The organism is Streptomyces chisholmiae (assembly GCF_031845445.1).
Classification (GTDB): Bacteria; Actinomycetota; Actinomycetes; order Streptomycetales; family Streptomycetaceae; genus Streptomyces; species Streptomyces chisholmiae.
In genome coordinates, this window is the sequence record NZ_JAVREO010000007.1 from 229,500 (window position 1) to 342,628 (window position 113,129).

Consider the following 113,129-nt stretch of genomic DNA (forward strand, 5'->3'; position numbering starts at 1 on the left):
TTGTCTACAATAGGCATCAGGAGGCGGCAAGACCCTGGGACGATGTCATCGTCAATGACCCCGTGGTGTGCTGTCGCCGCGCGCTTGTCGCCGCCGCGATGGGCATGATGTGAGAACCACGAGCCAAGAGAGGCTGCCCATGGCTTCCCGCGCCCGCCCACCGGCGTCGCCCCCGGAAGGACCAACGTCGAACAGGCAGTTGGACCCGCCGAGCTTGGTGCAACTCGCCGCCGGGGCGATTCGCAAGATGATCCTGTCCGGCGAACTCGGCCCGGGGGACCGGCTGATCGAGCTGGCGCTGACCGAGCGACTCGGCATCAGCCGCCCACCGCTGCGCGAGGCGATGCGGCTACTCGAACAGGAGGGACTGATCCTGGTCCAACCCCGGCGCGGCGCCACCGTGGCCGCGCTGACCGACCGTGACGTCTACGAAATCCTCACGCTGCGCTCGGCGTTGGAGCGCACCGCGATCGAGCTGGGCGTCCCGGTGCGGCTGCCCGAGCGGCTCGCCGCCTGCCGGGAGGCACTCGGCCGCATGGAGCGGAGCGCGGCCGAGGAGGACCGGGCGGCGCTGGTGGAGAGCGGCTACGCCTTTCACGCGGCGCTGGTCGGGCTGGCCGGGCACCGCCGCATCGAGGACATCTACTCGTCCCTGCACCGCCAGTTGCTGCTCTGCATGGCGCGCAACCTCTACACCAGGGAGCGTTACTACGAGGACCTGGACGTCCACGTGGCACGCCACCGCCACCTGCTGGAACTCGTGGAGGCGGGCGACCCGGCGGCGGTGCTGGCCGAGTTGGCGGTGCACGGCGAGCGGTCGTTCTCACAGCTGGCCGACCGGGTGCCACGGGCCGGCAAGCGGAGCTGAGCGGCGCGTGGCGCCCTGGCGGGCGGCGCCACCACCGGTCGGCCGAGCGGTGGGGGGCCTCGGCTCCGCCGCGGGCCGCGCGGCCCGTGCCCCGGGTCCACGATCATGGGGCCATGCGTGCCGCCCGCCTCATCCGTATGGCCTTCCTCATCCAGCTGAACCCCGGCCTGACCGCCGCCGCTCTCGCCCGCGAGGTGGACGTCTCCGAGCGCACCGTGATCCGCGACATCCAGGCGTTGCAGGAGGCCGGCATCCCCGTCCGGTCCGAGCGCGGCCGGTTCGGCGGCTACTACCTCCAGGCCGGCTACCGGACCCGGCTCGCCACCCTGCACCCCACCGAGGCGGAGACGCTGTTCCTCTCCGGCCTGCCCACGGCCCTCCAGGACCTCGGGCTGGCGGACGCGGCCGACACCGCCCGCCTCAAGCTGACGGCCACCCTGCTCCCGGCGGTGCGGGCGGCAGCCGAGTCCTCCACCCGCCGCTTCCACCTCGACGCCCCGGCCTGGTTCCGCGAACCGACCACCCCGCACCTGCTGCCCGAACTGGCCCGCGCCGTCTGGGCCGACCGCACCGTCGAACTGACCTACGCGCGGCCGGCCCGCGACCACGCCCCGCCCACCGCCGTCTCCCGTCTGGTGGAACCGTACGGGCTGGTCCTGAAGGCGGGCGTCTGGTACCTGGTGGGCCGACTCCACGAGGAACGGCCGGGGCGCGCCGGGGCCTGGCGCACCTACCGCGTCGACCGCGTCACGGCGCTCACCACCCTCCCGGAGGCGGAGCCGTTCACCCGTGACGCGGCCTTCGACCTGGCCACCCACTGGGCGGCCCACGCCGCCCGGTTCGCCCGCACCCTGCTGCGTACCACCGTCAGCCTGCGCCTCACCGAAGCGGGCCTGCGCCGGCTGCCCGCCGTGGTGGACGAGGCCGGCGCCGAGGAGGCGCTGGCCGGGGCCAGCCAGCCGGACGCCCACGGCCTGGTCACCCTCGACCTGCCGACCGAGTCACCGGACGTCGCCCTCGACCAGCTGAGCAGGCTGGGCGCGGACGTCGAGGTACTGGCCCCGGCGGGCCTGCGCGCCCGCTTCCGCGAGCGCGCACTGGCCCTGGCCGCCCTCTACGGGGCGGAGCCCTCCGGGGCGGCCGCGCCGGAGCCTCAGCGGTAGTCGTCCGCCGAGGCGTCCTTCCCGCCGTAGGTGACGTCCTCGAAGTACGCCCACGCGTTCGGCTGGCTGCCGTCCACGTCCCGCACCCCGTAGGCCCTGGCCAACTCCCCGCTGGAGGTGGACCGCCCGTTCCAGCGCTCGGCCCGGTCCCGGTCGGCGGCCAACGCCGCCACCGCGCGGGCGAGATAGGTCGGCGACTCGGCGATCGCGAAGGCCGGCTCCTGGGCGATGGCGTCCCGCCAGTTCTCCTCGGTCACCCCGAAGTGGGTGAGCATCTGCTCGGAGCGCAGGAATCCCGGCGAGACGGCGACCGCCGCGCCCCCGTACTCCGCCAGCTCCTGGCCCAGCCCGAAGGCCAGCCGGATCGGGGCGTTCTTGGCCAGGTCGTAGTACATGTTCTCCCGGTAGCGGCGGTTGGACTCCGCGGTGCCGTCGGTGACCTCCACGTGCAGCGGCGCGTCCGAGCGGATCAGCAGCGGCAGCAGCAGCGCCGCGGTGATGATGTGCGAGCGGGCGCCGAGTTCCAGGATGCGCAGGCCGTCGGCGAGCGGGGTCTCCCAGCTCTTCTTGCCGAAGACCGAGCGGGTCAGGAGGTGTTCGCCGCCCCAGAGGTCGTTGACGAGGACGTCGAGGCGCCCCACTTCCCGCTCGATCCGCTGGGCGAGGGCGCGCACCTGGTCCTCGTCGAGGTGATCGGTCGGCACGGCGACGCCGGTGCCGCCGGCCGCGGTGACCAGCTCCGCGGTCTCCTCGATGGTCTCGGTGGTCCGGCCGACCTCGCTGGCCCGGGCGCGGGTGGTGCGTCCGGTGACGTAGACGGTGGCGCCGGCGCGGCCCAGCTCGACGGCCTGGGCCCGCCCGGCGCCACGGGTGGCCCCGGCCACCAGCGCGATCCGCCCCGCGAGCGGGCCGGCCTGGGCGGCGGTCAGGGGGGTGTTGGCGGAAGAGGAATCCTTGCTCATGGGATTCATGATCCACGCCAAAACTGACAGAACACGTCACCTTTTCCCGGCCGTTTCGCCGCCCACCCGCCCCCTGGGCCGCCCTCCTGTCGGGTCGGGTGCCCTGCCTCTGCATACTCACTGGTATCGGATACCCACAGGTATGCTACTGTCCGTGCATGACCAGTGCAGAACATCCTCATCCACCCGGGCCCACTCCGCGTCTCCCGCGGGCCGAAGTGCGCCGGCGGCTCCTCGCGACCGCCGCCCAGGTCTTCGCCGAACGCGGCTACGCCGAAAGCAAGTTGGAGGACATCGCCCGCGTCGCCGGCTTCACCAAGGGGGCCGTCTACTCCAACTTCCGCAGCAAGCAGGAACTCTTCGGCGCGCTCCTCGCCGAACGCGCCGAGGCCGAACGGGCCGCCGTGACAGCCTGTGTGGACGAGTCCGAAAGCGTGCCCGAGATCGTCGACCGGGCCGCGCGTCTGGTCTCCCGGCGGATCGTGCACGACACCGAACGTGGCCGACTGGGGCTTGAGTTCGCCGCCCGGGCCATGCGGGACGCGGAGGTCGGGGCGGTAGTCGGCCCCATGCGCCGGGCGCAGCGGGCGGCGGCGGCCGACGCCGTACGCACGGTCACCGAACGCGGCGGCATCACACCGCCCATCGACGCGGAGTTGGCGGGAGTCATCCTGCACTGCCTGACCAACGGGCTCTCGATGGAGCACCTCGTCGACCCGGAAGGTATCGACGCCGGCACCGCCGAACGAGCCCTGGGTGCCGTGCTGAGCTGGCTGACCTGGGAAACGCCGTCATGAAACGTCAGGAACACATCGACTGGCTGCGCAATCTGGGAATCCTGTTCCTGTTCCCCTTCCACACCGCGAGAGTTTTCAACGACAACCCGGAGTTCTATGTCAAGGGGCCGGAGAACGCCTTCTCCTCCGCGCTGATCAACATTTCCTCCTTCTGGTTCATGCCCTTACTCTTCCTGCTGGCCGGACTGTCGAGCCGCTACGCGCTGCGGCAACGCACGGCCGGTGTCTACGTGCGCGAACGGTGTGCGCGCCTGCTGGTCCCGTTCCTCTTCGGCTGCCTCGTCATCGTGCCGCCGCAGGCCTACTACGCGGCGATGTTCCACCACGGCTACCGTGGCGACTATCCCGCGTTCCTGTGGACCTACTTCACGGACTTCTCCGACTGGTCAGTGCTCACCGGCATATCCCCGGCGCACCTCTGGTTCATCCTCTTCCTCTTCCTGATATCCCTCGCCCTGCTCCCCGTGATGCGGGCGATCATCCGCCGGCAGTACACCCCGGCCTGGCTGGCCAACCCGCTCCTCGTCCTGTCGCCGGCCGTCGTCCTCGCCGCGCTCTCGTACCTTCCCGAAATCGGTGGAGAAAACATCTTCGTCTATGCGGGATACGTCCTGCTCGGTTTCCTCATCGCCACCAGCGACACCATTACGGAGACGGTGGAACGGGCCCGGCGCGGCTATCTTTGCATCGCGCTGCCGGGCGCACTCTGTATCGCGGCACAGAGATTCACCGTTGGCGTCCCATCAGACCTGATCTCCCCGGCCTGGCACGCTCCCGTGCACTGGGCGACGCTCCTGGCCATGCTGGGATACGGAAAGCGTTACCTCGATCAGGCCTCGGCTCTCAACCGATACTTCAGCTCGGCCGCCTTTCCGGTCTACATTCTCCACCAGACCTATCTGATCGCCACCGCCTACCACGTCCTGGGGCGAGTGGACAACGCTGCCGCCGCTTTCATCCTCATCATGGTGCTGCCTTTCCTCTTCAGCCTCGCGAGCTACGAGGCCATCCGCCGCACAGCCGGGGTGCGTCTCCTGTTCGGTCTACGGGCTCCGCGTCCTCCGACTCGCCCGCGCCTCCCTGCGTCCGGTCCGCCCACCGGCCACCCCGACGGTCCGCGAGCCGCATCCCCGACCCCCAGTCCGTAGCCGGGCCGGGCGTCGCTGGGTCCCGCCCGTCGATCCGGCGAAGTGTGAGCTGGACGACGGGCGCCGTGGCCGTCAGCCGTGGGGTACGAGGTCGGGAGTTCTCCTGGCGGCACCTTCGGACGACAGGCCCTTGAGCGAGTCCATCGCCTTCGACAGGTCCACCGGGGGCGGGAAGCGCGCCATGCGAGCCGTTCGGTCCTGATCCAGGCCGGCGGTCGGGCGGTGGGCCCGAGTCCGGTCACGGCCGGCGACCTGCCGCGCCGTCCGGCGCCGGTGTCCCCCGCCCGAAGCCCCGTGGCCGCACCGGGAGTTGGCCGCACCACGGCCCCATCCGCGTCGTGGCCGCCGGCGGGGCGGGCACGGAACGGGGCCCCGCCCCGTGGCCTGGAGTCGGTTCAGTCGTCCGCCGCTCCCGCGAGTTTGCCCGCCACGCGTTCCAGCGCGGCCAGGTCCTCCGGCGCCAGCCGGTCCGCGAAGTGCCGCCGCACCGAGGTGAGATGGGCGGGGGCGGCGTCCTCCAGGGTGCGCAGGCCGTCCTCGGTCAGGACGAGCAGGCAGCCCCGGCCGTCGTCGGGATCGGGCGCGCGCCGGACGAGGCCGCGCGTCTCCATCCGGCTGGTGTGCCGGGAGAGCCGGCTACGCGACCAGCCCATCTTGGCGGCCTGCTCGCGCAGCGTGCTGGTGCGGCCGGGGCGTTCGGAAAGCGTGCTGAGCACCTCGTAGTCGGGCTCGGAGAGCCCGACCGCGGCGAGGTCGCGCGCGGTGGCGGAGCGGACCGCGATCATCATGCGGCGGAAGGCGCGCCACGCGCGCTCCTCCTCGGGGTCAAGCCATCGGGTGGCCTCGTCCGGCGACTTCGTTGACATGGAAACAATCTACTCGCTAGGTTCATTTACATGTCAACGAAACCCCTGCGTGTTCTCGTCCTGGTGTGCAGCACCCGCCCCGGCGCCCTCGGCCCCGCGGTGGGCGACTGGCTGACCAGCACACTCGCCCACCGCGCCGAGGAGTTGGGCGCCGAACTGGTCCCGCTCGCCCTGCGCGACCTCGACCTGCCCTTCCTCGACGAGGAGGAGCACCCGTCCGCCGGCCACTACGCCCACTCACACACCCAGCGCTGGAGCCGGACGGTGGACGCGGCCGACGGCTTCCTGATCGTCACCCCCGAGTACAACTACGGCATGCCGGCGACCCTGAAGAACGCGCTCGACTTCCTCGGCCCCGAATGGGCCTGGAAACCGGTCGGCTTCGTCGCTTACGGCCACACCTCGGCCGGCACCCGCGCCGTGCAACACGCCAAGCAGGTGACCACCACCCTGCGCATGGTGTCCCTGGGCGCCACCGTCGCGCTGCGCATCGGCGACGCCATGGAGAACGGACAGGTCCGCCCCGACCCCGCGCTGACCGGCACCGCCGTCGGCCTTTTGGACGAACTGGTCCGGGTCGGGCACGCCCTCCGCCCCCTGCGCGAAGCCGCCCGGCCCACGGCACGCCCCGGCCCACTGCCCGGCTCCTACCTGCGCCCACTGACCCCCGACGACGCCCCGGAGGTCACCGTCCTGCAGCGGTGCTGCTGGGCGGACGAGGCCCTGGCCAACGACACCTGGGACATTCCGGCCCTACGGGAACCGGTGGAACAGGTACGCGCCTGGCTGGCCGCCTGGCAGACGCTCGGGCTGTGGCGGGACGGCCGCCTGCTCGGCCTGGTCCGCGCCCGCCGCACCGGCACCGACTGGCACATCGGCCGCCTCGGCGTCGCACCCGACCTCCGCGGCCAGGGCCTCGGCCGCTGGCTGCTCCACGCCGCCCAGTCCGCGGCCGACCCGCGCTGCGACCGCCTGGTCCTGTCCACCGGCGCCAAGAGCCAGGCGAACATCGCCCTCTACCGCGGCGAGGGATACGAACTCTCCCCACCCGCCGACGACGACGGCACCGTCCGCCTCACCCAGCCCATACCCAACGACCGCTGACCGGAGTTGCCTGACGGGGGAGCGGGGAGCGGGGAGCGGGGAGCGGGGGAGTGGGAAGTGCGCCACGGGGTCAGCGCCCCCGGGTCCCGCTGTCAGGCCCGCGAAAAGCTCCGTGGCCAGCCAGTGGCCGTCACTCCTGGCCAGTTCCTCCGGAGTCATGCCGGTCGCGGCGGCTCGGCGGGCGGGTCGGCTTCCCGGGCCGGCAGGAGGGCGGTCAGGTCCATGTGCAGCGGGGTATCCCACTGGGCCGACCCGTCAGCCTCGATGTTCACCGCGTGGCGCAGCAGCGGGATCGCGAACTGGGCTTCCTCGACGTCGGCGCCGGATTTGAGCGCGTCCCGGAGGGCACGTACGTCGCCTCGCTGAACCGCGCGGGTGGCGGGACTCCGCACGATGCGGGCTAAACGGCGGCCTGGTTCCACGAGTGCTCCCATCGTCGATGAGGGTGAGGTTCCTGTTCGTCCGGAGTGACTGACTCAGCACACACGCTGGGGGAGCAGCCGAACTGCGGACTGGGCGCGGCGAATCGGGCGGACTCCGCCGGGGCGGCCCGGTGAGCTTCGACCTCGAACGCGGCCCCGCCGAGATCCGGTGCGGAAGGGCGGGGCCGCCGGGCTGGGGAGGGCCGTCTCAGCGGCCCCGGTCCCGTTTCCCACGCTCGAAGCTTTTCAGCGCGAGGTCATGGCCGTCGACGAAGGCCACGTGCGTCTAGGCCCCGTGCTCGTTTCCAGGCGTCGAAAAGCTCCGTGGCCAACCAGTGCCCGTTGGCCACGGCCAGCTCCTCCGCTGTCGTGCCGGTGCCGAGCGCCGCTCGGCGGGTCGGGTCCGCTCCGCGGGCCAGCAGCAGGGCGACCGCGTCGGCGTGCGGGGGCGGCCGGCGGTGGGCGGTGCTGTCGCGCTCCACGTCAACGGCGTGGTGGAGCAAAGTCTTGCCGAAGTGTTCCTCGTGTGGGTCGGCGCCGGCGTCGAGCGCTGCGCGCAGGGCCGGCAGATCCTCCAGTGCGATCGCCCGGTGGGCTGGCGTCCAGGCATAGTGACTGGGCGGCACGGTGCGTCGGGGAGACGCGTTGGTGTCCATAAACGCTCTTTGGCGTGGGATGGATGGGGTGGTGGGGTGCCGGCCGGTCTCCGGGTCGGGAACCGGGCCGGCGGCACGCCGAGCTGCGCTTGGCGTGATCGGTGGGTGGGTCGGTCGGCCGGGGTCAGGCAAGAGCCGGATTCACCGATTCCGTTCCCGTTTCCAGGCGTCGAAGAGCTCTGTGGCCAGCCAGTGCCCGGTGAGCATGGCGACGTCTTCGGCGGTCAGACCGGTCGCGGCGGATCGGCGGGTGGGGTCGGCGCCGCGGGCCAGCAGGAAGGCGGTCAGGTCGACGTGCAGCGGGGTACGCGTTTGGGCGGCCCCGTCACCCTCCACATCGACCGCGTGGTGGAGCAGTGAGGTGCCGAACTGGGCTTCCTCGACATCGGCGCCGGCGTCGAGGGCCTCTCGGAGGGCGGCCAGGTCCTGGTGTGCGACGGCGTGATTGGCCGGGCTACGCCTGATCGGGCGAGGAAAGAGCCCGGTGACGGACGGGGGAGGAACGAAGGACATCAGTACTCTGATCGATCGATGACGTTGATGCTCGGCAACGCGTTCCGAGCCGGCTGCTGATGTCGTCGCAGCCTTCGTACCGGGACAACTCGCGGGAGTTGCCCCGAGTTCCCGCCACGGCAGCCGGTGCTGGCGAGGACTCGATTCCCGTCAGGCGTCGCGCCACCCCGGCGCGTCCGCGCCCCAGCGAGCCGCCGGGCGCGCCCAGTTGACCGGGCCGCCCGCGTAGGACACCGGCGGCAGCGCGTGGCGCAGTCGGCCGACCGGGCTGTCCGTCTCGGTCAGCCGGCGCTCGGCGTCGAAGCCGCCGGCCGCGCCCGGCGCGGGGGCCAGCTCGTGGAGCAGCCAGTGCGCGGTCCGCGTCAGGGCCAGCCGAACCAGTCGGGTGCCACCCGCGCGGTGCTGCTCGGTGAACGCCCGCAGCACCCCCGCCGCCAGCAGATAGCCGGTGCCGTGGTCGAGCGCCTGGGCGGGCAGCGCGCCGAGCGCGTCCGGCGAGCCCTCCAACTCGGCGATGCCAGTGGCCACTTGGACCAGGCTGTCGAAGCCGCGCCGCTCCCGCCACGGCCCGTAGTGGCCCCACGCGGACAGCTGGGCGACCACCAGGCCCGGACGGTGGGCGGCGAGCGCCTCGGGCGTCAGCCCGAACCGGTCGAGCGCGCCCGGCCGGTAGCCGGTGACCACCACGTCCGCCGCGTCGAGCAACCCTTCGAAGACCCGGCGGTCGGCGGCATCGCCCAGGTCCAGGACGGTCGAGCGCTTCCCCATCCCCGTGTCGTTGTGGGCCTCCTGGCTCTCCGGCAGCTGCGGGGCGTCGATCCGCAACACGTCCGCGCCGAGCAGGGCCAGGGTGCGGGTGGCGACCGGCCCGGCGAGCACCCGGGTCAGGTCCAGGACGCGCAGCCCCGCGCACGGCAGCGCGGCGGTGCCGAGTGCCCGGACCGGGGCGTCGTCGACGCGCGCCGTCGTCAGCAGCGGCTGCCCCGCGACGAGAGCCCCCTGCTCGCTCCTCGCCCACACCTCGGGCCGGCGGGCCGCGACGGCCAGCCCGCCCGCCGCGTACACCGTCTCCTCCACCTCCAGCGCGGCGCGCCCCGCGATCGCCTCGGCCACCGCCGACGCGCCCCCGTCGCCCGGCACCCCGAGCGCGGCGAGCGACCGGGCCCGGTGGTGCGGGTAGTTGGCGTGCGTGCGCACCCACCCGTCGGCGGCCCGCCAGAACCGGGACAGCGGCGCGAACGTCGACCACGCCTGCCCGTCGACCCGCGTCAGCCGGTCACTGAGGAACGCCGCGGCGACCGCCTCGTCATCGACCCGCACCGCCGGCACGGGCCGCCCGCTGCGCACGGCGGCCAGCTCGGCGGCCGCGAGCGAACACACCGCTACGGTGGCCCGGGCCAGCTCCATGACGGGCAGCCGAGCCGGCAGACCATCGGAGGGACCGCCGTAGGTCACTCGGTCAAGCAGGGCGGGATCGGCACCCAGTGTCGCCCAGGCGTGCGATGTGGCTGCGGAGATGGGGAAACTCATCGGCACATCATGACACTGAGTGCCACTCAGGGGGAAGGGGCCCAGCCAGCGGCCGCCCCCGACGCCCGTCGCCGAGCGCCGGTCATCCGGGCGTCAGCCGCGGGACGCCCGCGTGAGCCCGCGCGGCGACCGGCACTACTCGCCCCGGAGCCGGTCCGCGAGATCCCGGAGCTCCGTCAGCCCCGTCGCGCCCACGAGATCGGCCGGGGCCAGGTCCGGGTTGTGGCCCTGACTCGGCCGTGGAGCCAGGCCGGCGCCGACCTTCGCCGGCTCCGCCGTCGCCGTTTGGGCCAGCCACGCCACCTGGGTGCTCGCCGCCCCCCGGAGGCGTTCGATGGTGGCCAGCAGTGAGGGAACCCCCCACACGACAAAGGTGAACCGGCCCGTGCCCGTGGAGATCTCCAGTTGCTTGGACAACCGCCGTGAGACATCGCGGACGCCGGTGACGACCGGCAGGAAGACGCTGAACCGGCCGGTGAGGCGATTGGCCGCGTGCGCGTCGAAGACGATGCGGTAGTCCGTCACGTGCAGCCGCCCGCCGATGCCCTCCTTGCCGCGCATGCCAACCGTCCCCAGCAACCGGTCGTGGCGGAAACGCGTCAGCCCCGCCTCGGCGACCCCGACCAGCGCGTTGGCGTTCTTGCTGACCCTCACCACCTCGCCGGGCAGCAGATCGTCCGGACCAAGCGTCATGTTTCCTCCCCGAGAACAACGTTCGCAAAGCCTAAAGGCCAGCCCGAGTCCGGCCTGTCCGGTCGTGACCGGAGGCGCGGCTATGCGAGGACCGCGGTGGCTTCGACCTCGACGAGGAGGTCTGGTTCCCCCAGTGCCGCGACGCCCAGCAGGGTGATCGGCTTGACCGGGTCGATGCCGAGCTTCGCCGCCGCCCGGCCCACGCCCTCGCCCAGCAGCGGCATCTTCTCGGGGTGCCAGTCGACGACGTAGACGGTCAGCTTCGCCACGTCGTCGAAGGAGCCGCCGATCCCGGCCAGGGCGGTGCTGATATTGAGGTAGCACTGCTCGACCTGGGCGGCGAAGTCTCCGTCGCCCACGGGGCGGCCGTCGGCGTCGCGGGCGACCTGCCCGGCGAGGAACACGAGCTTCGAACCGGTGGCGACCGACAGTTGCCGGTAGACCTCGGGCTTCGGCAACCCCTCGGGATTGACCAGCGTGACGGGCATGAGTGGCCTCTTCTTCTTGGTGACAGGAAGGGGAGGATCAGCCTCCATGAAAGCATAGCGGTGCTATGTATTGTGGGATCATGGCGAGGACGAAAGATCCGACGGTCCGCTCCCTCCTGCTCGACCGGGCCGCGCAGATGCTGCGGACCCGGCAACCGGTCACACTCCGCGCCCTCGTCGCGGGAACGGGGGTGTCAACCATGGCGGTCTACACCTACTTCGGCGGCATGGACGGACTCTGGAAGTCGCTGCGTCAGGAAGGCTTCACGCGCCTGGCCGCCCAGCTCGAGGCCGTCAGGACGTCCGCGGACCCGGTGCGGGACCTCGCGGCACTGGGCGCCGCCTACCTGGTCAACGCTCTTGAGAACCCCGATCTCTACCGCGTCATGTTCGACGCGGACTTCGACCTCGACGACACCGGCGCCGCGGACGAAACCCTGCACCGCCTCGTCGACGCCATCGACCGGGCCAAGGCGGACGGCCGCTTTCACCGCGAGGTCGACCCGTTGGAACTGGCCACGCAGAGCTGGGCCATCGGCCACGGACTCGCCTCACTCGTCGCCACGGGCCCCCTGTCGCACCAGGCACTCGCTCACGGCGTGCCCATGTTGACCGCGCTGTTCACCGGCGCGGGAGACGAACCCGAGCGATGTCGCCGGTCGGTTGAGCACGGCTGGGCCGGCATCGCATAGTCCAGGCCCGGCCCGGCCGGCTCTCGCGATCGGAGGGATCGGCCCTGGCCGGGCCCCCTGCCCGCTGCTTCCCTGTGGTGCTCAGCGCTATCTCATGTGGTGAGTCGGCGGTAGCAGATGGAGGTGCAACGGCTTCACTTCCACGCCAACGTCCCCGATGGAACCGCGTCCATACCGCCCACCAACTGAGCGATGAGTTCCGGGTCGTGCGCAAGTCACCCCTGCGGGACCGGTCACATGCTGACGCACGCGTACCCGAAGGAGACACATGGCAAAGCTCATCTACTCGATGGTCAGTTCGCTCGACGGCTACGCGGAGGCGGCGGAGGGCGACCTCGGTACCGGAGCCGACGACGAGGAGGTACACACCTTCATCAACGACCTCTTCCGCCCCGTCGGCACGTACCTCTACGGCCGACGGATGTACGAGACGATGGTCTTCTGGGAAACCGCACACACCCAGCCCGACCATCCGCCGCACATCCTCCAGTACGCCCGCGACTGGCAGGCTGCGGAGAAGATCGTGTACTCCACGACGCTTGGTTCGGTGTCCAGCGCGAAGACCAGGATCGAGCGGACCTTCGACCCCGATGCCGTGCGCAAGCTCAAGGCCGATGCTGAGCACGACCTCACCGTCGACGGCCCGAACCTGGCGGCCCAGGCGATCGCGGCTGGCCTGGTCGACGAATACCACATGTTCATCACCACGAGCGTGGTCGGCGGCGGCAAGCGGTTCTTCCCTGACGGCGTGCGCCTCGATCTCGACCTGGTCGAGGAGCGTGCCTTCGCCAGCGGACTGATCTACGCCCGCTACCGGACTCGCTGAACCCGCACCGGTCGGTCCCACCCGGCGAGGCCGAGCCAGGGCAGGTGAGACCGCGCGCGGTCGAGGCTTCATCTGGGGGGGTCCGCGGTAGCGGATGAGGGGGCGCGGGCAATCCCGGTGAAGGCGAGGAAACGTTCGGCTGTGTGTGCGTGGCGGCGGTGGAGGCGGCGGCAGCCGGCGAGCCAGGCCATGGTGCGTTCGGTACCCAGCTGGGCCTTCGAGCCGTACTCGCCGCGGTCGACGGGGATGCGGAACCGTCAGGTTTCCCGGTGCGAAGCCCGTGCGTTCACCGAGTCGACGGCGCGGCGGGCCCAGTCCAGTTCGCCGCGGGAGCCGAGCTCGTCCAGGACCAGGCGGTAGAGCCTGGCCCAGACCCCGGCCTCCGTCCACTCGGTGAACCGCCGACGCGGCGTCGACCCCACGCTGCCGGCCGCCATGGCTGCTCCGTTCCGACGCGGAATGGACGCCGGACACGGGGCGGACAGCGCCTCCAGCCTGGTGAAGCTGATGAAGACGGTCAAGGCGTAAGCGCGGGTCGGCGAAGCGTGGGGAAGGCCGGCCTGACGCTCCCTCGAAAGACCGACGCACCGCGACGAACGGGCACCGGGGCGGTAGCCAAGCAGCGCCGGCCCGGCACCGGCGGGCGGCGCCCCGCGCGTCGGTCGCATACTCGTGACATGACAGGCCCGCCCGACCGGTTCCGCGATCCGCGTGCCACCACCGACCACTTCGTTGGCCTGGTCCTGGTCAGCTGCCCCGGGTGCGCGCGGGCCGCACGGGTCGTCCGCGCGCCCGGCGACACCGCTGCCGGGGGCCCGATCCTGCGCAGTCCCCGCCGCCTGGTCTGCGGCGGCTGCGGGCTGTCCCGGCGGTGGGACGGCCACCTCGGCCGGCTCTCGCCCGGCGCCGCCCAACCGGCGAAGGACCCGTACTTCGGGCAGCCGCTGTGGCTCCAGGTCCAGACCCGGCACGGCTGGCTGTGGGCGTACAACCTCGAACACCTCGACCTGCTGCGGCACTTCGTCCAGGCCACCCTCCGTGAGCGCGCCACCTGGTACGACACCCGCCAGCGGATGACCCTGGTGGCCCGCCTTCCGGCCTGGCTCAAACGGGCGCGGAACCGGGAGGAGATCCTCCGGGCCATCGCGCGGATGCCCCCCGCACCGGCCATTGCCTGAACTTTCGGCCACCCAGGGTGCGATTCACGCCTGTTGTCAACAAGCGGCGGTCACCAACCGCCCGGCAGGACATGCTTGTGGGCGGAACATCGGTCCTGCGCACAGAATGGGGAGCCGTGCTGCGACGGATTCACGGGTTCGGGCCGAAGCGACAGGACAATCCGCCGCACAGCGGGGGATTCGGATAACGCGCTGACGGCTGGGGGAAACCAGCCGGCCCGCCCACGCGCCCCGCGTGAACTCGCATTCCGCACGGCATTCCGCCCGCCATGTCATCACCAGGACCCCGCCACCGGTGGCGGTCCCGGCGTGCCGTGTGTGGATATCTGACGTCCCGCGTTCCCAGGCTGCCGTTCTCCGCGCCCTTCGACCGGCCTTCCCACGCGCCTTTCGCCCGCATCAGTGTCTCACCGAAGGTAGGGAAAACACCTCGTGCCGTCCTTGCTGACCTACTCCGTCATCACCAATCCGACCTCGCTACAAGCCTCGGAACCCGGTGTACCCTCCGTGGGGGCGGTGTACGTGCTGGTCTCCAACACGCACCACTCCAAGGTCGAGTGCGAGTACATCGACGTGGAGATCCCGGTCGGCAACGACGCCCGAAGCCTGACGAACGACCCGCAGGCCATCAAGCCGAGCGTCGACCCCAGTTACCCGACGAAGCCACGGGAGAAGCCCAAGCTCGTCCTCCAAGGCGCGACGGTCTTCCGGGCGCAGCTGCCCGGAAAGAACTTCGAAGTGCCGAGCCACGAGTCGCTGGTTCTGGAGTTGGCCGGCATACCCGTGGCCGGCGAAGAGGGCCTGGTGCGCCTCAAGATCCACGAGAAGGCCGGCGGCGGTGACAGCAACAGGCCCATCCGGCGTGACCCCTTCACCGAAACTCTCGGCGTGGTGAAGCAGACGCCCAAGATCCCGCGCAACTTCCGCCCGGAAAAGACCTCCCGGGTGGACGCGGACAAGGAGCAGAAGATAACGCTGCTGTGGGACGGGCCGAGCAACCTGGATTACTGGCTGCGCGACCCGGAGGGTAACGAGGTCCCCGCTTTCGCGGCGAGCACGGGCCCCCAAGTGACCCAGCAGCCCTACCGCTACGCCGTCCCCGCCCCGAAGCGAGGCACCACCTACACCCTGATCGCGGGAACGAGCACGACGGGGGCGAACCCGGTGGGGGGATACTTCCTCACCACCACGGTGCACGCGCGGATTCCCGAGTTCGAAAGCGGAACGCGCACCCCGTGGATCGAGGGCACGCAGGAAAAGGGGCGCGTCGCCTTCTCCGGGGCGGGAGTGGAGATCCGCAAGAACATCAACGAGTGGGGGACGGTCGCGGCCGACCAGGCGGACGTGAACGGAGTCCACACGAAGTGGGTGCAGGGTCGGGACGACGCGGCCGGTTGGATCGAGTTCCCGGCGGCCGGGGTGAACGTCTTCCGGGGCGGCGGCAGCCGCGACTGGGGGACCGTCGCGGCCGACAAGGCGGATCTCAACGACCTGGCCGCCAGCCGGGCCCAGATCCAGCAACGCCTCACCATCCGGGGCGGGTTGACGGTCGCCGGCGTGCTGGAGACCGAGGACGGCCCGCCCCGGCTGCTGGTCCACGGCCGACTGGACGTGGACGGCGGGCTGAACGCCGCCGCGAACGTCGTCGCCGCCGGTGACGTCACCGTCAACGGGGTGCTCCGCCCGACGCGGGACCTGGACGTCGGTGGCGCGATCACCGCCGCCGACCTGACGGTCCGGGACAAGCTGACCACCCAGCACGAGCGCTTCACGCTGGTCGTCCACGGGGAGTCGCTGTACCTGGGCAAGGTGAACGCCAACCGCCACCTGTCCGTGCGCACCGGCGAGGCATGGATCATGCACACCAACGACGACCAGATCTCCGTCCAGGCCAACCTCCGCGTCCACGGCGCGTTCCGCTCGGACAGCTGACCCACCGTCCTGACCGGCCGCCGCCCTTGCCGACCCATCCACCCGCACCGGCCCTGGCCGACGACCCGGCCGCCGGCAGCAGGCCAATCTCCAGGAGGACCACCCCGTGGCGAAACGACGTTCCCGCAAGGCCCAACGCGCACAGCGGATTCGGCGGCTGGCGGCCGCCGGGGCCCTGCTGCTCGCCGCCGGTGTGCTCACCCTGGGCTGGGGCGTCGTGCTCGCCGCCGTCCTGGTGGCGGGGCTGACCGTACTGGCGTGGTGGGGGCGCCGCGTGCACCGTCGGCTGCGGGCCCGCGACCGGGAATGGCAGCGCCAGGAGGCGGTCCTGGCCAACAGCCGTTCCCTCACCACGGTCGACACCCTCTCCGGTACGGCCTTCGAGGAGCTGGTGGCCGCCCGTCTCCGGGAGGACGGCTGCACCGAGGTCGAACGCGTCGGTGGTGGCGGTGACCAGGGCCGCGACGTCACCGGTCGGCTGCCGGACGGGCGCACCATGGTGGTCCAGTGCAAGCGGCTGAACCCGAAGCGGGGCGTCGACGCCCCCACGATGCAACGCCTGTTGGGCACCCGCACCCACTTCGCCGCGGACCTCGCGCTCTGCGTCACCAACACCCGATTCACCACGCAGGCGGCAGAGTTCGCCGTCGCCAACGGCATCGTCCTGGTGCACCGGGACGTCCTCGGGCCCTGGCTGCGCGGGGCCCGTCTGGCCACGCTGATCGAACTCAACGGAGCCGGCCTCGGCGACCGCGCGCACCTCCGCACCTGGCGGCAGGCCTACGGCGCCCCCCACCGCGGAAGGACCGTGCGCCCACAGCGTTCTGACCGCCAGTGAGGCGGCCGGCAGCCGGTGGGGTGCCCCGAGTGGCAGCCCTCGCAAGAATCTATAGACCGGTCTATTATCGCGGTGTGACCGGACCCAAAGGAGCACGCACCAGCGCACGGCTGGCCGAGTCGATGCTCGAACTGATCCAACGCGACGGCTACAGCGGCACGGGACTCAACACCGTGGTCGCCCACGCGGGCGCCCCCAAGGGCTCGCTGTACTTCCACTTCCCCGAGGGCAAGGAAGCCCTCGGCGAGCGGGCCGTCGAGCTGGCCGCCACCCGCTTCGCCGACCTCCTCGCCGACGCGGCCCGCCAGTCCGCCACCCCCGGGGCGGCCGTGCGCCACCTGACCACCGTGCTGGCCGGCCTGGTCGAGGAGAGCGACTACCAACTGGGCTGCCCCGTCTCGGTGGTGACCCTGGAGATGGGCGGGCGCAGCGAACGGCTGCGCGCGGCCTGCGCCAGGACCTTCGAGTCCTGGATCGCCCCGGTGACCGAGCTGCTCGTCACCCACGGCCGGCCCCGGCCCGCCGCCCGCGCCCTGGCGACCGCTGCGGTCAGCATGGTCGAGGGGGCGATGATCGTCTCCCGCGCGCAACGCTCCACCGAGCCGCTGCACCACGCGGCCATCGCCCTCGCCGCGCTGCTCGACCACGACGCCGGGCCCACACCATGACCGCCCCCGACCGCCACGCCCTGGTCCTGGGCGCCAGCGGCCTCATCGGACGCCACCTCGTGCTGGCGCTCCACCAGGCCGGCGTCCGGGTCAGCACCGCCAACCGGAGCCCGGCCGCCCACCGCCGACTGACCCACTGGCTGGCCGAGCGCGAAGTCCACCGGCCACCGCCCGACCTCCGCGTCGACTACACCCGGCCCACGCTGATAGCGGGGGAGTGCGACGACATCACCGAGGTCCACAACTGCGCCGGCGCCTACCGGTTCGGCATGAGCGAGGACGAGGCCCGCCGCGCCAACGTCGACACCGTCCGCGCCGTCGTCGCCTTCGCGGCCCGCCTGCCGCGCCTGCGCCGGCTGGTCCACGTCTCCGGCTACCGCGTCGGCGGCCAGGGGGACCCCGTCGACCTCAGCGCGGAGCGGCGCCGGCGCGCCTACCGGACCCTCGGCGCCTACGAGGCATCCAAGGTCGAGGCCGACACCGTCTTCCGGGCCGAGGCCGAACGGCTCGGCCTGCCCTGGTCCGTCGTCAACCCGTCGAGCGTCATCGGCGACAGCCGCACCGGCGCGACCGACCAGTATCTGGGCCTCGCGCAGAGCCTCAAGGACCTCTGGCAGGGCACCCTGCCGGCACTGCCGGGCAACGCGCACACCTTCGTCCCGGTGGTCGCCGCCGACCACCTCGCCCGCTTCATGACCCTGCTGCCGACCGACCCGGCCACCGCACGCGCCGCCTACTGGCCGCTCGCCGACGACACCCCACCTCTTCCCGAACTACTCACGCTCGTCGCCGACCACTACCGCGTCCGAGCACCCCGAGCCCGCGTCCCGGTGCCGCTACTCAGGCGCCTGCCCCGGCGACTCACCGGGGCCGACCCGGAGACCCTGACCTTCCTGTCGAGCGACCGCTACCCGACCGCGTCGGCACACGCCCTCGCCGCCCGCCACCAGCTGACCCCGCCCGACACCACCACGACGATCCTCCGCTGGGCCGACCACCTCGCCGCCCACCGCTTCGGCCACGCCCCGGCCGGCGACCGGCGGTTCACCACCCCGGGCGGCGTCCGCACCTTCCAACTCGGCGCACCACAGGCGCCCACCGTGCTGCTGCCGGGGCTGCCCGTCAACGCCGACACCTGGGCGCCGGTCGTCGCCGAGCTGGGCCATGCCCGCGCCCTCGACCTGCCGGGCCTGGGCATGAGCGCGGGCGGCGAAACGGACTGGCCGGCCTGGACGGCCGCCCTGACCGGCGAGGCCGGCGCCACCCACCTGGTCGGCCACTCTCTCGGCGCCGCCGCGGCCGTCGAGGCAGCCGCCGCCCACCCCGACGCGGTACACCGACTCACCCTCGTCGCACCGTTCTTCCTCCAACCGTCCCCGACCCGCCCGAGCGGGTGGGCGCCCGTCAGCCGCTGGTACCTGAGCCGGGTGTCCGCCGAGGCCCTGGCCCAGCGGCTCACCGGCACCACCGCGCACGCCGACGCGCTCCGCTCCAGCGTCACCGACCTCCGCCGCGGCACCGCCGCCACCGCCGCCCGCCTGCTCGCCGCCACCGCCCGGCCCCGCTGGCGCGCCGCCCTGCGGGCCGCCCTGCGCCGCCACCCCGGCCCCGTGCACGTCATCGTCGGCGCCAACGACCCACTCACCCCCGACGGACACGCCCTCCTCGACGCCCTCCCCCACGCCACCGTCACCACCCTCGACGGCGCCGGCCACCACCCCCAACTCACCCACCCACGGCAACTCGCCGACGCCATCACGGCACCCGCCGACACGCCCGCCCCACCGCCCCGCGCCGCGCCCACGCCCTCCCACCGGCCCCCGGCATGAACGAACACGAGTTCATCGCCCGCCTCGACGGTGCCGAGCGGGTGTCGATCACCGTCCACACCGACGGCCGCCTCCAGGTCGCCATCGCCTACGAGTTCGGCTACCGCCTGGACGAGATCCGCGGCGGCGGCAGTCGCACCCTGGTCTTCCTGCGCGACGACTCCGAAGCGGCCCGCCACCGCGCCGCCTGGGCCGGCCACCACCACCGGACAACCCCCAATGGTGCCTGGTGGAACGCCTGTTGGCCGCCTCACGTCCGGTCGCGACCGGACGCGGTCACCCCCGCCCAGGCCGGAGCCGCCAGAATCGCCGTCCACCACCACGACCGCGACGGCACGTCCGGCATCCGCACCCTCCTCCTCATCGCCGGCACGGCGGCCCTGGCCGGAGCCGGCTACGCGCACCACACCCACTGGCTGGCCCTGACCCTCCTCACCCTGGCCATCCTCCTCCTCACCCTCGTTCCCACGGCCGCGCGCCTGGTCCGCACCGCCCACCACCGCCAACTCGCCCTGCTCCGACGCTTCGAGGCCCAACGCCACCCACCGCCCCCCGACGAGCCGCGGACGGGTTGACCTTCGGGACCGCGCCCAGCGACCGTGGACCAACCCCGGGCCTCGCCGGCACGGGCATCACGGGCGCATGGACGGTCCCCGGAAACACCCCCGTCCGCACGGCGGAGTGTGTGGGCTTCCGACATGAGGGAGGGGGCGGCGGCAGATCGGGGCCGCGCGCCGCGACGTGCTGCTGTTCTCGCGCCGCGACGACGAACCGTGAAACCGGTTCCGCTGGTCCGCCCCCTCCGCGTCAATCGCAGTCGACGCGGTGCGTACCGCCCATCACCGGGTTGACCTCGTCGCCGTAGACCCTCAGCCGGCCGCTCTTCTCGTACCAGGTCAGCTCGTACGTGCCCGCGTCGATGGGCCGGTAGCCGTCATCGGTGCGCCAGGAACCCGACGGCTCCCGGACGATGTCGATCGGGCCCGCGGCGTACACGTCCCCCCAGCCGGCCTTGATGAACCAGGCCTCCCGCACCACGGCCCGGCACCCGTCCGGGCCGGCGGGCTGAAGAACGTGATAGTCCGCCACGACGTCGCGCGCCAGGCCGAACGCGCTGACCAGGCCGGCCACGGTCGCCAGCAGGCCACGGACGACGCGGGACGGCGTCACGCGCCGCGGCGGCGGCCCGCCGGCCGCCGACCGCCGTCGCCGCACCAGGACGACCCGCATCAGGACCAGGGACCCCACGAGCAGTACCGCGCTCACCACCCAACCGGGGATCACCTGATCCAGGACGACGAACAACACACCGCTCCAACCAACGCCGATGGCGAGGAGCAGGCACCCCGTGGCGACGGCCGGCGGCAGGGCCGATCGCGGGACTAATCGGCGCAGCCGGCTGATACGAGACTCATCCGTCCTCACCAGCCCACCCTACGGCCCCACCCGTTCCGTCACAGACCGACCGGCGGGCCAACTCGCCGTCGAGGCGGGGGAGTACGGCGGTGTCTCGGTCGCACGGAAGCCAAGACCGACCGCCCTACAGGCCGATCGGCAACCCAACTCCACGCCTCCATCGACGCCTGGCGGCGGCACGACACGGCCGCGGTGCTGGCCACGTTGACCGACGACTGCGTGATCACCGAGTGCTACGGGCCGGTCTACCGGGGTCGGCGGCGCGTCGAGGAGTGGATGCGCGCCTGGTTCGGCGCCGGCCGGCCGGTCGACGGCTGGCGCCCCCACCAGCAGCCGCGATGTTCCGCCAGTCGCCGGCGGTCACCCGTCCGCCACGCCCACGTGGCGCCGCGACCGGGGACGGGCGAGTCTTCGACGTGGGTATCGAACTCTCTGGAGGGCACATGCGTGAGAACGCCCGGCTGCTGTCGAGGGCCTTGGGTCTGGCCACCACGATGGCCCTGATCCCGGCGGGCGCGCTGGCCGCGCCGGCCGCGCCGAACAGCGACATCCCGCCGTGGCGGGACCTGGCCACCGTGAAACGCGCCACCGCCGCCTACCACGATGTGACCCGAGCGGAGGCCGACGGCTTCGTGCGGACCTCCGAGTGCCTGCCGGAGAAGGGCCTCCACTACCTGCGGTCGGTCGCCGACAGCGCGGAGGACCTGGACCTGACCCGCCCCAACGTCCTGGTCTACGAGCCCTACCCGGACGGCGGCCTTCGGCTGCTCGGCGTCGAGTACGCCTCCCGCACGCCGGGCGAGTTCCTGGGACAGGAGCTCGAACCCTCCAGCGTCGTCCCCTACTACCTCCTGCACGTCTGGGTCTGGGACGAGGAAGCCGACGCGGACGACATCTTCGCCGCCGACAACCCCCGCATCACCTGCGGCACCTGACCCGGCCGCCGCCCGAGCCGGCCGCCGGTCCCGAACCGCGCGCCGCGCAGGCCGCGTTCCGGGCGTGACGGCCGGCTCGGCTCCGGCGTACCGGGTCATCGCGCCGGGTGGAGCCGTTACCCTGCTGGGGACGGCGAGTGGAGGCGTGATGAGTCAGAGTCCCGAGACGGCGGGCGAGATGCCCAGCCCCGAGGAGATCGTCGCCATGCAGGACCTCGGCGACCAGGCCCGTGCCCGCGAGGAGATCGGCGCCGCCACCGACGAGGCGGCTCGTCGTCGGGTGCTGCGCTACTGGTGGTCCTGTGGTCGGCTCTCCCAGCGTCCCGGCCGTGCGCAGCAGTACGCGGAGGCCGCGTTCGGTGAGGGTCCGTGGCGTCGGATCGAGGGTGCCGCGTGAGTCGGTGGGACGTCTACGGCGACCCCAACCTTGAGGAGCAGTTGGTCAAGCACCACGGCAGCCCGCCCTGGGACGCGCTGCGGGTGCTGGTCCGCCGGCTGGAGTGGCAGGCGGACGAGGCCGGGCACCCGCTGTCCTACCCCTGGTCGGACTCGCTGCGCCGCGCCGTGATCGAGGACGAGACCGAGGTCTACGGCGTCGTCGAGTACATGATCGAATCGCGGCGCCACCAGATCGCCCGCATCCTGACCGTCGACTGGCTGCCCGACATCACGACCTGACGAGGCATCCGGCCGGCCGCCGCCCCGACCGCCACGGAGCGCCCGTCCCGGTGCGCCGGGGGCCGCTGATCAGGACGGCGGGGCAGGGCGGAGGGCCAGAACAGCGACGTCGTCGGAGTTGTCGGCGCCCAGACCGATCAGGAGCTCGTCGCAGAAGACGTCGAGCGGCTCCCGCACCAGATCGGCCGTGTGCCGGCGGAGGAGAGCGCGGTCCGCGCTGCGCGCCGCCGCCCGCTCCCGTGGGAGCGGGCCTGGCCGCGGCCGCTTGCCGTGCGAGGCCTGCCGCCCGCCGGGGGAGTGGCAGGCCGACACCGCCGGCGGGAGTGCGCCGGGCCGCACGGGATCTCTGCCCTGACGGTCCCGTTTCTATGCTTTCGGATCGCAAAGTGTGCCCATGGTCGCGCTGACGTCGACCGATGTCCGTCGTCCGGCATCTCGCGTTGCCCACCCACCGTTGCCGGCGTGTGCGGGGCCTATGGCGTGCCTGATGTTCGTCGCGCGCCGGTGAGCGCCCGCTGAGCATCCGCGTTCCGAAACGAGGGGTTGACTGGCATGCCGCATATCTGTGACGTTCCCTCAGGTGTGCGATCGCGTACTCGCGAGGTTCAGGGAGGGCGGATGGCGGAGAGGTATCAGGAGGCCGCCGAGCACTCCTGTGTCGCGAGGAACCCGGGGCGTGGGCGGCCACGCCGGGTCCTGGGCGTGGCCGGCGGGCCGCGCCGCGCGACGGTACCGGGAGACCGGGAGCCGCGACCCGGGTGCGCGACCGAGCCTCGACTGGTGTGTGCACGTTGTGGGCTGAGAGGACATGACCATTGTGTGATGAAGCGCAGCAACCGATCCAAACCGTACTGATCGACGAACTGCTTCCGGCGGACACGCCCCGCATGGAAGGGGTGAACGAAGAGCACGCGCGGGCGCTGGCCGACAGCGGGCGGGAGTTCGAGCCGATCCTGGTGCACCGGGCCCTGGGGCGTGTGGTGGACGGGATGCACCGGATGCGGGCCTCGGCCCTGCGGGGCAGGCGGGAGATCGCTGTCCGGTATGTCGATGGGACTCCGGACGAGATGTTCATCCGCTCCGTGGAGAGCAACGTCAACCACGGGCTGCCGCTCACGCTCCGCGAGCGCAAGGCGGCCGTCGTCCGCATCCTCGCCTCTCATGCACACTGGTCGGACCGGGCCATCGCGACCGTCACCGGGGTCTCGCCGAAGACCGTCGGAGCGGCCAGAAAGCGCCTTCCGACCGAGGAAAATCCTCAGTCGGAAGCGTCGGCCGGACGCCTGGGCCGGGACGGCCGGGTGCGTCCCGTCAACATGGCGGAACGGCGGGACCGGGCCCTCGCACTGCTGGTCGAGAGACCCGGAGTGACCCTGCGCGAGGTGGCCAGGGAAGCCGAGGTCTCCATCAGCACCGCCCATCGCCTGCGGCAGGAACTGCGCTCCCAGGCCGCAATGCCCGTGCCCGAGACACGCCGGCCGGCGTCCGGGGAAGGCGACGCGGGCGGGGCTCCCTCACCCCTGGCCGAACTCATCGTCGCGGCATCCCGACGCGGTATCCCCGCGGTCCCGACCGGCCGGGACGGCGCTCCCGGGCCGGCGGGTCAGTCGCGCATCAGGGCCCTGGAGACCCTTTCCAACGATCCGTCGATCCGCTTCACGGACAGCGGGCGCGCCCTGCTGCGCTGGCTCAACGGTCAGGATCGGGTGTTGGCGGCCGGTGAGCAACTGCTGTCCACCGTGCCACCGCACTGCGCCCAGGCGCTCGCCGAGGTGGCGAGCCACTACGCGAGAGCGTGGGAGCGGTTCGCCGTCGAGCTGGGGGGTTCGAAGCGGGTGGACGGCCCCCTGCGCGCGGTGCGGTGAACCGCCCGGCCGGCGGTGCGCACCGCCGGCCCCTTCCGCTGGGTGCCGCGTTCCCGGGACCTGGCCCGATCGGTACCCACTGCCTTTCCCGGAATTTCTCGGCACTTCTCTCTGGGAAATCTCTTTGCTTCCGGAGCGCCGTTGACAGTCGCTTTAAAAGCGCCTTAGTGTGCGAATGCAATTACCTACTCCACGGAGGTGTTCAGGCATGGCAGAAACTCTCCAGCTCACCCGGGACCAGGTTGACTCCGCGATGCGGGCGGGCATGACCATCGACGCGCTCATCGGCCGTCTGGCCTACGACGAGGAGTTCGCGAAGAACCTCGCCGCAGACCCGCGGGCGACGATGGAGAAGGCGGGGCTGGCCTTCGACAAGGAGGGCATGGACAGCCTGATGGTCGTCGACTCCAAGCGGTTCGACGGTGCCTGTGAGGCGCTTTTCAACCTGGTAGACGCGGAGTTCCTGTACAAGGTCGCCGCGCCGTCCTGCGACCCGTTCTGACCGACCGCTCGGTCTGTGTGCGGCAGGGTGACGCGGCGTGAGCCGCGGGTCCGTGTGATGTCTCACCCGTGAGGCGGCACGGATCGACGTGGCCTGGTGGCTGACTCGGAATCGGCCGGTTTCACGCGTGGACGGCGCAAGTCCCACGTGGGTTGACAAGAATCCGCCATCAGGTCACACTCCGCTCTCCCTGATTTCAGTCATTTACTATCGCGTGTGTTTGCTTATTGAGAAAAAGATCGTATCTGGCCGCCGTCATCGCCGAAGGGATTCCATGACCGCCGTTCATTCTGGCGATCTCGCCAGTCCGCCCCAGCCCGCGATCGGCATGCCGGGCGCTGACGGTGTGGTGCGCCAGTTGGTGCCGGCGGACGCGCCGGAGATCCGCGCGGTGACGGGCGGCTTCGGGCTGGCGGACGAGCGCCTGCGGCAGGAGTTGGCCGCCGCCGACGACTTCCGTTGGCTGGGACTGACCGACCCGTCCGGACGGCTGAGCGCGGTCCACCGGAGCCTGCGCTGGGGTCCCTACCTCTTCCTGAAGGGCGTCCACGTCCGTGAGGACGTGCGCGGCTCGGGGGCCGCGATGCGGCTGGCGTTCGCGCTGCGCTCGGCGGCCAGGTCCGAGGGCCTGGCCGGGATCGCCGTCTGGTACGAGCCGGGGATGCCGGAGTCGGGCATCGCCGAGCTGCTGGGCGTGCGCCCGGGCCGGCCGCTGGTGCACCGCGTCACCCTGCCGCTGCCGGCGGACACCTCGTCAGGGGACGATCGGCCGCCGGTCGTGGCGGCCGGCCGGCGGTGGTTCCGCGGCGAGACGGAGCTGCCGCTCGGCGCGGCCAGCGACGCGTCCGCCGTCGTCGACCTGTTCGCCGAAACCGCCCGTGGGCGGTCGTCGTCCCCGCGGACGCGGCGGATCGCCTGGGTGCTGGACGGCCGCCGGCTGGTATCGAGCGTGAGCCTCGGCCCGGACCCCGCCGCGCTCGCCGCGCTGGTGCGGGCGTTGGGGCCGGTGGCACGGGCGCGTGGCGCCGACACCCTGGAGTTCCCGGTCCTGGCCGCCGACGTCCTCGGCGCGCTCCAGTTGGCCCGCGCCAAGGCGCGCCGTCGCAACCGGGTGCCCGTCTGCCTGGGGACGCTGCGGTTCGCCGGGCCGTCCGCCCCGGGCGGCCCGCGCCCCGCCGTCGCGGCGGAGGTGTCCCGTGCCGACTGAGCCGAGCCCTCACCGGGCGCGCCGGCTCTGTGCCGAGGGCGATCCCGACGAAGCGCTGGCGCTGTTCACCCGCCGCGGCCTGGACCTGGCCGCCGCGCGCCGGCTGCTGGCCGACCGTCAGAACCCGCCGGTGCCGGAGCCGGGGCTGCGGGAAGTGGTCCTGACCGACGTCCGGGGCCGCACCACGGAGCTGGCCGTCTACACCCCGGAGGGCACCGACGCCCGTGAGATGGGCGCCCTGGTGCTGCTGCACGGCGTCGGCGGCAGCGGCCCCGCGCTGCTGCGCCGGTTCCAGGCGTTCGCGCGGCGGTTGAACGTCTCCCTTCTCTGCCCGACGGCGCGACCGGTGCGGAGCCGGTCGAACCAACTGGACCTGGCGGGCCTCTTCGGCAACCGCTTCGACGCGCCGTGCTGGGACCTTGAGGGCGCCGACTTCCCGCTGGCCGCGCTGCGCTGGGCGCGGACCACGCTCAACGCCCATCCGGACCGCTGCGTACTCGGCGGCACCTCGATGGGGGCGCTGGCCACCTGGAACCTGGCGATGCGGTACGGCGACCGCCTCAGCGCCGCGCTGCCGATCAACGGGGCGCTGTCGATGTGGGAGACGTTCGGCACCGACCGCAGGAAGCGCGCGCTGCTGCACAACGTGTTGCCGCTGCCGCTGTTCGTGGTGCACGGCGCCCAGGACACGCAGATCCCGCCCCGGTTCGACCGGGAGTCGGTGGCCCAACTGCGCGCGGCCGGACACGGACAGCTGCGGTACACCGAGGTGGCCGGCGGTCAGCACGCGTTGGAGACCCTCGACCTGGTGAACGGGGACGGCCCGCTCTTCCGGGAGGTGACCGACTGGCTGGCCGCCCGACGCCGGCCGGGAGCGGTGACCGACATCAGGCATCGGGCCGTCGACGACGAGCACGGCCGGTGCCACTGGGTCGCCCTGCGGGGGATCACACCCCAGGCCGTGGCGGAGGTCCACGCCGAACGGCTGGCGCGGGACGCGATCCGGATCGAGGTGACCGGAGCCGAGGAGGTGGCCCTCCACCTGCGCGGTGACCTGTTCGCCCCGGGCCGCGTCCGGGTGCGGCTGAACGGGGCCGAGCACACCGTCGAGTTCCGCCCCGCGACGCGCCGCCTGCTGGAGTCCTACCGGGCCACCGGCGACCCCGGGCTGCTGGACGAGCAGGTGGTCACGCTGCCGGTGCCGGCGGTGCGGGACGGCCTGGACGCCGCAGGGGTGGGGGAGTCGACGTGAGCGAGGATCGGCCGTCCCTGGCGGCCCGCGTCCTGGCCCAGGGCTCCCGCGTCGACGGGCGGGTCCTCGGCGGCGACGGCGGGATCGTCGAGACCGCAGGCGCCCGGCTCTCGGCCGCCGGCGTGCGGCCCGGGCACGTCGTGCTGCTGACCGGGCTGGCCGCGGCCGACCTGGCCGGCGGGATGCTGGCGGCGTGGCGGCTCGACGCGGTCCCGCTGATCGCGCCACACGACCGGAACCTGCCAGCGGAGCTGACCGGCGTCTGTCACCTACGCGGAGCCTTGGAAGTCACACCGGCGGCCGGGCACGCGACCGTGCCCGGGCTGGAGCGGACGGCCGTTCTGATGCCGACCTCAGGGAGCACGGGCGCGCCCAGACTGGCCAGGCGCGGCGTCGCCAGCGTGCTGGCGGAGGCCGCCGGCTACCAGGACTACCTCGCGCTGACGCCCGCCGACCGGGTCGCGGTGCCGGTGCCGATGACCCACTCCTACGGCTGGGGCGTGGCCATGAGCACGCTCCTGACGGGCTGCGACCTGTACAGCACACCGCCCAACCAGGCGCGGGCGCTGGCCCGGCTGATGGACACCGGAGCGGTCTCGGTCGTCGCGTTGACGGCGGGCATCGCGCGGCTCCTCGTGGAGGTGCGGCGCAGCGGCGCCCAGTCCGTGCGGGCCACCCTGGTGGGAGCGGGTCGGGTGCCGGAGGAGCTGGCCGAGGCGTTCACGGCGCGGTTCCGCCGGCCGCCGCAGCGCGGTTACGGCTCGACCGAGACGGGCGGCACGTTCCTCGGCACCAGCGGCATCGGCAGGCCGGTCGCCGGCGTCCGGGTCCTGCGACCGGCGCCGGGCGCGGAGGGGGAGCTGGTCATCAAGTTGCCGGCGCCGGTCGAGGGGGTGCTGGGTGCCGAGCCGACCGAGGTCTGGCACACCGGCGACCTGGTCCGGTGCGACGCGGACGGCGTCTACCACCACCTGGACCGGCTGCGGCCCGGTCTGCGCCTCAACGACCGGTTCGTGGACGCCGACGCGATCACCCGCCGGCTGCGGCGGATCCCCGGGGTCACCGACGTGCGGCTGCTGGTCCTGGGCCGGGCGGGCGCCACGGCGATCGAGGACCTCTACGCCGTGGTGGAGCGGGACGCCGCGCTCGCCGAGCCCGCGTTGGAGCGCTGCCTGGCCGGGCTGCCGGCCACGGTGCCGCGCCCGCGCGTCCTGTGGTGCCCGCGGGTGCCGCGCAATGTGCTCGGAAAACTCGACCGGGACTCGTTGATCGCCTGGGTGCGCGAGGAGGTAGGCAGTGGGAACTGAACGGGGCGGCGGCGCGGAGTCCGACCGCGAGCTCGGGGCGCTGGTCGCCGCACAACTGGCGCGGATGCTGGCTGATCTCGGGGGCACGTCGTTCTCCCGCGACGCGATCATGACGGACGAGAGCCTGCGGAACAGGGACCTGGTCCAGTTCGGGCTCGGTTCTCTCGACTGGATCAGGCTGGCCGTGCGCGTGGGTGAGGAAACCGGTCTTGAGCTTCCGGAGAAAGCCTTCGTGGACGCCGAGTTCCGGACGGTGGCCGGCTGGACGACGGCTCTGGCCGAGCTGAAGGGAGAGGAAAATCATGCGTGAAACGCACCGACGGGACAGGTTTGTCGTCTTCGACGACTTCCTCGACGAGGCGACGCTGACGGAGCTGCGCGGACAGCTGGACCGCTCCACCTTCTCGGAGGTGAACAGCGTCATCTACCCGGACACCGACGGCCAGGCGTACCGGTCCCGTGGCGCCTATCTGAAAGGCGCCGCACTCGGCAGCCCGGGCGGCGGCGGCCGGCCGAAGGCCTACGAGAAGATCCTCAGCGTGGTGGCGGCCGAGCCGGGCATCTTCGGGGCCAACGGCGACGACTGGGACCGGGCGGCCTTCACCTTCTGGCGGTATCCGGCGGGCAGCCGGCTGAGTTGGCACAACGACGTGGGCGGTGGCCGCCGCGGCGAGTACATCCTCTTCCTCCACGACACCTGGAAGGCGTCGTGGGGTGGCGAACTGATGATCCTGGACGAGGACCCGCCGCCGGCGTCGAGCGCCGACTTCGAGGACTTCATCGCGCAGATGGAACTGCAGGTCCGGCGGTCGCGGGTCAGCCCGGTGGCGATCCTGCCCAAGCCCAACCGGCTGGTACTGGTGCGGGCCGGCACGGCGCACCAGATCAACCGGGTGGACCCCACGGCCGGTTCGGAACGCCGCACCCTCACCGGATTCATCTCGAAGAAGTCGAACGAGAACACCACCGAGGCCCGGGACGCGCTGCTGCGTCTGATGCGGGAGTCGGCCGGAGCCGCCAGGTAGCGGCGACGCCCTCGTCAGGACGGAGAAAGGGAACAAGACATGCAGATCACGGAGCGCGGGGAACGCTACACCGTCATCGACGACTTTCTCGACGACGCGGAACTGGCGGAACTCCGCCGGGTCATGGAGCATTCCAAGTTCTCCCCGGCGTTGAACTCCGCCACGTCGGTGCTGACGCCCGAGGACGGCGCGGCGTACCGGGGACGGCGGACCGTGGTCCGCAGCGGCGCGTCCGACCAGACCGCCAACGGCGATCCCGCGGCCTACGGGCGGATCGTGCGGACCATCACGGCCGAGGACGCCATGTTCGGCACGGCCCAGCGGGACTGGAACAAGCTGGGGTTCACCTTCTGGAACTACCCGGCGGGGTCCCGGCTCGGCTGGCACAGCGACGCCGGTGGCGGGCGGCAGGGCTCCTACATCCTGTTCCTGCACGACGAGTGGCGCGCCTCCTGGGGCGGCGAGACGCTGGTCCTCGACGAGGACGCGACGCACCCGAGGGACGGCCGCGACCCGAAGGACGTCGAGGCCTGGGTCCGGGAGGCCGACCGCGACCTGGTCGCCGTCCTGCCCAGGCCCAACCGGCTGCTGCTGCTCCAGGCCGGGACCCCACACCAGGTCAACCGGGTTGACCCGACGGCCGCCCTGGTGCGGCGCAGCCTCACCGGCCACGTGTGGAAGAAGGCGGAGGAGAGCGGGGCGGCGGCCCGGGACAGCCTCCGGCGGTTCCTCGGGGCGCTGGAGGGGGCCGCCGGGGAGCGGGCTCCGCACGGCACGTCATGAGCGAGCAGCCGACCGGCCCGAAAGCCCATACCAGCCCACGCCCGGGCCTTCTCGCCCGGCTCGCCGGCGCGGTTTCCTGGCGCGGCGAGGTGCGGGGCCCGGTGGAGCGACGCCTCGCCGCGGCACTGATCACGCTGTATGTGGCCACCGGCCTCTCGTTCTCCGTGCTGGTCGTCTACATGCTGCAACAGCAGCAGCTGAGCCCGGCCGTCTACGGGCTGGGCGCGACCGTCGCCGCCGTCCTGGGGCTGGTCGCCGGCCCGGCGATCGGCACACTGGCGGACCGGTTCAACGGGTGCGTCCTCTACGCCTGCCTGATGTGGACGATGGCGGTCGCCACCCTCGGCCTCACCGTGGCACCGCCGCTGGTCGCGCTCGGCCTGCTGAGCGTCCTGGTGATGTCCGCCCGGGGGAGCGCCGCGATCCTGGCTGCGCTCGTCGGGCGGGCGGTCGGCCGGGACCGCAGGCTGCGGTTCCGCGCGGTGGTCCGGGCGATGAGCAATGTGGCGATGATCGTCGGCCTCGCGCTGGGCGCGGTGGTGCTGGCGCTGGGAACGCGGGCGGCGTTCCGCGCCTCGTTCGTGGTGGAGGCCGTCGCGCTCTTCGTCGCCGGGTTCCTGGTGTGGCGCGTCCGGCGGCGGGTCGTGGTGGCCGAGGAGGAGACGCCCGCCACGGCCGACGGCCCGGGCGAGTCGGCGCGCGGACTTCTGCGCGACCGTCGGGTCGTCGTGTTGATGGCGCTGGGCTGGCTGTTCGCCCTCGCCGAACCGATGTTGACGATCGCCATCCCGCTGTGGGTGGGCGCGCGGATGGACGTGCCGATGTGGATCGTCTCGGTCGCGCTCGTGGTGAACACGCTGGGTGTGGTGGTGTTGCAGGTACCGGTGGCCCGCCGGGTCACCACCGTGCGGCAGGCCGCGCGGTCGGCCCAGCTCGGGGCGGTCTTCTTCGCGATCGCCGCGGTCATGTTCCCGCTGGCGGCCGTCCTGTCGGAGCGGGTGGGCGTCGCCGCGGCGCTGGGGGCGGTCGCGGTGCTCGCGGTCGCCCTCGTCGTCGGCAACATCCTTTCCTCCGTGGGCTCCACGGGGCTGCTCTACGACATCGTCCCGCAGCAGTCATACGGGAAGTCCCAGGGCCTGTACGGCATGGGGTTCGACGTGGCGAGCCTGGCGGCCCCGGCGCTCTTCGGTTGGTTCGCGGCCGGCGGTGGCCCCACGGGCTGGTACGTACTGGGCCTTCTCTTCGTGGTCAGCGTGCTGCCGGTGCAGTGGATCCAGCTGCGCACCCGCGACGCCAAACCCGCCACGAGCACGTGTGACCCGGCCAAGCCGGACGTCTCGGCGGCTCCCGCCGCCTGAGGAACGAGAGGTGGTACAGAATGCTGGACGAGCAGGACGTGATGGAACTGCTGCTGCTCCGTGGCGCGGAACAGGAGCGGCTCTTCGAACGGGCCAGAGCCGTGCGCCAGGAGGTCTTCGGCAGCGAGGTGGTGGTCCGCGGCGTTTCCGAGATCACCAACCAGTGCCGGGTCAACTGCGTCTTCTGCCCCATGCGGCGCGACAACACGCGCCACAACAGCGACTTTCGGATGGACACGGAGCGGCTGGTGGACATCGCCGCCTCCGTCCGGGCCAACGACATCGACGTGGTCTTCTTCCAGGGCGGTGAGATACCCCAGACGACCCGGGTGGTGGGCGAGGCGATCCCCGCCGTCCGCGAACTCTACGACGGCGACGTGGAGATCCTGCTCAACCTCGGCAACAAGCGCCGCGGCGAGTACGAGTACCTGCGGGAACAGGGCGCGACCAGCTACATCCTCAAGTTCGAGACCAGCGATCCCACCCTCAACGAGCGGATGCGGCGGGAGACGCTGGAGTCGCGCCTGACGTGCCTGCGCGACCTGCTGGACCTCGGCTACCGGGTCGGGACCGGGTCCATCATCGGGCTGCCGGACCAGGACGTGGCCAGCGTCGCCAGGGACCTCGTCTTCGCCCGCGACCTCGGCGTGCACATGTGCAGTGTGGCGCCGTTCGTGCCGGCGCCGGACACCCCGCTCGCCGGGCACCAGGGCGGCGACGTGGAACTGACCCTCAACGCGATCGCCGTCTCCCGACTGCTGGGCCCCTCCTGGCTCATCCCGTCGGTGAGCGCGCTGTCCAAGCGGGCCGGCGAGGGGCAGTACCGCGGGTTGATGGCCGGCGCGAACGTGATCACCGTCAACTTCACGCCGGACGAACAGCGCGACCGCTACCTCATCTACGGCCGCGACCGGTTCGTGGTCAAACGCGACTACGCGCGGGACGTCATCGCCCGGGCGGGGCTCACCCCGCGCGGCTCCGTCTTCCTCGACGCCACGGCCGGCCCGGCCGCCCCGTGCCTGCCCCAGCACACGTCGGGAGCGGCCTGAGATGCGACCGGTGTCACGCTACGTCCGCAGCATGGAGGACGTCCTCGACCTGTTGGACGGGCTGTTCCCCGTCGCCGCCGACCGGTGGACCCCGGCGGGCGGGACCGACTACTGGGACCAGTACTACGCCGACCGGGACCGCCAGGTGCCGTTCTTCGTCAACAAACCGGACGAGCACCTGGCCGAGTACCTGAACTCCGGGCGGCTGACGCCCGGCCGGGTGCTCGACCTCGGCTGCGGGCCCGGGCGCAACGCCGTCTACCTGGCCTCCCACGGCTTCCAGGTGGACGCCGTCGACCTGTCGCCGGACGCCATCGCCTGGACCCGCGACCGGGCGCGCGAGGCGGGGGTGGAGGTCGGCCTGCACTGCGGCGACGCGTTCGCCCTGACCCGCACGGAACTGACCGGCCCCTACGACCTGGTCGTCGATTCGGGCTTCTTCCACCACCTGCCGCCGCACCGCAGGGTCAGCTACCTGCAACTGCTGGAGCGGACGCTGGCCTACGGCGGACACCTGGTGCTCGCCGCCTTCGCCGCGTGGGCCCAGGGCTCCGGTTCGCCCGTGCCCGACGCCACCCTGTACCGCGAGGGCGCGCTCTACGGCGGTCTCGCCTACACCTCGCAGGAGTTGCGGTGGATCTTCGCCGGCCTCACCGAGCTGGAGATCCGCTCCCTGCGCGAGCAGCCGCCGGACTCCCCCTACTACGGTCCGCCCTTCCTGCTCGGCGGCCTGTTCCAGCGCGACGGCGCGGTGCTGACCGCGCCCACCCCCGCCCCACAGCCGCCGAAGGCCGCCTGACCCGCGACGAGACGAAGAGAACGATGAACCCCTATGAGACACAGCCACCCCGGGCGTTCTGGCGTTCGGCGGTCGCGGAACCGGGGCCGACCGCCGTCACGGACCTGTGGCGGCCCAAGTTCACGCTCGGTCAGGACGAGCCGGTCCTGACCGCCGGCTCCTGCTTCGCCGCGCGCATCGGCCCGGCGCTGCTGGAACACGGCATGTTCTGGCGGGACGCGGAGCCCCCGCCGCCCGGCCTGACCACCGAGGAACGCGCGGGACGCCAGTACGGCGTCTTCTCGTTCCGCACCGGCAACATCTACACCGCCGCCATGTTGCGGCAGTGGGTGAGCTGGGCGCTCGGCGCGGCGACGCCCCCGGAGGGCTCCTGGGTCGAGAACGGCCGGCACCACGACCCGTTCCGCCCGACCGTGGAACCGGACGGGCACGTCTCCCTCGCGGAGATGCTGGCCGCTCGGGAGGTGACGCTGGCCGCGATCCGCACGGCGATCGGGGAGGCCAGTTGCCTGATCTTCACCCTGGGACTGACCGAGGCGTGGCGCGAGCGCCGCGACCACACGGTCTACCAGGTCTGCCCCGGGGTGCGGCACGGCGTCTTCGACGCCGACGCGCACGAGTTCCACGACCAGACCTTCGCTGAGGTGCACGACGACCTCACCGCCGCCATCGCGCTGATGCGCGCCGTCAACCCCGGCCTCAAGGTCATCCTCACCGTGTCGCCGGTCCCGCTGACCGCGACGGCGTCCGACCACCACGTGCTCACCGCGACGGTCCACTCGAAGTCCGTCCTGCGCGCCGTCGCCGGGCAACTGGCCCAGGAAGACGACCGGGTGGACTACTTCCCCGCCTACGAGATCATCAGCGGCTTCCCGTTCCGTGGCATGTTCTTCGAGCCGAACCTGCGCTCGGTGACCCCGGCGGGCGTCGCCTTCGTCATGAGTCACTTCGTCGGACCGGTGACCCGGCGCGCGGTGGCGCCGCGTGCCGCCGACCACACCGACAGGAGCGGGGAGGCCTACTGCGATGACGCACTACTCGACTACTACGGCCCCCGCTAGGTTCCTGCTGCTGGGCGACTGCCACGCCGCGCCCATCGGCCGCGCCGCCAAGGCGATGGGGATCGCGTTCCACGGCGGCCCGCTCGGCGTCGGACGTGACTTCGTCAAGGCGTTCGCCGACGAGGCCGGCGGGCGGCTCTCGTTCCGCAGCCCGATCGCGGAGAAGCTCTACCGCGGCCACCTGGCCCAGGTCGGCGCGGCCGACCTGGCCGCGGTCCCGGTGCCGCTGGTCTCCACCTTCGGCTGCACGCTGAACACCTTCGCCAACGAGGAGTACTGGCGCGTCTACCGAACCGGCGACGACCTGCCGCCTGATTTCCTGGACAGCGCCCTCTTCTCCGACATCGTGCGCGCCATGGACCGGCACGCGCTGGACTTCTACCGGCACGCCGTGGCCGCCTGCCCCAGGGTGGTCGCCGTCCTGCCACCACAACGGGTGCCGGCGGGGGCCGACCCGGCCGTCTTCGCCGCGGCGCAGGAGGTCGTGCGCGCGGCGGTGGCCGAGATCGGGGCGGAGACCGTCGACCTGCGCGCCCAGGTCACCGACGGCTCGGGACGCCAACGACCCGAGTTCTGCGACCCCGAGTCGCCCATTCACGGCAACCTGGCCTTCGGCCGGCTGGTCGTGACGGATCTCCTCGCCCGCGGGCTGTGACCCGTGCCAGGGCTGGGGGCTCGACCCGATGTCTCAGGGAGGGAACAGGCGTGAACGCAGCGACACCGGTCCGGGACGTGCTCCACCGACTCCTCGACGGGACCGGCCAGCGGGCCGAGGTGCCGGGCTGGCTCGACCAGCTGCTCGCCCCGCTGGCCACGGCGGCGAGCGAGACGGTCGAGCGGGACCTGCTGCCCGAGGTGGCCGACGCCCTGCGCCGGCTCGGCGGGGCGGTGCCGTTCCGGGTGGTGCACGACTGGTACCACCGGGCGGTCCTGCCGACCCTGGCGGACGCGACGGCCGAAGCCGGCGGCGACCCGCGCGCCTTCGACGCGCTGCGGCGGACGCACGCCGAGGCGTCCGAGGGCCGAGTGGCGGAGGAGGCCGCGTGGCGCCGGGAACTCGAACCGGTACTGCTGCTGGTCTACCGGAACGCCTTCCCGTACGCGGATTTCCACCGGAAGGCCTACCGCCTGGCCTACGCGGACGCGGTCGGCCACGGGCGCGCGCCGGCGGAGGCCAGCCGGTTCGCGGAGAACTCCGCCCGCCGCATGGCCGACATCGACGCGGCGTGCTTCGCCGAGGCCAACGCCCTGGCCAACGCCCGCGCGTTGGCCAGCGCCTACGCCACGGCCGATGCCGTCGCCTACCGCGCGACGTACCCGTCGGCGCGGGTCAACGCCTACCTCGACGCCTATGCCCACCACCTCGCGCCCCGGGACCCGGCGACGTGCCGCCGAGCGGCCGCCGAACGGCTGGCCGTGGGGCTGGCTCTCGGCCTACGCACCACGAAGCGCTGACGGCGGGCCGGTGCGGCGCTGGACGAGCGGCTCGTCGGATGGCGCGGGTGACTCCGACACGGGCGGCCGCGCTCCGTCGGCGTCCGACCCCGGGTCTCTCCTCGGAGCCGCTGGTGCGGCCGACGAACAGGACGGTTGATGCCCTCAGGGCTATCAGTGTGAGTGCGTCTCAAGACGGACAAGATCCTTCCGGCATCGTGTCAGGTGGCTCGGGGCCCCGCCCAGTCGATCAGCACGGGACGCCGTGCTGCCGCCCGGCCAACTGAGCGTTCGGCGTACGGCTGTTGGCGTCGAGGCCGTGGCCGATACCATGATGATCATGCCGGCGTGCCACGTGGAGCCCACCGGGACGGAGCGGGCGGAGTTCGGCGCGAGCACGACTGAGCGGAGTCGCCCCCAAGGCTGCCGGCCCGTGAGGCCACCGCCACGGACACCCACGCCGGCGCTGACCGCGCCCGCGTCCGGGCTATCCGCACTTGGGGGGCAGGAGAGATGGACCTGGTGTCACTGATCTCCGCCGCCGTCGCGTTGGGGAGCGCGACGGTGGCGGGCGTTCTGGGGTACTGGACGCAGCGCCGGCTGCGCGGTTTCGAACAGCGCACCGTGATGGAGTCCTACGGCGCGTCGTTGGTGTGGGCCGCCTACGACCTGCAGAGCAGACTGTTCAACATCCTGTACGGGCACGCGGTCGACGTCCTGCCAGAAGACACCCGCCACGGCTTTCTGACTTCCTTCCACCGGAACGGCAGCCCCGGGGAACGCGCGTACGTGAGCCGGAGCACGGTCTTCGTCATCGCCGAATACCTCGGGTGGGTCGAGATCCTGCGACGCGACGTGCGGTATCTCGACCTGGGCTCCTCCCGCACCAATCGGGCCATCATGGCCAAGATCGCCGAGGTCGACAAAGCGTTCAACCGCTCCTCCGCACAGAGCAACGTGTTCCGCGTCTTCCGCGCCCACCAACGCGCCATCGGGGAGTTGATGATCCACCCCGACGGTGCCCCGGGGGAGCGGCGCTGCCTGGGCTACGCCGAGTTCTGCGAGAAGCTCGACACGGACGACCGGTTCAGCGGCTGGTTCACCGGACTGCTGGCGGACGTCGACGCGTTGACCACGGACACCGCGCCCGCGGTGCCGCGGCTGACGGAGTTGCAGCACGGCCTGACCGATCTGATCACCCTGCTGGACCCCAAGGGCCAGCAGGTGCCCGAGTTCCGGAGCCGTTTCCAGGGCGTCCGGCCCGCCGGCGAACAGTGAGGCGGGGGCGGGCGGCGGCCGACCCGCACCGCGGGCCGGCCCCTTCCGCGGGCGGCGTCGCCCCCGCCGTGACGCGGGCCGGTGCGGGCCGCCGGGTGGGGCTCCCGCCTGCCGTTCGGTGGGGGGTCAGCGGGCGGGGCCGTCCGTCCGCTCCCTGACCTGGTGCGTCAGCTTGTCGAGCAACGTGATCAGGGACCGCCGCTCGGGCTCCGTCAGGCCGTTGACGAGTGCCGCTTCGCGGGTGAGGACTTCGCTGACCGATCGCTCGATCAGCGCGTGTCCGGCGTCGGTCAACGACACCCATACGGCTCGGAGCCCGGTGTCCTCGGTGTTCGGTGGGTGGGTGGCACGTTCGACCAGCCCCTGGCCTTCGGCGCGCGCGACGCGCTGTGAGATCGCCCCGGCGGTGACCAGGGCCCGGCGGGTGATCTCGCGCGTGGTCAGCGCGTAGGGAGGGCCGGCCCGGCGGATGACGGACAGCAGGTCGAGGGTCGCCGCGTCGATGCCGGCCGCGCGGAGCGCCCGCGCGCGGTCGTCCGCGAAGAGCTTGCCCAGCCGCCAGATCGGCGTCACGACCTCGATCGACTCGGTCGGCACGCCCGGTTGTTCGCGGCGCCAGGCCGCGGCGATCTCAGCCGCCGAAGAGGGCGGCCCGCTCTCGGGTGTCCTCGGCTCCTCCGCCATGGCAGGGACCACCTTGCCTCACCCCTCGACGTCATGTTTAGCTCTCAACATAGGCCTGTTTAGAGCTAAACGTAATCTGGGGGAGAGCACCATGACGCGTACCGTCCTGGTCACCGGAGCCACCAGCGGCATCGGCCGCGCCGTCGCCGCCCGCTTCGCCGCCGAGCGGGCCGAGGTCCACATCACCGGTCGGCACGCCGAAACGGTCGAGCGCACCGCGGGGGAACTCGGCGTCCACGCGGTGGTCTGCGACGCCACCGAGCTGGACGCGGTCGCCGCGCTCGCCACCCGCTTCACCCACATCGACGTCCTGGTCAACGCGGCCGGCGGCCTCGCCGGCGCACCCCCCGCCAACGCCTCACCGCTGGCAGCGACCTACCACGAGTGGCAGAGCCACCTGCACCAGAACCTGCTGGGCGCCGTGCTGACCACCACCGCCGTCCGCGACCGGCTCGCGCCCGGCGGCACCGTCATCAGCATCGGCTCGATCGGCGCGGAACGCCGCGGCGGCTCCTACGGCGCCGCCAAGGCGGCCCTCGCCGCCTGGAACGCCGCCCTCTCCGCAGGACTGGCACCGAACGGCGTCACCTGCAACGTCATCGCCCCCGGCTACATCGAGGGCACCAACTTCTTCGGCGGCCAACTGCCGGACGAACGCCGTGCCGCCCTCGTCGGCGAGACCCACAACAAGCGTCCGGGGACCAGCGAGGACATCGCCGAGACCAGCTACTTCCTCGCCTCACCTGGAGCCCGGCACATCACCGGCCAGACCCTCCACGTCAACGGCGGCGCCTTCACCACCCGGTGAGGCGCGCCGGCGACGGCGTCACAACCGGCGTCGCCACCCCGTGCGCGGGCCGGCGGCACCCCCGGCGACCGCGGACCCGCGCTCGCCCCGCGCCGCGAACTCACCGACGGTGCCCTCCGCCGGCCAGCAGTCCCCGCTCCGCTCCGGGAGCAACGCGGCATCGACGAAGCCCCGACGCCCAGGCCGATGTCCACGAAGATGCCGATCCCACTCGGCCGCTGTCACCACCAGCGGATCATGCCAGGTCATCGCCGGCGCACGTCCCCCGGGCGCTGGCCGGGACGTCAACCGCGGCCACCCGACGGTGTTCTGCGCCCGGCCTCGCGGACCCTGGCGACGGGCCCCTGATCGAACGTGGCGTCGGTTTCCCGCCAGCGTCGGCGATGGCGGCCAAGCAGCCTGAGTGCATGACGACCGCGACATACCAGCCGCTTGCCATCGCTCCCCACGTGCTCGACGAACTCCGCGAACGTGACGACTCCGGGGTGATCCCCCGTGTCTACGCGGACGCCACGGCTGGCGCGCCGCTGCGCTGCTGCCTGCGCCGTAGCCGTGTCGGCGAGCGGGTCTCGCTGGTGTCGTACGCTCCGCTGCGCCGGTGGGCGGCAGCGGCGGGCGTCTACCCGGGGGCCTACGACGAGGTCGGCCCGGTGTTCATCCACACCGGCCGGTGCCCGGGCCCGGAGGCGTCCTTCGGCTACCCGTTCGCCGAGACCGGGGCCGCGCGTGTCCTCCGCCGCTACGGCGGCGAGGGCCGGATCACGGGAGGCGCGCTCGTGCGGTTGCCGGACGACCCCGGCCAGGCCCAGACGGCCGTGGACCGGGCCCTGCACATGGCCTTCGCCGACCCCGAGGTCGCCGTCGTGCACGTACGGGCGGTGGAGTACGGCTGCTTCCAGTACGAGGTGCGCAGGCCCTGACCGGCGGACCGGGGCCCTGGTCCTGGGCGCGACATCCCCGACGGCGCCTCGGCCAGGCTCAGGAACGGGTTGTGTGTGCCGCCGCGCCGCACCGGCGTTTGTGCATGCCGAGGCGCTCGTAGGTGGCGATGGCCGGCGTGTTGCCGGTGAGCACCATGAGCGCGGCGCGGCCGTGCTGGGCGAGCAGGGCGTCCAGCAGGAAGCCGCTCACCGCCCGCGCGAGACCGCGGCCGCGGGCCGCGGGATGCGTGACCACCCCGCCCATGAACCCGCACCCGGCGGCGGACCACGCGTCCGCCGCCACCGCCAGTGGCTCCGCCCCCACGCCGTTGACCTCTCCGAGAACGCCGGCCCAACGCCGTACGCCCGTGCGCCCGGGCTGCGCGTAGGAGTCGGGGAAGAAACGGTCGAACAGCGAGGTGGCTTCCTTCTCCTCGCGCGCGTCCAGCCACCGCGCGCCCGCGGTGGCGGCGCCGGTGGGGCGGGTGGTCTCCATCCAGAAGAAGTTGTGGACCGGGGTCAGGGTCGGCAGCTGCCCGACCAGCGCGTCGATCAGGGCAGCCTCGCCCAGGAGTCGGTAGGACGGGCCGACCTCCGCCAGGGCCCGGCGCGCCAGCGCGGCCGCGTCGGCACCGTCTCCGCTGATCGCGAGCCGGTTCTGCCGCGCGTTCGGGCTGGCCACCGCCAGGGCCGAGCCTTGGCGCCAGGCCCGCACACCCGGCCCGAGGCGGTCGTCGCGGCGCCCCTGGGCGGCCCAGAGCGACAGCCCGTCTCCGGCCGAGGCCTGCTCGATATCGCTGAGTCGTGCGAGTTCCTCCACGGGCCGTAGCCAACCAGGTGGCGCTCCCGGCGACGGCAGCGCCCCCGACGCACGGCGCGACGGCACCCGTGACACCCCCGGACGTGCCGAGGGCGTCACCGCGGCCGACGCCGCCTCCCGATCGGGCGTCGCCCCGCGACGCCTCGACCGGTCAGACGATGGTCGCGCCGTACGCGGCGAGCACCGGTGCCAGTGGCTGGAAGTAACTGACGCCGCCGCTGGCGCAGTTGCCGCTGCCGCCGACCGGGATGCCGACCAGTGCCGTGCGGGAGGTGAGCGCGCCGTCCCGGAAGCCGGGCTCCCAGCAGAGGTTGGTCGCGATCAGTCCGGTGACGACCTGCCCGCCGAAGTTGACGGTGACGTTCACGCCGGTGACGGTTCCGCTGAGGCAGCCGGTGGTGGAGCCGGACCGCGTGACGGCCTGGCCGACGACCGGGTTGGCGACGGTGGTGAGGGGCGCGCCGCCGCAGGAGGTCGTCTGCTCGACGGGGACGGCCGGGTTGTCGTAGGCGAAGAGCCCGTGGGTCGGGTACTGGGAGCTGACGGTGGGGCCGATGGGCGTGGTCAGCTGCGGGTCGGCGTACCAGTGCGGGAAGCTGTCGGTGCACGAGCCGGGGAGCAGTCCGAAGTGGCCGGTGCCGATGGCGAGGTTGACCACCACCGTGCAGCTGTAGCCGGCGTCCGCGTACACGGTGTCGCCGCCGGCCACCAGCGGGACGGCGTCCGCGGTTGCCAAGGCGGAAGTGGGCGCCGCCCGTTCGGCGGTGGCCGACGCCTCGGTGGCGTTGGCCGTGCCGCCCGTCTGGAGCGCGAGCAGGCAGAGCAGGGCCAGCAGCGCGGTGAGCGCGGCGCGTGGCCGGGGTGGGCGCGCGGCGCGAGGGGCGGGCGCGGGGTGTGTGTTGCTCACGGGTACTCCCGGGGGGCGCGGACGGCACGGACGGCACGGGCAAACGGCATGGCCATGTCAGGTGAGTGGCATCCTGTCAGCTCCCGGCGCCCGGCCCCAGCCTTCTTCGCGCCACAGTGAGCACGTCGTCCGCACGGGATGGGCACCTCCGGTACACACCCGTGATGCCGATGTCGAGGCCGGGGCCGGCGGGTCCGCCCTATAATCCGGGTGTTCCGGGGGGAGAACACCGCGCCTTGCCCGCTCAACTCCGCCCACGGCAAAGGGTTTCGGCCATCGGTCGAGAACGGGGGATGACCATGCGGCGAGGCGTGCGCCGACGAGGAACGGTGGCGGCGCTGTGTGCCACCACCGTGCTGCTGGGTGGTTGCGGCAGCGAGAGCCGCCCCGACGCGGAGACGGACCGGACCGCCGAGGAGAGCTTCACGGACAAGGGCTCCGGAGGCACCACCGACGGTCACCCGGACGGTGACGATGACGGTGACGGCGCCGATGGCGGGGACAGCGCCGGCGGGGACAACGGCGAGGGCGACGAGGCGATCGGCGCACTGCCCGACGAGTACACCTTCACCCCCAACCCCGACCGGCTGCCCACCACCGCGGCCCAGGCCCGCGAACTGACGAGCGGCGCCCAACTGGCCCCCGAGATCTGGTGGCCCGGCCTCGCCGAGGACGACCCGCACGAGGTCGCCGGCACCTGGACCGTGCTCGGCGACGACTGCGTCTGGAGCCGCCAACGGCTGCCGGAGACCGTGCTGGACTCCCTCACCCGCCGCTACCTGCTGCCCGCCACCGACACGTTGGGGGAGGCCCAGGCCACCGTCACCGTCTCGGCGCACCGTTCCGACGCGGACGCCGAAGCCGAGATGGACGCCACGCTCCAGGAGAGCTTTCGCTGCCCCGAACAGGACCTCGGCACCGGGGCCCGGCTGTCGGGGCTGATGTCGCTGGAGTACCCGGCGGACGAGGTGCTCAACGCGGACGCCTCGCTCTTCGAGATGGGCCAGTGGACGGGCGCCGACGGCGTCGAGAGCCACCAGTACCTCTGGGTCAAGTCCCGGATCGGACCCGTCACGGCCGCCGTCTCCGTCCGGGGCGGCAGCGGGCACGACACCAACGAGCTGACCCGGATGGCCGCCGAGGGCCTGGCGCGCGTGCTCTACGCGATTGAGCTGGAGTTGACATGAGGCGGGCCCCCGTCGCCGGCAACGCCCCAGCCGGGCACGGCTGATGCGCCCGCCGACGCCCAACGACCCGGCGTGGGTGGCCCGTTACCGAGTACTCGGCCGGCTCGGCTCCGGCGGCATGGGCACGGTACTGCTCGGCCGAGGACCGGACGGCGGCCTGGTCGCGGTGAAGCTGATCCGCCCGGAGCACGCCGACGACCCGGCGTTCCGGCAACGGTTCCGCCGCGAGGTGACGGTCGCCCGCCAGGTGCGCAGCCCCTGGGCGGTGCCCGTCATCGACGCCGACGCCGACGCCGTCTCGCCCTGGCTGGCCACGCCGTTCGTGCCGGGACCCGCGCTCGACGCGACGGTCGCCACCACCGGGCCGCTGCCGGAGGCCAGCGTCCGTGTCCTCGGCGCGCGGCTGGCCGAGGCACTGGCCGCCGTCCACGGCGCCGGCCTGGTGCACCGCGACGTCAAACCGGGGAACGTGCTCCTGGCCCACGACGGGCCCCGGCTGATCGACTTCGGCATCGCCCGGGCCCTGGAGGAGACCGTGCTCACCGCCACCGGCTCCATCCTCGGCTCACCCGGCTACCTCTCGCCCGAACAGGCACGCGGGCTGCGGGTCGGCCCGGCCAGCGACGTGTTCTCGCTGGGCTGCGTGCTGGCCCACGCCGTTACCGGCCAACGCCCGTTCGGCGTCGGGCCGGTGGAGGCGCTGCTCTACCGCGCCGTGCACGACGAGCCCGACCTGACCGGCGTGCCCGAGGGGCTGCGCCCGCTGCTCGTCCGGTGCCTGGCCAAGGACGCCTCGGCGCGCCCCACCGTCGGCGCCCTGCGGGCCGCCTGGGGCGAGGCGGACCACGCCGCCGGAGACGGCTGGCTCCCGGCACCGGTCATCCAGCTGATCGCCGAGCGCTCCGCGCGGATGCTGCAACTGCCGCCCGTCGAACCCACCCAGCCCGGCACGGCGCGCCAACGACCGCCCTCCCGGCGCCGGTTGCTGCTGGGAGCGGCCGGCGCGGCGGCCGGGATCGCCGCCGGCGGCGGCGCCCTGTGGTGGGCCTCGCGCGGCCAGGAGGTCGGCGCCACACCCCCGCCCGATCCCCAACGGCCGCTGGTCACCGTCGGCTTGCAGGCCGACCTGAGCGGCCCGCGCGCCCGGGCCGGCACCGCCTACCAGCGCGGCGCCGAGCTGGCCGTCGCCCGCCACAACGCCGACGACAAGCGGCCCTTCGGCCTGGCCCTGCGGATCGAGGACGACGCCGGCACGGCCGAGGCCGCCGAACGCGTCGCCCGCGCACTGGCCGCCGACGACGCCGTGGTGGCGGTCGTCACCGCCACCGGCCCGGAGGCGACCGGCGCCCTGCTGCCGCCCTACGTCCAGGTCCGCAAGCCGGTGCTCGACCTGACGGACGGCTCAATCGCCCACCTCAACGCCGTCCACACCATCGCCCGCCCCCCGGACGCGCTGCAACTGCGGCCCGTCGTCACCCTGTTGACCGCGGGCCCGCTGGCCGGCCCGCTGGTCGTCGTGGACGACACCACGCCCTACAGCTGGGACATCACCCGGAACGCCAGGGCCGCGCTGGGCGCCGGCGGCCCCGAGGTGGTCGCCGAGGTGGTGCCGGCCGGCGAGGCCGACCCGAACGCCGCGGCCAGCAGGATCGCCGCCCACGCGCCGGGTGCCGTGCTCTACGGCGGGAGCTGGGAAGCCGCCGGCCCGTTCGCCGCCGCCCTGCAAGCCGCCGGCTACCGGGGACCCAGGCTCGGCACCCAGGGGATGCACGACCCCGGCTTCCTCGACCTGGCCGGCCCGGCCGCCGACGGCTGGCTGCTGACCTCCACCGTCACCGACCCGCTCGCCGCGCCCGGCGCCGAGGCGTTCGTCGAGGCGTTCACCGCGCACTTCGACGAGCCACCCCCGCCCCACGCGGCCGAGGGCTACGACGCCCTGGGCCTGCTGGCCCGCTGCCTGACCGGCCTGGACCCCGCCGCCCTGACCCACCGGGACGTGGTGGAGGTGCTCCGGCTGACCAGCCACCAGGGGGTGGCGAAGCACCTCGCCTTCGAGGAGGAGAACGGACTCTTCGTCGGCGAGGGCGTCTTCTTCTACCGGGTCGAGGGCGGCGCGTTCACCTTCCTCGGCGACGAGCCCCCGGCCGCCCTGTGAGCCCGTCCCACCGCCCCCGGGCGCCACGCACCAGACAAGGACCCAGATGACCCGGACGACCCGCCGCCAGTTCCTGGCCGCCACCGCCGGACTCGCCCTGCTCGCCGCCACCGGCTGCTCCGGCGACGGCGAGCAGGCCCCGCCCGACGTCGAGCCCGGCGCCCCGCTGTGGGCGCTGGCCCGCGGCTTCGCGTCCTGCCCGGCCGTCTTCGTCGACGACCTGGTGTTGGTGGGCGGCGGCGGCGCCCTGTACCTCCTGGCGGTCGAGACCGGCGAGGAACGCTGGGAGGCCGTCACCGACACCTCGCCCAGCAGCCCGGCGGTCGCCGGCGAGACGCTGGTCACCGGCCTGGGCGGCGGGGGCCTGCTGGCGCTGTCGATGGCCGACGGACGAGAGCGCTGGTCCCTGCCCACCGGCGGGTACGGCGTCTTCGCCGGCCCCGTCGCGGTCGACGGCCTCGCCCTCGTCGGCGGTCTGGACGGCGTCCTGCGCGCCGTCGACGTGGCCACCGGCGAGGAACGCTGGACGGTGGGCGAGCCCGACGTCGCGGGCCAGTTCTTCGCCGACCCGGTGGTGGCCGACGGCGTGCTCTACCTCGGCGACAGCCGGGGAACGCTGCACGCCGTCGATGTCGCCACGGGGGAGCGGCGGTGGGCCGTCGAGACCGACGGCTCCACCGTCTCGACGGCCGTCGTCGCCGAGGGCGCCGTCCACGTCGGCACCGTTCTCGGCGCCCTGCTCGCGGTGGACGCGGCCACCGGCGAGGAACGCTGGACCCGGTCGGTCTCCGGCACGGTGAGCACCCTGGCGGTCGCCGGGGACACGCTGCTGGTCCCCGACCCCGGGGGACGACGGCTGCGCGCCCTGGAGCTGGCCGGCGGCGAGCAGCGGTGGGAGGCGACCTCGGCCGTCGAGGTGCTGCCCGTCGCCGTCGCCGAGGAGACCGTCTACTTCCCCGCCCGACGGGACCTGCTGGTCGCCGCCTCGCTCGCCGACGGCGCCACCCGGTGGGAGTGCCCCTTCGGCCGATCCGAGGCGCCGGGCGACGCGCTGTTGACACTCGCCGCCGCCCCCGGACGGGTCGTCGCCGGCACCGACGGCGCGGTGGCCGTCGCGGTGCGCGCCTGACCGACGCCCCCAACTCCCGGACTCCGCCCGCCCGATGACCGGCCGGCCCGCCGACGGCCCCCGCGCCTTCAGCCGCGCAGCGGCTTCAGGGCACCGGCCCACGCCTCCAGCTGGTCGAAGAGGGTGACCGCCGAGGCCTCGTGCAGCGCGGCCGGCTGGAAGGCCGAGAAGCCCTCGAAGTCGGTGAAGAGCGAGAACGACAGCTGCTGCCGGACGTGCGCGATCTGGAGTTCGCTGCACACCGCCCGCAGGTGCTCGATGGCGCGGGCGCCGCCCAGTGAGCCGTAGCTGACGAAGGCCGCCGCCTTGTTGTTCCACTCGGCGTAGAGGTAGTCGATGGCGTTCTTCAGCACGCCGGAGGTGGAGTGGTTGTACTCCGGGGTGACGAAGACGAAGCCGTCGTAGCCGGCGATCTTCGCGGCCCACCGCTTGGTGTGCTCGTTGCTGTACTGCCCCATCGACGGCGGGATCGCCTCGTCGAGGTGCGGCAGCGGGTAGTCCGCCAGGTCGATCAGCTCGTAGCTCGCGTCCCGGTCGGCGGCCCGGTCGATGACCCACTGGGCGACCGCGTCGCCGTTGCGGCCGGGGCGGGTGCTGCCCAGGATGACGCCGATCCGTAGCTGGCTCATGGAACGTTTCCTCTCGGTTGCGCTTCGCTGCCCACATCCCCGGTACCCGGTGGCCCGGGGACTTCACGGCCCGGTGCGCTGGTCTGTCGAACGGACGGCCCGGCGTGGTTGGTGCGGGTGCCATCCTCTCCGACGCCGGCCCCGCCCGCCCGGCCCTCGCCACCCTGCCAGGCGGCCGTTCCACCGGAAGGAGTACCAAGGGAACGCGCTCACGACGTCCGCCGGGCCGGCCCGGCAGCAGGACGGTGCTGCCGAGCCGGCCGGGTGGCGCCCTTTCGGTCAGTACAGGCCGCTGGTGTCCTCCCGGTAGGTGTTGTCGAGGATGTCGTCGAGGAAGGCCCCGAACTTCGCGTGGAGGCGGAGGCCGCGGCCCGCCTCGTAGGCGAACAGGCCGGGACAGACGCTCTCGTCGAGAGAACTGTCGACGAAGAGCGCGTACGAGAAGCGGTCGGGCTTGGCCCCGCCGGACGGCGGCTGGCGCACCACCCGGTGGGCCACCGCCGCCACCGGCGTGGCGGTCCGCCGGGTCAGGATCTCCATCGCGCAGCCGAAGTTCACGATGAAGGTGCCCGGGATCGGGTCGATGGGGTGCCACGCGCCGTCCCGGTCCACCTCCAGCCCGCGCTCGGTGGAGCGCAGGACCGTCACCCAGCCGGAGTCCTTGTGGATGTTCAGGCCGCGGGCCGCCACCTCAGGGCGGAAGTGGTTGAAGGTCAGGGTGTGCGTGCCGTGCGGCGTCAGGCTGTGTCCGGTGGCCTGGTCCCACAGCTCGCGCGGCAGGTCGAGCCGGGCGAGCACCGCGCGCTGGATGGCAAGCGCGAAGTCACGCATGCGCTCGGCCTGCCGGGCGAGCGCGGCCGGGTAGACCTGGTCCCACCAGGTGCTCTTCAGGAAGAACTGCTCCGTCTGGTCGGCGTCGCGGCAGAAGTAGCCCTGGTGGCGGCCGAGTTGCTCGGCCGTCCAGCGGTGGAAGCCCCGGTACGGGTCCCGGGGCGCGCCGGGGCCGGTCGGGTCCTCGGCCGGGAGGTAGAAGGAGCGGGCGAAGCGGTCTCCCGCCGACAGGTCGGTGCCGGCTGGCTGCCGCACGTAGAAGAAGCCGTCCCGCAGGGCGTGTCGAAGGCCGTCCTCGACGGTGAAGCGCAGCTCACCGTCGTGCAGTTCGGCCAGCTGCCAGCCCCGCGACGTGCGGGTGCGGGGGTTCCCCGCCGCCGTACTCATACGCGGGAGTGGAAGTCGTAGCCGAGCTTGCCCGCCTTCTTCACCGAGAAGTCCCGGAAGTTCTGGTACTCGCGCAGGTTCCCCTCGGCGTCGTACTGGTAGAGCGGCATGTCGTAGCGCGGCCCCATATAGACCGTGCACGAGGAGCGGTCGGGGACACCGGCCTCCGGGCGCAGCTCCGGCACCCGGTGGTAGACGGCGGTCACCGGCCTGGGCAGCTTCCTGGTCAGGACCCGGAAGGCGTCACCGAGGTTGACGGTGAAGTGGCCGGGACGTTCGCGCACCGGCAGCCAGCGGCCCTCGTGGAGGATCTCGTACCCCGGCTGGTCGGTGCAGATCGTGGTGATGAACCCGCTGTCCGAGTGCTCGACGATCCCGGCGCGGTCGCTCAGGCCCGAGCGGTAGTGGTTGACCGTCGTGTAGCACAGGCCCGTGTCCTGCCGGGCGCCCCCGGTGATCAGGTCCCGGTCGGTCTCGGGCACCCGAACCGCGTCGAACACGCCGTAGAGGATCTCCAGGGTCAGCTGCCGCATCCGCCGCAGCACCGCGGTGACCTCGTCCGGCAGGTACTCCTGCCACAGGAAGCTCTCCAGTTGGAGCTGCTCGACCTGGTCGGGCCGGTCCTCGTAGCCGAGCTTGGAGGCGGGGTGGCCGTGCTCCCGGTGGCCCCGGTGGCGGTCGGTCGGATCGTCCCCACGTGGCTGGTAGAAGGTGCGGCAGAACTCGAGGCCGGGCCGCACGTCGAGGTCCTCCGGGACGGCCACGTGGAACGCGCCGATCCCCAGGGCCCGTTCGGTGTCGCCCGAGGTGGCGAAGCGCAGGGCGCCCGCGTCGACCTCGGCCACGGGGAGGGCGAGCCGGTCCCCCGCCCGTCCCTGCTGTGCTTCCTGCGCGGTGTCCGTCATCGGGTCGCTCCTTCGTGGTCGGTTGCCGCCGGCGTGTCCGTGCCCCGCCTACAGGGCGCCGTCGTTGTCATAGGTCCGGCTCACCTCCTGGGCGGCGAAGTCCGCGACCGACTGCACGGGGCGGGCCGTGCCGTGGTCGAGCTGGTAGACCGTGCCGTCGAGGGCGGAGTCCAGGAACGTGACGTAGGAGATGCGGTCGGCCCGGCCGGCCGAGCGCTCGGTGGAGACCACCCCGTGCACGTTCGCCCGCACGGGGTGCGGCAGGGCCGAGGTGAGCACCTCAAGCGAGCTGCCGAAGTTCACGATGAAGTAGCCCGGCTCGGGGTCGACGGCGCCCAGCTCCCCGTCGATGAGTGCCAGCAGGCCGGGCTCGAAGGACCGGAGCACCGTCACCCAGCCGGAGTCACGGTGGAACTTGCAGCCCCGGGTGTCCTTCCGCGAACGGAAGTGGTTGAAGGCCAGCATCTGGTGGCCACCGTTGTCGGTCAGGCCGCCGGAGACCCGGCTCCACAGCTCCTCTGGCACCGCCACGTGCCGCAGCACGGCGCGCAGCACGGCGACGCCGAGCGCGGTCATCCCGTGGCCGAGCCGGCTGACCTCGGGCGGCAGCAGCGCCCAGTTCGCCCGCTCGATGTAGAAGTTCTCCCACTGGTCGTGCTCGCGGTCGAAGTAGCCCTGGTAGGTTCCGGGGACGTCGGCGTGGCGGTAGCCCCGGTAGGGGTCCAGGTCGTCACCGGCCGGCTCCTCGTGGAAGTGCGTGGCGAACCGGTCCCCGGGGGCGGTGTGGAGGCCGTCGGGTATGCGCAGCAGGAAGAACCCCATGGCCAGGGCCCGGTCGAAGCCGCCCTCGCGGGCGAAGCGCAGCTCCTCCCCGTCCAGCCAGGAGCGTTCGAGGTCCACCGGCGGGTACGCGGCCCGCGCCTGCCGCTCGCCGGGCATGGGCGGCAGGCTGACCGGGGCGCGGGCGGTGGTGGGGTGGAAACCGGCTCGGGGGTTGGTGGTGGTCATCGGTGCGGCTCCCTCGGGGGTGCGGCGTCGCGTGGCGGGCCGGGCTCGGGGCGGATCGTGATGGTTCCCGGTCGGGCCGGGCGCGGCATGGACGCGTGGTGCTTCAGCCGGAGGTCGGTGCCCCGGGTGGTGACGGCGTAGCGGCCGTACAGCTCCGCGAGGATCACGGACTGCATCCGCACCGAGAAGAGCCGGCCGGGGCACTTGCGGGGGTTGCGGTCCGCGTTGACCATGCTGAACGAGTTGATCTCGTAGCGGCCCCGGGAGAGCAGCGAGGAGAGCGTCTCCCGGTCGGAGCGGACGATGGCCCGGACGTTGGCCGGGGCGAACCGGAGCGGCTCGGGGAAGACCGCGGGGTCCCGGTTGGCCTGCCGCCGGTCCAGCCACATCATGGTGCCCGGCGGAACGGTCACCCGCACGCCCCGGTGGCGCAGGGTGAACGGTTCGGTGGTGCGGCGCCACAGGGCGCTGGGATTGCTGCCGCCCAGGCGCACGGCCTCCAGCACCGCCAGGTCGATCACGGAGGGGGTGGCGCCGCTGTGCGGGGGCGGTTCCGCGTGTGGGCATCCCGGCCCGGCCGCCGTCCCCCCGCCGCGCCTGGCCTCCGCCACGACGGCGTCCTTGACCGGGGGATTGGCCTCCAGGTAGCCGATCGCCCACAGCAGGCTGAGCGCCGTCGTGTCGTAGGTGGCCACGATGACCGTGCCCAGCTCCTTGACCCGCGCGCCGTCGAGATCGGCGACCGACCGCCGGCTGAAGGGCAGCCCCCACAGGGCGAAGTGACGCCGGACCAGGTTGGACTCGGGCGCGTCGGCCAGGGCGTCGAAGTTCTCCGTCAGCAGGTCGCGCACGAAGGGCACGATGACGTCGAACTCGCGCATCGCCCCCGGGTTGTCGTTGCTGATCACGTCGGAGGCGAGGTCGAAGAACCCGCGCACCACGCGGCCGTACTCGGCGGACTCCAGGTAGGCGGGCAGCGGTCGCTGGGTGAGGTCGAGGACGCCGGGGACCAGGCTGTCGACGTGGGCCGTCAGGGCGAGCGTGAAGTCGTCGAGCGGGAGGGTCCGGCCGGCCGCGCGGACCAGATGGTCGGCCGTGTGCCGCCGGATGGCGGGCTCCAGTCGTTCGACGAACCTGGCGCTGCCCAGGGAACGCTCCACCACCGCTCGCTTGCCCGGGCGGTCCGGGTGGTCGTGGGGGAGGGAGCCCATGAAATCGCCGAACAGCGCGCGGTTGGCGTCCGTGGAGGGCGCGAGCACGTCGTCGCCGACGAGCGGCTCGTTGGTGATCTGGTAGAGGCCGAGCTTCGGGCCCATCCAGAAGGTGCACAGGCCGCCGTTCTCCTCGGCGTGCGCGCTGATGCCGGAGGCGCGGAAGTAGTGCGAGGCCGGTTCCCCGCGCACCACGGTCGCCTCGTGGAAGGCCGGCGCGTGGCCGTGCCGCCGGCTGGGACCCTCGTGGTGGGCGACGACTCCGGGGAAGGGCGCGCCGGGGGCCCGCGGCAGGGTGACGCTCCTGCCAGGGCTCCGGGTGCCGGGGCGGTCCGCCGAGACGCTCATGGCGTGCCGCCTCCGCTCGCGCCCTCCGCCGTGGCGATACCGAAGTCGGCGTGCCGGTCGGACCAGGTCTGCTCGTTGAACTCGCGCAGGAACTCCTCCGAGCTGCGCACCGGCGCCGCCGAGCCGTCCTGCCGTACCTGGTAGAGGTCACCCGTGGCGGGCGGGTTGGCGAAGGCCGCGAAGGAGAAGCGGTCCTCGGCGCCCGGCGCGGGAGCGCACTGCCGCACCTGGTGCAGAATGGCCCGCACCGGGCGGTCGAGGGCCGAGGTGAGCAGTTCGAAGGCCCCGCCGAAGTTCACCACGAAGTAGCCGGGCTCGGGATCGACGGGCACCCAGGCGCCGTCCACGGACGCCTCCAGTCCTGGCTCCTCGTTGTAGAGCACGGTCACGAACCCGGTGTCCTTGTGCGGGGCGCAGCCCAGCTGCGCACGCTCCGACCGGTAGTGGTTGGCCGCGAACCAGTGGGTGCCCCGGCCCTCGACGGCGCCACCGGTGATCTCGGCCCAGAGCGCGGGCGCGATACCCAGCTCCGTCATCGCCGCCCGCAGCACGAGGAGCGTCAACGCACTCATCCGGTCCACCATGGCGCGCAGCTCCGGCGGGAAGTGCCGGGCCCGCCCGGGGCCGTCGATGAGCACGTGCTCGGTCTGGAAGTGCTCCCGGTCGAAGTAGACGCCCGGCACGTCCTTGAACCCCCGGTACGCCCGGGTCGCCGCCGGCCCCTCGCCGGGCGCCCGATGGAACTCGCGGCACAGGGTGACGCCGGGGGCGGGATCGAACCCGGCGGGCGTGGCGAGCAGGAAACAGCCGTCCCGCAGGGCCCGGGACAGGCCGTCGGCGGCGTCGAAGCGGAGGCCGGTCTCCGTCACGGTGGCCCGCTGGAGGGGCATGGTGTCCACGGTCATCGGTGTGCGCCCTTCCCGGTGGGGCGCCCGTCGGCGCGGCTCGTGGCGCCGGCGGCGTCGGGCGCGTCCGTGCCGGCGTAGATCTCGTAGTCGTTCTCGTCGATGAGTTCGCGCGAGCCGCAGACCCGCTCCAGGCCGCTGCCGTGCACGTAGCGGTAGACGCCCTCGTCCTCGCCTGGCAGGCAGCCGCTGGAGCTGAAGTGCCCGAAGCTGGACCGGTCCTCCCGCTGTCGGGCGACCCGGTGCATGATGGCGGCCACGGGCAGGCGGCTGCTCGCCGTCAGGATCTCCATGGACAGGCCGAAGTTGACGATGAAGCAGTCCGGGTCGGTCGGGACGGTCTCCCAGTGCTCCTCGCGGCTGACCTCGAGTCCCGGGGCGGTCGTGCGCAGGATGGTGAGGTACCCGTCGTCCTTGTGGGAGTTGAGCCCGATGTCCTCGTGCGCGGGCCGGTAGTGGTTGAACGTCAGGTGGTAGGAGCCCGCGCACTCCGAGCAGCCACCGGTCGCCTGCCGCCAGTCCGACTCGGGGATGCCCACCGCCGCGAGGACGGATCGCAGGACCTGCCGCGAGAGCCGGGTGAGCGACTCGCCCAGGGCGGTGATCTCCGGCGGGTAGGTGGCGGCCCAGAAGCGGCGTTCGAGGAGGAACTGCTCGATCTGGTTGATCCGTTGGTGGAAGCCGAGCAGCGGGTCCCCGAAGTGGTCGCTGGCGAGGTCACGGAACCGGCCGTAGGGCGGCGCGTCCGGCCCCTGGTAGAACTGGCGGGCGAACGCGTCGCCCGCCGACACGTCCAACTCGTCCGGGATCTCCAGGAGGAAGACCCCGTCCCGGAACGCCCGGTCGCGCGCCTTCGAGCCACCGAAGTCCAGCAACTCGCCCACGGCCCGGGCCCTTTCGAGACGGGCTTCGCCGAGTGCGGGACGGTCGGGCGACCGCTTTTCGTAGACGTCCTGGTAGATCTTTCCCCGGCGTATCTCGGGGACCAGATCACGCGCTTCGGCTGTCATGCTCACCGGCCTTTCAGATGGAGGGAGACCACGACGAGGTCACGCAGTTCTTTCGGGGCTCCCGGGTGCTCGCCCCTGGCGATCTCCGACAGGGTGCTGAACGATCCGGGGTACACCATCACCGACAGCCCCTGCTCTTTGAGGCACGCGAAGATGGCGAACTCCTCGAGGAAGTAGTCGTTGGACATCCGGATGCGTTTCTCCCACTCGGCCCCACTGAGGCCGTCGGCCCGCTTCCGGTGATAGGCGTGGCCGAACGACTCGACCGAGGAACGGAACGCCACGTCCTCGTCGAAGAACGTCCGCAACTTGCTGTGGAACTCGGCGTACCGCTCGCCGGCCTGCACCTCACCGCAGTTCAGAAAGGTGAAGTCCGTGCTCCCGCGGTACTCTTCGAACACCGTGCCCTCGGCCGCAACAAAGCTCCGACCGAGCTCCAGCGCCCGCTCCCTGGCGCGGTCGGGAGGAAGTCCCTGAGTCGACTCCAGGGTGAGCCGGTGAATGCTGTCGCCAACGAGCACGACGCACCGATCGAATCTTCGGGAGATCCACCTGACCATGCTCGTGAGTTTGGCGGTGGTGAAGTTGCTGTTCTCCAGGCTGACGCCCAGAAAACATGTTTCGTGCTGCTCGAAGGTGTTCCTGCTCGAATCCGGAGAAACCGAGGCTATCTCCGCCTTGTAACGCGTCCTGCGGGTGGCTGCTAACCGGGGTGCCGGCACAGCGGAACCCTGCGCATCTAACGACATCACATCCGCCTGATCCGTGTGAGGAGAAGTGCAGGAATGACATGCGCCTGTCGCAACGGAATAACTAACAGGTGGTCGAATCGGCCGGCAAGACCACGGGGTGGTGTTCCGGCCGTCCGCGCCGGGGGACCCGGTTTTTCGGCCGCTTCACAGCGAATGACCAGGCACTTGGTCGTCACGGAAGGCGGCGACCGGCCCACCGACACGGACCATGACCACACGGTCGCGCGGAGTGCGGGCCGTGGCGTCGGGCGCGCCGCCGCCCCGCCCGGCGGTGAGCCGGCGCACGCCCCCCAGCTGCGGATTCGTGGCCCCGGTGCCGCTGTGCGGTCGGGGCGTGACGCTGCGCCGTCGGGAGTGAAAGGCGCCCCACCGCTACCGGATGATCACAGCCCGCTGTGTTGTCCGTGATGGCCGAATACCTGCTCGACTGGCGGGGGCGCCGTATATCGGGATTCAAGTGGGAATGACACACATGCGTCGACTTCTTCGTTTTCCCGGACCGCGGAGAGAGGCTTGGCAAGCCCTCGGGCGGCGGTTATCGTGATGCCGTTCCGAACGCCGGTCCTGGTGCCCGCCCGTGTGCGACATCCGCGGTAGGACCCGGCGTTGCACAGCTCGGAAATCCCCGTGGGGTGGCCGCTCTCGGCCGGCTCCCACTTCTGCTTTCTCGCTTTCCTCAAAACGGTGCTCCGTGACCAGGAGCCCGCTTCGCGGTGCGCGCTCCCTGTTCCGCGAGCGTGCCATGCGGCCGCACGGCCGCGTCGCGCGGCGGCGGGAACAACTCCGCAGGGCCGACCAGGAGGAGACATCGGCGACCGTGAGCGCAAGGACGCGACCGTGCGGGACCGTGCCGACGGCCCGGCGACACCGCCCCCCACCACCCGACGATGGGCACTCCTGGCCGTGTCCATGGGAATGTTCTGCATCCAGCTCGACGCGTTCGGCCTGAACCTCGCCCTGCCGCGGATCGGCCGTGACCTGCGCACCGGCGGCGAGGGCCTCCAGTGGGTGGTCAGCGCGTACCTGCTGGCCACCGGCACGTTGATGCTGGGAGCCGGGCGGCTGGGCGACCTGTTCGGCCGGCGACGCCTCCTGGTGGCCGGGTTCGTCGTCTTCGGTATCTCGTCGCTGGTCTGCGGACTCGCCCCCACCCTGCCCGTCCTGGTGGCTGGCCGGGTGGCCCAGGGGGCGGGCGCCGCGATGATCATGCCGGTCGGGTTGTCCCTGCTGACCAACGTCTATCCCGCCGGACTACGGGGCCGCGCCACGGGCTGGGCGCTCGGCATCGGCGGGATCGCCACCGCCGCCGGCCCGTTCGTCGGCGGCGCGCTCACCGAGTCGGTGTCCTGGCGCGCCCTGTTCTGGCTGAACGTCCCGCTCGCCGTCCTGGGGGCGGTCTGCGCCTCGCGTACCGCCGAGAACTACGACCGGGGCGCGTCCCGCGTCGTCGACTGGAGTGGCCTGGTCGGTCTCACGGCCGCGCTCGCCACGTTGTGCGTCCTCATCGACCGGGGCGCGGGCTGGGGCTGGCCCGTCACGCTGGCGGCGGTGACCCTCGTGGCGGCGCTGCTCACCCTGTTCGTGCGGCGCCAGCGGGCCGCGGCCCATCCCCTGGTGGAGCTCGGGCTCTTCGGCAACGGGCCGTACCTGGCGCTCACCCTGGCCGGGGCGGCGGCCAACGCCGCCACCGTCACCTTCCTGTTCGTCGTGCCCGTGACCCTCCAGGGCCAGTGGGATCTCCCGGTCGCCGCCGCGGGCGCCGCCTTCCTCGCCCCCGCGATCGCCATGGCACTCGCCGGCCCGCTCGCGGGGCGGGTGCCGCCACGCGGCGCGGCCCGGCTGATGGCGGGCTGCCTGGGCGGCGGCGGACTCATCCTGGCGTGCCTGGCCCAGGCGTCCTCCCTCACCCTGTACACGGCCGTGGCCACGGCCGGCGGCGCGGTCCTCGGCGTGGCCAACGCGCTCACGCTCATCGCCACCCAGGCGGTGATCCGGCCGGAGCGGGCCGGAGTGGCCTCGGGCGTCACCAAGACCGTCATCACCGTGGCCGCCGGCCTCGTCGTCGGCCTGCTCGGGGCTGACATCGGCCAGCACCACGGGCCGGGGCCGGCGGCCGCCGCCGACACCGCCCTGCTGCTCACGGCCGCCGGCTGCCTGGCCGCCGGCGCGCTCCTCACCGCGTGGATCAGGCTCCGGGAGAACGAGGCGCGCCCCGGGCGGGCCGCCCCGCCACCCCGACCCCCACGGCGAACGGACCGGCGGTGAGCCGGGCGGCGGCCGGAAGAAGCCGCCCGCCTCCCCGCCCGACCCAGGGCTCGCTCGTGCCGCCCCGGCAACGTCCGCGACGGGCCGACCGCGCGACGCCCGCCAGGGCGGCGACCGGTGCGCGGGCCGCGCGGACCCGCCACGAGACGGCGGTGCGCGATACTCGTCCTGTGGAGTGGTGGGAACGGGCCCGGGAAGCGGAACGGCTCCGGGACTGGGGCACGGCCATCGCGCTCGTGAGCGCCCACGCCGACTGCTACTCCGCCGATCACCAGCTGCACGACAACCACCTGTGGCACCTGGAACTGCTGGCCCGCGCGGGACGGTTCGCGGAACGCACGGAACGCGCCCGCACGGACGTCCACGCCCGTCGAAGGCTCAACAGGGCGCTGCGCGAGCAGGGGATGGAGTCGGCGCTGCGCGGCCGCGCGCACGCCGGCGACCGCGACGCCCTGTACGTCCTCGTTCGGCTGTTGGGCGAGACCAACCGGGCCCGGGAGGCCCACCGAGCGGTGCGGGACCTCGGCCCGGCCGATCCGTAGCCCACCAGAACGCGGCCGGCTTCCGACCCCACCGAGCGGTGCGGGGTAACCCTCGACCCCTAGGGTCGCGGGTTGCCCTGGTGGATGAACGGCGCCCAGCACCTGACCCGCCCCAGGTCGGGGCGGCCCGCCTCCGCCCGCAGGTGGCCGGACATGCCAGGGGGCGGGACACGGGCCGGGTCGAGCATCCACAGCTGGGCGGCGCGCAACGCGTCCGGCGGGGCCAGCCCACCGGCCGTCAGCTGGTGGTGGAAGACCGTCATCAACAGGGCCGACGCGCTGTCTTGGGCCGTCCAGCGGGTGCCGACCACGTCGCTCGCCCCGCGCGCCACGAACGCCGTGGTGAGGGTGAGCGCCTCGTCGTGGTCGCGGGTGCTCAGGTCGGTCTCGCAGGCGCTGAGCACCACCAGCGGCCCGCGTTCCCCCGCTCCCGGGCCGCCGCCCGGCCGGTCCAGCAACCGCGCCACCGTCAGCGGACCGGTCAGGTCCAGCGCGGAGACCGTGGGCCGGGCCCCGGCCGAGCCGTGCGAGGCGATGTGCAGCAGCGACGCCAGCCGCCCCGGCGGGCCGCCGGGCAGCACCGCCAGCAGCTCCTCCGGGGTACCGGCGCCGGCCACCGGGAACGGCTCGTCGACGACGTCCCCGTAGAGCGCCGCCCCGGCGTAGTAGGCGCGGCGCAGCGTCGCCACCTCGTCCACCGCCCACAGCAGGCTCAGCGTGGGGTCGGCGACCAGCACCGGACGCTCGGCCGGCGGGACGCGTTCCCGCTCGGCCGCGGCGCGGAACTGGGCGCCGGACGCGGCGTAGCTGAAGACGGCCCGCCGCACGGCGTAGCCGCCGGCCGGCAGCCGGGCCGCGTGCCAGGGCACCACCCCGAGGTCGCCGCAGGAGACCAGCACCACCCGGGGCGGGCCGGCCGCGGCCGCCCGCCCGGGCTCGCGTTCGCCCTCGATCCAGTCCAGCAGCGGCCCCACCACCGCCCGCCCGGCCCAGCCGCACAGCTCCTCCAACGCGGCCTCCCACGCGGCCTCTTCGGCCGGCTCCCCGGGCCGGGCCGACCGGCGGGCGGCGGCCGCCAGGTACTCCCGCACCGGCCCCTCCGTGACCCCGTCGAGGCCGGGCAGCCGCAGGACCCGCGCGCCGCCGGGCGTGCGCCCCAACACCACGGCGGCGCCGGGCAGCAGATACACCAGGGCGTCCACCTCGGCGGCCGCCACCGCGGCGGACAGCTCCGGCACCCCGGGGGTGGCCAGCAGCCGCGCCACCTCCTCGCCCAGCGCCGCCAGCGCGCGGCGGCGCAGCGTCCCCGGCATCGCCCGCTCGGGGCCGAGGTCGGCCAGCAGCGCCGCCGGCCCGGTGGGCCGCTCCCGGCGCAGCGCCGGCTCGGCCCGCCGCCACTCCTCGGCCAGCTCCCGGTGCCCGAGCGCCGCCAGCCGCTCCGCCACCCCGACCGAGGCGGCCGCGGCCCGCAGCACCAGCGCCCGCCCCGCCTCCAACGCCGCGACCGCCTCCCCGATCCGGCCGGCGTCCACCGCCCAGGAGGCGATCGACAGGCCCCGGCTGGCGCCGCTCCGGGCCGCCTGGAGGCCGTGCTCGGCGCCGACCTGGGTCAGCACGTCCTCGGCCACCTGGTGCAGCGAGGCCAGCCCGGCGCTGATCGCCACCTGGGCGTCCAACCGGACCCGTTCCGCGTGGAAGCCGGCCTGCCGCCAGGCGAGGTTGGCGGTCAGCTCCCGGTCCCCGCCCTCGGCCAGCTCCTCGCCGGCCAGCTCGATCTCGGCGATGGCCGCGTCCAGGTGCGCACGGAGCCGACCCCAGCGGTAGGAGCCGTGGAAGACCTCGGCGAGCCCCAGCCGGACGGCCCCCCGGTCGTCCGGCAGCACCGTGGACTCCTCCGCCAGATAGCCGCGGACGGTCTCCGCGAGCCCGAGGAGCCGGTCCACGTTCCGCTCCAGCGTCGAGCCCAGCGCCAGAACGGCGGGCAACCGGCGGGCCAGCTGCTTCCTGACCCCCCGCGGCAGGTTCTCCCGGCTCAGGGCCAGCTGCAACGTGTCCAGCGCCAGCCCGACGTCCCGGCGGTCACCGAACCGCCAGGCCCGCTCCAGGTAGCCGGCGGCCAGCTGCCCCAGCGCCATCCCGTACAGCGGGCTGTCCGGACCGATGGTCTCGGCGATGACGCGCAGCTCGGCGATGGTCTCCGCGAAGAGCGCGGCGTCCTCGGCGTCGTCGCCGTCGCCCGTGACGCCCTTCAACCGCAGGATCAGCATCCCGGCCCGCAGCATGCCGTACTGCTCGCCCTCGACCGCCAGTTCACCGTCCTCCCCGAACCGCTCCGGCCCGGTCAACGGGGTCGGCGCCGCCTCGCTCAGCCGCCGCAGCGCCTCCTCCTGGTCCTGGAGGCTGCCGCTGTGGAGAAAGGAGAGCAGCGGCAGCACCCCGGACAGCGCGGCGGCCACCTCCGGCCGGTGCTCGGCGGCCGCGCGCAGACTCTCCACCGCCAGGGTCAACTCCGCGCCGTCCCCGGTCCGAAGGGCCAGCCGGGCGGCGCCCAGGGCGCCGACCAGCAGCTCGAACCCCGGGTCCCCGCCATCGGCGCGTGCGGCCGACAGTAACTCCACCGCCTCGCGCAGCCGCTCGGCGCCGGCGAAGCCGGGGGAGAGGGACTCGACCAGCAGCGTCCCCAGGGCGGCGTCCCGGTCCTGGGCCGCCTCGTCGACCGGCTCCGCGGCCGGCGCCCAGCTGACCGGCTCCTCGGGCATTCCCGCCAGCAGGACCCGCATGCTGTCCAACGCCGTCACCAGCCGCTCGCTGCCCGGCTCCGCGGGCGCGGTGCTGGTGGCCCGCTCGGCGGCGTCCGCCAGGTCCCTGGTGGTCTCGGCGGCGTAGACCGACCGCATCGTCGACACCCCCCAGGTCAGCTCGCGCAGGGTCGCGGCCAGCTGGTCGGAGAGGTCGGGCGCCGACATGTCGGGCAGCAGCGTCGCCAACTCGCCGAACACCGCCCGGATCCGGGGGTCGCCCACGCCGAGGCCGAGCCCCCGCGCCTGCCCCAGCAGGTCGTCCGGCCGGAGCTCCGCGCCGTCCACGGGCGCCTTGGGTAGCCGCATCAGCAACATGGCGAGCAGCCACGCCGTCCGCACCCGGTCCTCGTCACCGAGCCGGGAGGCACCGTCCGTCCGGCGCGCCGCGCGCAGCATGCGCAGCGCCCGCCCCCGGTCGCGGGCCTGCCCGTCGTCGATGTCGAAACGCCACTTCAGGATGTAGCGGATGCCGTAGAGGCTGCCCAGCCGGGCCCTGACCGTCGCCGCCAACGGATCGCCCGGCGACAACTGCCGCGCGGCGGCCGCCAGTTCCTGGATGGTCAGGTCCAACAGCTGGCGGTCCTTGCGCTCGTGGTCCGGCTCGCCGGTGATGAACGTCCGCAGCATCCGGTCCGTGCGCGCCAGGGTGTCCGCGATCCGCATCCTGCCCCCTCCTCCCGATCCACCCCCGCCCGGGCCATCATCGGCGCCACCGCCCCGCTTCGGGGGCACGCCGGGGCCCAGGTGACGGACGGGGCGAACGGGACGCCGGAACCCCCGGACCGCACCCAGTCAACTCCCGCACGCCGGCCGGGACCAGCCCCTCCGCCGGGCCTTCACCGGTCGATTCCCGGTCACCCCACCCCACGCGGAAGCCGACCCGGCGAGAGCCACTCCCCGGCGGGGGCTTCGGAACGGCCGCAGTGGGTTCTCCCCTGCCGCGGCCTCCCCACGGGTGCGCGAAGACGTCCCGGATAGCATCAACCGCCATGACGCTGAAGGAACGACGGACCTCCCGGGTCCTCCTGGTGGACGAGGATGATCGCCTGCTCCTGCTGTGTGGCCGTGATCCGCGCCAGCCGGGCGCACGATGGTGGTTCACCGTGGGCGGTGGCGTCGAGCCGGCCGAGAGCGAGCTCGCGGCCGCCGTGCGGGAGGTCCGGGAGGAGACGGGGCTGACTCTTCCCGTCGCCCGCCTGGGCCCCGTCGTCTGGACCCGGCAGGCGCTGTTCAGCGTCGACGGACAGGGCTTCGACCAGTACGAGGAGTACCGCCTCGCGCGCGTCACCGCTGCCGAGGCGCGTGGGATGAACATCCGGACGGAAGAGGCCCGTTACGGGTACCACTGGTGGTCAACCGCGGAACTGGCCACCACCACCGAGACCGTCCGGCCGAAGCGGATGGCGCGTCTCCTGCCCGACGTGCTGGCGAACGCGGACCCGGAACGGCGGCCCCTGCACCTCGGCGACGTCAACGAGGACACCGACCCGGAGTAGAGCGCCGGCGCGATAGTCGACGACAGCGTGGTCGAGCGGCTTGTCGCTCTCCTTGGCGGCGTCGAGCACACGCCAGAACGCCTCGGTATCCATGGCGGGCAGTCTGCCAGGGCACTACGACAGCCACCTTCGCCCGAGTGCTGAGCTCAGAACGCCGGACCCAACAGGTGGCTTGGGAACCAGCCGGGGCCGGCCCTGGTCGGCCCACCCACATTCCGGGTGGCGGTAGCACAGGTGCTGCGTACGATGAGCGGCTCACGTGCCGACACTCTCGGCACCCCCGGCGACCAGGAAGGCTCAGGATGCCGAACCTCCATCTCGTGACGGGAGCGCCGGGCTCGGGTAAGTCCACGCTGCTCCCGCACCTGGTGAAGTACCCGTTCGCTGCCGTTGACTTCGACGAGTTGCTGGAACCCGACGGCAGTGTGCTGGGTGAGAAGATCGCGTCCGCCGCGGCGAGTCATCGGTGGCCCGCGTACAACAGGCTGTGGGTGCGGATCATCGCCATGATGCTGCGTGCCGACCGCCCCGTACTGGTCCTGTGCCCCCTGACTCCGGAGGAATGGGCACGTGCGGCAGCGGGCGTCGCGGGTCTGCCGCCGGTGGCCTGGGCGCGGCTCGACTGCGACGACGCGGACCGGCGGGCGCGCCTCGCCGCTCGCGGCTGGGACGGCGGCCGGGTCGAGGACGCGCTCGCGGACGCGCGTGAACTCCGCCGCGTCATCAGCCGGGAGTTCACCACGAGCGGCCGTGCCGCGCCCGATGTCGCCGCCGAACTGTCCGCGTGGGTGGGCGACTCGGAGGGGTAGCGGGCCCGGGCCGTGGCCTGCGGAACAGGCCTGACCCGTCCGGGGCCCAGGGCGGGTCGATCGCGTTGAGGGCCGGCGGCGCGAACGCTCCGCCGCAGGTCGACCTGACGGTCACTCAGCAGCGTCGATGTCCGGCGGAGTTCAGCCGGCGGCGAGGCCGCCGTCACCGCCCTCGCGGGCGTCGAGCAGCTCGTCCCAGTGCTCGGTCGCCCACTGACAGGCCGCGTCCAGCGGCTCCAGCGCGCTGCGGCCCAACGGCGTCAACGCGTACTCCACCCGCAGCTTCGGGTCGGCGTACACCGTGCGTGAGACGAACCCGTCCCGTTCCAGGCCGCGGAGCGACTGGGTGAGGGCCTTCGAGGAGACACGGCCCAGGGGCACGCGCAGCTCGGAGTACCTGCGCGGGCCGTCGGCCAGGCAGTGGAGAACCAGGGGCGCCCACTTGTCACCGAAGCGGAAGGGCAGCAGCGGCGACGGGCACAGCTCGTCGAACAGGTCGGGTGGCAGCGGTGGCCGTCGCGTCATCAGTTCTCCTTCGAGGAAATCCGGTCTCCGGCCTTGGTAACCAGTTGGTGACCGACCTTCCGGCTACCTTGCGAAGCATCGACGCGTCGGGAGGTATTCCGACGATGGGCGGCATCGTCCGGCCTCGGGGCCGCGGCCGCCACCCCCGCACCCGAGCACCGCGACGGGCGTCGAACGAAGACCGGCAAGCCGACCCACTGAGCTAAGGCAGGACATCATGCGGGCAGCCCGCTTCCACGCGTACGGCGCACCGGAAAGCCTGGTGATCGAACAGGCCCCCGACCCCCACCCCGGCCCCGGGGAGATCCGGGTCCGCGTCACGGCGGCCAGCGTCAATCCCATCGACTGGAAGCTGCGCGCCGGCGCTCTGCGCCGGCTGATCCCCGTCGAGCTGCCCGCCATTCCCGGGCGGGACGCCGCCGGCGTGGTCGACGAGCTCGGTGACGGAGTGGCGGGGGTGCGAGTCGGCGAGCGCGTCTTCGGGCTGGGCGGGGTCACCGGCGCGACCGCGGAGCTGGCCATCTTGTCGGCCTGGGCCCAAGCCCCCGACGCGTGGAACGACGAGCAGGCGGCGGGCGCTGGCCTCGCGTCGGTGACCGCGATGCGCGGCCTGCACGCGCTCGGCCCGCTCGCGGGGCGCACCCTCCTCGTCGAGGGCGCCGCCGGCGGGGTGGGCAGCGCGGCCGTCGAGATCGCGGTCGCCCAGGGCGCCGCCGTGGTCGGCACGGCCAGCGAACGCAACCACGACTTCCTCACCTCACTCGGCGCCGTTCCCACCACCTACGGCCCCGGCCTCGCGCGGCGCCTCGCCGCTCTCGCTCCGCACGGCGTCGACATCGCGCTCGACACCGCGGCCTCCGGTTCCCTGGACGACGTCGTCGCCATCACGGGCGACCCGACGCGCGTCGCGACGGTCGCCGACCACGCGGCCGGGCAGCGCCTGGGCACGCACGTGGTCAACGCGGAGAACGACCCCGCCCTGCTGGCCGCGGCGGCCGAACTGGGCCGGCGAGGCCGCTACACCCCCCGCGTCGAAGCGAGCTACCCCCTGGAGCGGACCGCCGAGGCCCACGCCCACGCCGAGCGCGGACACACCCGCGGCAAGATCGTCATCCGCGTCTGAGACGGCGGAACCTCCCGGTCGGCGACCGCCGGCCGGGACGCCCCGCCCCACCACGATGCCGAGGAGCCAGTCCCACCTCACCCGACACGGGTGAACAGCGACCAGGCCCGGCCCCATCCAACGTGCCGGGACGCCCCGCCTATTGGCCCCAGTCGATCTCGGCATCCGCACCGACATATCTGTCATCGGCGGTGTCGCAATGGGCGGTGGAACTCGAGCCGACCGTAGACCAGGTCCAGTTGCCGGCACGCCAGTAGGTGGCCCCGGTCTGGAGGCTCTGGCACATCAGGAGGGCGCGGTAGCGATCTCCGGTTCCTTCTCGGCACGCGACGATGACGCTCGGCCGCCCGCCGTCGTGGCCTTCCGCCTCATCGCAGAAGTTGTTGAGCTTCTTCGCCGCCGCGGGGGCTGAGAAGCACACCTGCGCGCCGAGCACCAACACCACGAGACACCCCGTCACCGCCTGCCGAACCGCCACAGGTACCTCCACGTCAGGACAGTGAGCCGATGCTGGTGCGAGTGGTCCCCAACGCCTGGCGGCGTCACGCGCTCACCGAACGGAACCTGAACCGCTGGGTCTGGTCGCCTGTGCACGGGCGCGTCTCGATGAAGGTGAGGTCGTCCGCCGGCACGGTGGTGAGGCACTCGTTGTCGGCGGCCACGATCTCGTACCAGCCGTCCCCGACCGGAACAACGGAGAAGCGCTCGAAGTCGGCGTAGACACCGCACCGTTCCTGCCGGAGCGTCCCGCCGAGGAGGTTGTGGTAGACGATGGCGCACTTGTCGACGAAGGTGACGATCTCGTACCACCCCACCTCGACCGGACGCAGCCGGAACCGCTGGGGATCCTGGCCGGTACAGGGCTCCGCCAGGATGAACGCGTCGTCGGAGCCGTCCTGTACCGTCAGGCACGCGCCCGCGGAGGTGATGATCTCCGCGCCCGCGACCTGACGCGTGTCCGCCTGTGCAGGGCCAGACGCCGAGGCGCCCTGGGCCGTGCTGAACCCGGGAAACAGGGCCGCCGCCATCGCCGCCACCAGCAGCAGCCGGACCGACCTGGGAGATCCGTTGGTCACTGAAGCTCCTCCTCGCCGGAGAGATCGCCTTGGGCGCTGTCGCCGCTCGGGCGACGAACACCGTTGGGACAAGCCGACCGCAGCCACGACCCGGCGACAAGACGGACTCCGGCGATCTCCCCCGAAGGGGGGAGCGCCCGAAGCCCCAGCACGTGCACGGTCCGCTCTCGCTGCCGGGAGTGCACCGGCGTGCGCTACTGGCGCCACCCCGCCCGGACCGGCGCCGAAGCCCCAAGCGGACGACGCCGGCGGCCGGCCGGATGCGGCTGACGCGGGAAACGGCCCGTCGCGTGGGCTCCGTCCACCCCCGCTCCGTTCGTCGGTGGGGGGCACCGGGGCGGGTACTCGCCCGGGCCACGCCCTCGCGTTGGCGATCGCCGCCGGCCACGGCGCCCGCCAACGGATCGTGGCCTCCAGGCGGGTGGGCCCGCCCCCAGGTCGGGGGCGGGCCCGGTTCGGTCAGCCGTGGGGGACAGATCAGGGCATCAGCACGCCGTCGATCAGGTAGACCGTCGCGTTGGCGGTCTGCACGTTGCCGCAGACCACCGAGGCGTCGTTGACCGTCCAGGACTCGCCCTCGCCGGCGACGGTGACGGTCGTACCCTGGAGCGTCTCGAAGGTGCCGGCCGCCAGGTCCTCGGGAGCCAGCCGTTGGCCGACCACGTGGTAGGTGAGCACGTCGGTCAGCGCCCCCTGGTCGGCCAGCAGCGCGTCCAGGTCGTCCTGCGGGATACCGGCGAACGCGTCGTTGACCGGCGCGAACACCGTCAGGTCCGCCGTGGAGTTGAGGGTGTCGCCCAGCCCCGCGGCCTCCACCGCGGCGACCAGCGTGGCCAGTTCGGGGTTGTTGCCGGCCGCGGTGGCCACCGGGTCCTGCGCCATCCCGTCGAAGCTGCCGGCGCCGTCGGCGGGAACGGCGGAGCAGGCGGGGCCGAACGGCTCGCCGGCCCTGCTGGCGCCGCCGTCCGCCATCCCGTCGCCCTCCTCCGTTCCGGCGTTCGCGCCGTCCTCGGCGCCGTCGGTCTCCTCCTCGGGCGCGTTCTCCGCGCCGCTCTCGTTCTGGTCGGCGGAGTCGTCGTCGGAAGAGCAGGCCGCCAGCCCCAGGGGCAGGGTGGCCGCGGCCACCACGGCGATCGCGATACGACGGACGCGGCTGACTCGGGTGATGCGCATATCGGGTGAACTCCCTTGTGCTGAAACGGTGGGTGCGGAGAATCCGCGGGTGCGTGCTGGGTTTCCGGTCTGCCCCGGCGCTCCCGGGGCGGCGGGTCAGTCCACCCGCACCACCACCGAGTGCCGTCCCGTGGCGCCGTCCGGCACGGTGCCCACCCGGTCAGCGGTCTGCGTCTCGCCGTTCCGGTCGGTGGCGCGGACCTCGACGCGGTGGGTGCCGGCCGTCGGCGTCCAGCTCCAGTACCACTGGCGCCAGGTGTCGACCGAGTCCTCCCCGGCCAACTCGGCCTCCTCCCAGGCCCCTTCGTCGATCCGCACCTCCACCCGGTCGATCCCGGTGGACTGCGCCCAGGCGACGCCGGCCACCGCGACCGGCCGCCCGGCGCGCGGTCGGTCCACGGCGCGCGGGGTGTCGATCCGGGACTGGGTCTTGATCGGTGCCTCGGCGGCCCAGCCGCGCCTGACCCAGTAGGGGTCGAACGCGCCGAAGGTGGTCAGCTCCAGCTCCGTCAGCCACTTGCAGGCCGAGACGTAGCCGTAGAGCCCGGGCACCACCATCCGCACCGGGTAGCCGTGGTCGAACGGCAGCGGCTCGCCGTTCATCCCGACGGCCAGCAGCGCGTCCCGGCCGTCCAGCACGGCGGCCAGCGGCGTGCCCAGCGTCATCCCGTCCACCGAACGGGCCACCAACTGGTCGGCCTCACCGCCCTGTTGGGGGGACCGCACGCCGGCCTGGGCGAGCAGCCCGGCCAGCGGCACGCCCAGCCAGGTCGCGTTGCCCACATAGGGCCCGCCCACCTCGTTGGAGACGCAGGTCAGGGTGATCCGCCGCGCCACCAGGTCGCGCGCCAGCAGGTCGTCGAAGGTGAACGTCAACGGCCGTGCCACGCCCAGGCCGTGCAGGCGCAGCCGCCAGGACGCGACGTCGACCCTGGGGACCGTCAGGGCGGTGTCCACCCGGTAGAAGTCCCGGCTCGGGGTGCGGAACGGGGTCAGGCCCGGCACGTCCAGCGCGGCGCCGTCCGGCAGCGGCCCAGCCGGCGAGGCCGGCGCGGGAAGCCGCAACGCCGCCCGGTCGGCCGCCACCGCGGCGGCGCCGGCCGCGTTCCGCCAGCGGGCCAGCAGTCCCGCCGTGAGCGAGCCGGCCACCAGCGCGCCCGCCGTGCCGAGGAACCGCCGCCGCGCGCCGTCCGGAGCGAACACGCCCCGCCCGCCCGCCGCGTCCAACCAGCCGACGAGCACCAGCAGGACCGCGCCCGTCACCGCGCCGGCCAGCAGCGCCGGCAGGAAGTCCCCACTCCCGGCGTCCGGCCGCCCGGCGGCCGCCACCGCGCCCACCCCGCCCATCGCCAGGGCGCCCACGGCGACCAGCCGCCGCCACCGCAGGGCCGCCACCCCGGCCACCGCGGCGAGCAGCGCCAGCACGGCCAGGATGCCGAGCCGCAACACCAGCTTGTCCTGGTCGCCGAAGGTGCGGATCGCCCAGTCCTTCACGGCCGTCGGGGTCCGGTCGATCGCCGCCCCGCCCACCGCCGTGACCGGGCCGGCCTCGCGGCGCACCGCCAGCGCGGCCAGCGACTCGGCGGCGGCCAGGGCCGCGACCACCGCCAACACCCCGGCCAGCGCGGCGAGTGCGCCTCGTGCCGTTCTTCTCCGTCGCTCTCTCACACCCCTGCTTCGTACGCCGAGCCCGCCCGGATGGGACGCGGGGGAAGAAAAAACAGCCGGCCCACCCGACCCATCCGCCGACCAGCCGGCACCGAATCACCGGGGAGCGCCCCAACCCGGGGGCGGGAGGGAGCACGAGCGGGCATGACGGACAACGGTCGGCGAACGGCGGTCATCGGCGCGGGCATCGCGGGCCTGACAGCCGCCTACCTGCTCAGCGCCCGAGACCACACCACGCTCTTCGAGGCGGACGACCGGCTCGGCGGCCACGCCCACACCCACCAGGTGACCGACGCGGCGGGCGGGACCCACGGGGTGGACTCCGGGTTCATCGTGCACAACGAACGCACCTATCCGCTGCTGCGGCGCCTCTTCCACGAACTCGACGTGGCGACCAGCCCGACCGAGATGAGCATGTCGATCCGCTGCGAGGGCTGCGGCCTCGAGTACGCCGGCGCCCGGGGTGCGCGCGGAGTACTCGCACGCCCCCGCAATGTCGCCGACCCCCGCTTCCTGCGGCTGCTGGCCGAGGTGCCCCGCTTCCACCGCCGCGCCCGCCGCCTGCTGGCCGCCGGTGCCGCGTCCCCCCTGACCGTCGGCGCCTTCCTCAGCCAGGGCCGCTTCTCCCACTACTTCACCCAGCACTTCGCCGTGCCCCTGGTCTCCGCGGTCTGGTCCTGCGCGCCCGGCCAGGCCCTGCGCTACCCGGCCGTCCACCTCTTCCGCTTCCTCGACCACCACGGCATGCTCAGCGTCGGCGGATCGCCGCGCTGGCGCGTCGTCGACGGCGGCTCGGCCAACTACGTGACGCCGCTGGCCAAGCGGCTGACGGCCGTGCGGACCGGCACCCCCGTCCGCACCGTGCTGCGCCACACCGACGGCGCCCGCGTGATCACCGAGGACGGCACGACCCACGTCGTCGACCACGTGGTCGTGGCCACCCACGCCGACCAGGCGCTCGCCCTGCTCGGCGACGCCACCGAACGGGAACGCCGCGTGCTGGGCGCCTTCCGCTCCTCCCGCAACGTCACCGTCCTGCACACCGACTCCTCGCTGCTGCCCGACCGCCCCGCCGCCCGCGCCAGCTGGAACTACCTCATCCCGGAGTGCGCGGCCCCCTCGGGCCGGGTGCTGGTCAGCTACGACATGAACCGGCTCCAGCGGCTGACCGCCACCGAGCGGTACGTCGTCACCCTCAACCCGGGACAACGCGTCGAACCGACCTCGGTACTGGCCCACATGACCTACGAACACCCCCTCTTCACACCGGAGTCGGTGGCGGCCCAGGCCCACCTCCCGGAACTCAACGACGGGGTGACCGCCTTCGCCGGCGCCTACCACGGCTGGGGCTTCCACGAGGACGGCTGCCGTTCGGGCGTCGCCGCCGCCCGCTCGCTGGGGGTGCGCTGGTGACCACGCCCCCCGTGCTCTACCGGTGCCTGATCACCCACACCAGACTGCGGCCGGTCCGCCACACGTTGCGCCACCGCACCTACCTGTGGCTGGTCGACCTGGACGCCCCACCCCGACTGCCCCGCGCGCTGCGCCCGTTGGCCCGGTTCGACGCCCGCGACCACCTCGACGGAATGCCCGGCGGACTGCCCGACATCCGACGGCAGTTGACCGACTACCTCACCGAACGCGGTGAACCGGCGCCCGACGGGCGGGTGTTGATGCTCGCCCACGCCCGCGTCCTGGGCCACGTCTTCAATCCCCTGACCGTCTACTGGTGCCACCGCGCCGACGGCACCCTGGCCTGCGTGGTGGCCGAGGTGCACAACACCTACCGGCAACGTCACCGCTACCTGCTGCACCCGGACGCGCGCGGCGTGGCCCACACCGCCAAGGAGTTCCACGTCTCGCCGTTCTTCCCCGTGGACGGCGCATACCGGCTGCGGCTGCCCCCGCCCGGCCGGCACCTCGCGCTGACCGTCCGCCTGGACCGCGCCGAGGGCACCGCCTTCACCGCCACCGTGCGGGGCACCGCGCACCGCGCCGACCCGGCCGGCCTGCTCCGCGCCTGGCTGCGAAACCCCTGGTCCACGCTCGCGGTCTCCGCCCACATCCGCTGGCACGGCGTCCGCCTCTGGCTGCGCGGGCTGCCGGTGCTGCCCCGGCCACCCCACGGCGGCCCGCCCCACCCCGTCGACCCGCCCCGCCCCGTCGACCAGCCCCGCCCCCGAAAGGGCACGGAAGGGAACGCCTTGAGCACCACCACCCCGCACCACCGGGCCGCCGTCGACGCCGAGCGCTGGCCCGACGTCGCCCGCGTCCCGGCCGCCTCCGCGGCCCGCGCGGCCGTCACCCGCGCCCTGGTCGCCCGCGCCGCCCGCCGACTGAACCTCCGGGTGCGCACCCCCGCCGGCCCGCTACCGGGAACGGGCGGCCCGCTGCTGGAGGTCACCGACCCCGACGCCTTCCACGCCCGGCTCGGCCGGCACGGACTGATCGGGTTCGGCGAGTCCTACCTGGCGGGGGAGTGGGACTCCCCGGAGCTGGTCGCCGTCCTCACCGAACTCGCCGGCCACGCCGCCACCCTGGTGCCCCCACCCCTGCAACGGCTCCGCCGACTGTGGGCGGTGCGCCAGCCCGCCCGCGCCCGCAACTCCCCCAGCGACGCCCGGCGGAACATCGGCCACCACTACGACCTCTCCAACGAGCTGTTCGCCCTCTTCCTCGACCCCACCCTCAGCTACTCCTCGGCCCTCTTCCCGACCCTGCCCGCCGAGGCGGACGACCTGCGGGCCGCCCAGCACCGCAAGATAGACCGGCTGCTGGACCTGGCCGAGGTGGGCCCCGGCACCCGCCTGCTGGAGATCGGCACCGGCTGGGGCGAGCTGGCCCTCAGGGCCGCCGACCGCGGAGCCACCGTGCGCACCGTCACCCTCTCCACCGAGCAGCTCACCCTCGCCCGCCGCCGGATCGCCCAAGCCGGCCACGCCGCCCGCGTCACCGTCGAACTGGCCGACTACCGCCACCTGACCGGCAGCTACGACGCCGTGGTCAGCGTCGAGATGATCGAGGCCGTCGGCGCCCGCCACTGGCCGACCTACTTCCGCGTCCTCGACCGGCTGACCGCCCCCGGCGGGCGGGTCGCGCTCCAGGCCATCGTGATGCCGCACGACCGGATGCTCGCCTCCCGCGCCACCCACACCTGGGTGCAGAAGTACGTCTTCCCCGGCGGCCTGCTCCCCTCCACCCGCGCGTTGACCACCCTCACCGCCCGCCACACCCGGTTCGCCGTCACCCGCCACGACGGGTTCGGCGCCCACTACGCCGAGACCCTCCGCCTGTGGCGGGAGCGCTTCACCGCCCGCCGCGAGGAGGCGCTGGCCCTCGGCTTCGACGAGACCTTCCTGCGGATGTGGACCTTCTACCTCGCCTACTCCGAGGCCGGCTTCCGCTCCCGCTACCTGGACGTACGCCAACTGCTGCTCACCGACCCGCGCACCGGAGGCCCCCGATGACCGCCGCCCGCCGACTCGCCCCGTTCCCGGACCAACCCCTCGGCGGGCCCCCGCACCCCGCCCCGGGACATCCCGCCAGCCCGCGCGGCCTCCCCGGGGACGCGGGGCCGGAGGCCGCCGCTGCCGAGACCCCGCGCACCCGCGACGCGGAGGAGGACTGGAACCGCTTCGTGGCCCTGGCCGGCCGCCCGACCACCCGGCTGTGGCGGCACTACCCGGCCGGCGCGGGACCGGCCTTCGACGAACGGCGGATGGGCGTCCACCGGATCCCGGCCGAGCGGCCCGTGCCGCCGGCGACCGAGGGGAGCGCCGTCCGATGAGCCACGACACCGCCTGGGCGGCGTTCGCCCTCGGCTTCGCCGTCTCGGCCGGCGCGCTCGCCGTGCTGCTGCTGGCCACCTTCGCCGCCGTCACCTCCGGGCACGGACACCACAAGGTGGTGGACGCCGTCTGGGGAGCCGGCTTCGCTCTGGTCGCCGCCCTCGGGTGGGCCCTGTCGGCCGGCGAGGGCGACCCCACCCGCCGCACGCTGCTGGCCGCCTGCACCGTGCTGTGGGGCGGGCGGCTCTGCCTGCACCTGGCGCGCCGCGCCCGGGCGGCCGGCGAGGACCCGCGCTACGCGCGCATGCTGGACCGGGCACCCGGCAGCCGCGCCTGGTACGCGCTGCGCATGATCTACCTCCTCCAGGGCGCCCTGATCCTGCTGGTCTCCCTGCCCGTCCAGGCCGGCCAGTACGTGGCCGCCCCGCCGGACGCCGCGCTGTGGGCCGGGTTGGGACTGTGGGCCGTCGGTCTGGCCTTCGAGGCGGTCGGCGACCGACAGCTGGCCCGCTTCAAGGCCGACCCGGCCAACCGCGGCCGGGTGATGGACCGCGGGCTGTGGCGTTACACCCGGCACCCCAACTACTTCGGCGACTTCCTGGTCTGGTGGGGCCTCTACCTGATGAGCTGCGCCACCTGGCCGCTGGCCGCCCTGGCCCTGCCCGCCCCGCTCGTGATGAGCTTCCTGCTGGTCTTCGGCAGCGGCAAGGCGCTGCTGGAGCGGCAGCTGGCCGAACGCCCCGGCTACCGCGCCTACATGGCCCGCACCTCCGGCTTCCTGCCGCTGCCGCCCTGCCCTCCCCAGGGTGACTAGGTGGATTCGTCTGGATCGCTCTGGCGCGGGAGCGTCCTGAGGCGGCGGAGCGCGGAAGTCCGCCGCCTGCCCGTGCACAGAGAACCAGTTGTTGCGGGACATGACGTTGTTGGCGCCTGAGAAGGTCTTCACGTCGTCGTGGTGCGTGGTGCTGGAAGATCTCGGTGGTCTCGGACGTTGCCTCCCGACATGAAGATCGGCGAAGCCTCCCGGGTCAGTGGTGTGAGTGCGCGCTCGTTGCGGCACTACGAGGACGAGGGGCTGATCGTCCCTGGCCGCTTCAGCAACGGGTTCCGCGATTACTGCCAGTCCACGATCGACCGGGTGCTCGTCATCCGTTCGCTGCTGGAGTCCGGGCTGCCGGTGCGGTTGATCAGGGACGTCCTGCCTGGCCTCACCGACGGAACCGATGCCGGGACCGAGGCGGTGTGCGCGGAGTTTCTGCAGGAGGTACAGAGCTATCGCGATCGGCTCGCGGCACGCGTCGCCGCTCTCAGCGATCAGCGGATGGCCCTGGACGCCTACCTTCGGGAGGCCCGCCGCACCGATCTGTGAGAGCCGCTTGACCTTGACGCAAGTGTCAGGTTCCTAGGTTCGGCGCATGGAGATCAACGAGCCGCGGCAGACCGCTGACCAGACGATACGAGCCCTCATCCAGCACTCGCACCGGGGACCGAAGGACCTCGCCCTCACCGCCGATCAGCGCCGTCCCACTCCGGGCCCCGGCGAGTATCTGATCCGCGTCGGCTCTGCCGGGGTCAACTTCGCCGACGTCATGCAGACCAACGGAACCTATGTCGGCGGGCCGCAGCCACCCTACGTGGCGGGCTTCGAAGCCGCCGGCGAGATCGTGGGGATCGGCACGGATGTCGAACACCCGCTTCCTCTCGGTACTCATGTCATCGGAGCCGGTCCGGGCGCCTTCGCGCAGTACATGACGATGCCGACCGCTGGCGTCCTGCCCGTGCCGACCGGCTGGAGCGACGCCGAAGCGCTCGGCATGGTGCTGAACTGGGCCACCGCGCTGGCCGCCCTCAAGCCGCTGGGTCAGATCAAGACCGACGATGTGGTGCTCATCCATGCCGCCGCCGGCGGCGTGGGACAGGCCGCCCTCCGCCTCGCCCGCCACTACGGCGCCCGCGTGATCGCCACGGCCTCCCCGGACAAGCACCACGCCGTCAGAGCACTCGGCGCCAACGAGGTCCTGGACAGCCGCCATCCCGGACTTGCCGACGAGATCACCCGGCTGACCGGCGGAGCCGGGGTCGACCTGGTCCTGGAATCGGTGGGCAAGGCCACCCTCGCCACCAGCCTGGCAGTCGCCAAACCCTTCACCGGCCGCATCGTCGTCTTCGGAGCCGCCTCCGGCGACGCCACCATCACCACACACGACCTGGTCTTCACCCACCACGCAGCGATCAAGGGCCTGCACATCGGTGCGCTCGCGACCGAGGCCCCATCCCTCTACCAGTCGCTGCTCGCCGAGATCGCGGCGCTCGTCACCAACGGCGTCTACCCGCCAGGAACTCCCCAGGTCCACCCCCTGGCCGAAGGGCCCGAGGTGCTCCGGCAACTCCAAGCAGGCGCCACTCACGGCAAGCACGCCCTCGATCCCTGGCGCTAGGAACCACCTGTGACGCACCGCAACGCCCCGCTGTCCCACGAGGGCCGACCACGCGTCGTGCGGCGCTGCCGTATCCGCCCGATCGCCCAGGTGGCCGCCGAGATGGGCATCTCCCGAGCCCGCGCATCGAAATCGGCCTGAACCGACGCCGGTTCATCGATCCCAGCGGCGACACGAACCGGGAACCGCGGAAGATCACCGCTCGCCGCCCGGGACACATGGTCCACGTCGACGTCAAGAAGGTCGGCCGGATACCGACGGCGGCTGGCGCGTCCACGGACGCGCCAGCGCTCAGGCCAAGACCGTCGAACAACGTCCTGGCCTCATACGACTAGTCGTTGTCGAACCAGTTGACGGTGCTGGAGATTCCGCCGGCCTCGAAGCCGACGACGACGTCCGCGGACGCGGTGCCGGCCAGCCCGAGGACGCCGAGCGTCACGGCAGCGACACTCACCACCGCGCGGGACACAAAACGACGAAGAGACATCAAGCACTCCTGTTCCGTACCGAACCAAGGGGCGAACCTTGCCCCGGTCAACGGACGCACCCCCGCCCGGTTACGGCCCTTCACCCGGACGCAGCGCCCGGGATCCCGGCTCATCGGTGGCTGATCAGAGGGGTACATCCCTCGTTCTCTTCGCCGAGCCCCTCGCCAGGGGGCAGGGCGGATCTCGGCCCCAACGTCACGCCAATCGTTGCGAAGACGGCGAGGTAGGCGGGCATGATCAGATCGACGTCGTCGCGGCATGGGCATGGGCGGGGCCGGAAACGAGGATGGGGCGATGTGGCGCCATCCCGGTGGCAGCCAGCTCGAAGAGCGGCGAGTGGCTCGTGAGGGCGGTGGCCCGGGTAGGCCCGGCCCCGCGGGGGCCCTGGCCCCTGCACGGGCGGCACCGCCCCGGCTCAGCCGGCGAAGTCCATCGCGGCCAGCGGTTCCGAGGTCGGCCGCGCCGAGCCGCCGGCCGGTTCCACCGTGATGCCCATCCCGGTGGCCTGCCCGACCCGGCCGTCCATCAGCATCGCCTCCTCGCCGCCCGACTCCAACAGACCCGCCGGCCGCATCGCGCCCCCCTCGTCGAACCACAACTGGTAGACCAGCCCGTCCGGCGGGGTGGGCAGCCCCGAGGCCAGGAACGCCGCCCGGTCGTGCCCCGGGGAGAGGATCACCGTCGCCCGGCCGCCGCCCGGCACCTCACCGGTGGTGACCCGCACGTCGGGCGAGGAGAGCACGGCGGCCAACTCGTCCGCCCGCCGCTCGGCCCGCTCCACCCGCTCGCGGGCCTGCTCCGCGCTGTACCACTGCCATGCCGTGGTGCCACCCAGCAGCGCCGCCGCCAGGCACGCCGCCAGGGTCAGCGGAGGCAGCCGCCGCACCGCCCGCCGCACCGCGCCGCGCGGCGACTCCTGCCGCACCCTCGTGATCCGCTCCAGCACCGCCCGGCGCATCGCCGGCGCCGCCGGCCTGCTCATCGCACCACCCAACCGGGCGGCGGTCGCGCTCAGTTCGGACACCTCCCGGGCACAGGAGGCGCAGCGCTCCAGATGCCGCTCGAACCTGGCCCGCTCGTCCTCGGGCACCGCGTTCACGGCGTAGGCGCCGGTGAGCGTGTGCAGTTCGGCGTCGTCGATCGACTCGTTCACCCCGTCACCCCCAGGCAGTCCCGCAGTCGGATCAGACCGTCGCGCAGCCGCGTCTTGACCGTACCCAACGGCAGCGACAGCACCTCCGCCACCTCCCGGTAGGTCAGGCCCCGGTAGTAGGCCAGGGTCACCGACTCGCGCTGGCGCGGGGTGAGCCCGTCGACGCAACGCCGCACCTGCTCACGCTCCAGCCGGGTCTCGACCTGTTCGGTGACCTCGTCGAACGGGGGCGTCCGCTCCAGCAGCGCCGCCCGCCGCTCCCGGTCGGTGGCGGCCTGCGCCGAGCGCACCCGGTCCACCGCCCTGCGGTGCGCCATGGTCATGACCCAGGCCATCGCCGAGCCCCGGTCCCTGCGGTAGCGCGGCGCCTGCCGCCACACCTCGACCAGCACGTCCTGGGCGACCTCCTCCGACTGCGCCGGGTCGCGCAGCACGCCGCGCACCAGCCCCAGCACCGGCCCGGAGACGATGTCGTACAGCGCGGCGAACGCCTCGTGGTCGCCCTTGGCGACCTCACCCAACAGGTCGGAGAGATCCGGTGTGGCCGCTGGCTCCGGCCCGATCCGGGCTTGTCGCCTCACCGCGCCGCACCTCCGGCGACCCCGCGAGGGGCGCGGTGGGGTGGGCTGAGGGGGGATGAGGTCATGGCTCCTCCGGAGTCGGACGTACGCGTTCGCCTCCTCATTCGTGGCCGGACGCCGCGCGGATGGGTCCCGGACCCGACGGATTCCCCGCGGGACGAGGCAATGGGGGCCGTTCGGTCGGAGCCGGACCACTCCGGGCTACCCCGGCCATCCCCCGTCGCCCCTGCCGGGGTCCGACGACCGCGTCGTAAAGCCCGGCCACGTACGACGGTACCCGGACCGCCCCGCGCGGGTGCCCGCTCCGGCAGACGGCGGAGGACCGTTGCGGCCTGCTGACGCTCGACCCGAGCGCCACCCGGCGCGGTGCGGGGGCCGCTCTCCTCGGACGCGCGGCGCGGTGGCACGGGTCCCCTTCGCGGGGGAGTCCCGTGCCACCGCGCCGGCCACGCCGTGGGCCCGGACCCTGGTGCTCAGGGAAGGGCGTGGTGGCTCGGGCGCCAGGCCGCCGGGGAGTAGGCGAGGCCCTCGGGGTCGCCGTCCTGGTCGTCGCCCCGCGGCGCGGCACCGTTCAGCACGTCGAGGACGGCCTGGTACGCCTCCTTCTTCTGGTAGTTGCCGTCGAACAGCAGCGGGGTCTCGTCCGACCGCCAGGAGTACCTGTCGGTGATGCCCCACACGGTGATGCCGGTGCAGCGGGAGACGGCCACGCACGCCTGGGTGACGCCCCGGTAGACGTTGGCCTGGGCGGAGCCGGAGCCGCCCACGTCCAGCTCGGTGATCTCGACGTCGACGCCGAGGTCGGCGAAGCGCTGCAGGTTCGCCTGGTAGGAGGAGAGGTCGGCGTTGGAGGAGAGGTGGGTCTGGAAGCCGACGCAGTCGATGGGCACGCCGCGGTTGAGGAAGTCCTGGACCATGGCGTAGATGCCGTCGCTCTTGGCGTTGACGGCGTCCGTGCCGAAGTCGTTGTAGCACAGCTTGGCCTGCGGGTCCGCGGCCTCGGCCGCGCGGAACGCCTCCTCGATCCAGCCGTCACCGAGTTGCTGCTGCAGGTTGGACTGGCGGCGGCTGCCGTCCCATTCGAACGCCTCGTTGACCACGTCCCAGGAGGAGATCTGGCCGGCGTAGTGGCCGGCGACGCCACGGATGTGGTCGAGCATCGCCTGCCGGAGGTCGTCTCCGCCCAGTCCGGCGACCCAGGAGGGCTGTTGGGCGTGCCAGACCAGGGTGTGGCCGCGCACCTCCATGCCCTGGCTCCGGGCGTGGTCGACGATCTGGTCGCCGCCCTGGAAGGTGAACTGCCCGCGGCTTGGCTCGGTCGCGTCCCACTTCATGGCGTTCTCGGCGACCACGCTGTTGAACTCCCGGTTCAGGGTGGCGGCGTAGTCCGCCTCGCCGAGGAACTGTTGGGCGACGGCCGCGCCGTAGTACCGGCCGCTCTGCTCGGCCGCCGCGCCGAGGGTGTCGGCGGCGTGCGCGGTGCCGGCGAAGACGAGCATCCCGGTTGCGGCGATGCCGGTGGCGGTCAGCGTGGCGACGAGGGTCCTGGCGCGACGCCGCGGGTGCCGGCGACGGGTGGTCCTGGTCATGGGGTTCCTCTTTTCTGTCCGTGGGGGGAGAGGAGTGGGGACCGCGTGGCGCGCGGCTCAGGGGGTGGTGAGGTCGAAGCTCGCGACGCGCACGCTGCCCCCCAGAGCCCGGGTGGCGTGGTGGAAGATCGCGAAGCGGTAGCCCATGAAGAACTGCCAGGCGTTCTTGAGGGTGAAGCCGGGGCCGAGGTCGGTGAAGGTGGAGCCGTCGGTGCTGTAGGAGAAGTGGGCCTGCCGCCCCGCGCCGGGCGTGATGTCGGCCCAGGCCCGCAGCCAGATCCGGGTGCCAGCGACGGCGGCGGTGGCACGTTCGGTGCCGGTGGAGATGGTGTTCCAGTCGCTGTCCATGGTGATGTCGTCGACCATGGCGAGCCGGGTGGTGCCGCCCTCCCGGACCAGGCCGAGGTAGGCGGAGGAGTCGCGCAGCAGCGCGAGGCCGGCGCGGTCTCCGTCCGTCATGCCGGTGTGGTCGAGTTCGATGGTGGCGGTCGACGTGGGGCCCTGGACGCGGCGGGTGAGGGTGTTCCGGGCGGCGTACAGGTCGGCGGTGACGGTGGCGGTGGTGAGGGTCAGGCCGTTGTCCACGGCGAACCTGCTGGTGTCCGGGTTGTGGTTCCATTCCCAGTGCGGGGCGAGCGTGCTGCCATCGAAGGTGTCGAGGCCGGTCATGGGCCTGGTCGCACGGGGCGGCGCCGGCACGTCGGGCGCCGGGTAGGTGGTGCCCCAGGCGCCGTTGACGAGCTGGAGTTGGGGCCAGCCGTCGCTGGTCCAGGTGATCGGGGCGAGCGCGGGGACCCGGCCGCCGGGGTAGGCGTCGACGAACGCCAGGTAGTACCAGTCGCCGCCGGGGGTGTCGACCAGCCCGCCCTGGTGGGGCACGCCGCCGCCCTGGATCGGGCCGGGGAGGTCCAGGAGGAGTTCCCGTAGCTCGTAGGGGCCGAAGGGGGAGGAGGACTTGAGGATGTACTGGCCGTTGGCCGGCCGGGTCAGGAAGATGTAGTAGCTGCCGTTGATCCGGTAGAACCTGGCTCCCTCCAACGTGCCGATGCCGGAGGGGGTGCTGAAGACGTGTTCGTCGCGCACCTCGCTCGTCAGGTCGGGCGACAGCTGGGCGACGGAGATCTGGGTGTTGCCGTAGGCGACGTAGGGGGTGTCGCCGTCGAAGAGCAGCCCGGCGTCGTAGTAGGCGCGGGGGATGGTGGCGATCCGTTCCCAGGTGGCCTCGACGTCGGTCGCGGTGTAGACGTGGGTCTGGGAGAAGTCGGTCTGTCCCAGCCAGTAGAAGCGGCCGTCGCTGGCCCGGTGGTTGAGGGTGGAGGCCCAGATGCCGTCCACGTACGCCCGGCCGCCGTCGAGGTCGTACTTGGCGCCGAAGTCCAGTCGGGGCACGGAGTGGCCGGCGAACTCCCAGTCCACCAGGTTCCAGGAGCGCAGGACGGGTGCGCCGGGGGAGTAGTGCATGGTGGAGGCCGAGTAGTAGAAGGTGTCGCCGACGCGCAGCACCTCGATGTCCGCGAAGTCCTGCCAGAGCACGGGGTTGGTGAAGTCGGCCAGTGGGCGGACGCCGGTGGTCGCCGCCGACGCCGTGGAGTGCGGACGTGGCCAGGGGGAGAGGGCGGCGGTGACGCCGAGGCCGGCCGCCCCGGCGAGCAGGCCGCGACGGCTGGGGCGGGGTGTGGGGGGTGACATGGCGGGGGACTGCCTTTCCTCGGAGGCGGGCGGTCGTGGGGTGGGGGCCGTCGGGTCAGCCGAGTTCGGCTTCCCAGACGGTGCCGCTGGAGGAGGCGTCCTCCGCGAGGCGGTCGCGGGCCGCGGTGTCGGCGTAGAGGCTCCACCGCATCCAGTCCACGAAGGTGGCGCGGGTCTGTGGGTAGGTGGCCCCGTTGCCCCACACGTACTCGTCGTGCCCCTGGCCGACATGGGTGAGGAACGCCTTCGGCGCGGCCAGCTCGGTGTATGCCTGGCGCGCGAGGGAGTACTGGCAGACCGGGTCCTGGTCACCGTGCAGGAACAGGGTGTTGGCGGCGACCTCGCCCGTCGGGTCGCCCATGTCCACGCAGGCGAACGGGACGGCGGCCCTGACCCTGCGGTCCGGCCAGGCGGTGAGCAGGCCGTGGGTGGTCATTCCGCCCAGTGAGTGGCCCGCGACGCCGACCCCGGCCGCCACGTCGAGGTGTCCGGCGAACGGATCGCCCGGAGTGTTGTTGAGCGCGAGCGCGCGGCTGATCACCTCGGAGACGTCCCTCGACTGGTTGCCGTTGTAGACGTCCTGGATGTTGCCCGCCGAGCCCTCCGAGGTGGTGGGGAAGACGGGCGCCGGGACGACGAAGCCCGCCTCGGCCAGGGGGAGGATCTCCGCGAGGTAGACCTCGGGGGTTCCGTAGAGGCCGTGGCTCCATTCGACGACGGGGAAGACGCCGTCCGCGACGGGGGCGTCGCGGACCGGGTCGCCGCCGGGCGAGCCCTGCGCGGGGTACCAGACCCGGGTGACCAGCGCGCGGTCACCGCGGCTCCAGTGGAACTCCCGCAGCCCGACCGCGAACGGCTCGGCCGGCGCGTCGCTGGCGGCGGGCACCCTGGCGGTACCGGCGAGGGCGCTCGCCGTCGGGCCGGAGAGGCCGAGGGCGAGCGCCGAGCCGGCGCCGAGGGTGAGGAACGATCGCCGTGTGGGGGACATGAGCGGCTCCTGAGGTGGGGGGTGCGAAGGCGCGGCGGGACGGCGGGGCTGGTCGGCCGTCCCAGGCCGACACATGCAGTGTGTTCGATATGCCGGACGCCGTTCTTCACGTCGGACAGAGAATAGGAAGGGGGTCCGGGGGCGTCAATGCGTCTGTCCCGATGAACCGGCTTTATTTTTCGGATAGTTGAGAACCCATAGCGGGCGGGCCTCGCCGGTCGAGAAGAAAACGAAATCCCCGCCGTGTGGAACGCGCGCCGCACCACTTCTCCTGGGCGTCGAGCGGGTATTCACAGACTTCGACAGGAGGGCTCGGAAAACTCCGAGAACCCATGAATTCCACCAGGGTGAGTCCCGCTTTTCCGCGGAACTCGGTTACCGATGACCTCCCTGGCGGCCTGGGGCGGCTTTCGCCGCTGTCCGTCCTCACGGCCGGCCCGCGGCCGCTCGCGGAGCCGACCGTCGTCCGGGTGGCCACCGCGCACCGGTCAGGGCCGGCGACCGACGCGTCCCCGACCGCCAGGACCGCACCCACCTCGCCGGCCGGCGAGCGAGCGAAGTGGTGCGGCGCTAACCGGACTCGGGTGTCCCGGTCGGGTCGGACGCCGCGGAGACCGCGTCGGGGTGCCGGCGCTTGATGGCGGCGTCGACCGCGGCGCCGATGCGGCGCAGGGTCGCCAACTCGTGCGGCTCCAGCCCCTCGATCAGGTATTCGCGGACCGCCGCGACGTGTCCCGGGGCCGCCGCCACGACCGCCGCGTAACCGGCCTCGGTCAGGGTCGCGTTCGTGCGTCGGCCGGAGCCGGGGATCCGGGCTCGGGTGAGCAGTCCGCGCTTCTCCAGCCGTCCGACCACATGCGACAGCCGCGACAGCGACGCCGAGGTCCGCGCGGCCAGATGACTCATCTGCATGGTGTGCGCCGGCTGTTCGGACAGGACCGAGAGCACCATGTACTCGAAGAAGGTCATCTGTGACTCGCGCTGCATCCGCGCGTCCAGGGCGGCCGGCAGGCTGATCATGATCGCGGAGTTGGCCAGCCACGCCGCCCGCTCGTCGGGGCTCAGCCAGCGCGTTCCGGCGGCCGACCCGGGGGGGTTCCCCGCGTCGGCTCCCGCGTCGCCGGGTGTCGCGGTGTCGCCCGTCGCCCCGTTCCGTGAGCGCCGCCGGCGCGGTCCGTCCGTGTCCGCTGTGGTGTCGGCCATGCGGCCATCCTAGGCGGCCCCCTTGTTGACGCGTCAAGTTGGGGCGTGTACTTATTGACGCATCAAGTTTCTCGCGGCGCCGCCCGGCCACGCACCCGAGGGCGGCGCGGCGCGACTCCGGTCGCGGCGCCCCACCAGGGTGCGCGTGCCACGCGCGGGGCCGGTCCACCGATCCAGAAAAGGAACCACCACATGCGGGTCACATCACTGGGAGGGGCCGAGGTCTCGCGCATCGGCCTCGGGACCATGGGGATGTCGGCGTTCTACACCGGAGCCGGTCGCGACGAAGCCGAGTCGATCCGCACCGTGCACCGCGCGCTGGACCTCGGTGTCACCCACCTCGACACCGCCGAGGTGTACGGGCCCTATGTCAACGAGGAACTGGTGGGCCGTGCCGTCAAGGGCCGCCGGGACGAGGCGTTCATCGCCACCAAGTTCGGCCTCGTCTCCCACACCGGCCGGCCAGGCCCGGACAGCACCCCCGCCAACATCCGCACCGCCGTCGACGGGTCGCTGCGGCGGCTCGGAACCGACCACATCGACCTGTACTACCAGCACCGCGTCGACCCCGGCACCCCCATCGAGGAGACGGTGGGCGCGTTGAGCGAGTTGGTGGCCGCGGGCAAGGTGCGCCACATCGGGCTGTCGGAGGCGTCCGCGGCGACGGTCCGCCGGGCGCACGCGGTCCATCCCGTGGCCGCCGTCCAGACCGAGTACTCGCTGTGGACCCGCGACCCCGAGGCCGGGGTGCTGCCGACGTTGCGGGCGCTCGGCATCGGCCTGGTGCCCTACTCGCCGCTGGGGCACGGCTTTCTCACCGGCGCCATCCGCACCCTGGACGGCCTGGACGCCACCGACTGGCGGCGCACCAACCCGCGGTTCACCGGCGAGAACCTCACCCGCAACCTGCGCATCCTCGACGAGGTGACCGAGATCGCCGACGAGGCCGGGGCCACGCTCGCGCAGGTCGCGCTGGCCTGGCTGCTCGCCCAGGGCGACGGTATCGCGCCCATCCCCGGGACCAGGCGCGTCGACCGGCTGGAGGAGAACCGCGCCGCCGACGGCATCCGGCTCACCGCCGACCAGCTCACCCGCCTGAACCAGGTGACGCCGGCCTCTGGCGAACGCCACGCCGAGCCCGACATGGCCGCCATCGACCGATGAGAAACACCCCGCGACACCACGCGGCGGCCGCGCACGGCGGGGAGAGCCCACCGCATTCCGGCGAGCCGTCAGAAGGACGGCACGGAATGGCCGTACCGCGATCGAAGAGTGATGAAGGAGCTGTCCACACCATGGCAAGCAGCGTGATCCGGGTCGGCATCATCGGGGCCGACACGAAGGCCAGCTGGGCGGGGGCGTCGCACGTCCCCGCGCTGGCGGCACAGCCGGCGTTCCGGCTGGCGGCCGTGGCGACCCGGCACGAGGAGAGCGCTCGCCGCGCCGCCGAGGCGTTCGGCGCCGAACGCTGGTTCGCCGACCCGTTCCAGCTCATCCACGATCCGGCCGTCGACCTCGTGACCGTGGCCGTCAAGGTCCCCGCGCACCGCGAACTCGTGCTGGCCGCCCTCGCGGCGAACAAGGCCGTGTACGCGGAGTCCCCGCTGGGCACGACCGTCGCGCAGGCGGAGGAGATGGCCGCCGCGGCGGGCTCGCTGCACACGGCGATCGGCCTCCAGGGCCGGCACAACCCGTCGGTGCGCCGCGCGGCGGAGATCATCGCCCAGGGCCGGCTCGGGCGGCTGCTCTCGGCCCGGGTCGTGGCGACGACCTTCGGGAACGGTCCGGAGTCGGCGAGCGCGTACGCGTACTTCGACGAGGCGGCGGCGGGAGCCGGCCTCCTGCCGATCGCGGCGGGCCACGTGCTGGACGTGGTCGAGGCGGTGCTCGGTGACATCACCGAGATCGACGCGCGCACGGAGCTCCTCTGGCCGCGGGTGAGGCTGGTGGACACCGGCGAGCTCTCCGTCCGGGAGGTGCCGGACCACCTCGACGCCATCGTCAAGACCGCCTCGGGCGCGCCGGTCGGGGTCCAGATACTGGCGGGCGTGCCCGCGCCCGACGCCCACTTCGGCCTGGAGGTCCGCGGCTCGGACGGCTGGCTGAGGCTGACCGGCGAGCACCCCGCGGGCGTACAGGTCGGCGACCTGACGCTGTCCTCGAACGTGGACTTCACCGCGCCCGACAGCCCCGTCGCCACCGCCACCGGCCCGACCGCCGCCGAGATCTGGACCGGCGCGTCCATCAACGTGGGCGAGGTGTACGCCGGCCTGGCGCGCGACATCGCGCACGGCACCCACCACACCCCGGGGTTCGCGCACGCCGTCCACAACAGCCGCCTGATCGCCCGGGTCGAACAGGCCGCGCGCACCGGCCGCCGGCAGTGACGGCGCCACGCCACGCCCGGCGCCTCGCCCCGGTGCCGCACGGACCGCCGACGGTCGGGCACCACACCGGGCCCGCGCACGGCGGTCGGCGCGGGAACCAGGCCGCGACCGATAGGGCGACCGATCCGCGAGCACGGGCGGCCGACCTAGGGTCGATCACGCTCAAGGCCGCGAGGCCGAATACCCCGATCTGGGAGTCGTTGATGATTTCTCTCCTCCATTGCCACGGCGCCGGCGGCGCCTCGCGGGAGGCGCACGACATATGACCACGTCCGCACGCGCCGCGGTCCTCGAAAAGCCGGACGGGCCGTTCGAGTTCCGTGATATCGAGATCGAGGACCCGCGGCCCGACGAGATACTCGTCCGCATGGTCGCGACCGGAATATGCGCGACCGACGCCCAGGTGCGGGCGCGACGCATGTCGACACCGCTGCCGGTGGTCCTGGGACACGAGGGCGCGGGAGTCGTCGAACGGGTCGGGGCCGCCGTCACCACCGTCGAGCCCGGGGACCACGTCGTCCTCTCCTACTACTCGTGTGGCCGCTGCGAGCCGTGCCTGTCCTCCCACGCGGCCTACTGTGACGACGTCTGGGCAGCCAACTTCGCCGCAGCCCGCCTCGATGGCTCAAACGGCCTGCACGTCGCCCAGGGCGCGGAGCCGCACGGTCACTTCTTCGGCCAGTCCTCCTTCGCCACCCACGCGCTGACCCACCAACGGAACACCGTCAAGGTCCCCCGTGACCTGCCCCTCGACGTCCTGGCCCCGCTGGGGTGCGGGCTGCAGACCGGCGCGGGGGCCGTGCTCAAAGCACTCGCCGTCCCCGTGGGGGCCACCTTCGCCGTCTTCGGCGTGGGCGCGGTGGGCCTGGCAGCGGTGATGGCGGCCCGCGTCGCGGGCGCCGCCACGGTCGTCGCCGTCGACATCGACGCCGGCCGGCTCGCGCTCGCCCGCGATCTCGGAGCGACGCACCTGGTCAACCCCGGCCAGGTCGAGGACCTGGCCGGCGCGCTCCGCGCCATCGAGGAGCGCGGCCTGGAGTACGTCCTGGACACCAGCGGACGCCCGGAGAACCTCGATGCCGGGGTCCGCGCCCTGGCACCGCTGGGCCGATTCGGCTTCGTGGCGTTCCACGAAGGCGCCGGCGCCGTGATCGACGCCGGCCGGCTCGCGGCCGGCCAGTCGTTGCGGGGGATCATCCAGGGCGACGCTGTCTCCTCGCTCCTGATCAACGATCTCGCCCAGCTCTACCGCGCGGGGCGGTTCCCGATCGACCGGCTGCTGTCCTTCTACGACTTCTCCGACCTCAACGCGGCGTTCGACGACGCCGGTTCGGGCCGCGCCACCAAGGCGGTCCTTCGCTTCACGTGAACGGGACAGCCCACCCGTTCGACGCATTCCCGAGCGTACAGAGAGGCATCTCACCGATGTGCCAGCACGGCCAGACACCCATCAGTGTCGACGACTCCCAGAGCTTTTACGGGATCGCCCCCTACGGATTCCCCAAGGCGGGGGCGGACGACCCGGAGGACCCCCAGGGCTATTACCCTCCCTATTTCCAGAGTGAGCACTTCCAGAAGTACGGCTACCACGTCGAGGAACTGCGCGGCGGCTTCTACTGGGTCACCAGTGCCGGCTACGACGCCGCGTTCGTGGTGACCGACCGCGGTGTGGTCGCGATCGACGCACCGCCGACGCTGGGCGAGAACATGCTGGCGGCGATCGAGGACGTCACCGATCAACCGGTGACGCACCTCATCTACAGCCACTGGCACGCCGACCACATCGGCGCGGCCTCCGTCTTCGGCCCCGACGTCGAGATCGTGGCCCACCGCATCACCAGGGAACTCCTGGAGCGCTTCCCCGACCCGAAGCGCCCCCTGCCGACGAAAGTCTTCGACGACGAGCTCGTCCTCGAAGTGGGCGGAGTGCGCCTGGAGCTGTCCTACCGGGGCGAGAACCACTGCCCCGGCAACATCTTCGTCTACGCACCCCAGCAGAAGGTGCTCACCGCCGTGGACATCGTGAGTCCGGGCAGCGTGACGTTCATGCACTGCGACGCCTCGCAGAACATCTCCGGCTGGTACGAGGCGCAGTCGCAGATACTCGACTACGACTTCGACTACTTCGTCGGCGGGCACCACATGCACTACGGCACCTACGAGCAGGTGAAGCTGTGTGTGGAGTACTTCGCCGACGTACTCGAAGGCGCCACGGAGGCGGTCGAGCGGTTCAGCCGCTCGGACGCGCTCGCCGACATCGTGGCCGACACCGGCTGGAACCGGATCTTCGTCGGCACCGAGAACTGGATCAGCTCCATGGCGAACTACACCACCCGGCACGTGCTGGAGAAGACGACCAGCAACGGCCAGCTGTGGTGGGAGCGGCTGGCCGGCGCCACCACCCAGACCAAGTACCACGCGTACACCGTGCTGGAGTCGATCCGGCTGGAGAGGCCGCGCCCGAACTACCGCCTGCGGGGCGAGAACCCCCCGGTCTTCCTGACCTGACGCCACCCTGAGCGGTACGACCCGATGAGCGGTGCGGAGGACTGCCCTGGTCCGTCGCACCGCCCATCGCCGCGCCGGCGCGCCGGTCGTGTCCGGCGTCGGCCATGGCAGGCGCAGGCGTCGCAACCCGCAGCGCGTGGGTCGCCGGGGCGGTCTGCGCGTGGGCGGGTCGTCGCGCCCTCACCCCTCGTTCTTGGCGCTCCACTCGACGAGAGGGTGCAGAACACGCATCAGGCTGGCGCCCCGCTCGGTGGGCTGGTACGTGATCTGGACGGGCGTCGTCGGCACCACGACCCGCTCGATCAGTTGGTGACTCTCCAACTCGCGCAGGCGCTGGGACAGCAGTTGGTTCGAGATTCCGCTGACCCGCGCCCGGTAGTCGACGAATCGGCGCGCCCCCCGCATCGCCGCCAGGAGCACCGCGGCGGTCCACTTCCTGCCCACCAACTCGACCGAGCGCTGGAAGCTGCGGCACACGGCGTCGTCGATGTGCTCGTAGTCGACTTCCGGGCGGCTCCGGTCCGGGGCGGTGGCGGACTCGTCGGGCGGTCGCAGGCTGGCCATATGGTCATGATAGTAGAGCGAGTTGGGTGTGCTGACCCGGTCATGTCGCGCTTGTTGATCATGGTCATCGTCGCGCAGCCTGGAGCCATGAACGCACGCCCGGCCCGACACCACGCGCACTCCTCGCCCGTGGTGCTGGGCGGTGCCGACGAAGCGGTCGACCGGGCCCGCCCCGGCCGCCCCCCGCCACCAGCTCCGCGTCCGGACCCCGGCCCGAGCGTCCCGCCCGGACCCGACCAGCCGGCACCCCTCTCGTGCCCGCGCGCACGCGAGGTGGTGCTCCACCCGGAGGGCGGGTTCGGCGACACCTGCGCCCGCACTCCCGCCACGAACCACCCAGAAGGACACGACCTATGACCGACTACCACCACGCCCTGTGGTTCGGCAGCTTCGTCACCCCCACCGCCGACCCGCCGCAGGCACCGGTCGAGCTGGCCCTGCGGTCCGAGCGGGCCGGACTCGACCTGGTCAGCTTCCAGGACCACCCCTACCAGTCGGCCTTCCAGGACACCTGGACCCTGATGTCGTATGTCGCGGCACGCACCGAACGGATCCGGATCAGCGGCAACGTGCTGAGCCTTCCGCTGCGCCCCCCGGCCGTGCTGGCCCGCGCCGCCGCGAGCCTGGACCGGCTCACCGGCGGGCGGGTCGAACTGGGCATCGGCGCGGGCGCGTTCTGGGACGGCATCGCCGCGATGGGCGGCCGCCGCCTCGAACCGGCCCAGGCCGTCCAGGCGTTGGAGGAGGCCGTGCGCGTCATCCGCGGGATGTGGGCCACCGACGAACCCGGCCCCCTCCGGATCGACGGAGCGTTCCACACCGTGGCCGGCGCCAAGCGAGGGCCCACGCCCGCCCATCGGATCCCGATCCGCGTGGGCGCCTACAAACCGCGCATGCTCCGGCTGACCGGCCGGGTCGCCGACGGTTGGCTGCCCTCCCTGGACTACCTGCCCGACGGCCCCGCGTCGCTCGACGCGATGAACGAACAGATCGACGAGGCCGCCTCCGCCGCCGGCCGCGAGCCCGCGGCGGTCACCCGCACGCTCAACCTGCGCGGCCGCTTCACCACCGGCACCGGCGGCGGGCTGCTGGAGGGGACCGCCGGCGACTGGGCCGAACAGATCGCCGACCTCGCCCTCCGGTACGGCGTCTCCGGCTTCATCCTCGCCTCGGACGCCCCCGCCGACCTGGACCTCTTCGGACACGAGGTCGCGCCCCGCGCCCGCGAACTCGTCCAGTCCGAACGCGCCGCGTGACGCCGCTCCCCTCCGGCCCGCACGGTGCCGGAGCACCGACAGAGGCGGCGCCGGCCAAGCTGTTCGGGCGCCGCGAGGAGACCGCGCTCCTCGACCAACTCCTCTCCCGCGCTCGCGCCGGGACCGGCGGCACGCTCGTCCTGTGGGGCGAACCGGGCATCGGCAAGTCGGCTCTGCTGCGCCACGCCCACGACCGGGCCGGGGACTTCCTGCGGTTGAGCCACCTCGCCACCCGGCCCGAAGCGGACCTGGCCTTCGCCGGACTGCACGCCCTGCTGCGACCGGTCACCGACCACGTCGAGTCGCTGCCGACCGCCCAGGCACCCGCCTTACGTGCCGCGCTCGGGACGAGCGGGGAGCCGACGAACCAACTGCCCATCGGGGCGGCCGTGCTGTCACTGCTCTGCGCACTCGCCGAGCGGCAGCCCGTACTCGTCCTGGTGGACAACGGGCAGTGGCTCGACGAGGCCACCGCACGGTGCCTCGGATTCGTCGCCCGCCGCGTATCGGCGCACCCCGTCGTGGTCCTGCTCGCCGATCACGGCGATCCGGCCGTCCGCCACTGGGACGGCCTGGCCGACGCGCGGGTCGAAGGCCTCACCGACGACAGCGCCCGACAACTCCTGGCGACCCTGGCCCCGTTCACCGACGAGACCACGGTGCGCACGACGGTCCGGGAGGCGGGCGGCAACCCCCTGGCGCTGCACGAGCTGGCCACCTTCGGAAATGGCCTCGACGACGCCCAGCACCGCCACGGGCCGGGACAACCACCCGTCGGACCGCGCCTGCGCCGGGCCTTCCGCGCCGCGATCGACGCCCTGAGCCCCGCGGCGCGGCTGCTGACCGTACTCGCCGCGGCCGAGGAGCACGGCGACCGGCTCACGGTGCAGCGCGCCGGCTGCGCGACGGGCGTCGACGACACCGCCTGGGAGGAGGCGACCGGTGCGGGCCTGCTCCGCGTGGTGGACAACCACGTCGGGTTCCGGCACCCCGTCGTGCGGAGCGCCGTCTACGAGGGCTGCCACGCCGCGCTGCGGCGACGGGCCCACCGCGCCCTGGCCGCCACCCTGCCGGACGAGGCGGCGGAACGGGTGTGGCACCTGGCCGCCGTGGCCCACGGCCGCGACGAACACGTCGCGACGCTCCTCGAACAGGCCGCGGCCCGCGCCCGGCTCCGCGGAGCCGCGGATACCGCGGCACGGGCACTGCGGCGAGCCGCCGAACTCTCGGCCACGCCGATCGACGCGTCCCAACGCCTCGCCGAAGCGGCCAGCGCCGCGTGGGACGCCGGCAGCGCCGCCACCGCCGCGTGCCTGCTCGACGAGGCGGAACGGCTGGCCCCCGGCGCGCACATCGCCCGACGCGGCCAGGGTTTGCGGGGGGTACTCGAGTTCGCCCGGGGCACGCCCGAACTGGCGCACCACTACCTGACCACCGACACGCACCAGGTCGCGGACCCGGGCACGGCGCGGGAGCTGGCCGCCATGGCCGCGCACGCCGCCTGGTCCACGGGACGCGGCGACCCACGGGCCGAAACGTACGCGCTGCTCCTCGCGGGCGAAGCCGGTGACCGGACCGGATCACCCGACCCGCCGGCCTGGTGGAGCGACGCCCCGTCGGCCCACCCGCGCCAAGCCGACGATGCCGGCACCCGCGCCGGAAGGACCGCGCTGCCCCTGCTGCCCCCGACCCCCCTCGGGCTGGCCTGGGGCATCGACAAGCCGATGAGGGAGGCGCTGCGTCGCGGAACGCCGCACCTGCGGCGCCGTGGCGAGCGCGCCCGACTCGCCGACGCCCTGGCCAGGACCGCGCTCCTCGACTACGTCGCTGGCCGCTGGCCGGATGCGGAGTCCTCGGCCACGGAGGGGCTACGACTGGCCGAGGAGATGGGCGCCGACCACCTCGCGTCCCGCTGCCGCACCAGCCTCGGCTGGCTCGCCGCCGCACGCGGTGACGAACGCACGGTCGCCGAGATCACCGCCCGCACCCTGGAGACGTCCCTGCCGCGGGGCGTCCGCGCGCTGAGCGCGGCGGCGTACTGGAACCGCGGCCTGGCGGCGCTGTTCCAGGAACGCCCCGACGAGGCCCTGGACGCCCTGGTGCGCCTGGCCGAGCCGGGCCACGGAGCGGAGCACCCGACCTTCGCGCTCCTGGCCGCCCTCGACACGGCCGAGGCGGCCGTGCACGTCGGACGGCACGACCTCGCGGAGGAACGGGCACGCGCGCTGGAAACCTGGGCGCGGCGCACCGGAGCGCCCTGGGCGCGCGCCGCCGCGCACGTCGCCCGCGCGCTTCTCCCGGGCCCCCGGGCCGAGGACGCCTTCCGGGCCGCCCTCGACGTGCCAGGGGTCCGGTCGCACCCGCTGCTCCACGCACGCGCTCACCTGTTCTACGGCGAGTGGCTGCGGCGGTGCCGTCGGCGGATCGACGCGCGCGCCCAGATCGGGGCCGCCATCGAGGTGTTCGACCGGCTCGGGGCCGAGCCGCTGCACGGCCGCGCCCGGCGCGAACAGGACCTCACCGGCCCGCCGGGCCGTCGGGGCAGCCCGGACACCGACGAGACCAACCAACTCACCCTGCAGGAACAGCGGGTAGCCCAGTTGGCCGCCAAACAGCTGACGAACCGGGAGATCGCCGTGCAGCTGCGGATCAGCCACCGCACCGTGGGCCACCACCTCGGGAACGTGTTCGCCAAGCTCGGCATCAACACGCGGACCGAACTGAGCCACCCCCACGCCTGTTCCGAGCCGCGATGAACGGCGAGCCCCCCGGCCGGTGTGCCGGCCGCGCAGCCCCCGCCCACGACCGATCACCCGACGATGCGCCTCCGCGCCCCCGATCCCTCACGCCGCTCCCGGCCACACCGACCCGCCGTCCCCGGGACATCCCGGTCCTGGGAGCCGGCACCGAGTACTTCCGGCACCGAGTACTTACCGAGACCTTTCCCATCCGACGCGACACGGCCCAGGCCGACGGTCGCACACCGCGCAGCGACTCCCGGTGGACGGCACCCTCGCGGGCACACCGGGAGATGAAGGAGAAGAACATGAGCAAGGCAGCAGCAGTAGTGGCGGGCGGGTATGGCGGCCCCGAGGTCCTGTCGGTGATCGACATCGCCGTCCCGGAGCCGAAGGCGCGGCAGGTGCGCATCGCGGTCCGCGCGGCCGGTGTCAACCCGTTCGACCACAAGGTGTACAGCGGCGTCTTCGGCGCCGATCCGGCGCGGCTGCCGCTGCGGCTCGGCGTCGAGGCGGCCGGCGTGGTGACCGCGGTCGGCGACGACGCGGTCGGCCCCGCGGGCCCGATCGCGGTCGGCGACGAGGTGATCGCCCAGCACGCGCCGGGCGCCTACGCCACCGAACTCGTCGTACCGGCCTCGTCCGTGGTGCCGAAGCCGGCCGCCCTGTCCTGGGAACAGGCCGGCGGACTGCTGGCCGCCGGCGGCACCGCCGTACACGTTCTCGAGGCGATCGGCCTGGGCAAGGACGAGACGGTGCTCATCCATGGCGCCGCGGGAGGCGTCGGCCTCGTTGCCGTGCAGCTCGCCGTGGCACGCGGCGCCACGGTCCTGGCCACGGCGAGCCAGGCCAAGCACGACCTGCTCCGGGAGCTGGGAGCCCGGCCGGTCGAGTACGGCCCTGGACTGGCGGACCGGGTACGCGCGGTTGCCCCGGAGGGCGTGCACGCGGCCGCCGACCTCGTGGGCACCGACGAGGCGGTGGACGTCTCCGTCGCGCTCGTGCCGGACCGCCTCCGCGTCGCCACCATCGCGGGCCACCAGCGCGGGGCGCGCGCGGGCATCCGACTCCTGGGCGGCGCACCCGGTGGCGACCCCGGCACCGAGATCCGGGAGGCCGCCCGCCTGCGGCTCACGGAAGCGGCGGCGGCCGGCCGCCTGCGCGTCGTGGTCGCGGGCACCTACCCGCTGCGTGCGGCCGCCGCCGCCCACCGCGAGATCATGACCGGCCACACCACGGGGAAGATCGTCCTGGTCCCGTAACCCGTCCGCTCGTCTCAGCAGCGCATCGGTCAATTCATCGTCACCCGCCAGGAGTTCGTATGCGCATCGGGTTCTCACTTCCGCAGTACGGCGCGATGGGCCCAGGAACTGGGCGAAGTCGCCGACTTCGCCCGACAGGCCGAGGAACTCGGAGCCGACAGCCGGTGGGTGGGGGACCGCGTGCTGGCCGCGGTGGTCGACCGGCCGCCGCGGCAGGTCCGCCGCCTGGCCGAGGCGGAAGGCCGCGACCCGGCCGGTATCGACGCCATCCTGCGCGTCAACCCGACCTCCCAGTCGACCCTGCCGGAGATCGCGGACATCATCCTCCGCACCGGAGACGAGACCGATGTCGACCACGTCTTCGTGGACTTCGTCTACCTGGCCGACCAAGGCGTGGACCAGGCCCTGGAACTGGTGCGGCGGACACTTGAACTGACCCGCTGAAAGCCCGGCTACGGCCCGGCCCCCGCCGCGCTGGGGCAGCCACCGGCCCGGCGGCGCCCGGGGGACGAAGGCCAGGCCGGCGGCTGGGGGGTATCGGGCGAGCGGGAGCCCGCCCTGGTGAGGAAGGGCAGCGGAGTCGCCCGCGCTCGCCGGCTGGCCCCGGTGCGGCCGATGGCCGGCCGCTCGCGGAGTCGACCATCGGTCGGATGGCCACCTCCGCACCAGGCCAGGGCCGGCGACCGCCGCGTCGCCGACCTGCCCGCACCACCTGCCCGGCGCGCGGCCCAGGAACACCCCCGTTGCGGCAACCGCCTCCCCCCGACGGACCAGGGGAGTAGTACCTGAGGAGGACCCCGTCACCTCCGCACCACAGGGGACGACCACGGCCCACCCCGCCTCCTACTGTGTTCGCCGTGAACGAGAGCACGCACCACCACAGTCCGAGAACCGAACTCCGCCTCGCCCGCGCCGGCTTGCGCGCGTTGCGCGAGGACCTCCTCACCCACGCGTTCGCGTTCCGGCCGCTCCCGCCCCTCCCCGTCGCCAGCGGGCCGCTGCACCGCCTGCCGGCCCGTCTGCAGGCCCCCGTCCGCTGGCTACCACACGCCGCCATCGTCCTCACCGCCGTGGCGATGATGATCGTCTCGGCCGGGGGGATCAACCACTGGGAGCCGGACAGGCAGCGGTTCAACGTACTGTTCCTCGGTGTCCCGTTGATCGCCGCGCTGTTCCGCCCCGTCGGCGCGTGGTGGCTCTCCCTCGCGGGCCTCGTCGCCGTGGCCTTGATGGGAATATCGGCGGCCTGGCCGTGGCTCACCGGCGCTCTGATCACCCACACCCTGGTGATGGCGCTGGTCGCCGTCCGGTCCAGGCCGCGGGTGGTCGTGGAGATGTGGGTGCTCACCGTGCTCACCAGCCTGGCCCTCCCGACCAGCCAGCTCGGCACCGCGCCCGGCCACAACACCCTGATCATGATCGCCGTCTCCGTCCCGACGCTGCTCGCCGTGCTGCTGGTGCGCGGCTGGCACACCTCGCGCCGCGAGGTCGTGGAGCAGGCCGCCGTCACCCGCCAGGAACGCTCCCGCCGCACCCGGCTGGAAGAACGCACCGTCATCGCCCGGGAGTTGCACGATGTGGTGGCGCACCACATGTCGGTCGTCGCGATCCAGGCGGAGGCCGCCCCCTACCGGGTGGACAACCCGCCGCCCGAGCTGACCCAGTCGTTCGCGACCATCAGGGAGAACGCCGTGGCCGCGCTGGCCGAACTGCGGCGGGTCCTGGGCGTGGTACGCGCCGAGGACCAGGAGGCCCCGGACGCACCCCAGCCCACGCTCGCCGACCTCGACCGGCTCCTGGAGAACGTGCGCGAGGCCGGCCTGTCCGTGGAGAAGACCGTCACCGGCGCCGTCCCTGAACTGCCCCAGGGCGTCGAGCTGTCGGCGTACCGCATCATCCAGGAGGCGCTGAGCAACACCCTGCGACACGCGCCGGGCGCCTCCGCCCGCGTCGAGGTCGCCCATGTGCTCGGCGGTCTCGGCCTGCGCGTGGTCAACGGCCCACCGAAATCCCCCGCACCTACCTCGCCAGGCGCCGGGCACGGCATCACCGGCATGCGGGAGCGAGTGTCCATGCTCGGCGGCGAACTCACGGCCCGACCCACCACGAACGGCGGCTTCGAGACCACCGTCTTCCTCCCGCTGTCCGACTCCGCGCGGGTCCCCGCATGACGATCCGCGTCCTGCTCGTCGACGACCAGGTCATGGTCCGCGAGGGCTTCACCGTGCTCCTCAACGCCCAGCCGGACATCGAGGTGGTCGGCGAGGCGGTGAACGGCCGGCAAGCCGTCGAACGCGGCGCCGCGCTCCGCCCCGACGTGGTCCTCATGGACATCCGCATGCCGGAGCTGAACGGTATCGAGGCGACCCGCCGGATCGTCGCCGGCGACGATCCGCCCCGGGTGCTCGTGCTGACGACGTTCGACCTCGACGAGTACGTCTACCAGGCCCTGCGCGCCGGCGCGTCAGGCTTCCTGCTCAAGGACGCCTCGGCCCGTCAACTCGCGGACGGAGTCAGGGTGGTGGCGGCCGGCGACGCACTGCTGGCGCCGACCGTCACCCGACGGCTGATCTCGGAGTTCGCCCGGCACGGCGCGCCGCTGTCCCCACCGGCGGACGTGCGCGTCGGCGAGCTGACCGAACGCGAGACGCAGGTGCTCACCCTGATCGCCCACGGTCTGTCGAACGCCGAGATCGCCGACCGGCTGCGCGTGGCCGAGTCCACCATCAAGACACACGTCAGCAGGGTGCTGGTGAAGCTCGGCCTGCGCGACCGCACCCAAGCCGCGATCTTCGCCTACGAGGCACGCCTGGTCAGCCCGTCCTGAGTCAACGCACCGCCCCGCCGCCCGCACCCGGCGGCGGGCGCGGAACCCCGCGACCGGTCAGCCCACCCCCTGCGATGCCCCGAGCGGTCCCGGTCGCAGGCCGGTTTCCCCGACGAGCGCTCTGGCCGAGGTCCGTCCTCGGGGACCGGTGGCCGCGGCGCGCAGGGACATGTGGTGTGGGCTCCCCGCCGGCTTGTGCCCGTTGTCCGACTACTCGGGGGAACGGGCCGCGAACCGAGACGCCCCCGTCGGTCAACCGTGCTGCTCGACCCAGCCCGCACCCCGCCTCCTGGCATGTCGGGTCGCCCGCGGACGGCGGCGGGCGGCGGTTGGCCAGGGTTGGCGGCTGGGCACCGTTCGTCCACCAGGGCAACCCACACCCATGGGCGACTACCGGAATCCGCCCGGTAGTCGCCCAGCTATGCCCTGTGTTTCGCCGACTCCGGTCGCTTCAATGAACTCTCGCGACCGCGACGGGTGGACTCGGGAGGCGGGATGCTTCGATCACTTCGGCCAGTTCGATCAGTCCGGCAGGGGTGGAGTGGGGTTCGGGCCGGCGCCGTGCCAGGTGGGCGCGCGGCGGGACGGCGCCCCGCGCGCCGGGCCACGTGACGGCCGGCGGCCGCCGGGCGCACGACCCCCGGCGGGCGGCGGACGGGGTGCTGGGCCGGGTCGTCACCTGGCCGGCGCCGGACGCCTTCGTGCTGGTCGAGGGCGTACTGCTGCGAGCCACGCCGCAGGGCGAAGGGGTCCGCCCGGGTGCCGGGGTCCGGCTGCGGTTGGACCCCGACGGGCGCCGACTGCTCGCCCTGGCGGCGAGGCCGGAGCCCGGGGAGTGAGCGCCCCGCCGGGACCGGCGTTCGGCTCCGGGCTCTTCGAACGGCAGCCGGTCATCATCCTGTTGGACGTCTCCGCCTCGATGGCCCGCCCCGCCCAGGCGCCCCGGATCGCGGAGGTCAACGTGGCGCTGGCCCACCTCGCCGACCAGGTGCGCACCCAGGCGCGGATGCGGGAACGGGTCGAGGTCTGCCTGATCGCCTTCGGCACCGAGGTGCGGGTCTTCGACCCGGAGGCGGGCGCCCTGACCGACGCCGAAGCCGCCCGCCCGGAACGGGACTTCGTCGCCGTGGACCGGCTGGAGCCACCCGAGCTGCGCGCCGACGGCTACACCTGCCTGCTGCCGGCGTTGGAGGCGGCGCTCCGGCTGGCCGCCGGCCGCCGCCGCCACCTGACCGAGCAACGGGTGCCGGTGCTCCGCCCGTTGATCTGGCTGCTGACCGACGGCGCGCCGAGCGACGAGCACGGCCGGCCGCTGAGCCGGGCCGAGCTGGCCCCGATGGCCGAGCGGCTGCGCGCGGTGGAGGCCGCCGCGCCGCCCGACGACTGCGTCTTCCTGGCGATCGGGGTCAGGGGCGCCGACCAGGAGCTGCTGGAGGTGCTGGCCCCGCGCGGCACGCTGATGCTGGCCGGCCTGAACTTCACCGAGATCCTGAAGTTCCTGGTCCGCAGCTCGGACCGGGTGGGCCCGGTGACCACCTCGGACGACGTCCACGAGCAGGCCGCGCACGAGGCCGAGCTGCGGCGGCGGATGCGCGCGATGGAGGAGAAGCTGCTGTGAACGGGGGGCTGATCGTGGCGGGGGTGACGGTCCAGGGCACCGACCATCTGGCCGATGCCACCGGCTGCCAGGACGCGTTCAAGGCCCGACGCCTCTCCGGGCCGCCGGGCGCCGGGCCCGGAGTGGTGCTGGCCGTCGCGGACGGGGCGGGCGCCCGGCACCGCAGCGCGCTCGGCGCGCACCTGGCCGTGGACCTCGCCTGCCGACTGCTGGCCGACGGGGTGCCGGCGGCCGACGCGGACGGCGGGACCTGGACCGCCTGGGCGGCCGAGCGGGCCGGCACGCTGGTCACCGGGTGGCGCCGCCAGGCGGCCGCCCTGCTCGGCGCTGGGCCGGGCGAGGGCGGCGGGCCGGGCGAGGGCGGCGGCAGAAGGGCCGGGACCGCCGCCGGCGACCCCGGCGACACCGCCGGCCGTGCCGACCCGAGCCGGCACGGCGGCGCCCGCGCGCGAGCCGGCGCGCGAGGCGGCGCGGACCAGGAACGGGCCGCCGGCACGGGGGAGTTGGCGGAGCTGGCCGCCGGCTGTGCGGCCGCCGTGCTGCGACCGCCCTGGGCGGCCTTCGTCTGCGTCGGCGACTGCTTCGGAGTGGTGCTCACCCGCCCCGCGTCCCCCGGCGGCCCGGCCGAGCGCGCGCACGCCGTGCTGCCGCCGCCCGCCGCCGGCGACGCGCCCCCGCTCTTCCTCTCCTCCCCGAGCGCCCGCGCCCGGGCGCGTTCCTTCGCGCTGTGGGACCCGGACCTCAGCGGGCTGGTGCTGGCCACCGACGGCTGCGCCCCGCTGGTGCTGGACCACCCGGCGGCCCGCGGGCTGCCGCCGGCGGCCGGGCCGCTGCCCGCCGAGGCGTTCTTCGGCCCGCTGGCCGAGACCCTCCGGGCCAACGGCGGCGACGCCGAGCCGCTGCGCGCCCTGCTCTCCGGGGCCGAGGCCGGCCGCAGCGGCGACGACCTGACGCTGCTGTGCGGGCTCACCCCGACGGGGGGTGGCTGAGATGCCGTTCCCGGTCCGGTCGGCGACGGGCCGCGAGTGGCTGCTGACGGACGTGGTGGGCAGCGGCACCGAGGGCGTGGTCTACGCGGTGCGCGGGAAGCCCGACCTGGTCGCCAAGCTGGTGCCGCGCCCCGGCGACCCGGCCGGCTACCGCGACCGGCTGGCCCGGCTGCTCCGCCAGGCGCGCGAGCCACGCACCACCGTGCTGCTGCCGGCCGGTCAACCACCCCGGCTGGCCTGGCCGTTGGAGGTCGTCAGCACGGTGCCCGGCGGCGCCGTCGGCTGTCTGATGGCCGACCTGCGCGCGACCCACCAGCCACTGGAACACCTGCTGTCGCCGGCCGCCCGTCGCGAGCACCTGCCCCAGGCCACTTGGGCGACCGCGCTGCGGGCCGCCGCCGACCTGGCGGCACTCCTCGCCGACCTGCACGCCGAGGAGTACGTCGTCGGCGACCTGAAGCCGGACAACCTCTGGGTGGACCCGGCCGGCCGGATCGCCCTGGCTGACGTGGACTCCCTCCAGTTCACCGACGGCGGCGAGACCTTCGACTGCCGGATGCGTACCCCCGGCTACACCGCCCCCGAGTGCGTGGGCTCCGAACTCCCGCCGGACCGGGCCTCGGACGCCTTTCTGCTGGCCGTCCTCGTCCACCAGCTGCTGATGGACGGGCTGCACCCGTTCCACGGGCACCCGGCTGACGGCAGCCCCTACGCCTCGTTCGACGACAACCTGCTGCACGGCCGCAGCCGGCTGACCGACGGCTCGTCCGTGCTGCTGCCGCCGGTCGCCCCGCCACTCGACCTGCTGCCCCGCGGGCTGCTGCGGCTCTTCCGGCGCGCCTTCGACACCGCCGGGCGGCAGAACCCGGCCCGGCGGCCCACCCCCACCGAGTGGGCGGACCAACTGCGCCGCGAGCTGGCCGTCGACCGGCTGGTGGTCTGCGCCGAGACGCCGGAACACCGGCACAGCGTGGAACGCGCCTGGTGCCCCTGGTGCGACCAACGAGACCGACTGGCCCGCGACATCCAGGAACCGGTCGCCGCCGCCCCCGGGGCACGGCGGGCCCCGGCAGGCGAACGCGCCGCCCCGACGGGCCGGCGACACGGAAGGGGAAGCGGGTGACCGAGCCTGACGAGGCGGCCGGCGGCGGACCGGCGGCGGCCGGCGACGGGGCGGCGGGAGTGCTGGTGGTCAGCCGCACCCTGGACCGCTGCGGGGTGCTGGGGCCGGGCTGGCGCGCCGTCCTGTGGGTACAGGGCTGCCCGCTGCGCTGCCGGGGCTGCGTGGCGCCGGAAACCCTGCCGTTCGACGCGGGCCACGCCAGACCGGTCGCCGAACTCGCCGACTGGCTCGTCGGGTTGCCCGAGATCGAGGGCGTCACGCTCTCCGGCGGCGAGCCGTTCGCCCAGGCCCGACCCCTGGTGGAGCTGCTGGACGAGGTCAGGACCCGGCGCCCCGAGCTGTCCGCCGTCGCCTACTCCGGGTTCCGGCTGGAGGCGCTGCGGCGGGGCACCCCCGCCCAGCGGGCCCTCCTGGACCGGCTCGACCTGCTGATCGACGGGCCCTATGTGGCGGCCCGCCACGGCGACCTGCTCTGGCGGGGCTCCGACAACCAGCGGCTGCTGCCGCTCACCGAGCGGTACGCCGAGGTCGCCGACCACGCCGGCGCCGGCGCCGGCATCGAGGTCTCCCTCGGCACCGACAACACGTTCTCCTGGGCGGGCGTCCCCGCCGCCCCCGGCTTCCGCGCCCATGTCGAGACCCGCCTCCAAGCCCTCGGCTACGCGGTGCGGGGCGGGGCCGCGCCGGTCGAGCCCGCTCCGAGCGCGCGGGCGCGGCCGGCCGGCGGCGCGGGGACAGCGGGGGCGGCGGCCGCGCCGGCGGGGCCCGCCGCCGAGCCGGTCGAGCGAGCCGCCGAACGACCCTCGCCGTCGCCGACGGACGAGGAAGCGCGGGAAGGAAAGGGGCCGTTGTGAGCGGATCGGTCATGTACACCAGCGTGGATGTGAGCGCCGCCCGCGCCGCCCGCCAGCGGGCGCGCCGGGCCGAGCAGGCGGCCGAGCGCCGCCGCCGCGAGGCGGCCCGCGCCGCCGAGCGGCAGCGGCACGCCGAGGCGCGGGCCGCGGCCAGGGCGAGGGCCGCGGCCGAGCGACGGCGGCACGCGGAGGGCCGGGCCGCGGCCAGGGCCGGCGCCGACGCGGAGCGGGCGCGGCGCCGGGCGGCCGACGAGAGCCGGCGGGCCACCGCCGAGCGGGCCGCCAGGCAACGAGCCGCCGGCGAGCGGCTCGCCGAGGTCAACGCGTTGATCGAGCGGCTGCCCCAGCGGGCCACCCCGGGCCGGGCGGCGGCGGCCAGGACCGCCGCCGAGCTGGCCGACCGGCTGCCGGCCGCGCCGGCCGGCGGGCTGGACGCCGAGATCGAGGCGTTGCGGCAGCGGGTGGCCCGGCTGGGCGAGGCCGCCCGGCAGGGCGAGCGGGCCGATGACCGGCGGCGGGAACTGGCCGCGCTGTGGGCCAGGTTGACGCCGGCTGGCGAGCGGGCCGACCCGGCCGGCCACCGGGCGGCCGGGGAGGCGCTGGAGCGGCTGCGGGCCGCCCTGGACGCCGGCGAGACCGTCCGCTTCGAGGCACTGGCCGGCACCGCCGCACACCTGCTGGACCGGCACGACCTCGCGATCGCCGACGCCGCCGAGGCCCGGGCCGCCAGGGAACGGGCGGCTGCCGAGGCCAGGGCGGCGGCGGACCGGGAGGCGGCCGCCGAGGCGCGGGCGGCCGAGGAGCGGGCGCGACTCGCGGCCGAGCGGGCGGCCGAGCTGGCCGAGCGGGAGGCCGAGCGGCTGGCCGAGTTGGCCGAGCGGCGGCAGGAGGCCGCCGACCGGCTGGCCGTGGTGCGTGACGGGGTGCTGGAGGCGGTCAGGGACGCCACCGACTTCGCCGACGAGGCGCTCGCCGACGAGCTGCGGGCCGCCCTCGGCCGGGCCGAGGGCGCGCTGGCCGGTGCGGCGGTCGAGCCGGCGCTGGCCGCCGTCGCCGCCGTCGAGGAGCTGCTGCCGCGCGCCGAGGCCCGCCTGGACGAGCTGCTGCTCGCCCTGGAGCGCCGCGCGCAGCTGGCCCGCGCCCTCCAGGACGCCATGTCGGGGCACGGGTTCACGCTCACCGAGGGCAACGAGGCGAGCGACCGGCTGGTGATGCGTTTCGAGCGGCTGAACGGCGCGGTCTACGACGCGGCCATCCGCACCGACGGCGACGGCCAGGCGCGGCTGACCTACGAGATCGACGGCGAACCCGGCATCCCGGAGGGGCCCAACCCGGTGGCCGGCTGCGCCACCGAAGACCTGCTGGACGATGTGCACGCGGCTCTGGCGGCGGCCGACTTCGTCGCCGGCGAGCTGGACTGGGACGGCAAACCGCCTCGGCGGGGCGGGCCTGGCGGGGCGGGCGCCGAGGCGCGGAGGCGGCGGTGAGCGCCCCGCCAGGCCCGCCCGGGCCGTCGTCAGGGGAGGAGGGCCCGACGCGGGCCGACCCGCTGATGCCGGTGTGGACGTTCTCCCTCGGCTGGGAGATGGCCCGCGGCCGGCAGGTGCTGATCGACGGCCAGGTCCGTGACCGTTGGTGGTGGAGCGGCCAACCGGTCTCCTTCCAGGCGCTGTTGGTCAACGTCCTGGTGCGGCGCGGGGCGACCGTGGTGGGCTGGTGGGACCCGGTTGACGGGCTGGAGTTCCCGTACCCGGGGCATCGGGAACGGTTCGACCAGCTGGTGCGCGAGCTGCCGCCGCGGCCCGGCCCGGCCGCCCCCGGCGAGCAGCCCCCCGGTGACCGGGATCGGCCCCCTGGCCGAGCCCTCGACACCGAGACCCGCCGCCCCACCGACCAGCCGGCCTCCCCGCCCCCCACCCGCCGGGGCGCGGCCAGGGAGGGCGCCCGTGCCGGCCTGTTCGACGGCCGCGCGCCCCGGCGGCTGATGGCGTTCGAGGACGCCGTCGCAGCGGCCCGCCGGCTGGCGGCCAGCCCGCGCGCCGCCGTCGCCTTCGTCTTCCAGGACGTGGACCACGCGCTGCCCGTGGGCCAGCCCGAGTCCACCGCCGGCTACCTGCTGCTGCGCGCCGCCATGACCGACGCCGTGGTCCCGCACGACGCCGAGGGCACCGCGCGCAACGCCGTGCTCACCGTCGTCGGCGACCTGGCCCGGCTGCCGGAGTGGCTGTGGCGCGAGGACCCGCGCACCGTCCCGCTGCGGCTCGGCCCCCCGGACCAGCGCGAGCGGCGCCTCTGGCTGACCCTGCTGCGCGACGGTTTCCGCGGCGCCGAGAGCGCCGGCCAGGAGGACTTCGAGCGGCTGGTCGGCGCCACCGACGGCCTGACCGCCTGGGAGCTGGACGCCCTGGCCAAGACCTCCCAGGTGCGGAAGGTGCCGGTCGGCAAGCACGCCGAGCTGATGCGCAAGCACCGGCTCAACGTCAGCATCGACCCCTGGTCCCAGCTCGACCACGCCAGGATCGCGGCGGCGGCCGACGAGCTGTCGGCCGATGTGATCGGCCAGGAGCGGGCCGTGGACGCGGTGGTCGGGGCCCTCCAGGCCGCCTTCGTCGGCGTGGACTTCGGGGACTCCGGCGCGGCCAGGCCACGTGGCACCTTCTTCTTCGTCGGCCCGACCGGCGTCGGCAAGACCGAGCTGGCCAAGTCCCTGGCCCGGTTGATCTTCGGCGACCCCGGCGCCTACGCCAGGTTCGACATGAGCGAGTACCAGCAGGAGCACGCCGCCGAGCGGCTGGCCGGCGCGCCACCCGGCTTCGTCGGCTTCGAACAGGGCGGCGAGCTGACCCGCCGGGTCCAGGAACGCCCCTTCAGCGTGCTGCTGTTCGACGAGATCGAGAAGGCGCACCCCGCCGTGCTGGACAAGTTCCTGCAGATCCTGGAGGACGGGCGGCTGACCGACGGCCAGGGCAGGACCGCGCACTTCGCCCAGTCGCTGATCATCTTCACCTCCAACACCGGCGCCGACGCGCTGCCCGAGCTGCTCGCCGAGACCGGCGAGGACACCACCTACGCCACGTTGGAGACGCACTTCGCCCGGGCCGTGGAGGAGAAGTTCCGGGCGATCGGCCGGCCGGAGATCTTCGGCCGGCTCAAGCCCGGCGTCGTCGTCTTCGACATGCTGCGCCGGGCGCACATCGTGCGGATCGCCGACCGGCTGCTGGGCAAGCTCGCGGAGGCCACCGCGGAGCGCCGGCGGGTCCGGCTGGCGTACCACCGGCCCCTCCTGCACGCCTGGATCGTCGAGCGGATGACGGCCCCCGAACGGCGGGCCTACGGCGGGCGGCAGATCCGCAACGAGCTGGAGGCCGTCCGACAGGCCGTGGTCCGCTCCCTGATGACCCGACAGCCGGCCGTCGGCGAACGGCTGTGGGTGACGGTGGACGAGCCGACCGGCGGCGAGCCCCGGATCCGGGTCACCACCGAGGACCCGACGACCGCCGAGGGTTCGACGACCGTCGATGGCGGGACGGTCTCGTTGGCCAAGCCGCCGGCCGGTGACGGTGGCCGCGACGGGGGGCGGTGAGCGATGTACGCGATCGACCTGGGGGGCAGCTGCGCCCGGGTGGCCTGGCTGGACGAGCGGCGGGAGCCGGTGGTCGCGGGGGCGCCCGCCGGGATCGGCGCGCCCGACGGTGCCGTGCCGGCGGCCGTCTGGGCCCGCCCGGGCGGGGAGTTCCGGATCGGCCGAGCCGCGTGGGAGCGGGCCCTGACCCACCCGGCCGAGGTGGCCCTGGCCGTCCGCGCACCGCTTCTGGACCCGGCGGCCGAGGCTGCCGGGGCGGTCGATGACGGCCTTGGCGGGCCGGTTCGACCGCCGGCCGAGCTGGCGGGCCGGCTGCTGGCCGGCCTGGTCCACATGGCCGACCAGGCACGCGGCCGCGAACCGGCGCCGCCCGACTCGCCCATCACGCTCTCGCTGCCCTCGTCCGGCGACGGCGAACGGGCGCTGCGGCGGGCCGCCGAAAGCGTCGGCCTGCGGGTCGCCCACGCGCTCGCCGAACCGGTGGCCGCCGCCCTGCACTACGGGGCGATCCGGGACGGTGCCCGCGGCTCGGTGCTGGTCTTCGACCAGGGCGGCAGCAGCCTGGACCTGACCCTGCTCACCACCGAGGGCGACCGCACGGTCCGGATCGCGCACACCGTCAGCCACCCGCTGGGCGGCGCCGCCTGGGACGCGGCCGTCGCCGACGCGCTGCGGCCGCAGCTGGCGCGGCTGGACCCGGAGCCGGCCGCCTCGCCGGCCCTGCTGCGGGCCGCCGAGGCGCTTCGGTTGGACCTGGCTCACAGCGGTGGCGATCTCGCCCAGGTGACGCTGCCGGGCACCGACCACCCGTTGACGCTCACCCGGGAGCAGCTGGACCGGGCGGTGGCGCCGCTGTGGGAGCGGGCCTGCGCGGCGGCTGTCGAGGTGCGAGATCGGGCGGACACGTTGCTGGAGACGCCGCCCTCCACGTTGCTGCTGGCCGGTGGCCTGGCCGCCACCCCGGGCACCGCGGCCCGGCTGGAGGACCGGCTTGGCTGGTATGCGCGGGCCGAGGCACCGGAGTTGGCCGTGGTGCGGGGTTTGGCCCGGCGGGCGGACTTCGGGCTGTTGCGCGTCGTGACGGGCGCCCGGGCGCTGGATCCCGAGCCGGGCTTCGCCACTTCCGGGTCGGCATGCCCGGAGGAGCCGTCCGAGCCGCCGGCCGCGCCCGCGCCGGGGCCCGCCCCCGACATCCCCCCGGCGCCCGCTCCCCCCTCCGAGCCCGGGCCATCGGACGAGGACCCGCACCAGGCCGGGGGCCCCCACCCCCCACCGGACTCGGTGACCGCCCCGGGCCCGGGGTCCCCAACCGCCCCGTCTCCGCCGGCCGCCCCGGCCCCGTCCCCGGAGCCGGAGACCCAAGCGGCCCCGTCCCCGGACCCGGCGGCCGTCGCGGACCCGGCCGGTGACCGCGACGGCCTGGTCCCGACGCCGGTGACCGAGTTGGAGGCGATCCGCCGCGGTCAGCACCTGCTGGTGGTGTGGGTCTGGCCCCCCGGCAGCCTGCTCGCCCGGGTCCGCTGGCGGCTGACCGACGGCGGACCGCTGGGCCGCCCAGGCACCGGCGAGGCCACCTGCTCCCGCCGGGCCTACGAGCACGACGGCGGCTTCGAACTGGACACCGGCTACGGCGAGGTCTCCCTCACCGTGGAGGCGCTGGCCCCCGGCGGCCCGGGCGACACGTTCGACCGCCCGGCCGCGTTGTTGGTGCCGGCGCACGCTCCCGTCGTCCACTACCTGCCCAGCCTGCGCCATACCCTGCGTGGCCGGGTGGCCCGGCTGTCGCTGACGGCCGAGGTCCCCTGCCAACTGCCGCCCCTGCTGGTGGTGCACGGCACCGGCCGCTTCCGGCCGAGCAACCCGGGCGAGGGCCGGGTGGTGTACGAGATCCCGCCGCAGCGCCTCGGCCCCGAGCAGCCGGTGGTCGTGGAGTTCCCTCTCTCCCCGGCCCGTGGTGACAACTGGCTGGTCTGTTTTCCGGCCGGGCCGACCACCGGGGGAATCGTCCTGCCTTCGTCCGCGCGGCACCGACTGTGAGGCGTCCGAAGATGGCCAAGAGACTCGTCTGCCCGTACTGCTACGAGACCTTCACCGCCCGGGAGATCCTCTTCCGCTGCAACACCCGGCTCAGCCGCACCGGTCAACGCTGCCTGGCCGAGCGCGACGATGTGCTGCTGCAGCGCCTCGGCCAGCGCCGGGAAGGTGGCCCGGTCTTCGCCGCCGACGGCCGGCGGACCACCGCGCCCTGCCCCACCTGCAAGAACGAGACCACCTACCGGGTCTGCCCGGTCTGCCACAGCACCCTGCCCGCCCAGTTCGGCTTCCTGGGCAACCGGCTGATCGCGATGGTCGGGGCCCGTGACTCCGGCAAGACCGTCCTGATGACGGTGCTCCTGCACGAGCTGATGAACCGGATCGGCGAACGCTACCGGATCTCCCTGATCGGCGCGGACGACGCCACCATGCTGCGCTTCGGCAAGGAGTACCAGGACCGGCTCTACCAGGAGGGCCAGATGCTGATCGGCACCCGAACAGCCGGCGCCAGGATCAACAACCAGGTGGACCCGCTGGTGTTCCGCTTCGGCGTCACCCGGCCCCGGCTCTTCCGCGACACGCGGAAGCACACCGTGCTGTCCTTCTTCGACACCGCGGGCGAGGACTTCAACTCGCGGGAGAGCGTGGAGCTGAACACCCGCTACCTCGCCAACGCCGACGGCATCATCCTCGTCCTCGACCCGCTCCAACTGCCCGGCGCCCGCGAACTGGCCCTGCCGGGCACGTTGCTGCCCGGCACCGACGAGGTCGACGCGCCGGTCAACGTGCTGGCCCGGATCACCAACCTGCTGCTGTCCCGGGTCGGTCGCCGGGGCGCCGCCGTGAGCCGCGTCCCGATCGCCGTGGTCTTCGCCAAGATGGATGCCCTGGTCCACCAGCTGGACGCCGGCAGCCCGCTGCGCGCGCAGCCGCCGGACGGCGGCCGCTACGACGTGGCCGACGGACTCGATGTCCACCACGAGGTGCGTCACCTCCTCAAACGCTGGGACGGCGTGGGGCTGGACCAGACGCTGGAGAACAACCACGCCAGCTACCGCTACTTCGGCGTCTCCGCGCTGGGCCGGACCCCGACGCCCGAGGGGCGGGTCGCCGCGACCGGCATCCAGCCCTACCGGATCGCCGACCCGTTGCTGTGGCTGCTCAGCGAGTTCGGCGCGCTGCCCCGCACCCGCCGGGCGGGCCGGGGTTGAGATGGCGTTCTCCCAGCTGTACTACACCTCCTGTGAGCACGGCCTGAGCGGCTTCTCCGGCTACCAGTTCAACGCCGTCAGCGACGGCGTCTCCGCCGAGACCATGCGGGAGGTCGAGGCGCTGACCGGGTACGAGCCGCCGCGGTCGATGCTCTACTCCGACGCGCCGGCCGACCTGGCCCGCTGCCCCGTCAACCTCTGCCACCTGCCCGGCGAGACGACGCTGATCGCCCGCGTGCGCTACCTCGGCCGGGACCCGTCCCAGCGGTTCGGGAACTACTTCGCGCACGCCCTGGCCAGCCGGGACCCCGAGACCGACAGCGGCCGGCTGCTGCCCATCGAGCTGTGGCGCTCCCCGGTGTGGGCCGCCGCCACCGCCTCCGGCACCCGGCTGCCCGCCCTGGAGCGGCCGCCCCCCGCCGGTCCGCTCACCCCGGCCACCGTGGAGGGCTTCCTGCGCGGTCACCCGCATCGGGAGCGGCTGCCCGAGCTGCTGGCCGCGGTGATCCGCGCGCTCGAAGCGGACCGGACGGTGCTGCTGGTGGACGCCACCAGCGACCGGGTCGCCCACTGGTTCGCCGCCGTCAGCTATCTGCTGCCGCCGCCGCTGGCCCGCGCCCTGTCCTTCGCCACCTACCTGGCCAAGCCGGAACGCAGCCGGCTCCGACTGGTCGGCACCGTGCCCGAGGCGGGCGTGCCCACCGGCCCCGACCTCCAGGACGGCTTCGACGTCTTCGACTTCGTCGGCGGCGCCTTCCCCCAAGCGGGTGCCGGCCCGCTGCCCCGGCTGCTGGTCCGGGTCGGCCCGGCCGCCTCCGGCCCCTTCTGGTCCTGGGCCGCCGACTACACCAGGGGGACCGAGCGGTCCGCCGCCGACTGGTATCTGCCGGCCGTCGCCGCGGCCGCCACCGGCAGCGTCCCGCTCACGGAGGAGGACCTGGCCGCCATCATTCCCTGGCTCGCCGAGGCCGACCACCTCGGCGGGGCCGCGCTGGCCGAGGTGACCCGCCAGATCTACCGGCTGGGGCCCTTCCCGGACAACCGGCTGACCGCGCTGCGCACGGCCGCGCTGGCCGGCGGCGACCACGAACTCACCGAGTACCTCCAAAGCGACCTGTTGGACAGCGAGCTGCGCCGGCACCTGGCCGACGACCCGGACCGGTCGCCGGCCGTCCCGTTCAAGGACCCCGCGCGGGCCGAGGCGGCCATCGAACGGGTCGCGGCCCTGCTGGTCGGCGCCGACCACGGCGAGGCCACCCGGCTGTTGCTGTGGGCCGGTCAGGCGCGGCTGCGGCTGCCCCAGCAGGTGCTGCGGGGCGGCTGCCGGCGGATCGCCGACGGTCTGCTCGGCGCCCTGACCACCCGCCCCGCCGCCCCGGAACTGGTCGCCCAACTACGCCAACTCGCCATCGAACAGCCGGAGTTCCGCACCCAGCTGCGGCGCGCCCTGGCCGCGCTGGCCGAACCGGAAGACCTGCAAGAGCCGGATGTCCTGGATGTTCTGGATGACCCGGCCCAGGCGCGGGCCCGGCCCCGATCGCCGGAGTACTTCGTCGAGCTCTTCGACGCGCTCCCCGACGGGCTGCTCTACGAGACCGACCTGGCCGAGCATCCCACCCTGCTGGCGGCCCAGCTGACCGCCCGGGCGGTGCGGCAGCCGGAGGCGCGCCTGGACCTGCTGCCCCGCGTCCTGGCCGCGACCGGCGAGCCCGAGCTGACCGGGGTGCTGCTGCGCAGGCTGTGGCCGAACGGCCCGTCCACCCACCGGCAGGCGCTCGACGTGCTGCGACGGCTGCCGCCCGGACTCGGCGCCGACCGCGCCGCCGGCGACTGGTTCGGCGCCGCCGTGCGACGGCGCCCCAAGGACCCGGCCGCGCTGGCGGACTGCCTGCGGCTGTGCCAACTGCTGGTGGAGACCGACCGGCTGGCCTGGCTGGCCGAGGACGACCGCGGCTGCCTCGACAAGCTGCTGGAACTGCGCCAACTGCTCGTGGAGACCGACCGGCCCGTCCCCAGCGGCGTGCTGGTCGAGCTGCTGCGCCGGCCACTGCCCCCGACCTGGGGCTCGGCCCGGCTGCTGCTCGGCCACCGGCTGCCGGCCGCGATGGCCCGCTGCCAGGCGACGCCGGACGACATCCCCTGGCTGCTGAGCCGGTTGGAGCACCGAGCCCGCGAGGCCTATCTCCGGCAGGTGGCCGAGGAACTGCCCCGGCAGCCAACGCACGTGGCCAGGGCGCACGCCGAGGGACTGGTGGCGGCCGCCGAAGTCCTCGACGAGTGGCGCCGGCTCCGCGTCCACGAGGCGCTCGCACCGCTGGTCGAGCGCTGGCCGGCCGAGGAGATCGAACGGTTCGCCCGCCAGGTGGGCCCCCGCAGCCCGTCGTACGCCGCCCGGCTGGCGGCCCGGGCCGAGGAGCGGCGGCGGGGCCGGGTGCGCCGGCTGACCCGCCGGTTCCCCTGGCGCCGGAAAGGGGGCGACCGTTGATCCCTCTGCTGGTCCGCCTGATCGGCATCCTGCTCTACTGCGGGCTGCTGGCCATCGCGGTAGTGTTCGTCGGCCCCGTGATCGTCCTGTTCATGGCGCTGGTCACGGCGGCCCGACTGGTGGGCCGCTACCTCGCGCTGCTGCTCGGCGAGATGCGCCGGGACCGGGCGGACAAACAGCCGCCAGGCGAGGAGGCCCTGCGCCAGTACTTCTACGGGCCGGCGCTGCGCGACCTGCGGCGCGGCTGCGCACTGGCGGCCCGGCAGCTGCCCAGGACGGTCGGCGACACGCTGCGGGCCATCGGCACCGACTGGCTCCAACACCCGCCCGTCACCCGGCTGGTGGCGGTGCCGCTCGGCGCGCTGCTGGGCGTCGGCACCGTGCTGGGCGCCGTGGCGGGCGTCGTGCCGGTGCTGCTGCTGTGCCTGCTGCACACCGTGCTGATCCTGCTGCTCCAGGCGCTGGGCCGCCTCTCGGCCGAGGTGCTGCGCGCGGTGGACCGTGGGGTGCTGCGCGTGCGGGAACTGCACAACGGGATGCTCTGCCCGCACTGCTACGAGCGGGTCCCCTACCCCGCCTACTCCTGCTCGGACGAGGCCTGCGGGCGCCGGCACACCGACGTCCGGCCCGGCCGGTACGGCATCCTGCGGCGCCGCTGCCACTGCGGGCGGCGGCTGCCCACCCTCATCATGGCCGGCAGCTACCGGCTCCAGGCGATCTGCGTCTACTGCGAGAGCCGGATGAGCCAGGAGACCGGGCACCACCCCGAGTTGGTGGTACCGCTCTTCGGCGGGACAGCGGCCGGGAAGACCCAGCTGATGGCCGCCATGCTGATGACGCTGGAGACCGGCGGCACCCCGGTGGCCCCGGCCGACGGCACGACGGCCGAGGAGTACCAGGCGCTGCGCTACGTGCTGACCAGCGAAGGGCACCCCAGGGGCACCCCCCGCGCCCTGCCCCGGGCCTACTCGGTGCTGCTGGGCGCCCGGCGCCGGCGCCGGCTGGTGCATCTCTTCGACACCGCGGGGGAGCGGTTCACCAACCGGGAGGACACCGACGCGCTGCGCTATGCCGCGACCGCCAGAACCTTCGTGTTCGTCCTCGACCCGCTGAGCGTGCCGGCGTTCTGGGGTGGCCTCGACGAGGCCCAACGCGCCGCCATCGACCGCTCCCTGGCCTCCCGGGTGCCGCCCGACCTGGTCTTCCAACAGGCCGTCCAGGCGGTGCGCCAGATGGGCGCCCCGCTGGACCGGGCCCGGTTGGCGGTGGCGGTCAGCAAACTCGACCTGATCCAGGGCAGCGGGCGGCTCGACGGGGTGCGGACCGACGACAGTGAGGCGGTCGCCGAGTGGCTGACCAGGGAGTTGGGCCTGGGCAACCTGGTCCGCTCGATGCGGCACGAGTTCCGCGACACCCGGATCTTCCTCACCGCCGCGATCGCCCTGGGCGAGTCCGAGGTCCACCCCAGCCTGCCGCCGCTGCTCGCCTGGTGTTTCGGCGGCCAGGGCCGCCGCGCCTTCACCGGCCAACGCGCCCGCGACCGCACCGGCGGCACCCGCACCGGCCGCGGGTGAGGACGGCCGCCCCCGACCTCTCGCACCCCACGGGGGCCAGAGTAACCCTATTGTTTGATCCAACAACTTAATCGTGCGATGATCCCGCCATGTGGATAGCCGACTCGCGCCCCCGCCCACTCAAGGCCGGTCTGATCGGTGGAGGATCCATCGCCGGGGTACACGCCCGCGCGATCCGCGCGGCCGGGGGAGTGCTGCACGGAGTCGCCTCCAGCGCACCCGACCGGGCCCGTTCCGCCGCCCAGACCCTGGACGCCGCCCGCTGGTACGACCACCCGGACGAACTCCTCGCGGACGACACCCTCGACCTGGTACACATCTGCAGCCCCAACGGCACCCACGCCGACTACGCCAGGGCCGCCCTGACCGCCGGCAAGCACGTCGTCTGTGAGAAGCCACTGGCCGTGTCCCCGGCCGACGCCCAGGAACTGGCCGCCCTCGCCACCGCCCGCGGCCTGGTCGCCACCGTCCCCTTCGTCTACCGCTACCACCCGATGGCCGTGGAGGCCCGCGCCCGCGCCGCCGCCGGCGCCCTCGGCCCCCTGGTGAGCGTCCGGGGCGGCTACCTCCAGGAATGGCGGCTGGCCTACGACGAGGACGGCTGGTGGACCAACCCCACGGCGACCGGCCCCTCCCGGGCGTTCGGCGATATCGGCTCCCACCTCGGCGACCTGACCGAGTTCATCACCGGCGACCACGTCCGCCGGGTCAGCGCCGCCACCCGCACCGTCCGCGACCGCAGCCCCCGGGGCCGCCCGCTGACCACCGAGGACGTCGCCGCCGTCACCGTCGAACTGGCCGGCGGCGCCGTGGGCACCCTGCTGGTCTCGCAGATGGCGCTCGGCCGGAAGAACCACCTGTTCATCGAGGTCTCCGGCACCGAGGCCAACCTCCTCTTCGAACAGGAGAACCCGAACACGCTCTGGTACGCCGCCCGCACCGGCGGCCAGGGCGCCATCCCCCGGGACACCCCCCAGCTGTCCGCCGAGGCCGCCCGCCTCTCCGTCCTCCCCGCCGGGCACCCGATGGGCTACCAGGACGCCTTCAACGCCTTCGTCCGCGATACCCACGCCGCGGTACACGGCCAAACCAGCGCCGAACTCCCGACCTTCCACGACGGAGCGGCCATGGTCCGACTCACCCAGGCGGTGGTCGACTCCGCCGCCACCGGCGGCTGGACCGAGGTCGCCGCCCCGCCCGCCACGGCCCCGGCCACCGCGGCAACGACCAAGGAGCAGGCCACCCATGACTGACCCGAAGACCCGGCCCGTCACCCTGTTCACCGGCCAGTGGTACGACGTCCCGTTCGAGCGGATCGCCGCGGACGCCGGGACCTGGGGCTACGACGGTCTGGAAGTCGACTGCGGCAACCACCTGGACCTGGTGCGCGCCGAGGAGGACCCGCGCTATCTGGACGCCTTCCGCGCCACCCTGGAGCGGAACGGACTGGGCGTGTGGGCCCTGTCCAGCCACGCCGCGGGCAACGCCGTCGGCACCCCCGCCTTCGACTTCCGGCACGCCGACCTGCTGCCCCCGCACATCTGGGGCGACGGCGAGGCCGAGGGGGTGCGCGCCCGCGCCGCGGAGGCGATGAAACGCGCCGCCCGCGTCGCCCGCAAGCTCGGCGTCGACCGGGTCGTCGGCTTCTGCGGATCGTCCATCTGGCCCTACGTGGTGGGCTTCCCCGGCGTCCCCGACTCCGTGATCGAGGCCGGCTACGAGGACTTCGCCCGCCGCTGGAACCCCATCCTCGACGTCTTCGACGACGAGGGCGTGGTCTTCGCCCACGAACTCCACCCGGGCGAGATCGCGTTCGACTACTGGACCGCCCGCCGCGCGGTGGACGCGCTGGCCGGCCGGCCAGCCTTCGGCTTCAACTGGGACCCCAGCCACCTGATGTGGCAGGGCGTGGACCCGGTCGCCTTCATCACCGACTTCGCCGACCGCATCCACCATGTCGACTGCAAGGACACCAGGTTGCGCCCACGTGATGGCCGCTCCGGTATTCTGGGCTCCCATCTGCCCTGGGGGGACCCCAGGCGGGCCTGGGACTTCGTGTCCATCGGGCATGGTGACGTGCCGTGGGAGGACGCGTTCCGCGCCCTGACGGCCATCGGATACACCGGCCCCATCTCCGTGGAGTGGGAGGATATGGGGATGAACCGCACCCATGGCGCGATCGAGGCGCTCGCCCATGTCCGCGCCCTGCACTGGCCGTTGCCATGACCACCGGCGGGACGCCCGTGCCCTCGCCGGCCCGGACCAGCCGGTGAACCGCCCGACCCGCCCGCCCACCGGCGGGACGGCCGACGACCTGCGCCGGAACAATCTCGCCAGGCTGTTGAAGATCGTGCACCGCAGCGGCGGGCTGCCCCGCGCCGAGCTGACCCGGCGCACCGGCCTCAACCGCTCCACGGTGGGCGCCTGCCTGGCCGACCTGGTCGCGCTCGGCGACGTGGTGGAGGGCTCGCCCGCGGCGACGCCCCGCAAGGGCCGGCCGAGCCCGCTGATCACGCCGTCGCCGGACATCGTGGCCGTCACGGTCAACCCCGAGGTGGACGCGATCACGGTGGGCCTGGTGGGCCTGGGCGGCCGGGTGCTGGAACGCTGGCGGATGGAGACCTCCGCCGACCTGACCGTCCGGGAGGTCGTCACCCGCAGCGCGGGCGCGATCAGCGCCCTGCTCGCCGGCCGCACCCTGGCCGTGGCGGGCGTCGCGGTCGCCGTCCCGGGCCAGGTGCGCCGAAGCGACGGGCAGGTGCGGGACGCGGTGCACCTGGGCTGGCGGGAGGAGCCGCTGGCCGTCGAGCTGGAACGGGCCACCGGCCTGCCGACCAAGGCCGCCAACGCCGCCTCGCTCGGCATGTACGGGGAGAGCGCGTTCGGCGCCGGGCGCGGCATCGACGACCTGGTGTACTTCATCGGCGGCGCCAGCGGCATCGGCGGTGGCGTGATCACCGGCGGCCAGGTGGTCAGGGGCGCGTCCGGCTACGGGGGCGAGCT

The 113,129-nt window shown here is 73.6% G+C and carries 107 protein-coding genes and 3 pseudogenes (1 of these 110 only partly in view); 75 read left to right on the forward strand and 35 right to left on the reverse strand.

Going from position 1 to position 113,129, the window contains the following annotated elements; all coding sequences use genetic code 11:
- Positions 1-199: 199 nt before the first annotated feature.
- On the forward strand, positions 200-868 hold the full coding sequence (locus RM844_RS14065; RefSeq protein ID WP_311667474.1) for a GntR family transcriptional regulator: 669 nt from the start codon (positions 200-202) through the stop codon (positions 866-868).
- A 113-nt stretch (positions 869-981) separates the two neighbouring features.
- On the forward strand, positions 982-2,031 hold the full coding sequence (locus RM844_RS14070) for a helix-turn-helix transcriptional regulator (protein ID WP_311667475.1): 1,050 nt from the start codon (positions 982-984) through the stop codon (positions 2,029-2,031).
- Here the strand turns inward: RM844_RS14070 and RM844_RS14075 are convergent.
- A complete protein-coding gene (locus RM844_RS14075; RefSeq protein ID WP_311667476.1) occupies positions 2,022-2,993 on the reverse strand; it encodes an SDR family oxidoreductase in 972 nt (323 codons plus the stop codon). The two genes, RM844_RS14070 and RM844_RS14075, sit on opposite strands and share 10 nt — an antisense overlap.
- A 158-nt stretch (positions 2,994-3,151) precedes the next feature.
- Here RM844_RS14075 and RM844_RS14080 point away from each other — a divergent pair, with 158 nt between their 5' ends.
- Together RM844_RS14080 and RM844_RS14085 are read left to right on the forward strand one after the other, a co-directional pair.
- Positions 3,152-3,790 (forward strand): TetR/AcrR family transcriptional regulator, encoded by a 639-nt coding sequence (locus RM844_RS14080; RefSeq protein ID WP_311667477.1) that lies wholly within the window; start codon positions 3,152-3,154, stop codon positions 3,788-3,790.
- Positions 3,787-4,938, forward strand: coding sequence for an acyltransferase (locus RM844_RS14085; RefSeq protein WP_311667478.1), 1,152 nt, complete (start codon positions 3,787-3,789; stop codon positions 4,936-4,938). The genes RM844_RS14080 and RM844_RS14085 overlap by 4 nt, the downstream gene beginning before the upstream one ends.
- Positions 4,939-5,333: 395 nt before the next feature.
- On the opposite strand, the gene RM844_RS14090 is transcribed toward RM844_RS14085, so the two are convergent.
- Positions 5,334-5,804, reverse strand: coding sequence for a MarR family winged helix-turn-helix transcriptional regulator (locus RM844_RS14090; protein ID WP_311667479.1), 471 nt, complete (start codon positions 5,802-5,804; stop codon positions 5,334-5,336).
- A 30-nt stretch (positions 5,805-5,834) separates the two neighbouring features.
- On the opposite strand from RM844_RS14090, the gene RM844_RS14095 reads away from it, so the two are divergent.
- Positions 5,835-6,908 (forward strand): bifunctional NAD(P)H-dependent oxidoreductase/GNAT family N-acetyltransferase, encoded by a 1,074-nt coding sequence (locus tag RM844_RS14095; RefSeq protein WP_311667480.1) that lies wholly within the window; start codon positions 5,835-5,837, stop codon positions 6,906-6,908.
- A gap of 155 nt (positions 6,909-7,063) precedes the next feature.
- On the opposite strand, the gene RM844_RS14100 is transcribed toward RM844_RS14095, so the two are convergent.
- The 6 genes from RM844_RS14100 to RM844_RS14125 all read right to left on the reverse strand — a co-directional run bounded on the left by RM844_RS14100 (position 7,064) and on the right by RM844_RS14125 (position 11,210).
- Positions 7,064-7,342 (reverse strand): hypothetical protein, encoded by a 279-nt coding sequence (locus RM844_RS14100; protein ID WP_311667481.1) that lies wholly within the window; start codon positions 7,340-7,342, stop codon positions 7,064-7,066.
- Between the two features lie 245 nt (positions 7,343-7,587).
- Positions 7,588-7,986: an ankyrin repeat domain-containing protein gene (locus RM844_RS14105; RefSeq protein WP_311667482.1), complete on the reverse strand. Its 399-nt coding sequence runs from the start codon at positions 7,984-7,986 to the stop codon at positions 7,588-7,590.
- Positions 7,987-8,127: 141 nt separating this feature from the next.
- Positions 8,128-8,499 carry an ankyrin repeat domain-containing protein gene (locus RM844_RS14110; protein ID WP_311667483.1) on the reverse strand — a complete coding sequence of 124 codons (372 nt, stop codon included), beginning with the start codon at positions 8,497-8,499 and terminating at the stop codon, positions 8,128-8,130.
- A 150-nt stretch (positions 8,500-8,649) separates the two neighbouring features.
- Positions 8,650-10,029: a CoA transferase gene (locus RM844_RS14115; protein WP_311667485.1), complete on the reverse strand. Its 1,380-nt coding sequence runs from the start codon at positions 10,027-10,029 to the stop codon at positions 8,650-8,652.
- 135 nt (positions 10,030-10,164) lie between these two features.
- Complete coding sequence (locus RM844_RS14120; protein WP_311667486.1) at positions 10,165-10,722, reverse strand: hypothetical protein; 558 nt, start codon at positions 10,720-10,722, stop codon at positions 10,165-10,167.
- A gap of 80 nt (positions 10,723-10,802) precedes the next feature.
- Positions 10,803-11,210, reverse strand: a complete 408-nt coding sequence (locus RM844_RS14125; RefSeq protein WP_311667487.1) for a RidA family protein — start codon at positions 11,208-11,210, stop codon at positions 10,803-10,805.
- Positions 11,211-11,290: 80 nt separating this feature from the next.
- Here RM844_RS14125 and RM844_RS14130 point away from each other — a divergent pair, with 80 nt between their 5' ends.
- Positions 11,291-11,902, forward strand: a complete 612-nt coding sequence (locus tag RM844_RS14130; RefSeq protein ID WP_311667488.1) for a TetR/AcrR family transcriptional regulator — start codon at positions 11,291-11,293, stop codon at positions 11,900-11,902.
- 268 nt (positions 11,903-12,170) lie between these two features.
- On the forward strand, positions 12,171-12,728 hold the full coding sequence (locus RM844_RS14135; protein WP_311667489.1) for a dihydrofolate reductase family protein: 558 nt from the start codon (positions 12,171-12,173) through the stop codon (positions 12,726-12,728).
- Positions 12,729-12,796: 68 nt separating this feature from the next.
- On the opposite strand, the pseudogene RM844_RS14140 reads toward RM844_RS14135, so the two are convergent.
- Positions 12,797-13,156 (reverse strand): annotated as a pseudogene (locus tag RM844_RS14140) (hypothetical protein); the annotation flags it as partial.
- 7 nt (positions 13,157-13,163) lie between these two features.
- On the opposite strand from RM844_RS14140, the gene RM844_RS33555 reads away from it, so the two are divergent.
- The 7 genes from RM844_RS33555 to RM844_RS14170 all read left to right on the forward strand — a co-directional run bounded on the left by RM844_RS33555 (position 13,164) and on the right by RM844_RS14170 (position 19,748).
- A complete protein-coding gene (locus tag RM844_RS33555) occupies positions 13,164-13,256 on the forward strand; it encodes a hypothetical protein (RefSeq protein WP_394814501.1) in 93 nt (30 codons plus the stop codon).
- Positions 13,257-13,405: 149 nt separating this feature from the next.
- Complete coding sequence (locus tag RM844_RS14145; protein ID WP_311667490.1) at positions 13,406-13,906, forward strand: hypothetical protein; 501 nt, start codon at positions 13,406-13,408, stop codon at positions 13,904-13,906.
- Between the two features lie 507 nt (positions 13,907-14,413).
- On the forward strand, positions 14,414-15,838 hold the full coding sequence (locus tag RM844_RS14150) for a hypothetical protein (protein ID WP_311667491.1): 1,425 nt from the start codon (positions 14,414-14,416) through the stop codon (positions 15,836-15,838).
- 106 nt (positions 15,839-15,944) lie between these two features.
- Positions 15,945-16,676, forward strand: coding sequence for a restriction endonuclease (locus RM844_RS14155; protein WP_311667493.1), 732 nt, complete (start codon positions 15,945-15,947; stop codon positions 16,674-16,676).
- Between the two features lie 74 nt (positions 16,677-16,750).
- The gene (locus RM844_RS14160; protein WP_311667495.1) at positions 16,751-17,344 is read left to right on the forward strand and encodes a TetR/AcrR family transcriptional regulator; all 594 of its coding nucleotides are present in this window, start codon (positions 16,751-16,753) and stop codon (positions 17,342-17,344) included.
- The gene (locus RM844_RS14165; RefSeq protein WP_311667497.1) at positions 17,341-19,173 is read left to right on the forward strand and encodes an alpha/beta fold hydrolase; all 1,833 of its coding nucleotides are present in this window, start codon (positions 17,341-17,343) and stop codon (positions 19,171-19,173) included. Before RM844_RS14160 ends, RM844_RS14165 begins: the two co-directional genes overlap by 4 nt.
- Entirely contained in the window at positions 19,170-19,748 is a 579-nt protein-coding gene (locus RM844_RS14170) for a hypothetical protein (RefSeq protein WP_311667498.1), read from the forward strand. The genes RM844_RS14165 and RM844_RS14170 overlap by 4 nt, the downstream gene beginning before the upstream one ends.
- Positions 19,749-19,980: 232 nt before the next feature.
- On the opposite strand, the gene RM844_RS14175 is transcribed toward RM844_RS14170, so the two are convergent.
- Positions 19,981-20,598 (reverse strand): hypothetical protein, encoded by a 618-nt coding sequence (locus tag RM844_RS14175; protein WP_311667499.1) that lies wholly within the window; start codon positions 20,596-20,598, stop codon positions 19,981-19,983.
- A gap of 150 nt (positions 20,599-20,748) precedes the next feature.
- Between RM844_RS14175 and RM844_RS33560 the strand changes: the two genes are divergently transcribed.
- The 19 genes from RM844_RS33560 to RM844_RS14265 all read left to right on the forward strand — a co-directional run bounded on the left by RM844_RS33560 (position 20,749) and on the right by RM844_RS14265 (position 37,122).
- The gene (locus RM844_RS33560; RefSeq protein WP_394814506.1) at positions 20,749-21,093 is read left to right on the forward strand and encodes a YybH family protein; all 345 of its coding nucleotides are present in this window, start codon (positions 20,749-20,751) and stop codon (positions 21,091-21,093) included.
- Positions 21,033-21,524 carry a hypothetical protein gene (locus RM844_RS14180; protein WP_311667500.1) on the forward strand — a complete coding sequence of 164 codons (492 nt, stop codon included), beginning with the start codon at positions 21,033-21,035 and terminating at the stop codon, positions 21,522-21,524. The genes RM844_RS33560 and RM844_RS14180 overlap by 61 nt, the downstream gene beginning before the upstream one ends.
- 148 nt (positions 21,525-21,672) lie before the next feature.
- Positions 21,673-21,921 (forward strand): hypothetical protein, encoded by a 249-nt coding sequence (locus RM844_RS14185; protein ID WP_311667501.1) that lies wholly within the window; start codon positions 21,673-21,675, stop codon positions 21,919-21,921.
- Positions 21,918-22,202, forward strand: a complete 285-nt coding sequence (locus tag RM844_RS14190) for a hypothetical protein (protein ID WP_311667502.1) — start codon at positions 21,918-21,920, stop codon at positions 22,200-22,202. The genes RM844_RS14185 and RM844_RS14190 overlap by 4 nt, the downstream gene beginning before the upstream one ends.
- A gap of 896 nt (positions 22,203-23,098) precedes the next feature.
- Positions 23,099-24,067, forward strand: coding sequence for a ParB/RepB/Spo0J family partition protein (locus RM844_RS14195; protein WP_449657325.1), 969 nt, complete (start codon positions 23,099-23,101; stop codon positions 24,065-24,067).
- Between the two features lie 208 nt (positions 24,068-24,275).
- Positions 24,276-24,569 (forward strand): Os1348 family NHLP clan protein, encoded by a 294-nt coding sequence (locus tag RM844_RS14200; protein ID WP_311667504.1) that lies wholly within the window; start codon positions 24,276-24,278, stop codon positions 24,567-24,569.
- A 328-nt stretch (positions 24,570-24,897) separates the two neighbouring features.
- Complete coding sequence (locus RM844_RS14205) at positions 24,898-25,776, forward strand: hypothetical protein (RefSeq protein WP_311667506.1); 879 nt, start codon at positions 24,898-24,900, stop codon at positions 25,774-25,776.
- Positions 25,766-27,028, forward strand: a complete 1,263-nt coding sequence (locus tag RM844_RS14210; protein WP_311667508.1) for a hypothetical protein — start codon at positions 25,766-25,768, stop codon at positions 27,026-27,028. The genes RM844_RS14205 and RM844_RS14210 overlap by 11 nt, the downstream gene beginning before the upstream one ends.
- Positions 27,025-28,335: a class I adenylate-forming enzyme family protein gene (locus RM844_RS14215; protein WP_311667509.1), complete on the forward strand. Its 1,311-nt coding sequence runs from the start codon at positions 27,025-27,027 to the stop codon at positions 28,333-28,335. The genes RM844_RS14210 and RM844_RS14215 overlap by 4 nt, the downstream gene beginning before the upstream one ends.
- Positions 28,325-28,645, forward strand: a complete 321-nt coding sequence (locus RM844_RS14220; protein ID WP_311667510.1) for a phosphopantetheine-binding protein — start codon at positions 28,325-28,327, stop codon at positions 28,643-28,645. Before RM844_RS14215 ends, RM844_RS14220 begins: the two co-directional genes overlap by 11 nt.
- Complete coding sequence (locus RM844_RS14225) at positions 28,638-29,360, forward strand: 2OG-Fe(II) oxygenase (RefSeq protein WP_311667511.1); 723 nt, start codon at positions 28,638-28,640, stop codon at positions 29,358-29,360. The genes RM844_RS14220 and RM844_RS14225 overlap by 8 nt, the downstream gene beginning before the upstream one ends.
- A gap of 39 nt (positions 29,361-29,399) precedes the next feature.
- On the forward strand, positions 29,400-30,143 hold the full coding sequence (locus RM844_RS14230; RefSeq protein WP_311667512.1) for a 2OG-Fe(II) oxygenase: 744 nt from the start codon (positions 29,400-29,402) through the stop codon (positions 30,141-30,143).
- 101 nt (positions 30,144-30,244) lie between these two features.
- A complete protein-coding gene (locus tag RM844_RS14235) occupies positions 30,245-31,501 on the forward strand; it encodes an MFS transporter (RefSeq protein ID WP_311667513.1) in 1,257 nt (418 codons plus the stop codon).
- A gap of 20 nt (positions 31,502-31,521) precedes the next feature.
- Positions 31,522-32,550 (forward strand): biotin synthase BioB, encoded by a 1,029-nt coding sequence (locus RM844_RS14240; protein WP_311667514.1) that lies wholly within the window; start codon positions 31,522-31,524, stop codon positions 32,548-32,550.
- Positions 32,551-32,560: 10 nt separating this feature from the next.
- Entirely contained in the window at positions 32,561-33,349 is a 789-nt protein-coding gene (locus RM844_RS14245; RefSeq protein WP_311667628.1) for a class I SAM-dependent methyltransferase, read from the forward strand.
- A 23-nt stretch (positions 33,350-33,372) separates the two neighbouring features.
- Positions 33,373-34,410: a GSCFA domain-containing protein gene (locus tag RM844_RS14250; RefSeq protein ID WP_311667515.1), complete on the forward strand. Its 1,038-nt coding sequence runs from the start codon at positions 33,373-33,375 to the stop codon at positions 34,408-34,410.
- A complete protein-coding gene (locus RM844_RS14255) occupies positions 34,376-35,065 on the forward strand; it encodes a hypothetical protein (RefSeq protein ID WP_311667516.1) in 690 nt (229 codons plus the stop codon). The genes RM844_RS14250 and RM844_RS14255 overlap by 35 nt, the downstream gene beginning before the upstream one ends.
- A 50-nt stretch (positions 35,066-35,115) precedes the next feature.
- Positions 35,116-35,865: a hypothetical protein gene (locus RM844_RS14260; RefSeq protein ID WP_311667517.1), complete on the forward strand. Its 750-nt coding sequence runs from the start codon at positions 35,116-35,118 to the stop codon at positions 35,863-35,865.
- 492 nt (positions 35,866-36,357) lie between these two features.
- A complete protein-coding gene (locus RM844_RS14265) occupies positions 36,358-37,122 on the forward strand; it encodes a hypothetical protein (protein ID WP_311667518.1) in 765 nt (254 codons plus the stop codon).
- A 126-nt stretch (positions 37,123-37,248) separates the two neighbouring features.
- Here RM844_RS14265 and RM844_RS14270 read toward each other — a convergent pair whose 3' ends face one another.
- Entirely contained in the window at positions 37,249-37,806 is a 558-nt protein-coding gene (locus RM844_RS14270; protein WP_311667519.1) for a MarR family winged helix-turn-helix transcriptional regulator, read from the reverse strand.
- 91 nt (positions 37,807-37,897) lie between these two features.
- On the opposite strand from RM844_RS14270, the gene RM844_RS14275 reads away from it, so the two are divergent.
- Together RM844_RS14275 and RM844_RS14280 are read left to right on the forward strand one after the other, a co-directional pair.
- Positions 37,898-38,614: an SDR family NAD(P)-dependent oxidoreductase gene (locus RM844_RS14275; RefSeq protein ID WP_311667520.1), complete on the forward strand. Its 717-nt coding sequence runs from the start codon at positions 37,898-37,900 to the stop codon at positions 38,612-38,614.
- Between the two features lie 407 nt (positions 38,615-39,021).
- Entirely contained in the window at positions 39,022-39,534 is a 513-nt protein-coding gene (locus RM844_RS14280; protein ID WP_311667521.1) for a DUF1203 domain-containing protein, read from the forward strand.
- A gap of 58 nt (positions 39,535-39,592) precedes the next feature.
- Here the strand turns inward: RM844_RS14280 and RM844_RS14285 are convergent, their stop codons facing one another.
- Both RM844_RS14285 and RM844_RS14290 read right to left on the reverse strand, forming a co-directional pair.
- Positions 39,593-40,354, reverse strand: a complete 762-nt coding sequence (locus RM844_RS14285) for a GNAT family N-acetyltransferase (protein WP_311667522.1) — start codon at positions 40,352-40,354, stop codon at positions 39,593-39,595.
- A 151-nt stretch (positions 40,355-40,505) separates the two neighbouring features.
- Complete coding sequence (locus tag RM844_RS14290) at positions 40,506-41,261, reverse strand: S1 family peptidase (RefSeq protein WP_311667523.1); 756 nt, start codon at positions 41,259-41,261, stop codon at positions 40,506-40,508.
- Positions 41,262-41,554: 293 nt separating this feature from the next.
- On the opposite strand from RM844_RS14290, the gene RM844_RS14295 reads away from it, so the two are divergent.
- From RM844_RS14295 to RM844_RS14305, 3 genes are read left to right on the forward strand one after another with little or no spacing between them, the layout of a single operon-like run.
- Positions 41,555-42,448 (forward strand): hypothetical protein, encoded by an 894-nt coding sequence (locus tag RM844_RS14295; RefSeq protein WP_311667524.1) that lies wholly within the window; start codon positions 41,555-41,557, stop codon positions 42,446-42,448.
- A 43-nt stretch (positions 42,449-42,491) separates the two neighbouring features.
- Entirely contained in the window at positions 42,492-44,603 is a 2,112-nt protein-coding gene (locus RM844_RS14300; protein ID WP_311667525.1) for a bifunctional serine/threonine-protein kinase/ABC transporter substrate-binding protein, read from the forward strand.
- A 46-nt stretch (positions 44,604-44,649) separates the two neighbouring features.
- Complete coding sequence (locus RM844_RS14305; protein WP_311667526.1) at positions 44,650-45,732, forward strand: PQQ-binding-like beta-propeller repeat protein; 1,083 nt, start codon at positions 44,650-44,652, stop codon at positions 45,730-45,732.
- A gap of 68 nt (positions 45,733-45,800) precedes the next feature.
- Here RM844_RS14305 and RM844_RS14310 read toward each other — a convergent pair whose 3' ends face one another.
- The 8 genes from RM844_RS14310 to RM844_RS14345 form a co-directional block, all read right to left on the reverse strand.
- Entirely contained in the window at positions 45,801-46,361 is a 561-nt protein-coding gene (locus RM844_RS14310; protein ID WP_311667527.1) for an NADPH-dependent FMN reductase, read from the reverse strand.
- A 279-nt stretch (positions 46,362-46,640) separates the two neighbouring features.
- Positions 46,641-47,579, reverse strand: coding sequence for a 2OG-Fe(II) oxygenase family protein (locus RM844_RS14315; RefSeq protein ID WP_311667528.1), 939 nt, complete (start codon positions 47,577-47,579; stop codon positions 46,641-46,643).
- Positions 47,576-48,484 (reverse strand): 2OG-Fe(II) oxygenase family protein, encoded by a 909-nt coding sequence (locus tag RM844_RS14320; protein WP_311667529.1) that lies wholly within the window; start codon positions 48,482-48,484, stop codon positions 47,576-47,578. Before RM844_RS14320 ends, RM844_RS14315 begins: the two co-directional genes overlap by 4 nt.
- A 48-nt stretch (positions 48,485-48,532) precedes the next feature.
- Positions 48,533-49,492, reverse strand: a complete 960-nt coding sequence (locus RM844_RS14325; RefSeq protein ID WP_311667530.1) for a 2OG-Fe(II) oxygenase family protein — start codon at positions 49,490-49,492, stop codon at positions 48,533-48,535.
- On the reverse strand, positions 49,489-51,051 hold the full coding sequence (locus tag RM844_RS14330; RefSeq protein WP_311667531.1) for a cytochrome P450: 1,563 nt from the start codon (positions 51,049-51,051) through the stop codon (positions 49,489-49,491). Before RM844_RS14330 ends, RM844_RS14325 begins: the two co-directional genes overlap by 4 nt.
- Positions 51,048-51,956 (reverse strand): 2OG-Fe(II) oxygenase family protein, encoded by a 909-nt coding sequence (locus tag RM844_RS14335; protein WP_311667532.1) that lies wholly within the window; start codon positions 51,954-51,956, stop codon positions 51,048-51,050. Before RM844_RS14335 ends, RM844_RS14330 begins: the two co-directional genes overlap by 4 nt.
- Complete coding sequence (locus RM844_RS14340) at positions 51,953-52,966, reverse strand: 2OG-Fe(II) oxygenase family protein (RefSeq protein WP_311667533.1); 1,014 nt, start codon at positions 52,964-52,966, stop codon at positions 51,953-51,955. Before RM844_RS14340 ends, RM844_RS14335 begins: the two co-directional genes overlap by 4 nt.
- A 2-nt stretch (positions 52,967-52,968) precedes the next feature.
- Positions 52,969-53,715, reverse strand: coding sequence for a tRNA-dependent cyclodipeptide synthase (locus tag RM844_RS14345; protein ID WP_311667534.1), 747 nt, complete (start codon positions 53,713-53,715; stop codon positions 52,969-52,971).
- A 912-nt stretch (positions 53,716-54,627) separates the two neighbouring features.
- Between RM844_RS14345 and RM844_RS14350 the strand changes: the two genes are divergently transcribed.
- On the forward strand, positions 54,628-55,983 hold the full coding sequence (locus tag RM844_RS14350) for an MFS transporter (RefSeq protein WP_311667629.1): 1,356 nt from the start codon (positions 54,628-54,630) through the stop codon (positions 55,981-55,983).
- A 170-nt stretch (positions 55,984-56,153) separates the two neighbouring features.
- Positions 56,154-56,525, forward strand: coding sequence for a hypothetical protein (locus tag RM844_RS14355; RefSeq protein ID WP_311667535.1), 372 nt, complete (start codon positions 56,154-56,156; stop codon positions 56,523-56,525).
- Between the two features lie 59 nt (positions 56,526-56,584).
- On the opposite strand, the gene RM844_RS14360 is transcribed toward RM844_RS14355, so the two are convergent.
- The gene (locus RM844_RS14360; protein WP_311667536.1) at positions 56,585-59,989 is read right to left on the reverse strand and encodes a CHAT domain-containing protein; all 3,405 of its coding nucleotides are present in this window, start codon (positions 59,987-59,989) and stop codon (positions 56,585-56,587) included.
- 326 nt (positions 59,990-60,315) lie between these two features.
- Between RM844_RS14360 and RM844_RS14365 the strand changes: the two genes are divergently transcribed.
- The gene (locus tag RM844_RS14365; RefSeq protein WP_311667537.1) at positions 60,316-60,822 is read left to right on the forward strand and encodes an NUDIX hydrolase; all 507 of its coding nucleotides are present in this window, start codon (positions 60,316-60,318) and stop codon (positions 60,820-60,822) included.
- 320 nt (positions 60,823-61,142) lie between these two features.
- Positions 61,143-61,631: an AAA family ATPase gene (locus tag RM844_RS14370; RefSeq protein ID WP_311667538.1), complete on the forward strand. Its 489-nt coding sequence runs from the start codon at positions 61,143-61,145 to the stop codon at positions 61,629-61,631.
- A 141-nt stretch (positions 61,632-61,772) separates the two neighbouring features.
- On the opposite strand, the gene RM844_RS14375 is transcribed toward RM844_RS14370, so the two are convergent.
- A complete protein-coding gene (locus RM844_RS14375; protein WP_311667539.1) occupies positions 61,773-62,156 on the reverse strand; it encodes a winged helix-turn-helix transcriptional regulator in 384 nt (127 codons plus the stop codon).
- 217 nt (positions 62,157-62,373) lie between these two features.
- On the opposite strand from RM844_RS14375, the gene RM844_RS14380 reads away from it, so the two are divergent.
- A complete protein-coding gene (locus tag RM844_RS14380) occupies positions 62,374-63,279 on the forward strand; it encodes an NADP-dependent oxidoreductase (RefSeq protein WP_311667540.1) in 906 nt (301 codons plus the stop codon).
- A gap of 139 nt (positions 63,280-63,418) precedes the next feature.
- On the opposite strand, the gene RM844_RS14385 is transcribed toward RM844_RS14380, so the two are convergent.
- From RM844_RS14385 to RM844_RS14400, 4 genes are all read right to left on the reverse strand, one after another.
- Complete coding sequence (locus RM844_RS14385) at positions 63,419-63,757, reverse strand: hypothetical protein (RefSeq protein ID WP_311667541.1); 339 nt, start codon at positions 63,755-63,757, stop codon at positions 63,419-63,421.
- 64 nt (positions 63,758-63,821) lie between these two features.
- The gene (locus RM844_RS14390; RefSeq protein ID WP_311667542.1) at positions 63,822-64,355 is read right to left on the reverse strand and encodes an RICIN domain-containing protein; all 534 of its coding nucleotides are present in this window, start codon (positions 64,353-64,355) and stop codon (positions 63,822-63,824) included.
- Between the two features lie 477 nt (positions 64,356-64,832).
- A complete protein-coding gene (locus RM844_RS14395) occupies positions 64,833-65,528 on the reverse strand; it encodes a fasciclin domain-containing protein (protein ID WP_311667543.1) in 696 nt (231 codons plus the stop codon).
- A 96-nt stretch (positions 65,529-65,624) separates the two neighbouring features.
- Positions 65,625-67,196: a molybdopterin-dependent oxidoreductase gene (locus RM844_RS14400; RefSeq protein WP_311667544.1), complete on the reverse strand. Its 1,572-nt coding sequence runs from the start codon at positions 67,194-67,196 to the stop codon at positions 65,625-65,627.
- A 144-nt stretch (positions 67,197-67,340) separates the two neighbouring features.
- Here RM844_RS14400 and RM844_RS14405 point away from each other — a divergent pair, with 144 nt between their 5' ends.
- The 8 genes and pseudogenes from RM844_RS14405 to RM844_RS33740 form a co-directional block, all read left to right on the forward strand.
- Positions 67,341-68,609 (forward strand): NAD(P)/FAD-dependent oxidoreductase, encoded by a 1,269-nt coding sequence (locus RM844_RS14405; protein ID WP_311667545.1) that lies wholly within the window; start codon positions 67,341-67,343, stop codon positions 68,607-68,609.
- Positions 68,606-69,322 (forward strand): annotated as a pseudogene (locus tag RM844_RS14410) (DUF1365 domain-containing protein); the annotation flags it as partial. The gene RM844_RS14405 and the pseudogene RM844_RS14410, both read left to right, overlap by 4 nt.
- A gap of 78 nt (positions 69,323-69,400) precedes the next feature.
- The gene (locus RM844_RS14415; RefSeq protein WP_311667630.1) at positions 69,401-70,663 is read left to right on the forward strand and encodes a class I SAM-dependent methyltransferase; all 1,263 of its coding nucleotides are present in this window, start codon (positions 69,401-69,403) and stop codon (positions 70,661-70,663) included.
- Entirely contained in the window at positions 70,660-70,983 is a 324-nt protein-coding gene (locus RM844_RS14420; protein ID WP_311667546.1) for a hypothetical protein, read from the forward strand. The genes RM844_RS14415 and RM844_RS14420 overlap by 4 nt, the downstream gene beginning before the upstream one ends.
- Complete coding sequence (locus RM844_RS14425; RefSeq protein WP_311667547.1) at positions 70,980-71,798, forward strand: DUF1295 domain-containing protein; 819 nt, start codon at positions 70,980-70,982, stop codon at positions 71,796-71,798. Before RM844_RS14420 ends, RM844_RS14425 begins: the two co-directional genes overlap by 4 nt.
- 189 nt (positions 71,799-71,987) lie before the next feature.
- Positions 71,988-72,353, forward strand: coding sequence for a MerR family transcriptional regulator (locus RM844_RS14430; RefSeq protein WP_311667548.1), 366 nt, complete (start codon positions 71,988-71,990; stop codon positions 72,351-72,353).
- Positions 72,354-72,399: 46 nt separating this feature from the next.
- Complete coding sequence (locus tag RM844_RS14435; protein WP_311667549.1) at positions 72,400-73,422, forward strand: zinc-binding dehydrogenase; 1,023 nt, start codon at positions 72,400-72,402, stop codon at positions 73,420-73,422.
- Positions 73,423-73,431: 9 nt separating this feature from the next.
- A pseudogene (locus tag RM844_RS33740) lies at positions 73,432-73,554 on the forward strand (IS481 family transposase); the annotation flags it as partial.
- A gap of 199 nt (positions 73,555-73,753) precedes the next feature.
- Here the strand turns inward: RM844_RS33740 and RM844_RS14445 are convergent.
- The 7 genes from RM844_RS14445 to RM844_RS14475 all read right to left on the reverse strand — a co-directional run bounded on the left by RM844_RS14445 (position 73,754) and on the right by RM844_RS14475 (position 81,113).
- Positions 73,754-73,909: a hypothetical protein gene (locus tag RM844_RS14445; RefSeq protein ID WP_311667634.1), complete on the reverse strand. Its 156-nt coding sequence runs from the start codon at positions 73,907-73,909 to the stop codon at positions 73,754-73,756.
- A 416-nt stretch (positions 73,910-74,325) separates the two neighbouring features.
- Positions 74,326-75,051, reverse strand: a complete 726-nt coding sequence (locus RM844_RS14450; protein WP_311667631.1) for an anti-sigma factor — start codon at positions 75,049-75,051, stop codon at positions 74,326-74,328.
- 8 nt (positions 75,052-75,059) lie between these two features.
- Positions 75,060-75,644, reverse strand: a complete 585-nt coding sequence (locus RM844_RS14455; RefSeq protein ID WP_311667550.1) for a sigma-70 family RNA polymerase sigma factor — start codon at positions 75,642-75,644, stop codon at positions 75,060-75,062.
- Between the two features lie 473 nt (positions 75,645-76,117).
- On the reverse strand, positions 76,118-77,233 hold the full coding sequence (locus tag RM844_RS14460) for an endo-1,4-beta-xylanase (RefSeq protein ID WP_311667551.1): 1,116 nt from the start codon (positions 77,231-77,233) through the stop codon (positions 76,118-76,120).
- Positions 77,234-77,290: 57 nt separating this feature from the next.
- Positions 77,291-78,922 carry a glycoside hydrolase family 43 protein gene (locus RM844_RS14465; RefSeq protein ID WP_311667552.1) on the reverse strand — a complete coding sequence of 544 codons (1,632 nt, stop codon included), beginning with the start codon at positions 78,920-78,922 and terminating at the stop codon, positions 77,291-77,293.
- A 55-nt stretch (positions 78,923-78,977) separates the two neighbouring features.
- Complete coding sequence (locus RM844_RS14470) at positions 78,978-79,910, reverse strand: alpha/beta hydrolase family protein (RefSeq protein WP_311667553.1); 933 nt, start codon at positions 79,908-79,910, stop codon at positions 78,978-78,980.
- A gap of 570 nt (positions 79,911-80,480) precedes the next feature.
- Positions 80,481-81,113: a MarR family winged helix-turn-helix transcriptional regulator gene (locus RM844_RS14475; RefSeq protein ID WP_311667554.1), complete on the reverse strand. Its 633-nt coding sequence runs from the start codon at positions 81,111-81,113 to the stop codon at positions 80,481-80,483.
- A 192-nt stretch (positions 81,114-81,305) separates the two neighbouring features.
- Between RM844_RS14475 and RM844_RS14480 the strand changes: the two genes are divergently transcribed.
- The 4 genes from RM844_RS14480 to RM844_RS14495 all read left to right on the forward strand — a co-directional run bounded on the left by RM844_RS14480 (position 81,306) and on the right by RM844_RS14495 (position 86,008).
- Positions 81,306-82,277, forward strand: coding sequence for an aldo/keto reductase (locus RM844_RS14480; RefSeq protein WP_311667555.1), 972 nt, complete (start codon positions 81,306-81,308; stop codon positions 82,275-82,277).
- Between the two features lie 131 nt (positions 82,278-82,408).
- The gene (locus RM844_RS14485; protein ID WP_311667556.1) at positions 82,409-83,500 is read left to right on the forward strand and encodes a Gfo/Idh/MocA family protein; all 1,092 of its coding nucleotides are present in this window, start codon (positions 82,409-82,411) and stop codon (positions 83,498-83,500) included.
- A 262-nt stretch (positions 83,501-83,762) separates the two neighbouring features.
- A complete protein-coding gene (locus RM844_RS14490) occupies positions 83,763-84,869 on the forward strand; it encodes an NAD(P)-dependent alcohol dehydrogenase (RefSeq protein ID WP_311667557.1) in 1,107 nt (368 codons plus the stop codon).
- A 56-nt stretch (positions 84,870-84,925) separates the two neighbouring features.
- Entirely contained in the window at positions 84,926-86,008 is a 1,083-nt protein-coding gene (locus RM844_RS14495) for an MBL fold metallo-hydrolase (RefSeq protein WP_311667558.1), read from the forward strand.
- 180 nt (positions 86,009-86,188) lie between these two features.
- Here RM844_RS14495 and RM844_RS14500 read toward each other — a convergent pair whose 3' ends face one another.
- Positions 86,189-86,572: a winged helix-turn-helix transcriptional regulator gene (locus RM844_RS14500; protein ID WP_311667559.1), complete on the reverse strand. Its 384-nt coding sequence runs from the start codon at positions 86,570-86,572 to the stop codon at positions 86,189-86,191.
- Positions 86,573-86,925: 353 nt separating this feature from the next.
- On the opposite strand from RM844_RS14500, the gene RM844_RS14505 reads away from it, so the two are divergent.
- The 20 genes from RM844_RS14505 to RM844_RS14600 form a co-directional block, all read left to right on the forward strand.
- Positions 86,926-87,828 carry an LLM class flavin-dependent oxidoreductase gene (locus RM844_RS14505; protein WP_311667560.1) on the forward strand — a complete coding sequence of 301 codons (903 nt, stop codon included), beginning with the start codon at positions 86,926-86,928 and terminating at the stop codon, positions 87,826-87,828.
- Entirely contained in the window at positions 87,825-90,584 is a 2,760-nt protein-coding gene (locus RM844_RS14510) for a helix-turn-helix transcriptional regulator (protein WP_311667561.1), read from the forward strand. The genes RM844_RS14505 and RM844_RS14510 overlap by 4 nt, the downstream gene beginning before the upstream one ends.
- 311 nt (positions 90,585-90,895) lie before the next feature.
- Entirely contained in the window at positions 90,896-91,828 is a 933-nt protein-coding gene (locus tag RM844_RS14515; RefSeq protein ID WP_311667632.1) for an NADP-dependent oxidoreductase, read from the forward strand.
- A 168-nt stretch (positions 91,829-91,996) separates the two neighbouring features.
- Entirely contained in the window at positions 91,997-92,272 is a 276-nt protein-coding gene (locus RM844_RS14520) for a hypothetical protein (RefSeq protein WP_311667562.1), read from the forward strand.
- Between the two features lie 413 nt (positions 92,273-92,685).
- Complete coding sequence (locus tag RM844_RS14525) at positions 92,686-93,999, forward strand: sensor histidine kinase (RefSeq protein ID WP_311667563.1); 1,314 nt, start codon at positions 92,686-92,688, stop codon at positions 93,997-93,999.
- Complete coding sequence (locus RM844_RS14530; RefSeq protein ID WP_311667564.1) at positions 93,996-94,655, forward strand: response regulator transcription factor; 660 nt, start codon at positions 93,996-93,998, stop codon at positions 94,653-94,655. Before RM844_RS14525 ends, RM844_RS14530 begins: the two co-directional genes overlap by 4 nt.
- A 608-nt stretch (positions 94,656-95,263) precedes the next feature.
- Complete coding sequence (locus RM844_RS14535; protein ID WP_311667565.1) at positions 95,264-95,494, forward strand: hypothetical protein; 231 nt, start codon at positions 95,264-95,266, stop codon at positions 95,492-95,494.
- A complete protein-coding gene (locus RM844_RS14540) occupies positions 95,491-96,273 on the forward strand; it encodes a vWA domain-containing protein (RefSeq protein ID WP_311667566.1) in 783 nt (260 codons plus the stop codon). Before RM844_RS14535 ends, RM844_RS14540 begins: the two co-directional genes overlap by 4 nt.
- Entirely contained in the window at positions 96,270-97,262 is a 993-nt protein-coding gene (locus RM844_RS14545; RefSeq protein WP_394814502.1) for a protein phosphatase 2C domain-containing protein, read from the forward strand. Before RM844_RS14540 ends, RM844_RS14545 begins: the two co-directional genes overlap by 4 nt.
- Before the next feature lies 1 nt (position 97,263).
- On the forward strand, positions 97,264-98,385 hold the full coding sequence (locus RM844_RS14550) for a protein kinase domain-containing protein (protein WP_311667567.1): 1,122 nt from the start codon (positions 97,264-97,266) through the stop codon (positions 98,383-98,385).
- Entirely contained in the window at positions 98,382-99,239 is an 858-nt protein-coding gene (locus RM844_RS14555; protein ID WP_311667568.1) for a 4Fe-4S single cluster domain-containing protein, read from the forward strand. The genes RM844_RS14550 and RM844_RS14555 overlap by 4 nt, the downstream gene beginning before the upstream one ends.
- On the forward strand, positions 99,236-100,726 hold the full coding sequence (locus tag RM844_RS14560) for a hypothetical protein (RefSeq protein ID WP_311667569.1): 1,491 nt from the start codon (positions 99,236-99,238) through the stop codon (positions 100,724-100,726). The genes RM844_RS14555 and RM844_RS14560 overlap by 4 nt, the downstream gene beginning before the upstream one ends.
- Positions 100,723-102,822, forward strand: a complete 2,100-nt coding sequence (locus RM844_RS14565; protein ID WP_311667570.1) for an AAA family ATPase — start codon at positions 100,723-100,725, stop codon at positions 102,820-102,822. Before RM844_RS14560 ends, RM844_RS14565 begins: the two co-directional genes overlap by 4 nt.
- 3 nt (positions 102,823-102,825) lie before the next feature.
- Complete coding sequence (locus tag RM844_RS14570; protein WP_311667571.1) at positions 102,826-104,859, forward strand: Hsp70 family protein; 2,034 nt, start codon at positions 102,826-102,828, stop codon at positions 104,857-104,859.
- 11 nt (positions 104,860-104,870) lie between these two features.
- Complete coding sequence (locus RM844_RS14575) at positions 104,871-106,067, forward strand: TRAFAC clade GTPase domain-containing protein (RefSeq protein ID WP_311667573.1); 1,197 nt, start codon at positions 104,871-104,873, stop codon at positions 106,065-106,067.
- Position 106,068: 1 nt separating this feature from the next.
- Positions 106,069-108,552 (forward strand): GTPase-associated protein 1-related protein, encoded by a 2,484-nt coding sequence (locus tag RM844_RS14580; RefSeq protein ID WP_311667574.1) that lies wholly within the window; start codon positions 106,069-106,071, stop codon positions 108,550-108,552.
- Positions 108,549-110,126, forward strand: a complete 1,578-nt coding sequence (locus RM844_RS14585; protein WP_311667576.1) for a TRAFAC clade GTPase domain-containing protein — start codon at positions 108,549-108,551, stop codon at positions 110,124-110,126. Before RM844_RS14580 ends, RM844_RS14585 begins: the two co-directional genes overlap by 4 nt.
- Positions 110,127-110,215: 89 nt before the next feature.
- Positions 110,216-111,379, forward strand: a complete 1,164-nt coding sequence (locus tag RM844_RS14590) for a Gfo/Idh/MocA family protein (RefSeq protein WP_311667577.1) — start codon at positions 110,216-110,218, stop codon at positions 111,377-111,379.
- Entirely contained in the window at positions 111,372-112,352 is a 981-nt protein-coding gene (locus RM844_RS14595; RefSeq protein ID WP_311667578.1) for a sugar phosphate isomerase/epimerase family protein, read from the forward strand. The genes RM844_RS14590 and RM844_RS14595 overlap by 8 nt, the downstream gene beginning before the upstream one ends.
- Positions 112,353-112,395: 43 nt before the next feature.
- Positions 112,396-113,129, forward strand: partial view of an ROK family protein gene (locus RM844_RS14600; protein WP_311667579.1) — the 5' portion only. It continues 466 nt past the right edge of the window; the window shows 734 of its 1,200 coding nt (coding positions 1-734); the start codon lies at positions 112,396-112,398; the stop codon falls past the right edge of the window.

Coding starts and splice junctions, on each gene's coding strand:
- RM844_RS14070 (WP_311667475.1), top strand. CDS start 982: ATGCGTGCCGCCCGCCTCATCCGTATGGCCTTCCTCATCCAGCTGAAC.
- RM844_RS14075 (WP_311667476.1), bottom strand. CDS start 2,993: ATGAGCAAGGATTCCTCTTCCGCCAACACCCCCCTGACCGCCGCCCAG.
- RM844_RS14080 (WP_311667477.1), top strand. CDS start 3,152: ATGACCAGTGCAGAACATCCTCATCCACCCGGGCCCACTCCGCGTCTC.
- RM844_RS14085 (WP_311667478.1), top strand. CDS start 3,787: ATGAAACGTCAGGAACACATCGACTGGCTGCGCAATCTGGGAATCCTG.
- RM844_RS14090 (WP_311667479.1), bottom strand. CDS start 5,804: ATGTCAACGAAGTCGCCGGACGAGGCCACCCGATGGCTTGACCCCGAG.
- RM844_RS14095 (WP_311667480.1), top strand. CDS start 5,835: ATGTCAACGAAACCCCTGCGTGTTCTCGTCCTGGTGTGCAGCACCCGC.
- RM844_RS14100 (WP_311667481.1), bottom strand. CDS start 7,342: ATGGGAGCACTCGTGGAACCAGGCCGCCGTTTAGCCCGCATCGTGCGG.
- RM844_RS14105 (WP_311667482.1), bottom strand. CDS start 7,986: ATGGACACCAACGCGTCTCCCCGACGCACCGTGCCGCCCAGTCACTAT.
- RM844_RS14110 (WP_311667483.1), bottom strand. CDS start 8,499: ATGTCCTTCGTTCCTCCCCCGTCCGTCACCGGGCTCTTTCCTCGCCCG.
- RM844_RS14115 (WP_311667485.1), bottom strand. CDS start 10,029: ATGAGTTTCCCCATCTCCGCAGCCACATCGCACGCCTGGGCGACACTG.
- RM844_RS14120 (WP_311667486.1), bottom strand. CDS start 10,722: ATGACGCTTGGTCCGGACGATCTGCTGCCCGGCGAGGTGGTGAGGGTC.
- RM844_RS14125 (WP_311667487.1), bottom strand. CDS start 11,210: ATGCCCGTCACGCTGGTCAATCCCGAGGGGTTGCCGAAGCCCGAGGTC.
- RM844_RS14130 (WP_311667488.1), top strand. CDS start 11,291: ATGGCGAGGACGAAAGATCCGACGGTCCGCTCCCTCCTGCTCGACCGG.
- RM844_RS14135 (WP_311667489.1), top strand. CDS start 12,171: ATGGCAAAGCTCATCTACTCGATGGTCAGTTCGCTCGACGGCTACGCG.
- RM844_RS33555 (WP_394814501.1), top strand. CDS start 13,164: ATGGCTGCTCCGTTCCGACGCGGAATGGACGCCGGACACGGGGCGGAC.
- RM844_RS14145 (WP_311667490.1), top strand. CDS start 13,406: ATGACAGGCCCGCCCGACCGGTTCCGCGATCCGCGTGCCACCACCGAC.
- RM844_RS14165 (WP_311667497.1), top strand. CDS start 17,341: ATGACCGCCCCCGACCGCCACGCCCTGGTCCTGGGCGCCAGCGGCCTC.
- RM844_RS14170 (WP_311667498.1), top strand. CDS start 19,170: ATGAACGAACACGAGTTCATCGCCCGCCTCGACGGTGCCGAGCGGGTG.
- RM844_RS14180 (WP_311667500.1), top strand. CDS start 21,033: ATGCGTGAGAACGCCCGGCTGCTGTCGAGGGCCTTGGGTCTGGCCACC.
- RM844_RS14185 (WP_311667501.1), top strand. CDS start 21,673: ATGAGTCAGAGTCCCGAGACGGCGGGCGAGATGCCCAGCCCCGAGGAG.
- RM844_RS14200 (WP_311667504.1), top strand. CDS start 24,276: ATGGCAGAAACTCTCCAGCTCACCCGGGACCAGGTTGACTCCGCGATG.
- RM844_RS14205 (WP_311667506.1), top strand. CDS start 24,898: ATGCCGGGCGCTGACGGTGTGGTGCGCCAGTTGGTGCCGGCGGACGCG.
- RM844_RS14225 (WP_311667511.1), top strand. CDS start 28,638: ATGCGTGAAACGCACCGACGGGACAGGTTTGTCGTCTTCGACGACTTC.
- RM844_RS14230 (WP_311667512.1), top strand. CDS start 29,400: ATGCAGATCACGGAGCGCGGGGAACGCTACACCGTCATCGACGACTTT.
- RM844_RS14240 (WP_311667514.1), top strand. CDS start 31,522: ATGCTGGACGAGCAGGACGTGATGGAACTGCTGCTGCTCCGTGGCGCG.
- RM844_RS14250 (WP_311667515.1), top strand. CDS start 33,373: ATGAACCCCTATGAGACACAGCCACCCCGGGCGTTCTGGCGTTCGGCG.
- RM844_RS14255 (WP_311667516.1), top strand. CDS start 34,376: ATGACGCACTACTCGACTACTACGGCCCCCGCTAGGTTCCTGCTGCTG.
- RM844_RS14265 (WP_311667518.1), top strand. CDS start 36,358: ATGGACCTGGTGTCACTGATCTCCGCCGCCGTCGCGTTGGGGAGCGCG.
- RM844_RS14270 (WP_311667519.1), bottom strand. CDS start 37,806: ATGGCGGAGGAGCCGAGGACACCCGAGAGCGGGCCGCCCTCTTCGGCG.
- RM844_RS14275 (WP_311667520.1), top strand. CDS start 37,898: ATGACGCGTACCGTCCTGGTCACCGGAGCCACCAGCGGCATCGGCCGC.
- RM844_RS14280 (WP_311667521.1), top strand. CDS start 39,022: ATGACGACCGCGACATACCAGCCGCTTGCCATCGCTCCCCACGTGCTC.
- RM844_RS14295 (WP_311667524.1), top strand. CDS start 41,555: ATGACCATGCGGCGAGGCGTGCGCCGACGAGGAACGGTGGCGGCGCTG.
- RM844_RS14300 (WP_311667525.1), top strand. CDS start 42,492: ATGCGCCCGCCGACGCCCAACGACCCGGCGTGGGTGGCCCGTTACCGA.
- RM844_RS14305 (WP_311667526.1), top strand. CDS start 44,650: ATGACCCGGACGACCCGCCGCCAGTTCCTGGCCGCCACCGCCGGACTC.
- RM844_RS14310 (WP_311667527.1), bottom strand. CDS start 46,361: ATGAGCCAGCTACGGATCGGCGTCATCCTGGGCAGCACCCGCCCCGGC.
- RM844_RS14315 (WP_311667528.1), bottom strand. CDS start 47,579: ATGAGTACGGCGGCGGGGAACCCCCGCACCCGCACGTCGCGGGGCTGG.
- RM844_RS14320 (WP_311667529.1), bottom strand. CDS start 48,484: ATGACGGACACCGCGCAGGAAGCACAGCAGGGACGGGCGGGGGACCGG.
- RM844_RS14325 (WP_311667530.1), bottom strand. CDS start 49,492: ATGACCACCACCAACCCCCGAGCCGGTTTCCACCCCACCACCGCCCGC.
- RM844_RS14330 (WP_311667531.1), bottom strand. CDS start 51,051: ATGAGCGTCTCGGCGGACCGCCCCGGCACCCGGAGCCCTGGCAGGAGC.
- RM844_RS14335 (WP_311667532.1), bottom strand. CDS start 51,956: ATGACCGTGGACACCATGCCCCTCCAGCGGGCCACCGTGACGGAGACC.
- RM844_RS14340 (WP_311667533.1), bottom strand. CDS start 52,966: ATGACAGCCGAAGCGCGTGATCTGGTCCCCGAGATACGCCGGGGAAAG.
- RM844_RS14345 (WP_311667534.1), bottom strand. CDS start 53,715: ATGTCGTTAGATGCGCAGGGTTCCGCTGTGCCGGCACCCCGGTTAGCA.
- RM844_RS14350 (WP_311667629.1), top strand. CDS start 54,628: ATGGGAATGTTCTGCATCCAGCTCGACGCGTTCGGCCTGAACCTCGCC.
- RM844_RS14360 (WP_311667536.1), bottom strand. CDS start 59,989: ATGCGGATCGCGGACACCCTGGCGCGCACGGACCGGATGCTGCGGACG.
- RM844_RS14365 (WP_311667537.1), top strand. CDS start 60,316: ATGACGCTGAAGGAACGACGGACCTCCCGGGTCCTCCTGGTGGACGAG.
- RM844_RS14375 (WP_311667539.1), bottom strand. CDS start 62,156: ATGACGCGACGGCCACCGCTGCCACCCGACCTGTTCGACGAGCTGTGC.
- RM844_RS14380 (WP_311667540.1), top strand. CDS start 62,374: ATGCGGGCAGCCCGCTTCCACGCGTACGGCGCACCGGAAAGCCTGGTG.
- RM844_RS14395 (WP_311667543.1), bottom strand. CDS start 65,528: ATGCGCATCACCCGAGTCAGCCGCGTCCGTCGTATCGCGATCGCCGTG.
- RM844_RS14405 (WP_311667545.1), top strand. CDS start 67,341: ATGACGGACAACGGTCGGCGAACGGCGGTCATCGGCGCGGGCATCGCG.
- RM844_RS14420 (WP_311667546.1), top strand. CDS start 70,660: ATGACCGCCGCCCGCCGACTCGCCCCGTTCCCGGACCAACCCCTCGGC.
- RM844_RS14425 (WP_311667547.1), top strand. CDS start 70,980: ATGAGCCACGACACCGCCTGGGCGGCGTTCGCCCTCGGCTTCGCCGTC.
- RM844_RS14430 (WP_311667548.1), top strand. CDS start 71,988: ATGAAGATCGGCGAAGCCTCCCGGGTCAGTGGTGTGAGTGCGCGCTCG.
- RM844_RS14435 (WP_311667549.1), top strand. CDS start 72,400: ATGGAGATCAACGAGCCGCGGCAGACCGCTGACCAGACGATACGAGCC.
- RM844_RS14445 (WP_311667634.1), bottom strand. CDS start 73,909: ATGTCTCTTCGTCGTTTTGTGTCCCGCGCGGTGGTGAGTGTCGCTGCC.
- RM844_RS14460 (WP_311667551.1), bottom strand. CDS start 77,233: ATGACCAGGACCACCCGTCGCCGGCACCCGCGGCGTCGCGCCAGGACC.
- RM844_RS14465 (WP_311667552.1), bottom strand. CDS start 78,922: ATGTCACCCCCCACACCCCGCCCCAGCCGTCGCGGCCTGCTCGCCGGG.
- RM844_RS14470 (WP_311667553.1), bottom strand. CDS start 79,910: ATGTCCCCCACACGGCGATCGTTCCTCACCCTCGGCGCCGGCTCGGCG.
- RM844_RS14475 (WP_311667554.1), bottom strand. CDS start 81,113: ATGGCCGACACCACAGCGGACACGGACGGACCGCGCCGGCGGCGCTCA.
- RM844_RS14480 (WP_311667555.1), top strand. CDS start 81,306: ATGCGGGTCACATCACTGGGAGGGGCCGAGGTCTCGCGCATCGGCCTC.
- RM844_RS14485 (WP_311667556.1), top strand. CDS start 82,409: ATGGCAAGCAGCGTGATCCGGGTCGGCATCATCGGGGCCGACACGAAG.
- RM844_RS14490 (WP_311667557.1), top strand. CDS start 83,763: ATGACCACGTCCGCACGCGCCGCGGTCCTCGAAAAGCCGGACGGGCCG.
- RM844_RS14495 (WP_311667558.1), top strand. CDS start 84,926: ATGTGCCAGCACGGCCAGACACCCATCAGTGTCGACGACTCCCAGAGC.
- RM844_RS14500 (WP_311667559.1), bottom strand. CDS start 86,572: ATGGCCAGCCTGCGACCGCCCGACGAGTCCGCCACCGCCCCGGACCGG.
- RM844_RS14505 (WP_311667560.1), top strand. CDS start 86,926: ATGACCGACTACCACCACGCCCTGTGGTTCGGCAGCTTCGTCACCCCC.
- RM844_RS14530 (WP_311667564.1), top strand. CDS start 93,996: ATGACGATCCGCGTCCTGCTCGTCGACGACCAGGTCATGGTCCGCGAG.
- RM844_RS14550 (WP_311667567.1), top strand. CDS start 97,264: ATGCCGTTCCCGGTCCGGTCGGCGACGGGCCGCGAGTGGCTGCTGACG.
- RM844_RS14570 (WP_311667571.1), top strand. CDS start 102,826: ATGTACGCGATCGACCTGGGGGGCAGCTGCGCCCGGGTGGCCTGGCTG.
- RM844_RS14575 (WP_311667573.1), top strand. CDS start 104,871: ATGGCCAAGAGACTCGTCTGCCCGTACTGCTACGAGACCTTCACCGCC.
- RM844_RS14580 (WP_311667574.1), top strand. CDS start 106,069: ATGGCGTTCTCCCAGCTGTACTACACCTCCTGTGAGCACGGCCTGAGC.
- RM844_RS14590 (WP_311667577.1), top strand. CDS start 110,216: ATGTGGATAGCCGACTCGCGCCCCCGCCCACTCAAGGCCGGTCTGATC.
- RM844_RS14595 (WP_311667578.1), top strand. CDS start 111,372: ATGACTGACCCGAAGACCCGGCCCGTCACCCTGTTCACCGGCCAGTGG.